The organism is Bradyrhizobium sp. 40 (genome assembly GCF_023100925.1).
Classification (GTDB): Bacteria; Pseudomonadota; Alphaproteobacteria; order Rhizobiales; family Xanthobacteraceae; genus Bradyrhizobium.
The window spans coordinates 1,078,976-1,191,519 of record NZ_CP064688.1; the positions used below are offsets into that span (position 1 = coordinate 1,078,976).

Below are 112,544 nucleotides of genomic sequence, written 5' to 3' on the forward strand. Positions count from 1 at the left end.
CCCTCGCTGATGCGGGAGCGGCGCAGGCTCGAGGCCGCCCGCGTCAGGGCGTCGTCTGAATGTACTGTTTGATCCATCGTTCCCCGTACAGCCCTTCAACAATTTGGTGCACTTGCTCTCACTTGCGCGTCGCCCGTTCGCCGGCAGTCGCAGAAGTAATCACGGCGACAGGAGGCACATCGTCTGGCTTGGGCAGCGTGGTTGCCCTTTGCAGCGCCGCCTCCTTGCTGATCGCCGCAATCGAGTTGCCGATCCGCTCCACGATGCTGGTCAGCTCCGCATCGGATAGCCCGAGACGCTTTCTGACGAGGCGCACCTGAGTAGGGTCGGCCAAGTCGAGTTTGTTGCGGATCGGCTGCGGCTTCGAGTGGCGCATGTCGAAAACTCCTGTGTAGAGTTGCAACCACCCCTCAGGCGATTCCGTTCCTTGCTCGTCTGCAGTTACCCGTCTAGATCGAGGATTTGTAGATTTCTGCGTAAGACTTGGCCGACTGTGTCCAGGTAAAGGCCTGTGCCATGGCCGCGCGGCGCATGTGATCGAGCCGGTCCTTCATGCCGAAGGTGGAAAAGGCCCGGCAAAGGCTTCCAAGGAAGCCGGGCGCCGACGCGCGGTCAAACAGGAAGCCGGTCTCGCCGTCCACGATCGTCTCGGCGAGCCCGCCGGTGCGATGGCCGATCGGCAGCGAGCCGAAGCGCTGGGCGTACATCTGGCTCAGCCCGCAGGGTTCGAAGCGCGACGGCATCAGGGTAAAGTCGCTGCCGGCGAATATCTTTCGTGCCTCGGCGTCGTCGAAGCCAATCTTCACGCCGATCGAGCGCGGCGCGCGCACCTGCGCCTGCAGCAGCGCCTCCTCGAATTGCGGTTCGCCCTTGCCTGTCACGACAATCTGGCCGCCGGCGTCGATGATCGCTTGCGCACTCTCGATGACGAGGTCGACGCCCTTCTGGTGCACCAGACGCGCCACGAGCGCGAACAGGGGACCTCTCGAGACCGCCAGCCCGAACTGTTCCCTGACATCGTCGGCGTTCAATGATCGTTCGGCCCAGTCACCGGCGCCGAACGGCTGGAACAGCGAGGAGCAGGTGCGCGGATCCCAGCTCTCGTCGATTCCGTTTAAAATGCCCGAAAGCTGGTTGCGATCGGCCCGTTGCCGCAACAGCCCTTCGAGACCGCAGCCGAACTCGGCCGTGGTGATCTCGCGGGCATAGGTCTGACTGACGGTCGTCAGGTGGGAAGCGTAGACCAGGCCGGCCTTGATGAAGGACAGGCGATTGTAGAATTCCACGCCGTCGATATTGAAGCTCGCCTCGGGAATCCCCAGCGGCGCGAGCGAGCTGCGGTCGAAGACGCCTTGATAGGCCAGATTGTGGATCGTGAACACAGTTGGAATGTGCGCGTAGTGCCATTCCAGATAGCCGGGGATCAGTGCACATTGCCAGTCATTGGCATGGACGAGATCGGCGGCCCAATCCTTGTCGACCAATCCTCTCGCGACCTGCGCTGCGGCATAAGAGAAGGTTGCGAACCGGACATTGTTGTCGCCCCAATCAGCTCCGCGGCCATCGGCATAGGGCGTGCCGTCGCGTTCGTACAGCGCCGGGCACCGGACCACGTAATAGGTCATGCCGTCGGCGGTATGCCCAAGATCGATGGCAAAGGCCGGAAGGGCCGCGAAAGGTTGGCATCGTCCGACGGTCGTAAGGTCTTGTAATCCGCGCAGGACGGCCGGGTAGCCGGGGATGATGACGCGGACGTCGGCAAAGTCGCGCAAGGCGCGCGGGAGAGCCGCCGAGACGGCGGCAAGTCCACCCACTTGAATGAAGTCTGATACTTCGGGCGTCGCGAAAAGGATCCGCATGTGTCACGCCGCCCGGCCCGAGGGACACCACTGGCCTCTGCCAACCATCTCTAGAATTCCAATTGCGCTTCCCCAACGGAGCGCAATTCCTGAATTCCGCGCCGCAACAAACGTTCCTAACTTTCGCCACCGAACAGACGTTTTTCGTCCTTGGTTCAAAAGTGCACACAGAGCGTGTGCGCGGGGTGCGGCGCTCGCCTGAGGAACGAATGCCTGCATCTCGGCTTCTCACGTCCTGAGCATGCTTAAGCGATCGTAAAATCGAGCTTCGCGAAGCGTGTCGTAACTTCCAGCCATGCACGCAAAGGCGGCCAGTTTTGAGTCACAGATTGGGAATGGCAGGGCAAGCGCGACACCACGGTCCTCGATGCCTCCAGCAAGGGGTCTGCTTCAATCTCTGGGCACCGACGGCGCAATCGGTCGAATTGCTCGAAGCCGGCCGGCCGGCACTTCGAACGACGCGCGACGAGGATGGCTGGTACCAATGGTTGAGCCCCACCGCGCGTGTCGGCACGCGCTATCAGTTCAGGATTAACGAAGATCTGGTCGTTCCCGACCCTGCCGCGTTCTTCCAGCCGGACGACGTCGGGGCGCCGAGCGAGGTGGTGGACACTGCGGCGTTCCGGGACTCGGTGCTCTATCCCGGCCGCCCCTGGGCGGAGGCCGTGGTCTACGAGTTGCATGTCGGCACCTTCAGCGAGGAAGGCACCTATGCCGGTATCGAGAAGAAGCTGCCCTATCTGCGCGATCTCGGCATCACCGCGATCGAGCTGATGCCGCTCAATGACGTCCCCGGCCGGCACAATTGGGGCTATGACGGCGTGCTGCTGAACGCGCCGAATGCACGCTACGGCAGGCCGGAAGACCTCAAGCGGCTGTTACGCGCGGCGCATGCCCTCGACATCATGGTCTATCTCGACGTCGTCTATAACCATTTCGGGCCGCAGCTGAACTATCTGCACCTCTATGCAGAAAGCTTCTTCACCCCGCGCCATAGCACCGGCTGGGGGCCTGCGGTCAACCTCGAGGGACACGACGGCGCGTTCGTGCGCGAGTTCCTGATCGAGAACGCGCTGATGTGGCTGCGCGACTACGGGTTCGACGGCTTGCGGCTCGACGCCGTTCACGCGCTGAAGGACGATTCCGACCGCCATTTCCTGATCGAGCTTGCCGAGACGGTTCGCAGTCAGCTGCCGGGCCGGCGCGTGCATCTGATGCTGGAGAACGAGGCCAATCAGGCCCGCCTGCTCGACCGCGCTCAAGGGCGAACCCGGCTCTATGACGCGCAATGGGGCGATGATTTTCACAACGCGCTCCACGTCCTGTTGACGGGCGAGGACGAAGGCTATTATCGCGCCTTCGCAGACAGGCCGCTTGAACATCTCGCGCGAGCGCTCACCGAGGGCTTTGCCTACCAGGGCGAAGTCTTTCCGCTGCATGACGAACCGCGCGGCGAGCCGAGCGCGCATCTGCCGCCTGAGGCCACCATCTTCTTCGCCCAGAACCACGACCAGATCGGCAACCGCGCGCTCGGGGAGCGGCTTTCCGCGCTGGTCGGTCCGGAGAAGCTGGATCAGGCCATGGCAATGGTTCTCTTGAACCCGCATATTCCGATGTTGTTCATGGGTGAGGAAGCCGCGGCCGAGACGCCATTCCTGTTCTTCGCGGACTGGTCCGGCGAAGCTGCCGAGCTGACGCGGGAAGGGCGGCGCAAGGAGTTCGCGCACTTCAAGGCATTCTCGACGCCCGACATGCGCGCCAGAATTCCGGATCCGTGCGATGAAAAAACCTTCGAGGCATCGAAGCTCGATTGGACGGACATCGATCGCTCTCCCGCCAGCGCCAGGTTTCGCGGTCTGACGACCCAATTGCTGAAGATACGGCGCGAGAAGATCGTGCCGCTGATCAAACGGGGTTTCGTGTCGGCTCATTGCAAGTTGCTGGGGGAGGACCAGCGCAAGGGCGGCCTGGATGCCCGTTGGCGGACGGAGGAGGGGGACATCTTGCAGATTGTCGCCAATTTCGCCGACCGCGAACTGCCCATGCCGGCGCTGGTCGCGGGCGAGAGCCTGTGGCGATTGGGCGCGGCCGACGCGCCAGCCCTGTTGCCGAACGACATCATCGTGCGGCTTGGCCAGGAAGCGTGATGGAACGGCGAGGAACGCTTCCGAAAGCTTTCCGTTAGCGGAGCAAATCCCTGGAGCCGCTCCATGACCGAATATCCAAAACCGCCTTATCCTCCGCAACAGCAACCGATGCCCGGTTCGACCCGCGCGATGAATCCGCGACCGGATCACGGCGAGGAGAGTTACAAGGGCGCCGGGCGCCTGGCCGGAAAGAAGGCAATCATCACCGGAGGCGACAGTGGCATCGGCCGCGCCGTCGCGATCGCCTATGCCCGGGAAGGCGCCGACATCGTCATCGCCTATTTGAACGAGGACGAGGATGCCGCCGAGGTGAAGGCGCTGGTGGAGCATGAGGGGCGCAAGGTCGTCCTGATCCCGGGCGACATCCGCAATCCCGATCATTGCCGCGCGATCATCGCCCGCACCGTCGAGGCGTTCGGCGCAATAGACATCCTCGTCAACAACGCGGCCCATCAGGACACGTTCAAGGAGATCGGTGATATCAGCGACGAGGAGTGGCAGCAGACGTTCGAGACCAACATCCATGCCATGTTCTATCTCACCAAGGCTGCGGTGCCCCACATGCGCCCGGGAGCGGCGATCATCAACACCGCGTCGGTGAACTCCGACATGCCGAATCCGACCCTGCTGGCCTATGCCACGACCAAGGGCGCCATTCAGAACTTTACCGGTGGGCTTGCCCAGATGCTGGCGGCGAAGGGCATTCGGGTCAATGCGGTCGCCCCGGGTCCGATCTGGACGCCGCTGATTCCGTCGACGATGGCGGAGGACACCGTGAAGAATTTCGGTAAGCAGGTGCCGATGCAACGGGCCGGCCAGCCGGCCGAGCTCGCGACCGCCTATGTCATGCTCGCCGATCCGCTCTCGAGCTACACATCGGGAGCGACCCTTGCGGTCACCGGCGGCAAGCCGTTCATCTGACCGAACGTGCGACGAGAAAGTGGCAGCCCTGCGAGCAGGGCCGCCACGCCCAGTACGTCTCGATCAAGCGGCGCTGGACGCCTTGGTATTGACGCCCTTGCGAAGCGCCACCGTGTTCAGCTTGGTGTTGGCGGCCTTCTCTTCGTTCAGGTTCGTCGTGAGGAAGCGCACGATGTCGTCGTGCCCGAGTTCCTCTGCCCATGCGATCAGCGTGCCGTAGCGGCACATTTCATAATGCTCGACGGCCTGTGCGTTGGCCACGATCGCGGCGTCGAGCACGGCCTTGTCCTCGATCTCGCCCGCGGTCTCATCGGCCTCCTTGATGATGCCGTCGATGGCGGGACAGTGTGTCCCGCTCGGCTCCTTGCCGAGCTTCGCGAACACCTTGCCGAGCCTGTCGACCTGCTTGTTGGTCTCTTCCAGATGAGCTTTCAGTCCGGTGACGAGGTCCCTGTTGGTCGCCTTGTCGATCATCTTCGGCAGCGACTTCAGGATCTGCTGTTCCGCGTAATAGATGTCCTGCAGCCCGTGCAGCAGCAGGTCTTCCATCGATTTGATGTCCTTGGTGAAGAATCCCATAAACGACGTCTCCTTTCACAATGATGGAACTGGAACGCCGCACAGCCGCAGCTGTTCCATTCCTGTGACCAGATCAGGAGAGCCGAATGAGCGATGGTGCGGATCATCTTGCGAGCCTGCTCGGACGGGCGGCGATGGACGTGTGGGGCGACATGCCGCGCGATATCCAGGAAGCGCTGTTCGAGACCGCCATGAAGGGACGGCCTGCGGAGCGGGAAGAGCTCGCGCGGCTGCTGCACGAGCGGCATCCCCGTACGCTTCATCCGGCACGGCCGGGCTGAGCCGCGGCAGGAACGATCCGGCAAGGAGCCGATTTGTAAAATGGGTGAGGCGCGGTGAATGGGATTCGACGAAGCCCGTGAGCCGTGGCTCCGCCCAGGATCATATCGGTGAGTCGAGCGGCGTGACTGAAACCACTATCGGAAAATGGTACGATCCGATCTCCCAGAGATGGATTGTGCCGCGCGAAGCGCCCCCGGTGGCGGGCTACTCGCAGTCCAACCCGGAGAAGGGGTTAGAGACCCGCGCATCGGGCGAGGCGCAGCGGATCTGGGACCTGCTGGTGGATTGCTGCGCGTGCGGGTGATTTCCGAGCCGCACTATCATTGGCTTCGGCAATTCACAGAGTGATGACATAGACCGCGAAGGCAATGATGAGCGCCAGGCTCACGACGGCGGTGCTGATCAATATCTTGCCCATGGCGCGTCCGTGCTGTCTCGCAGCGTCAATGAAACAGCCGTCCTGTTCGTTCCGGACCATCAGCGGAAGGCAGCTCCGACTGTTCACATGTGAACAAAGGGCGTCGGCACCAAATGGCTTGAACTATATCATTTGATACAGACATGGCTGCGCCCGCTCTTATCATTGCCAATCCAGAAGGGCACCGCATGGTGCCATGACATGGAGACCCGATCGTGCTCAGGCGGCGTCGCGTTCAGCAAACCACCACTCTTCAAGAGCGGCTTGCGGAGTTCACCAGGACCATCCGCGAAAGGGCCCAGTCGTTGCCCGACGGTAAGGAGAGGGATGAGCTGATGAAACGGCTGAGAAGCGCCGACACGGCGTCAAACCTCGACCGTCAATTCGCCGGCAGGGATTGAGCTTACAAGGATTGAGCTGGAAGGCGTCAGCTGCGGTACCAGCTCGCCAGATTCCAAGTCGTGACGTCCCATCCCGACATGTCGACCATGAGGTTGTTGACCCCTGCGTTGACGATGTTGCGGGATAGAAGCGGCAGGAACACGTTGGCCTCGCAAAAAGTTTCGTCGACCTTGATCAGCAACGCGGCGCGCTTGACGGGATCGAGCTCGTTCTGTGCAGCCTTGTAGGCCTTGTCGGCCTCGGGATCGGACCAGCGCGAGACGTTGCGGCCGAGCCATTTGTTGTCCTTGTTGGAAATTTCCCAAGAGACGCACTGGTTCAGGAAGCGCTCCGGGTCGGGCTGCGGTTGCGTGGTGTTGTACATCTCCATGTCGGCATAGAACTTCGAGTAGGTGTCGGGATTGCCGACGTCGGATGAGAAGAACACCGATGCCGTGACCGCCTTGATCTCGATCTCGATGCCGGCCTTCTGGCAGGCCTGCTTGATGATGGCCTGTGTCTTCTGACGCGGCGCATTGGTCGAGGTCTGAAAAACGAATTTGAGCTTCTTGCCGTCCTTCTCACGGAGGCCGTCCGCGCCCTTGGCCCATCCGGCTTCATCGAGGATCTTGTTGGCCTTGTCGACGTCGAACTCGTATTTCAGCTTGGGCGACTTGAACTGTTTGGGTGCGTTGACGAAGCTCGCGGTGGCGATGCCGCCGCGCCCGTAAATGAACTTCTGGATCGAGTCGCGGTCGATCAGCAGGTTGATCGCGCGGCGAACGGCAGGATCGGACAGCGTCGGGTGCTTGGTCTTGGGGCTGGAGCGCTCGCCGTCCACCTCGGTCCACGGGTCCGTCGTGTTGAGGATGATGAACTCGACGTTGCCGGAGGGCGTGACGTCGAGCTTGCCCTTGCCGCTGGCCTCCATGCGCTTGAGGACCTCCTCCTCCACCTGCATGTTCCAGGCATAATCGTATTCGCCGGTCTGCAGCACGGCGCGCGCCGCGGACACCGCATCGCCGCCGCCCTTGATTTCGAGTGTATCGAAATGCGGCTGGTTCTTGACGTGATAGTCGGGATTGCGTTCTGCCCGGATCAGGTCACCGGGCTTGAACTCGACGAATTTGTAGGGACCGGTGCCGACCGGCTTCAGATTACCGGGCGCTTCGCGCGACTTCGCGCCGACATAGTCGCCGAAATGATGTTTCGGCAGGATCGGACCGACCGAGCCGACGAAGGGATCGGCCCAGAACGGCGTCGGGGCCTTGAAGAGCACCTTGACGGTGTAGTCGTCGATCTTCTCGACCGTGATGTCCTTGTAAGAACCCGTGGTGTACGCCGCCGTGGCGAGATCCGAGGCGTATTGCCAGGTGAAAACGACGTCGTCGGCGGTGAAGGGCTTGCCGTCATGCCATCTCACGCCCTGCTTCAGTTTCCAGGTCACGCTCAGGCCGTCCGGCGAAAGGCCGCCGTTCTGCTTGGATGGGGCCTCGGCCGCGAGGCAGGGGACGAGGTTGCCCTCCTTGTCCCAGCCGGCGAGGGGCTCGAAGAAGACGCGCGAGGCGATCTGGTCCTTGGTGCCGAGCGCGAAATGCGGATTGAGCAGCGTCGGGGCCTGCCAGAGCAGGATCTTGAGCGGGCCGCCGCCGCCGGCCTTGGTCGGCTTGTAAGGCAGCGTGGCGTCCGCCATCGCCACGTCGTTCCAGACCAGGATCTGGCTGGCGACCGGCGCTGCGATCCCGATCGCAGCCATCGTCTGCATGAACGAGCGTCGCGACAGCTTGCCCTGCTTCACCTCAGCGATGGACTTGCGGATTTCGTTCTCGTTCATCGGATGATCCCCACTTCACGGACAAGTCGTCACCGGCCAAGGCCCATCATGTTTCATCAAGGGCGAGGCGGCAATGCCGACAGGGTGAGAAAACCATGCGGCGAAATGACGAACGTGCGGGGAGAGGTCTGAAGCCCGGATGGGGCCGAGCGCAAACCAGGATAAGTCCAGCCGCGGCAGGCGGCGCTCCGGATTGCGCTTCGCTCCAGCGGCCTGGGCCCAACGATCCGTGCCGTTTTGCCGTGATGCGCCTCATACTTGCGCAGGTGCATTCGTTCCCCCCATGCGCACGAACGGAGAAGCGTCGTCCGCTCCGGCAGGCCAATATGGATTTCAATTTCATTGATTTCGCGCTGCGGAGAAGCGAATACGGTTCCAATCATTGCCAAGCCATGGAGACCAAGATGTCGTTTCGCCTCCCCCTGATCCTTGCGACCGTGCTCGCCGCCTGGTCGGCCGCCGCTTCAGGCGAGACCATCAAGATCGGCGTGACGCCGGGGCCGCACGCCCAGATCTTCGAGGCCGTGAAGCCGATCGCCGCCAAGCAGGGTCTCGACATCCAGCTCATCGAATTCTCCGATTACGTCGTGCCGAACGCCGCGCTCGATGCCGGCGAGATCCAGGCCAATTCGTTCCAGAACCAGCCTTATCTGGACAACCAGAAGGCCGACCGTGGCTACAAGATCGAAGCCGCCGGCCTGACCGTGAATTTTCCGATCGGCGTCTATTCCAAGAAGCACAAGGCCTTCGCCGACATCCCCGAGGGCGGCAAGGTCTCGATCCCGAACGATCCGACCAATGGCGGCCGCGTGCTGCTGCTGCTGCGCGACAAGGGCGCGATCAAGCTGAAGGACGGCACGGGCTTCAAGCCGACGGTGCTTGATATCACCGAGAATCCCAAGAAGCTGAAGTTCATCGAAGTCGACGCAGCGCAGGCGCCGCGCGCGCTCGACGATGTCGACGCCGCGGCGATCAACACCAATTATGCAACCCAGGCGGGCTTCGATCCCGTCAAGGATCCGATCCTGCGCGAGGACCCGAAGGGTCCCTACGTCAATCTCATCGCCGTTCGCACGGTCGACAAGGACAAGCCCTGGGTCAAGATCCTGGTGGACAGCTACCACACCGCAGAGGTCAAGGAGTTCGTCCTGACCAAGTTCAAGGGCGCGGTACTGCCGAGCTGGTAGGCAGTCTGCCCAGCCAAAGTTCAGCTCAGGGCGATCCCGGCGGGCAGGCTTGCGTACGAGCCCTGCGCAATGCCCGCTTGTCTGGAGCTGCGGCAACCGACATCATCGGGGCCCATCCTCGTCCGACAGGGGTCGTATGAAACGCTTAGCAAACCTGAAACGCCTGGGGTTTTTCACGCGGCTTCTCGACGAGGCCCCGCCGGCCGACCGATATCGCTTCGCGGCCGAACAGATCGTGCGCGCCGAGAAGGCGGGCCTCGATTCCGCGTGGATCGCGCAGCACCATTTCCACGAGCGCGAGGGCGGTCTGCCGTCGCCCTTTACTTTCCTCGGTTACGTCGCTGCCCAAACCTCGCGCATCCGGCTCGGTACCGGCATCGTCACCTTGCCGCTGGAGAATGCGGTGAGGGTGGCGGAAGACGCCGCGGTGCTCGATCTGCTCTGCAACGGTCGCTTCGAGCTCGGTGTTGGCACCGGCGGCAATCCCTCGGCCTTTGCCGCGTTCGGCCTCGACAGCGCCCAGCGCAACGAGATCTTTGCGCGCAATCTCGAGGTCGTCCGCACCGCGCTGGTGGGCAAGCCGCTCGACGGTGGTGACACGCTCTATCCACAGCGGCCGCAACTGGACAACCGGATCTGGCAGGCGACGTTCTCCGTGGCGGGCGGCGCGCGTGCCGGCAAGGCAGGCGATGGCCTGTTGCTGTCGCGTACCCAGCCCCGGACCAAGGAGGCGCCGAAGGCAACGCTGGCCGAGATTCAGAATCCGGTGATCGATGCCTATCTCGAAGCGCTACCGCCGGGACGCGAGCCCCGCATCATGGCTTCGCGCACCATCTTCGTCGCCGACGACCGGACCGAGGCGATGCGCCTTGCCGATATCGGCCTGCGGCGCGCTCTGCCGCAATTCCTCAAGGGCGGCCACGCCAAGCCGGGCGAGACGCTGGAGGAGATGATCGCGGCGTTCGACACCCATGTCGGCGCGGCCGACGACGTCATCGCCTCGCTGCGCGCCGACGCCACCCTGGAGCGGGTGACCGATCTCGTCTTCCAGGCACATTCGGTCGATGCCCCGCATCCCCACATCCTGCGCTCGATCGAGCTGGTCGCGGAGAAGGTCGCGCCAGCGCTGGGCTGGGCGCGGACGGCGCCCGACGTGGCGCTGGCGGGTTAGTCGGAATGAACGCAATCGCGTTGCAAGAGGCTGCAAGAGGCTGAATGATGGCTACGAAAGATATCATCGACACGCTCGCCAGGATCGAACCGGGTTCGGCTCTGGACGGCATTCGCGCCAAGCGCGTGCAGGCGCGCGACAATGCGCAGAAGAGCTATCTCTCTCTGTTCGAGCCGCTCGACGCCGGCGATGTCTCGCTCGTCGAGCGTGCCGCAGTCGCGTTCTTCGTGATTGGCCTTCACCGCGAGCCGACTGTAGCTGCCTTCTATCGCGCGAAGTTAGCTGCGACCGCCGATGGCGCGCGCCTGGTCGAAGCGGTCGATGTCGAAATCGCGCGGGGCGAGACCTCGGGCCCCTACGGCGCCTTTCCGGCCGGACCGCTTTCGGTCGAGAACAAGGCCGGCCTGATCTACCGCGTCAGCGCGGAGCGCAAGGCCAGTCTCGGGGACCGGCTCGTTGCGGCGTTCGAGCATGCGCATCTGCTGGTGTTCCGCCCGCGCGATGCGGCCGCGGCCGACATGAGGGCGTTGCTCGCCGCTGGCTGGTCGAACACCGGCATCGTCACGTTCTCTCAGCTCGTTGCGTTCCTGTCGTTCCAGGTGCGCGTCGTCACCGGACTGCGCGTGCTGGGTGCCTCGCTCGGGCGCGCCGCGAACGCCGCGGCCGGCGCGTAAGGAGGCTGCATCATGAACGTTGCAAACGATGTCAATCCGCCCGTCGTCTTCACCCAGGATGAACTGGGCTGGGTGTCGTGGATCGATCCGCTGCCCGAGACTGAGCTGACCGAGCGGCATTTCGCCGGCCTCGTCGATCGCTCCCGTTCCAAGTCCGAGTATTTCCGCCTGCTGGTGCGCGATCCCGAGGTGCTGGAAGCCCGCACCAAGACCGACAAGGACATCTTCTACAACGTTGCCGACGGCCTGCCGCGCGCCGAGCGCGAACTCGCGGCGGCTGCGACCTCGCGCTATAACGGCTGCATCTACTGCGCCTCCGTACATGCGCGTTTCGCCAGCACCTATTCCAAGCGCCGCGACGATGTGCAGCGGCTGCTCGACGAGGGCGTTGGCGCCGATCTCGGCGAGCGCTGGAATGCAGTCGTCAAGGCCTCGGTGGCGCTGGCCGCAACGCCGATCGCGTTCGGCCCCGACAATGTCGATGAGCTGCGCCGCGCCGGTCTCGACGATGCCGAGATCGTCGACGTCATCAATGGCGCGTCGTTCTTCAACTGGGCGAACCGGCTGATGCTGTCGCTCGGCGAGCCCTCGAAATAGCCAATCTCACCGGCATGGAAATTGCTGGTTGTTTCACCACCTGACAGGATGGAGCCGTCCATGAGCAACATCGATCGTCGTACCCTGGTCAAGGGCTCGCTGGCCGCCATGATGGCGGGAGCGGCCCTCTCGCACGCCGCGCTTGCGCAATCGTCCGAACCGATTTTGCTGGGCGTCAGCGGCCCCCTCACAGGGCCGAACGCGCAATATGGCACGCAGTGGAAGCAGGGCTTTGATCTCGCGCTCGACGAGATTCAGGCGGCGGGCGGCATCAACGGCCGCAAGCTCGCCTACAGCTTCGAGGACAGCCAGAGCGACCCGCGCCAGTCGGTGGCGATCGCCCAGAAGTTCGTCTCCGATCCCAGGATCGTCATGGAGCTCGGCGACTTCTCCAGTCCCGCCTCGATGGCGGCCTCGCCAATCTATCAGCGCGGCGGGTTGGTGCAGTTCGGCTTCACCAATTCGCATCCCGATTTCACCAAGGGCGGCGACTTCATGTGGAGCACCTCGGTCAGTCAGGCCGACGAGCAGCCGCTGCTGGCGGCCTATGCCGTCAAACGTCTCGGCCTGAAGAAGCTCGCTGTGCTGCACCTCAACACCGATTGGGGCCGTACCAGCCGCGACTATTTCGTCAAGGCCGCCAAAGAGCACGGCGCCGAAATCGCCGTCACCGAAGGCTACATCGCGGAGGAGCGCGACTTCCGCTCCACGCTGGTGCGGGTCCGCGACGCCAATCCGGACGGGTTGATCCTGATCTCCTATTATTCCGACGGTGCGCTGATCGCGCGCCAGGCGCGCCAGGTCGGGCTGAAGCAGGTCATCTGCGCCGCTAGCTCGGTCTACTCACCGAAATTCCTGGAGCTCGGCGGCGATGCGGTCGAGGACGTCCATGTCGGAACGCGCTACTTCCCGGAAGACCCGCGCCCCGAGGTGCAGACGTTCATCGCGGGCTTCAAGAAGAAGTACAACGGGGTGGAGCCCGACGCGTTCAACGCCTACGCCTATGACGCGATGAACATGGCGGCCGCCGTCGTGAGGATCGGCGGCGCCGACCGGCGCGCGATCCGCGACGCCTTCACGAAAGTGAAGGACGTCTCGAGCGTGATCTTCGGCAAGGCGACGTTCGACGTCGAGAGCCGGCGCGTCAAGGGCGCCATGAACGCCGAGCTCGTCGTGCGCAAGGGCCAGTTCGCCCTCTGGGACGGCAAGCCGACCTGAGGGGATTTTCTGCGTGTCTTCCTGGCTCGACTACACGATCAACGGGCTGATCGTCGGTAACGTCTACGCCCTCGTTGCTGTCGGGCTCGCGCTGATCTTCGGCGTCAGCCGGCTGATCAACTTTGCGCAAGGCTCGATCTATCTCGTTGGCGCCTATATCGGCTGGGTCGCGGTGGTGCAGCTGCATACGCCGCTCCCGCTCACCATCATCGTGGTCGCGGTGGCGGCGGCGCTGGTGGGCTTGATCATCCAGCGGTTTGGGCTGCGTCCGCTGCAAAACTCGGTGCCCATCGCGCCGTTGCTGGCGACCATAGGCATCAGCTTCGTGCTCGATCAGCTCGTGATGCTGACCTTCTCGCCCAATCCGCGCGCGCTGCCGAGCCAGTTGCCGGATGTCCGTTTCCAGATCGGCGGCGGCACGATCGGACCGCTCGATCTCCTCATCGCCGGCGTCGGCCTCACCAGCGCGTTGCTGCTGTTCGTGTTCCTGCGCTACAGCAAGCTCGGATGGGCCGTGCGTGCCACCGCGCAGGACCGCGACGCCGCGATGCAAATGGGCGTCGACGTCAATCGCGTCAATCAGGCCGTGTTCGGCATTGCGGCTGCGCTCGGCGGCGTTTCCGGCCTGCTGGTCGGCATGTACTACAACCAGATCGACACCGCGATGAGCCTGCAGGCGACGCTCAAGGGCGTCGTCGCCGAGGTCGTCGGCGGCGCCGGCAATGTGCCGGGCGCGGTGATCGGAAGCCTGCTGCTCGGATTGGTCGAGAGCTATGGCGTCGCCGTGTTCGGCACCAGCTACCGCAATCTGTTCGCGTTCCTGCTGCTGGTCGTCGTGCTCGTGCTGCGGCCAAACGGCCTGTTCGCCAGCGCCCGGCAGGCGCCGCCCGAGCCGCTCACCGGCACTTTCATTGCGCCGAGCCGCCCGGTGCGCATTCCGCGCTGGGCTCTGCTGATCGCTGCCGCCGTCTTTGCGATCCTGCCGCTGTTGCCGGTGTCGTTCTATGTGCTCCAGACCCTGATCAACGCCTGGCTGCTCGGCATGCTCGCGCTGAGCCTCACCCTGGTTGCAGGCACGATCGGTCAGGTCTCGCTGGGACACGCCGCGCTGCTCGCGATCGGGGCCTACACCTCCGCGCTGCTATCGCTCACGTTCGCCATCCCGGTCGTCCTTGCCATCATCGGCGGCGGCCTGATGAGTGCTGCGCTGGGCACGGCGCTGATCTCGCCGTCGTTCCGGCTGCGCGGACATTATGTGTCGATCGCGACGCTCGCGATCGGCGAGATCGTCTCGCTGGTGATCCTGAACTGGGAGAGCGTCACGCGCGGGCCGATCGGCATCTCCGGCATCCCGCCGCTGTCGCTGTTTGGCTATGAGCTGGTCAGCCCGATTTCGATTTACTGGTTCAGCTTCATCGTGATGGTGGTGCTGGCGCTGCTGCAGGGACGCCTGCTCGGCTCCCATCTCGGCCGCAGCTTTCGCGCCATCCGCGACGACGACATCGCCTCGCGCGCCTATGGGCTCAGCCTGAATCGCTACAAATCGCTGGCCTTCATCTTCGGCGGCTTTGCCGCCGGAGTCAGCGGCGGCATCGCCGCGCATCTCTATTCTTACATCAACCACGAGACCTTCAACACGCAGCAATCCATTTTGGCGCTGACCGTGGTGATCCTCGGCGGCCTCGGCAATGTCGTCGGGGCCATCGTCGGAGCGGTTGCGCTGGTCGGGCTGCCGGAAGTGTTCCGGATCGCGGCGGAGTATCGCATCCTGATCTACGGCATCGTGCTGCTGCTGCTGGTGCGGTTCAGACCGCAAGGCTTGTTGGGGACGATGTGATGAGCACGACCATGCTGTCCCTGCGCGGGCTGACGCGGCGTTTCGGCGGCCTCACCGCCGTCGATGCCATCGATCTCGATCTCGCCAAAGGCGAGCTGATCAGCATCATCGGCCCGAACGGGGCCGGCAAGACGACGTTGTTCAATCTCGTGACCGGGCTTGACCGGCCGGACGCCGGGACGGTTCGCTTCGAGGGACTGGACATCACGGGTCTCTCGCCGGAGCGGCTCGCCGCCGCAGGCATCGCGCGCACGTTCCAGCTCGGCCGCGTCTTCGGCAATCTCAGCGTGATGGATAACGTGTTGATCGGTGCCCACACGCGGCTGCGTGCGGTCAAGCCGGCCGTGCCGGTGATCGGGCCATTGCTGGAATTGGGGTTGGCGTTGCTGCGCCCCGCCAGCGTCAAGGCCGAGGAGGAGCGCTTGCGCGAAGAGGTGAAGGTCATTCTCGCGCGCTTCGGCGAACGGCTGCTGCCGCGCATCGACCAGCCGGCCTACAGCCTCTCCTACGCCAATCGCCGCCGCGTCGAGATCGCGCGGGCGCTCGCGCTGAAGCCGCGTCTGCTGCTGCTGGACGAGCCGACCGCCGGCATGAACCCGACCGAGACCACGGAGATGCAGGGGCTCGTCGCCGAGTTGAAGGCCGAAGGCCTGACGATCTTGCTGATCGAGCACAAGCTCGAAATGGTGATGCGCCTCTCCGACCGCGTCATCGTCATGGACGAGGGCAAGAAGATCGCGGAAGGCCCGGGTGAACAGGTGCGCGGCGATCCCAAGGTGATCGAGGCCTATCTCGGCCACGGCCTGACGACGAAGCAGGAGAGCGCGGCATGACGAACTCGCCTCGCGATGCGCTGCTCGCGCTCACCGACGTCAATACCTTCTACGGCCAGGCCCAAGTGCATTTCGACCTGTCGATATCAGTGCCGCGCGGCCACATCGTCTGCCTGCTCGGCGGCAACGCCAGCGGTAAGTCGACGACGATGAAGATCATTTTGGGCCTGGTGAAGCCACGCTCGGGCGAGGTGACTTTCGACGGCGCCTCGCTGCTCGGACTGACCACGCCGCAGATCGTCCGCCGCGGCATCGCCTCGGTGCCGGAGGCGCGGCGGCTGTTCGCCGACATGAGCGTGCGCGAGAACATCCTGATGGGCGCCTTCGTGCGCGACGACCGCGAGGCGATCGCGCAGGATCTCGACAAGATGCTCACGCTGTTCCCGAAGCTCGGCCAGCGGCTGTCGCAGCGCGCCGGCTCGCTCTCGGGCGGCGAGCAGCAGATGGTCGCGATGGCGCGCGCGCTGATGAGCCGTCCCAGGATGATCGTGATGGACGAGCCGACCATGGGCCTGTCGCCGCTTTACGTTAACCGCGTGCTGGAGCTGATCCGCACCATCAACCAGGAGGGCGTCTCGGTTTTCATGGTCGAGCAGAACGCCAGCCTCGCGCTCGAGATCGCGCACGAGGCCTATGTGCTCCAGACCGGCAAGATCGTTCTCTCCGGCTCCGCCCGCGCGCTGAAGGACGATCCGCGCATCCGCGACGCTTATCTCGGCGGCTCCGAGGCGGCATAGCGCCATCATGGCCTGCATGGTTCGAGACGCCCGCTTGCGCGGGCTCCTCACCATGAGGATTGGGCATCTCGCCGCGAAACAAGACCTCATGGTGAGGAGCCCGCGCAGCGGGCGTCTCGAAGGATGGCCGCAAGCACTGCTGCAGAACCGTGCCGCCCCCTCCGGGATTGCACTGGTCAGTATGACCATCTTATGAAAAGATCATACCGCTCGTGCGATGTGGCGTGCAGCAGACGGAATGATTGTCGTGACGAAATTATCTTTGCGGGCGGTCGAGCCCGGAATGGTGCTGCTGTTCGGCGGGCTGATCGCGGCCAACATCGGGGCCTGGGCGTGGGCCTTCGCGGCGTTCGGTGATCGGCCGACGGTGATGGCGACCGCGCTGCTCGCCTGGGTGTTCGGCCTGCGCCACGCCGTCGATGCCGACCACATCGCCGCCATCGACAATGTCGTGCGCAAACAGATGCAGGCCGGCGGCGCGCCGCGCAGCGTCGGCCTCTATTTCGCGCTCGGCCATTCCACAATCGTCGTGGTCGCGACCATGCTGCTCGCGCTCGGCGTCGTGAGCCTCGGTGGCGACAGCCTGCTCAAGGAGATCGGCGGCTTCATCGGCACCTCGGTGTCGGCGCTGTTCCTGCTGGTGATCGCGGCCATCAATCTCGTCATCTTCGCCGGCCTGTGGCGGACGTTTCGCGCAGCACGGGAGCAGGGGATTCACGACGCCGAGGGCCTCGATGCCCTGCTTGCCAATCGCGGCCTTCTGGCGCGGCTGCTCGGCCCGATGTTCCGCCTGGTGACAAAACCCTGGCACATGTATCCGCTCGGCTTTTTGTTCGGGCTTGGCTTCGACACCGCGACCGAAATCGGCCTGCTCAGCATCTCCGCCGGCGAAGCCGCGCGCGGCGCTTCGTTTGCCGATGTCCTGGTCTTCCCCGCGCTGTTCGCGTCGGGCATGGCGCTGGTCGATACCGCCGACTCGGCACTGATGGTGAGCGCCTATCGCTGGGCCTTTGTCGATCCGCTGCGAAAGCTCTGGTACAACCTCACGATCACAGGGGCTTCCGTGGCAGTGGCGCTGTTGATCGGCGGCATCGAGGCGCTCGGGCTGATCGCGGACCGGCTCGGCCTGACCGGCGGCGTGTGGGCATTGGTTGACGCGCTCAACGACTCGCTCGCCAATGTCGGCTTCGCCGTGGTCGCGTTGTTCGTGATCGCCTGGCTCGTGTCGGTCGTGCTCTATCGGCGCATGTTTGCACTTGAGCGGCGGCGCGCGGCGGATGCGCTTATCGGCGCCGAGGCCACCGAAGCGGCCTGATCGACAATCCGCTGGCTCAAGCCGACGCCGCGCTCGCGACCTGCTCCGCCGGTAGATCGTCGGCATTGGGATCGCCCGGCGCGGTGGCCCAGGCCAGTTCCACCAGCGTCACGAACCTGCGGCCGGCGCCGTCGAGCTGGCAGACGATCAGGCCCTGCTCTTCCATGTAGCCGAGCAGGCGCTGCGCCCGGCGCAGCGAATGCGAGCCGTAGGCGCGGGCGATCGCGGCGTCACCTGGACACGGCCAGCCTTCTTTCGCCGCGCGCGCGATCATCATGAACACGCCCTGCATGTCCTCGGGCAGGATCGAGGCGCGAAGCGACACATCCTGCCAAGCGTCGTCCTCGGCATGCTCGGCGCCGAGCCCAGCGCGTGCGCGTGTCAGCATGCGGCGGAATTCGGTGAGGTCGGGCACCGCCGAGCCGAGGCCCTCGATGCGGCAGCGGACCACGAACTCCTGGTAGAGCACGCCGACCGCGCGGAAACCGGCATCGGGTGCGGCGAGCACGGCACGAAGGGTCCGATCCACGCGCTCGCGCCGCTCGGCGAGCTCCTCGGCACTGACCGGGACCTCGATCATGTCGGGGCCGATCTCCGGTGCCGCAGCCTTCGCGGCGCGGAGCTGCTCGAGCAGATCGGGCGCGGGCCGGCGCTGCGGTCGGCTGGCATCGGGGGGCGGCGCAGCCAGGATCACGGCGCGCATATTCTCGAGTGCGGCTTCGGGCATCGGCATCAGCCGCGGCGTGGAATTGCGCGGCTGGGTTTCGGTCGCGCCGATGTTCAAACGCAGGGGGCGTCGCGACAGCGCGGGGCCGAGCGCCATGAATTGTCCGCGTTCGAGATCGCGAAAGGATTCGGCCTGCCGCCGCTCCATGCCGAGCAGGTCGGCGGCGCGCGCCATGTCGATGTCGAGGAAGGTGCGGCCCATCAGGAAGTTCGACGCTTCGGCCGCGACGTTCTTGGCGAGCTTTGCCAGCCGCTGGGTCGCGATGATCCCGGCAAGCCCGCGCTTGCGGCCGCGGCACATCAGATTGGTCATCGCGCCGAGCGAAAGCTTTCGCGCTTCGTCAGAGACTTCGCCCGCGACCGCAGGCGCAAACAGCTGCGCCTCGTCGACGACCACCAGCATCGGGTACCAATGGTCGCGCTCGACGTCGAAGAGTCCGCCAAGGAAGGCCGCGGCGCGGCGCATCTGGTTCTCGGCGTCGAGCCCTTCGAGATTGAGCACGGTGGAGACGCGATGCAGCCGCGCGCGCTCGCCGGCGACCTGAAGGCCGCGTTCGGTGTGATCCTCGGCGTCGATCACGAGATGGCCGAAATGTTCCGCCAGCGAGACGAAATCGCCTTCGGGATCGATGATGGCCTGCTGCACCCAGGGCGCGCTCTGCTCCAGCAACCGCCGCAGCAGATGTGATTTTCCGGAGCCCGAATTGCCCTGCACCAGGAGGCGGGTCGCCAGCAGTTCCTCGAGGTCCATGGCCGCCGCGGCGCCCGCCGTGGTCTGCCCCATCTCGATCGCAACCGTCATGCCCGACTCAAGTCCCATCATTCGCGGACAGGGGCTTATCAACCCGGCCGCGGCGCGTCGAGCGCCACGGCGGAAATCATGGTCCGTTGCCCACGGCGGAGTTCAGGCGTGACGCGACAAACGTAGAAGTGCGGGCCGATAGGGGGCTTGTGGATCGTCGTCCTCATTCGAGGGAATGGCGCAGGAGCCGAATTCCTGCCTGATCCGCTCGATTTCGGCGATGCGCTCGTGCAGCCGCTGCAAATGCTCCGGGGATTTCGCCCGCCAGAATCGGAAGGTGTCGGCGGTGAGCGGCAGGAACGCGGTGCCGAACAGCGTCGGCTCGGGAACGACGGTGCGCCCGAGCAGCAGGAACCGGTCGGCGCCGGAGACGACGAGCGTCGCGTAGCCGCGATTTCCGATTCGCTTGATGCCGTTCAGCGACCATTCGGCGAGCTTGCTGAAATAGGGCTCCTCGCGCCAGCGGTCGGGGCAATGGTCATCGACCGTCACGTTCACGGCGTCCTGGCTGAAATGCACGATGATGCCCGACTTCGCCGGAAACCAGTCCTCGTCGAGATGGCCTTGCAGCCAGGCGCAGACGAATGAACGGCACATCTGGGGACGGCGCTCGTAGATGGTGCACCCGGTGCCTGTCTGCCAATGCTTGCACAGCTGGTTTACCGGCTTGTCGACGCCGGCCACTTCGAGGATGTCGCAGCAGGCATTGCACGAGCCGCATTGCCGGGTGGGCGGCGGCGCAGTTCGACCGGCTGCCCTGAACCCCTGGCTATCGCGAACGAGCAGCCGCTGTTTCTCGAGTGCGTTCAATGCGCGCTCGATCTTGAGGCGGGACAAGCCGGTCGCGTCAATGACGCCCTTTATCGTCGTTGCGCCGGCTTCCACGGCGCGAACGACCTGCAACGTCGCCTGATCCATCTTCGACTACTTGTTCTTCTGCCTTCCATCTGACGATTGCGCGCCGGTCGGGAACCTGCGGAACCGCCTGCCGGCCCGTCGCGCGGCGGATAATTCGGCAACTCGCATGGCTAGAACTCGCATGGATGCGATGTTTGCGCAAATCGGTGGCGTCCCGGGGACAGTCCGAATTGCGCCTGATCGCGATCGATGTGGCAATTCCGGGCAGCAAGGCCTGCCGCGCCGATGGTGTTACAGCGCGCCCGATCCGCCCTGCACGATCTTCTCGTTGAGCTTCAGGTCCACGGTCTCGACCGTGCGGTCGATCTCTGCATTGGGCGCGCCGAGCTGATGCGAGATCAGCTTGACCAGCAGATCGACGCGCTCGATGAAGGGCGCGCCGCCGGCCACCGCGCGTGCGGCCGATGACGGCTTCAGCAGGCTCTCGGCGGCCTTGGCATATTTCGCGAACGGCACCTGATCCTGCGGATCGGCGCCCAGACGCCGGGCGATGGCGTCGACATGCTCGTAGATCGTCTGCGAGCGCGCGAGATCACCGTGCACGGCGTCGCGGATCGACTGCGGCTCGTGTGGCGTGATGCAGCGGTAGTTGCCCGTCAGCAGCATCGACCATTTCGCCAGCGGCACGAACAGAGAATCGAACACTTTCAGCTTCACCGGCACGTCGTGGCCGTCGAGGGTCACCGCATCGATGTCGGCTTCGAGCTCGCGCAGCACCTTGTTGTGCTTCTCGTCGGCGAACACGGATGCTTTGAAATTTGTGGGCAGACCGACGTGAAGCACGTTCGCAGCCTCTTCCGGCGGACGGAACGCCTGCGGGTCGGGCGAGCACAGGGTTACGAGCCCCGGCTCGAAGCGCTCCCACACCTGCGCGTTGGTGTAGGCCTCCTCGAGATCCATGTCTGCGAGCGAGGAAATCCGTTTCAGATAGGGCAGCGGCGGCATGTTCATGATCGACAGGCACGGCAGCTTCGCCGCGGCGATCCTGACCATGAGAACGCGCACCGTGTGGTTGGTGTATTGCGGCTCCTGCATCGCAAGGCCGACCATGTCGTAGCGCGACAAGTCCACATTGGCGGGTGTCACGGCGTCGAGCTTGCCGGGCAGGTCGCGCGAGAAGATGGCGCGGTGAACCGCCTCGTCACGCAACTTGATGCGCACCTCGGTCCCCTCGCGGTTGATCAGCTCCGCGGTCTTGGCGCGGCAGACCAAGGTCACGTTGTGTCCCGCCATCAGCAGCTTCGTGCCCAGCAGGGAGCCGTAGGAAGCCCCGAGAATCAGGATATTACGCGCCATGCCTCGTCCCTTTGCCAATTTGTGATTTTTGAGCCCCGGCCGTCATCCGCGGCCGGGTTTGGCGGGCATGTAAGGCAAAGTGCGTGAGGATGGCAACTGGGATAATGGATACAAGGGCCGGGCGAATATGACATGGCGGGATCGGGCGGAGTGCATCCGGGGCTGCTCGGCCCAGCGTTCGGTACCTTCCCGGATTACGCTTGCACTCCATCCGGGCTACGGGACCTCCTCTGTGTCGCCCTCTGTCAATCTATCTTCGCGAAAATATTCCAATTTATCGAAATTCGGAAATGGCGTATGTGTCGCGCATCCCGGCTCATCCTTGAGGGGCGATCTTGTGGTCGTCACGTTCGCGAGCCGGGCTTGCGGTGGACGCGGCAGCGTTCGGGTGCGAGAGGCCAAGGGCAGGGCGGATTGCTCTCCGTGAGCCCAAGGCTTCGTTCCGACGAGCGGCGCTGCTAGGCTTCGTCTCGTCTGTAAGTTTCCGGCTCCGTCGACAGGGCTGGAAAAACTGCGGCGAAATGGCGAGCCGTGCGTACGGCAAAACCGTGTGGTCCTGGCCGTCGTTGCTACGGTCAAGCTCTTGCGGATGCGGCATTCGCGTCAACCGGCGCGGTGTCGGCGACTTCTGTGAGGGCGAGGGAGGCCAAAGAGAACTCGGCTCTCGGGAGAGCACGGCATAAGCCGTCCAACCATCGCGCAGGGAAGGCCGAGTGATTGGCTACACCTGTATGCTGCTGTGCGGTTTCCTTGCGCTACATCTTCGCGCAGCGGACCGCGGGTGCCAGCCGGCACCCGGCCTTCCCTGCGCCCTCTTGGACAAGAGGGTGGAGTGACGAAGCAAAACTCGGGCGAAACGCGCCGCGAGGATGCGAAGGCGTGTCTGCAATCTGAATGCGAGCTGGAAGAGTGCCGCTGCCGCCTCATACTCCGTCATTGCGAGCGCAGCGGAGCAATCCAGTCTGTCGCCGCATTACGCCATGTCGCCGCTGGGTCGCAGCTCTGCGCAGCAACGCTCGCGTGTCTCACCCCTGGTTCGCCATGCGCGCGCGGTCGAGATGCTCCTCGATCTTGGGGCGGTCGCGGGTGCGCTCGAAACTGGTGCAGAGCAGTTCGGTCTCCTCGAGCGAGACCGGGGCGCGATACAAACGGCACATGAATTCCGCCGTTGCGCGTCCCTTGCCGGTACCCGGCCCGCGTTCGGCAAGAAACATGCAGTCCCGGCACACGCTGGCATCGAGCCGCTGATGTGCTGCGTCGAGGTGATTGAGGATGTCGCGCAGCGAATCGCGCAGCCTGACGCACTCGTCGGGTCCGAGCGCCGTGACCGCGTTCAGCACGTGATTGATCGGATCGTGCTGGCTCAGGCACTTCTCGCCCTGTGCGGTGACGTGCAGCACGACAGAACGCTTGTCTTCGTGCGACGGTTTTCGCACCAGGAAGCTCTTGCTCTCCAGCGTCTTCACGATCTGCGATGCAGTTGCCCTGGTTGCGCCGATGAAGCCGGCGAGCGCGGACGGCGTGCGCGAAAACCTGTTGGCGCGGCCGAGAAAGCGCAGCGCCATCCATTCCCGATCGCGCAACCCATGCTGATCGCCTTCGAAATACCAAGCCCTCGCTGCCTGAACCAGCAGCTCCACGGCTTCTCTTGCCAATGGCATGAATTCCTACCTTGCCCCGGGAGTCACGTTTGCGGCGCCCCCGAGCCGCCTTCCGCCGTCGCGAATGAGCCGTTTGCGAGAAGCCGTACTACCGGCAATGTTCGACACATGCACCGTGCTCTTCTCTCGCGTGAAAGCACGGACTGCCCGGCCCCCGACCTGGACCAATGGGCACTGCAAGCTATGGCACGGTAAGCGGTGTTGCTGATGGTATGCCATTCGCGGCGTTGTCGTACGGGAGCCCGAATAGCCGTCGCCAGCAGACGATGGATCGGAGTAGTTCAACCGAAGCCCCTAAGGTTCAAGTCACACGCAGACGTTTCTTATCTTCCGACGAAACGATGAATGACCTTCTCAACAAAATCAAGTAGAGACCATCTCGCAGACAGGATGTCGTCGCAGGCGAATGTAACGTTCAAGACAATCTCGCTCTTCGGGACACATGATGGTGAACGCAATACGCTGTCCCACGAGCAACATGCACGCAACTATGCGACGGTTTTATTGCACGGCACGTTGTTGGCTGTCGTTGATGCAAGTTGACCGAAGCTTGTGCATGACGACGATGTGCGTCGGCATGTCATCCACAACTTGTGCGTTCTGCCAAGAACTGTCCGGGGGAACTCACAGGAATTACACGCGGCGGTTGTCCGGGTCGGATCGAGAAGTCGCCGGTTCAGTCGCATTCGGCGCGGCTGCGCGATTTCCCTCACCCGAACGGTGGAGGCGATCACGGCTGAAACCGGAGACGGGCGTGCATGTGCATGCGCTGGAAGCGTGGCGGCATGCGCAATTGCCTGTCGAAAACAACGAGCAAGGTGCGATCGCGGGGCGCCTCGCGCCCCGACCCAAGCTGAGACTTGCTAGTCGCCCTTGAGCATGTCCCGCAGCTCGCGGAACGGATCGGCGCTTGGCGGAGCCGAAGCGTCCTGCCGCATCGCGCCATAGATTCTCGGGACCATGTCGACCGCCTGGTCGAGCCCCGAATCACGTCCCGCCTGGTATCCGCCCATCAGGCGAAGGTCGCGCGTGTCCTCGTATTTGGCGATCATGGCGCGCAGCTTGCTCACCAATTCGCGCTCTTCGGGGTCCCAGACGTTATGGGCGAGACGGGAGACCGAACCCAGAACGTCCACCGCCGGGTAACGTGCCTGGTCGGCGATGTGCCTGGAGAGCACGATGTGCCCATCGAGTGTGCTGCGGATGGTATCGGCGATCGGCTCGTTGTGATCGTCGCCGTCCACCAGCACGGAGAAAATCCCGGTGATCGTCCCGGACCCCTCCTCGCCGGGTCCGGCGCGCTCCAGAAGGCGCGGCAGATCGGTGAAGACGGTGGGTGCGTAGCCGCGCGCGACTGCGGGCTCACCTGCGGCGAGCGCGACTTCACGGGCGGCGTGGGCGAACCGGGTGATCGAATCGACCATGAGCAGGACCGATTCGCCCCGGTCTCGGAAATATTCGGCGACCGCCATGGCCGTCTTCGGCGCCAGTCGCCGCATCATCGGGCTCTCGTCGCCCGTCGACACGATCGTGACGGCGCGGTGACGGTCGGCGCCCAGCACGTCCTCGATGAACTCGCGCACCTCGCGGCCGCGCTCGCCCACCAGGGCCAGCACGACGGTGTCAAAACCCTGGCTGCGGGCGAGCATCGCAAGCAGCGTCGATTTACCGACACCGGAGCCGGCAAAGATGCCGACGCGCTGGCCGGCGCAGATCGGGGCGAACAAATCGATGACGCGTACGCCGGTGCGCAGCGGCTTGTGGACCCGCGCGCGCTTCATGGCCGAAGGCGCCTCCGCCTCGGCCGAGACCGGACGCGACCCGGGGGTGAGAGGGCCCTGTCCGTCCAGCGGCGCCCCCAGCGCGTTGATGACGCGGCCCTTCCAGCTCGGATCTGGCGCGAAGGACAGGGGCGGCATCCGGTAGGCGACCGAGCCGAGGCCGCCGGCGAACTGCCGGTCGAACGGCTTGGCGATGATGCCCTCGCTGTCGATCCGCACCACCTCGCCGATCTGGGGCTTGCCGCCGGAGTTGACACCGATCAGTTCGCCGAGCCTGACGAAGCGCGACAGGCCGGAGACACGGAAATGCGTCGACGCGATCTCGGAGATCGCGCCGCTGACGCTTGCCAGGGGAGTGCTCTGCTGAAGCTCCAGCAGCGCCCACTCAAGTTGCCGAAGAGCGTTCAAGGAAACCGTCCAACCTCATTGCGCGCGGGGCGCAGCTATTTGCCGGGTTCGCCCAGCGTCCGGATTGCGTTCTGGAGCGAGCTCTCAGTGCCCTCGATCATTGAATTGGTGCCGTCGAAGGCGCGCGAGGCCGCGATCAGCTTCGTCAATTCCATCATCGGATTGGCGCCCGAGCCCTCGACATAGCCCTGCTTGAAGCCGTCGCGGGAGAAGTCGGCGATGGCGGTCGCAGGCCGGTTGGGCGTGACGCCCGAATTGCCGTAGCGGTCGAGATTGGCGTCGGCGGGAATGTTGAACAGGCCGATGGTGCCGATCTCGTTGTTGTCCTGGGTGATCGCGCCGCTGCGCGCGATCGAGATCGGTCCGCCGTTCGGATCGAGGGTGATTTGCGCGCCACCGGAATCGATGACGGGGAAGCCGGAGACGGTCTGAAGGTCGCCGTTGGCGGCGATCTGGAGTCGACCGTCGCGCGTATAGACCGTGCCGTTCGGACCGGCGAAGGCGATCCAGCCCTGTCCGACCACGGCGACATCGAGCGGGTTGCCGCTCTCGGTGATGCTGCCCATCTCGCGCGAGATGATGTTGTCGCCGGGCGAGGAGAAGGCGACCGGGTTCGCGCCCGCCTTGGACAACACCGTCTCGAACTTCACCACGTCGGTGCGGAACGCCGCCGTGTTGACGTTGGCGACGTTGTTGGCGATCGTCTGGAGGCGCTTTTCGAGGGCGACCTGCGCCGACAATCCTACATAGAGGGCCGATTGCATGACTTACCTGTTGAACTTGATGTTCTGAAGTGTCGTGAGCACGTTGGTATCCATGCCAATCGACGTTGTGGCGCCGCCGATCAGGACCAGCGCCGGGTTGGTCGAGGTGTCGCTCTGGGCCCGGGTCGCATCCCACATCGCCGCGAAGCGCTGCACGAATTTGGTGACCTTGGCCGGATCCTGGAGATCGGTGAGCTTGATCTTGCTCGTGATCATCTTGGCCTGGGCATCGATATCAGCCGAGCTGATCGTCGACGGCAGGCCGAGCGCCGTCTGGACCACTTGCGTCATCGCCTTGTCCGCGAGGATCTGGTAGGAATTGGTGATCGTGGAAGCCTTGCGCGTGAAATAGAGCGCCAGCCGCAGGCCCTCGTTCTGGTCGCCGGCCTTCTCCTCCATCGTCTGCGTGACGTATTGGGTCGCCGTGCCGGTCGTGGCCGCGGCGGTTTGGGTCGCCTTGTCGCCGAGGGCGGCGAAATTGAAAGCGGCGGCGAATTGCCGGTAGCGGATGTCGGTCAGCTTGTTGGCGAAGGTCTTGTTGTCGGCGATACCCTCGGTCAGCACCTTGCGCATGAACGCCTTGGCGTAGGTCATGTCGCTGAGGCCATATGCCTTCATCGCGTAGGAATAGAGGCGATAGTCCTTCAGGAAGTCGTCGATGGTCTTCACGTTGCCGATGTGGCTGAGGAAGTAATCGGTGTCGCGGCTGACGTCCGGCTGCGTCGCGACCTGTGTCAGCGACTTGCCCATGTCCTTGGTCAGTCTGGTGTAGTCCGCGATGGTGGATAGCATGACCCGCGCCCCTCTGGCCGCTTTCGCGACGTCGTCGCAAGCTGCCGTGAATCGCTTGCGCGAGGCTGGCGAGGGGGGAAGCCAGCCTCGCGCAAGGCTCGCCGACTAGATATTCCCGATGGGATCGGTGATGGAGCGGCGCGTTGGGCAGTTTCGTGGGGATCGTCATCACGGTAGCGGCACTGCTGGGCGGATTTGCCGCCATGGGCGGGCATCTGGGCGTGCTGATGCAGCCTTGGGAGTTCGTGATCATCATGGGCACCGCGGCCGGCACCTTCATCATGGCCAATCCCTGGAAGACGGTCGCGGATACCGGGCTTGCCTGCGTGCAGGCAGTGACAGGGGCGGTGCCCGGTCAACGCTACTATCTCGATCTGCTCGGCGCGCTGCACGCGCTGATGCGGGAGCTGCGCGGCAAGGGCCGCAACGAGGTCGAGGCGCATATCGACGATCCCGCGTCCTCCGAGATCTTCAAGGCGTTCCCGAGCGTGCTCGGAGATCCGTCGCTGCTCCAGTTCATCTGCGACTACGTCCGTCTCATCATCATGGGTAACGCGCGAACGCACGAGATCGAAGCGCTGATGGACGAGGAGATCCACACCATCGTGAAGAGCAAGCTGGCGCCCTACCACGCGCTCGTGGTGGTCTCGGAAGCGCTGCCTGCGCTCGGCATCGTCGCCGCGGTGCTCGGCGTCATCAAGGCCATGGGCGCGCTCGACCAGTCGCCGAAGCTGCTGGGCGGCTTCATCGGCGCCGCCCTCGTCGGCACCTTCGCCGGCATTTTCCTGTCCTACGGCATCATTTCGCCCTTCGCGATGAAGGTGAAGATGACGCGCGAAAAGCGTTGCCGGCCCTACATCATCGTCAAGCAGACGCTGCTGGCGTTCATGAACGGCGCCATGCCGCAGATCGCCGTCGAGCACGGCCGCAAGATGATCGCGAGCCCCGAGCGACCCTCGATCGACGTCGTCGAGAACGAGACGATCGCGGGACCCAAGGCGGTCGTGACCGAGGTTGAACCGAAGGCTGCGCGCGCATCATGATGGAAGCCCTCGACGTCGATCAGCGCAAGCCGCTGCCGAACTATCTGCTGGACGCCGCCGGCATCTCGATCGAGCGCATGCCGATGCTCAATGTGATCTTCGATCGCATGGCGGCGTCGTGCACGGACAGCCTGCAGCCGATGGCTGGAACGCCATGCTATTTCTCGGTCAACGGCATCACCAACGACCGTGTCGGCGACATCATCAAGGACTACGAGGCCAATGCGGTTGCGGCCGTGCTCTATGCCGAGCAGTGGGACTCCCGCATCATCATCATGCTCGACCGCGACTTCGTGTTCACGATGGTCGAGGCGATGTTCGGCTCCGACGGCGCCGAACCGCCGCTCGACGTCGAGCGCAGCTTCTCGAACATCGAGATCCGCCTGGTCCAGGCGCTGTTCGAGCGGTTCGCCAAGGCGCTGCAATCCGCCTTCGCCGGCACCTCCAACGTCACTTTCCGCGTCGAGCGGGTCGAAACCGCCATGGCGTCGCTGGCGATCGGGCGGAGCGGCAACATGTCGATCTGCGCAAACATCATGCTGCAGGCACTCTACCGCGGCGGCCAGATGTTCCTCATCATTCCGCACTCCGCGCTCAACCCGCTCAGGCAGAAGCTCGCGACCGTGGTCGTGAGCGACGGCCGCGCGGCCGATCCGCGCTGGCGCGAGCAGATGGAGACGGAGGTTCACCGCACCGAGGTGACGCTGAGCGCCGTGCTGGACGAAAAGATGATTTCGCTCGGCGACGTCGTGAAGTTCCAGGTCGGCCAGGTGCTCGAGCTCGAAGCCACGCCACGCACGCTGGCTCGACTCGAGAGCAACAACCAGGTGCTGTTCTGGTGTCAGATCGGCCAGCTTGACGGCTATTACGCCATGCAGGTGGCAGATCCCGTCGATCAGAAACGGGAGTTCGTCGATGATATCCTATCTCGTTGATGCCGTGCTGCTGATCGCGCTCGCCTTCACCAGCATGCGGGTGACACGGATGCATCGCGAGCTGGCGCGGTTGCGCAGCTACCAGGGCGAGTTCTCGACCATCGTCCAGGAGACGGCGGGCGCCTTCGACACGGTCATCACCGCGGCGCATGATTCCACCGCAAATCTCGGACGGCTCGCCAACGTGCTGAGCACGAAGATCGATCAGGCCAACGAGGCGATCGCGGCGCTCGATGCGAGGAACGGGCTCGCATCCGCGGCGACCGCGGGCGGCGCCGACGTGAACAAGCATTGAAGCCGAAGCCGGCGGAATAAATACGATCGGAACGTCACGGCGCTCCGGGAGCGGAAATACCAAGAGGCGATACCAGATGGCGCAATCCTTCGACTATGAGTCAGCATCGGCGGCCGACGAGGGGCATACCGAAACATCTCCGCTGGAGCGGTTGGCGGAGATTGCCGCGCGCACCGCGGAGGAGACCGGCAAGTTCGCCAATGTCGATGCCATCCTGCGCATTCCCGTGACCATGCAGGTGGTGCTGGGATCGGCGACCATTCCGGTGGCAAATTTGATGAAGCTCGGCCGCGGCGCGGTGGTTCCGCTCGACCACAGGGTCGGCGAACCCGTCGACGTCGTCGTCAACGGCCGCGTCGTCGCCCGCGGCGAGGTGGTCGTGGTCGAAGAAGACAATTCCCGCTTCGGCGTCTCGCTCACCGAGATTGTCGGCCCGTTGGGGCAGGGTGATACCTGACCATGGCGGCACAGGTCGGCATGGCTCCCATCAAGCAGCGAGGCGTTGCCACGCTGGGCGGGACAGAGAAGGTCGCGGCACTCCTGCTCGCCATGGGCCGGCAGGCGGCCGCGAGCGTACTCGCGCAGTTCGAGCCGCAGGATATCCGCACCGTTACAAAGGCCGCGGCCGAGCTGCGGCCGATTACGGCGCAGGAACTCGAAGCGATCGTCGAGGAGTTCGCCCAGCAATTCTCGATGGGTGCCAACATTCTCGGCACCCTCGGTGGCCTGGAAGCCGTGCTCGGCGACGTGCTTCCGGCCGACCAGGTCTCGGCCATCATGTCGGACCTGCTGGGCAATTCGAGCCGGTCCGTATGGGATCGCGTCTCGTCGGTGTCGGAGAACTCGCTGGCAAGCTACCTGTCCAAGGAGCATCCGCAGACCGCGGCGCTCATCCTGTCCAAGGTCAAGCCGTCCTGCGCCGCCAAGGTCATGAGCCAGCTGCCGTCGAGCCTGCGCAACGAGCTGATGCGGCGCGTGCTCAGCCTCAAGCCGATCGTCGACGACGCCATGAGGGTCCTCGAGAAGACGCTGCATGAGGATCTGACGCTGAACTTCGCCCGCAACCTCGGCGCGGACACCTATGCCCGCGTCGCCGACATCATCAACAAGATGGAGCGCGGACACATCGAGGACATGCTCAAGAGCCTGTCGGAGAAGCGGCCGAAGTCGGCCGAAGTGCTGAAGGAGCTGCTCTTCACCTTCGACGACGTCACCAACCTGACGCCGAAGGCGCGCACCATGATCTTCGACCAGGTGCCGACCGATCGCATCGTCATCGCGCTGAAGGGCACCGACAAGCACTTCCGCGAGATGATCCTGTCCTCGGTCGCCTCGCGCGTCCGCCGGGTCGTCGAGCACGAGCTCGCCATCGGCGAGCCGTCGAACCAGCGCGACGTGCTGGAGGCGCGGCGCGTGATCACCGACCTCGCGCTCGACCTCGCGGAAAAGGGCGAAATCGAGCTCAACCCCGAGCAGGAGGATGAGCTGGTCTTCCGCTGACCGCTGAACGGGCATGGCAGAAACAACCGATCAGGAGAGCAAGACAGAAGAGCCGACCGAGAAAAAAGTCCGCGATGCGCTCGAACAGGGCAAAATCCCGGTCTCTCGGGAGGCTTCCATCTTCGCCTCGATGGCTGCGCTGATGGTGATCCAGGCGTTCCTGATCGGCCAGGGCGTTCAGCAATTGACGCCGATGCTGACGGGCTTTCTCGACGATCCCGATGGCTTCCCTCTCAGCACCGGGGCCGACGCCCAGAATCTGCTCATCGTGGTCGGGCTTCAGGCGCTGCGCTTCCTGACGCCGCTGGTCGTCACCCTGGCGGCCTTCGGGCTGGCCGCCTCGCTGTTGCAAAATGCTCCCAGCCTGGTGCTCCAGCGCATCACGCCGGACCTGTCGCGAATCTCTCCGCTCAGCGGCTGGAGCCGGCTGTTTGGATCGCAGGGCCTCGTCGAGTTCGCCAAGTCGCTGTTTAAGCTCGCCGCGGTCACCGTCGTCGTCGCGTTCGTGCTGCGCTCGTCGGAAGCGAAGGCGTTCGAGGCGATGTACACCGACCCGGTCGCGCTGCCGGAGATGATTCTCAACATCGCCATGCGAATCGTCTCGGCGATCTGCATCGCGACCATCGTCCTGGTAGCGGTCGATCTCGCATGGGCGCGCTTCCACTGGCGGCGCGAGCTGCGCATGACGCGGCAGGAGATCAAGGACGAGCACAAGCAGGCCGAAGGCGATCCGCTGATCAAAGCCCGCCTGCGCTCGCTGGCGCGCGACCGCTCGCGCCAGCGCATGATCGCCTCCGCATCGCGGGCGACGCTGGTGATTGCGAACCCGACGCACTTCGCGATCGCGCTACGCTACAATCGCGAGGAAAATCCCGCGCCGATCGTCGTGGCGAAGGGCATGGACGTGATTGCGCTGAAGATCCGCGAAGTCGCCGAGCAGAACCGGATTCCGGTGATCGAGAACAAGGCGCTGGCGCGCGCGCTCTACGAGGCGGTTCAGGTCGACCAGGTGATTCCGGCGGAGTTCTTCCGGCCGGTCGCCGAGATCATCTACTTCCTGCAGTCCAAGCAGACGCCGCGATCCGAGAAGGTCCAGTAGAATTCTGAGGACGGCGTCTATTCCATCAGCCTGACGAAAGCTTGCGACCCTAAGGTTACACCGTCTGAACCAGAATGGTGCTGCCGTGGGACCGCTCTATCTCTTCGAACTCGCATCGTCGCAGGCGCGATACCTCGAGCTCCGCCAATCGACGATCGCCACGAATGTCGCCAACGCCAACACGCCGGGCTTCAAGGCGCGCGACGTCGAGCCCTTCAACAAGGTGCTCGACAGCACGCCGGTGAGATTGGCGACCACGTCGCCGTCGCACATGCAACTCTCCGCTGCCGAGAGCGACACGCGGGCAACCGCGAAAAAGGACAGCTGGGACGTGGTTCACTCCGGCAACTCCGTCAGTCTCGAGCAGGAAATGATCAAGGGCAGCGACGTCAGTCGCGACTACTCGATGAACTCGGCGGTCGTGCGGTCGTTTCACCGCATGCTGCTGTCGAGCGCGAAGACCTGAGGTGAACTGACATGCTGGACTCACTGCAATCCTCGTTGACGGTCGCGAGCTCCGGGCTCGAAGCGCAGTCGACGCGCATGCGCATCGTCTCGGAGAATCTCGCCAACGCGACGTCGACGGGGCGCGCCGCCGGCGCCGATCCCTATCAACGCAAGACAATCACCTTCGATGCGGCGATGGACCGCGCCTCGGGCGCTCAGCTGGCGAAGGTCAAGGAAATCGGCGTCGACACCACGCCGTACCGCGTGGAGTACGAGCCGGGGCATCCCGCCGCCGACAAGGCCGGCTACGTCAAGCTGCCGAACGTCAACATGATGATCGAGATGGCGGACATGCGGGAAGTCAACCGGTCCTATGAAGCCAATCTGCAGGTCGTGAAACAGGTGAGGTCGATGCTGGGCATGACCATCGACCTGCTGAGGAGCTGACAATGCTTGAAGCAATTTCATCCACAGCGATTTCGGCCGGGCAAGCGGCGAGCCGCGCGACCGAGGCGCAGGCCATCTCGTCGACGGCGATACCCGCGATCCAGTCCGGCGCCGACGTCGGATTCGAATCTATCATGAAGCAGGTGACGACGGACGCGATCGGGACACTGAAGGCGGGCGAGGCGGCCTCGATCTCGGCGATGCAGGGCAAGGAATCGACGCGGCGCGTTGTGGAGGCGCTGATGTCAGCCGAACAGGCCTTGCAGACGGCGGTAGCAGTTCGCGACAAGGTCGTGCAGGCCTACCAAGAAGTCGTTCGGATGTCGATCTGATCAAGGAGTGACGCTGTGAAATCGCTTGCCATCGCGGCCACGGGCATGAACGCCCAGCAGACCAACATCGAAGTCATCGCGAACAACATCGCCAACATCAACTCGACCTCGTACAAGCGGGCGCGTGCCGAGTTCACCGATCTGTTCTACCAGATGGACCGCATGCAGGGCGTTGCCAACACCAGCGGCTCGTCGCCGATCCCGGAAGGCGCCAATCTCGGCCTCGGCGTCAAGTCGGCGGCGATCCGCAAGCTGCACATCCAGGGCGCGCTCACGCAGACCGGCAATCCCTACGACATGGCGATCAACGGCCGCGGCTGGTTTCAGGTGCTCGGCCCGAATAACGAGGTGCAGTATACCCGCGCGGGCTCGTTCAACACCAACGCCAACAGCCAGCTCGTCACGATCGACGGCTATCTGCTGGATCCCGCAATCACGGTGCCGCAGGGAACGGTTCAGGTCACGGTCAACCAGACCGGACAGGTGTTTGCCAAGTTGGATACGGAAGTGAACCCGAGGCAAATCGGCCAGCTCAATCTCGCCAATTTCGCCAACGAGGCCGGCCTCGAACCGCTGGGCAGCAATCTCTACCGCGAGACCACGGCGTCCGGCACGCCGGTCGTCGGGTTGCCCGGCGATTCCGGCTACGGCAAGATCAACCAGCAATATCTCGAAGCCTCGAACGTCGACCCGGTCAAGGAAATCACCGAGTTGATCTCCGCCCAGCGCGCCTACGAAATGAATGCCAAGGTCATCCAGGCCTCGGATGAAATGGCCCAGACGGTCTCGAAGGGCATGCGCTAGTTCCGGTGTATCCATGTTGAACAGGATGGGCTCGATCATGCGCGGGTTGGCCGCCGTGCTGCTGGTTCTCGTCTTCGCGCGAGTCGCGGCGGCCGAGGAGAAGCGGCTTCCCGTGCCGGCCGTCTCGATCCGCGCCGGCGAGCTGATCCGGGACGAGATGATCACCGAGCGCGCCTTCGCGCCGAACGTGCTCGGCGTCGCCGTTTTCATCGAAGGACGCCAGGTCCTGGTCGGCCGCATGGCGCGCCGCGCGCTGCTGCCCGGCCAGCCGATCCCGACCAACTCGGTGGAGGATCCCTGGACGGTGGCCCGCGGCGCGATGGTCAAGGTCGTGGTCGAAGACAGCGGCCTGTCGATCGTGACCTACGGCGCCGCGATGCAGTCGGGCGCGCCCGGCGCGCTCATCCCGATACGAAACACCGATACGGGTGTGATCATCAGGGGTGTCGTCCAGCCCGACGGCACCGTCAAGGTCGTGGACGGGTCATGACCAGAGTCCTGCTTGCGCTCGTCCTGCTCGTTTTCGCCGCCAGCGCCCACGCCGCCGTCCGCATCAAGGACATCGCGGACATCAAGGGATTGCGCGAAAACCAGATCGTCGGCTACGGCCTCGTCATCGGCCTGAACGGCACCGGCGACACGCTCCGCAATGCTCCGTTCACGGAGCAGTCCCTGCAATCGATGCTCGAGAACATGGGCATCAATGTCAGGAACGAGACCACCAGCACCAACAATCCCCCGCGTCCGACGACGCTGCGCACGCGCAACGTCGCGGCCGTGATGGTGACCGCGGACCTGCAGCCCTCGATCGGTGCCGGCGAGCGCATGGACGTGACCGTGTCGTCGCTCGGCGATGCGACCTCCCTGCTCGGCGGCACCCTGGTGATGACGTCGCTGCGCGCGGCGGACGGCGCGGTCTATGCAGTGGCGCAAGGCGCGGTCACGGTCGCCGGCTACAGCGTCGGAGGCCAGGCCCAGAACGTCAGCCAGGGCACGCCGACCGCGGGCCGAATCCCGAACGGCGCGCTGGTCGAGCGCGAGGTGCAGGGTAGTCTCCATGAAATGGAGTATCTTGTGTTGGAGCTCAAGAACCCCGACTTCGTCACCGCAACGCGAATCCTCGACGCCATCAATCGCTACGCGGGCGGACGCTACCGCGCGCAGATCGCCTTCGAGCGCGACTACCGCACCATCGTGCTGTCGAAGCCGCGCCACATCGGCCCGGTCCGCTTTCTCGCCGAAATCGGCGAGCTGACGGTCGAGCCGGACACGCCGGCGCGGGTGGTGATCAACGAGCGTACCGGCACGGTGGTGATCGGACGCGACGTACGGATATCGACCGTTGCCGTGACGCACGGCAATCTGACGGTCCGCGTCACCGAGCTTCCCGTGGTGTCGCAACCGGCACCCTTCTCGAAAGGGCAGACGGTGGTCGTGCCCCAGACCGTGGTCGAGGCCAACGAGGCCGGATCGCAGGTGGCGATCCTGAGCGGCGTCGATCTCCAGCGCCTGGTGCGCGGCCTGAACCAGATCGGCCTGAAACCATCCGGCATCATCGCGATCCTCCAGGCGATCAAGACGGCCGGCGCCCTCCAGGCGGATGTCATCGTGCAATGACGCGTAAGCGCCGTGCAAGCTTGGTCGCTCAATGCTCTCTCGACCGAGAATCGCACGCGGACCGATGTTGAAGCTGGATCATAAAGCCAAACTCCTCCTCCTGGTCGCGGCCTCCGCGCTCGCGAGCGCTTCGCCCGTTCTGGCGCTGGATGAGGCCAAGCCGTCGAAGCCGCTCAATCTGCTGTCCTTCGCGCGCGCCCGCGCGCCTGGCCCGCAGAAGCCGATCTCATCGATCCCGAGCGACAATGCGTCGATGCGGGCGACGGCGTGGGCAGCCGAAGATTCGGGACCCGCGACCACGGGTGCCGTGCCGGCCTCCGAGAAGCCCGCGCCGGCGCCCACAGCCGCGCCGCGACCCGCCAAGCCCGGTAGCGTCACGGCGCCGCCGAAGCCGGTGCCGCCCCAGGCCGCTGCAACCGCGGACAACGAAGTCGCTCTGTTCTGCAGCAATGTCGCCGACCCCGCGGTCGATGCAAGGCTGGCCTGGCAGCTCAAGGAGCTGGAGAAGGCCGAGAACCAGCTCCGCGAGCGGATCGCCGAGGTCGAGGCCAAACGCGCTGAATATGAGAAGTGGATGGCGTTGCGCGACGACTTCCTGAAGAAGGCCGAAGCGAGCGTCGTCGAGATCTACTCGCGCATGAAGCCGGACGCCGCCGCAACCCAGATCGCCGGAATGGCGGACGAGACGGCTGCGGCCGTGCTCGCAAAGCTCAGCCCGAGGAGCTCGAGCGCAATCTTCAACGAGATGGAGACGGGGCGCGCGGCGCACCTCGCCGATCTGCTCGGCGGGATGCGTCGCGTGGATGACGGAAAGACCAAATAGATGAAGAATCTGATCCTCATCCTGTCGCTGTTGTCGCTTGCGGGATGCGTCACTGATCCGGCCGAGGTCCTGACTGGCCCGCGATTGTCGCCGGTCGGGAGCGGCCTGAGGACGCAGGCCGATCCGATTCCCGTGACGCCCCGCATGCACTCGCCCGTCAGCTATCGCTCGACCTGGGACGACGGCACCGACCTCTACCGCGATCCTCGCGCCCGGCGCGTCGGCGACGTAGTGACGGTGATCATCTCGATGCAGGACAAGGCCAAGCTCGACAACAAGACTGGTCGCTCGCGCGATTCGCAGATCAAGTTCGGCCTCGACTGGCTGATGGACGTCGCGGGATGGCAGGACAAGGGCTCGACGAGCGCCAACCTCAACACCAACACCCAGATCAAGGGCAATGGCCAGATCGACCGCGCAGAGGATATCAAACTGTCGATCGCAGCCATCGTAACCGACGTGTTGCCGAACGGAAATATGATGATCAGCGGCTCGCAGGAGTTCAAGGTCAACACGGAAATGCGTGTGCTCAACGTCGGCGGCATCGTGCGTCCACGCGATATCTCGCGAACCAACACGATCTCCTACGAGAAGATCGCCGAGGCGCGCGTGGCCTACGGCGGCCGGGGAAATCTCTCGGACGTGCAGCAGCCTGGATGGGGACATCGGATCTATGACGCCGTGGCACCGTTCTGAGATGCGCGACCGTCGGGCCGCGTCACGAGGGCAGGGGACATCATGCGCCTGATTGCGGCCATCGTGGTGCTGACCCTGATCGCGATCGGCGCGGGCGGGCTTGCCGGCCTGCATCTGTTTGCGGCCGCCGAGCGCGTCGCCGATGCGAAGAAAACCGCCACGCCGCCGCCTCTTGCCTCGAGCTACGCCGGCAGTGCGCGGCTCAGGAAGCTGTCGCCGATCGTGACCAATCTCGGCGCGCCGGCCAACAACTGGGCCCGCATCGAAGCCTCCATGGTGACCGACAGCATGAGCGACGAGGATGCCGGCATCCTGGCGGCCCATATCAGCGAGGACATCGTCACCTATCTGCGGTCGGCGACGGTGGCGCAGTTCGAGGGATCGCGCGGGCTTCAGCACCTGCGCGACGACCTGACCGAACGCGCCAATATCCGCTCCTCGGGCAAGATCCGCGAATTGATCATTGAGACGTTGGTGATTCAGTGAAACTGAGAGTCCTGCTGCTTGCGTTGCTCCTGGTCGTGCTGCCCGAAGTGGCACTGGCCCAAATTCCGGACCTCAATTCGCTGCTGCCGCCGGGTAACGGCTCGACCAGCGGCCGGATCATCCAGTTGATGGCGGTGATCACGGTACTGTCCGTGGCGCCGGGACTGCTCATCATGGTAACGAGCTTCACGCGGTTTGCGGTGGCGCTGTCGTTCCTGCGCGCCGGTCTCGGACTTCAGACCACGCCGGCCAATCTGGTGCTGATCAGCCTCGCGCTGTTCATGACCTTCTACGTGATGGCGCCGACCTTCGACCGCGCCTGGGAAACCGGGATCCAGCCGCTGATGAAGAACGAGATCTCGGAGGAAGAGGCCTATCTGAAGATCACCGATCCGTTCCGCGAATTCATGCTGGCCCATGTTCGCGACAAGGATCTGCAGACCTTCGAATCGCTGGCCGCGGAGAGCTTCCGCAGGAAGTTCGACGACAAGCGCGTCGACATGCGCGTCATCATTCCGGCCTTCATGATTTCCGAGCTCAGGCGTTCGTTCGAGATCGGATTTCTCATCATCCTGCCGTTCCTCGTCATCGACATGATCGTGGCGACGCTGACCATGTCGATGGGCATGATGATGATGCCGCCGACAATCCTCGCATTGCCGTTCAAGATGCTGTTCTTCGTGCTGATCGACGGCTGGAATCTGCTTGCCTCCGGGCTGGTGCGCTCATTCTCGTAACGGCAATGAGCGCCAGGCGGACGGTTATGGTTAGCGATAAGTACCGGACTATGGTTAGCAATAGGTACTGTTAACCATCTGATTTTACAGCGCAATTCAAGCCGATCTTAATCCGCGCGCAAGATTCGGCGTGCTAGCAATGCGTCACGGCGGGTTGGACCCCACCCACATCAGTCCAAAGGCATGATGCCGCCCCTCCGTACCGGTGAAAGCCCGGTATGTCCCCTCGTGAAAATGTAACGCGTACATAAAGGGACATTCGCAATGTCAAGCCTGCTTACGAACTCGACCGCCATGACCGCACTCCAGACCTTGCGGTCTGTGAGCTCGCAGCTCTCCACCACGCAAACCCGCATCTCCACCGGCCAGCGCGTCTCGACCGCTTCGGACAACGCTGCCTACTGGTCGATCGCGACCTCGATGCGCGCGGACAACGCCGCGCTCTCGGCGGTCTCCGACTCGCTCGGTTTGTCGGCTGCGACCGTCGACACCGAATATACCGCTCTGACCACGGTCATCGGCGACAAGGACTCCGGCCTGACCAAGCTCCAGTCCCTGCTGGTCGAAGCCAAGACCGCCGGTATCGACCGCAGCAAGATCCAGGCAGACGTCACCCAGATCCAGCAGCAGATGAAGGCGACAGCCAGTGCGGCGACCTTCAACGGCATCAACTGGCTGAGCACGTCCGCCACGACGCCGACGACCTTCAGCCTGGTGTCGTCGTACTCGCGTGTCGGCGGTACGCCCACCATCGGCTCCATCACCGTGACGACCGCCAACTACTCGCTCTATACCTCGACGCAGACCGGCATTCTCGACACGGCCGGTTCGACCGCTCCGTCGATCAACACGATGAGCATCTCCGCGTTGACCGACTCGGCAGCTGACCAGACCACGCTCGATGGCTACATCGCGCAGGTCACCGCTGGCATCAACTCGGTGGCCTCGGCCGCCGCCAATCTCGGTGCCGTCAAGAACCGGCTCTCGACCAACACGGACTTCGTGAAGTCGCTGATGGACTCCGTGGACCGCGGTATCGGTCAGCTCGTCGACGCCGACATGAACCAGGAGTCCACCCGCCTGTCGGCCCTCCAGGTCCAGCAGCAGCTCGGCGTGCAGGCGCTCTCGATCGCCAACAACAGCAGCCAGAGCATCCTGTCGCTGTTCCGCTAAGCCTCAAACGATTTTGGGGAGGGCCGCGCTTCTCACGAGGCGCGGCCCTTTCATTTGGCGTGACATCGCGCGCCGCAATTTCAGCCGCCTTGTTGCGGCAAAGACACAGAGCCACAAGCCCCGCACAAGCTTCGCGGGCTATCGTCGCCGTTACGACAGGTTGGGCCTTGACGCTTTTGCGCAGCCCAAAGGCATGACGCCGCCCTGCCGTACCGGTGTAAGTCCGGTATGTCCCCAAATTTAATTCAATCTCCAAAGGGACATCAAAATGGGTTCTAGCCTCCTCACCAACTCGTCTGCAATGACCGCGCTGCAGACCCTTCGCAACGTCAGCTCGCAGCTCGCGACCACGCAGAACCGGATCTCGACCGGTATGCGCGTCTCGACCGCCTCGGACAACGCTGCCTATTGGTCGATCGCGACGTCGATGCGCTCCGACAACGCCGCGCTTTCCGCGGTCTCCGACTCGCTCGGCCTGTCGGCCGCGACCGTCGACACCGAATATACCGCTCTGACCTCGGTGATCGGCGACAAGGACTCCGGCCTGACCAAGCTCCAGGCGCTGCTGGTCGAAGCCAAGACCGCTGGTATCGACCGCACCAAGATCCAGGCTGACATCACCCAGATCCAGCAGGATATGAAGCTCAAGGCCAACTCGGCGACCTTCAACGGCATCAACTGGCTGAGCACGACCGCCACCACGCCGACGACTTTCAACCTGGTGTCGTCGTACTCGCGTGTCGGCGGTACGCCCACCATCGGCTCGATCACCGTGACGACCGCGAACTACTCGCTCTACACCTCGACCCAGACTGGCATTCTGGACACGGCCGGTTCGACCTCTCCGTCGATCAACACGATGAGCATCTCCGTGCTGACCGACTCGGCGGCTGACCAGACCACGCTCGATGGCTACATCGCGCAGGTCACCGCCGGGATCAACTCGGTGGCGTCGGCCGCCGCCAATCTCGGTGCCGTCAAGAACCGACTCGCGACCAACACGGAATTCGTCAAGACCCTGATGGACTCCGTGGACCGCGGTATAGGCCAGCTCGTCGATGCCGACATGAATGCGGAATCGACCCGCCTTCAGGCGCTCCAGACCCAGCAGCAGCTCGGTGTTCAGGCGCTCTCGATCGCCAACCAGAACAGCCAGAGCATCCTGTCGCTGTTCCGCTAAGCCGCGGCTTCGAAAACGACCGTGCTCCTCACGGAGCACGGTCTCCGCCGTGAGCGGCGGATCCGACGGCACACGACGTGCCCACATCGATTTCCTGACGCCACATTCCAGGCAACACGCCGTCGGCGATCGCACCGCGATGCGACCGGCCGTCCGCTTGTCGCCGCCGAGCGCAATTGCGTCACTCAGTCTCTTGTAAAATTGCAACGCCTCGCCGGCGAACCGACACATTCGTGGTCTCGCGCAACCTTCAGACAAGGTTGGCAGCAGAGTGTCCTCTACGTTCGCATTGGTATGAGGTCACATGCTGTTCAGTCGTGCGCAGATACAGCAACTGCTCAATAATCTGCTGGAGCTTGGGCCGCGACGCCTGATGGCCTTGGGATTGATCGGTTTCGCCGTTCTCGTCACCGTCGTGGGCGGCGCCTATTATCTGAGCCGGCCTGAATTCGAAACGCTCTATACCGGCCTTTCCCGCGAAGACGTGACGCGCATGGGTGCCGCGCTGCGCGAGCAAAACATCACCTTCGACGTCAACACCGCCGGCGACGCGGTCTCGGTGCGTCCGAGCCAGACCATGCAGGCGCGGATGCTGCTCGCCGAGAAGGGGCTGCCGACCAGCGCCAATTCCGGCTACGAGCTGTTCGACAAGATCGGCTCGCTCGGTTTGACCTCGTTCATGCAGGAGGTCACCAAGCTCCGGGCACTCGAAGGCGAAATCGCCCGCACGGTGCAGTTGATGAAGGGCGTGAAGGCGGCGCGGGTGCATATCGTGATGCCGGTGCGGGGGTCGTTCCGCGCGACGCAGCAGCCACCTTCGGCATCGGTCGTGCTGCGCACCGACGGCGCAATCGAGGCGCGCACGGCGCAGTCGATCCGTCATCTCGTCGCGGCTGCCATTCCGGGCATGAGCCGCGACAAGGTCACGGTGCTGGACGCTGACGGTTCGATGCTGCTTGCCGAAGAGGATGAGGCGACTGCTGCTCCGACCAAGATGGCGAGTCTGCAGAAGACGGTCGGCGGGATGGTGCAGGAGAACATCCGCAAGGCGCTGACCCCGTATCTGGGGCTCGACAATTTCGAAGTGAGCGTTGCGTCGCAGCTCTCCACCGACAAGCGGCAGACCAATGAGACCGTCTACGATCCCGAAAGCCGCGCCGAGCGCTCGGTCCGGAACGTGCGCGAGAACGAGAAGTCACAGAACGCAGACCGTTCGCAGCCGACCACGGTGCAGCAAAATCTTCCCGACCAGCAGGTGAACGCCGGCGGCACCAAGAATTCCAGCGAAGACAAGACTCGCCGCGAGGACGTCACCAATTTCGAGGTCTCGTCCAAGACCACGACGACGGTGAGCGACGGCTATTCGGTGAAGAAGCTGTTCATTGCCGTGCTGGTCAACCGCGGGCGGCTCATTGCCGACCTGGGCGACAAGAGCAACCAGGCCATCGTCGACAGCAAGCTCGCCGAGATCAGCCAACTCGCGGCCACGGCCGGCGGGCTGGACAAGGCGCGCGGCGACCAGATCCAGGTGACGGCCGTCGATTTCATCGAAGGCTCGCGCGAACTGGCGCCGGTGCCGCCGATCAGCTTCGTCGAGATGATCAACAAGCAGCTCGGCAGCGTCATCAACGCGGTCACGATCCTGGCCGTAGCTTCGATGCTGGTGTGGTTCGGACTTCGTCCTGCGGTCAATGGCATTCTGACCCATCGCGCGGCGCAGGAGCAGACCGAGGCGGCGGAAGCCGCCCAGCTCGAGTCGGCCGCAGGCGCCCTCGCATTGGCGGACAGCGAAGAGGCCGAGCTCAACCTGGTCGAAGACCTCGAAGGCAAGATGCAGCGAACGCCGCAGAAGCGGCTGGAGCAGATCGTTCGTCTCGATCAGATGCAGGCGGCAGCGATCCTTAAAGACTGGATGCGACGCGAGGAGGCGGCATGAACGCGGCAATCGGAAAGCTCCTGACTCAGTTCGACGTGAACGGGCGGGTCAAATCGCCTCCGCCTCCACCGCCGCCCAAAATCCAGGATGTGCTGACGAGGCCGAAGGAAGCCCGGCGCGAGCCTCAGCCGCAGCCTCAGACCCATTCGCAACCGCAATCGCAGCCGCAGCTTCAGTCGCCGCCTCCGGCGCCGAAGGCGGAAGCCCCGGCGGTCAATCTCCTGGACGATGCCTTTCGGCGCGGCCATGCGGCCGGCGTTGCGGAGGGCGAGTCCAGGATCGCCGAGGAACGCGTGCGGAGCGCGATCCGGCTCGGCGAAGAGCGGGCCAAGTGGTCCGACCAGCAGGCGGTGGCGGTCGTCAGCGGCTTCGACACGGCTTGCCGCGAAATCGAGACCAACATCGCGAGCTCCGTTGCGCGGATATTGCTGCCGTTCCTCGCCGATGCGGTCCGCGACAAGGCGATCGGATCGCTCGTCGAGCAGATTGCGGCGCTGACCGGCAATTCGCCGGTGCCGGTGTTCAAGGTCACCGGCCCGAGCGAACTGCTCGACCTGGTGAAGACGCAGCTCGGGACGGCGCGGCGAACCGGCATCGAGTATGAGGCCGCCGATACATTCGAGGTTCGCGTCGTGGCCGACCAGACCGTGATCGAGACCCAGATCACGGCCTGGAGCGAGCGCCTGAAAGAGGCGCGCCGGTAGTCTGTCATGAATGAGGTCAAGTCAGAACTCGTCATCATCCGCCGGCGGAGCGCCTTCGACGACGAGAAGCCGCACGGCGGCGTCTGGAAGATCGCCTATGCGGACTTCATGACCGCGATGATGGCGTTCTTCCTGGTGATGTGGCTGATCAATGCCCTCAACCAGGATCAGAAGCAGGTGGTCGCGAGCTATTTCAATCCGATCAAGCTCGCGGAGAACGCACCTGCCCCGAAGGGGCTCAAGGATCTCTCCAAGAAGGAGCCGTCGTCGTTCGACGGCCAGGACGGCAGGCGCCAGCCGGGAGGACCGAGCGAGGAACGTCGCGGTGACTCTCCGACGGCCGAGAAGCCGCCCTTCTACGAGGAGAAGGTCCTGTTCCGCGATCCCTATACGACACTCGCCGAGATCGCCAGCAGCGCGAACCAGGCCTCGGGCCAGCGGCGCGCCGGCGCTTTGACGTCCGCCGAAGAGGATGGCCTCAAGGGCGGCGACGCCTACCGCGATCCGTTCGATCCCGGCTATTGGAAGCTTGCGCCGCAGGCACCCAAGGATGCCGATCGCATCATCGAGCCCAAGCCCGAGCTGAAGCCGAATGCGTCCGCGCGCGACACTGCGTCCGGCACAGGCGAGGGCGAGCCACAGGCACGCCGAGCCAGGCAGGACGATGCCGGCGGAAGCGTGGCTCCGAACGCCGATGCGTCGTCCGCAAGCCTGTCGGCTCTGCTGCCGCCGGGGCCCGCGCCATCGCAGGCCTCACGCGAAGGGAGCGCGCAGCCCGGCGCCCAGGCTGGTAATCAAGCCAATGCCGCCGCGCAGCCGCGTCCCAACGACACGACGAAGGAATCCGAGCCGCGCGACGCGGCTCAGGCCCAGCAACTGACGGTCAAACAGCTTCAGTCGGCGATCGCCGACGCGCTGTCGGACGTCAAGGCTGGCGCCGGACCGGTGGCCGAGGTGCGTCAGGTCGAGGAAGGCCTGCTGATCAGCCTGACCGACGATGCCAACTTCGGCATGTTCGCGGTCGGCTCGGCTGAGCCGCGGCCCGAACTCATCCGGGTAATCGACAAGATCGGCCCGCTGCTGATAAAGCGTCCCGGCGTGATCATCGTCCGCGGCCACACCGACAATCGGCCGTACCGTTCGGAGGCCTATGACAACTGGCGGCTGTCGACGGCCCGTGCGCAGATGGCCTATTACATGCTGGTCCGCTCCGGCGTCGATGCGCAGCGCATCGAGCATGTCGAGGGTTATGCCGATCGGCGGCCTAAACTTCAGAACGATCCGGCGGCCGCGCAGAATCGCCGGATCGAGATCATGGTCCGGGAGAAGCGTCCTTGATCAGGCCTCTTCTCCGCGCCGCGCTCCTGATGCTGCTGCCGTTCACGGCGGCAGGCGCATTCGCCGAGCCCGCACCGATGCCGCCCCCGCTGGTATCGGCATCGGGCGAGCCATACGAGCTCGTTCGGGCGTTGCAGGCCGTGCAGGACGGCATCGCCAACGGCGATAGCGCGGCGCACGGCAGCCACGGCGCATTGATCCGGCAGATCGGCGAAAAATTTCTCGCCGCCGATCCGGGCGTATGGAGTAATTCGCAGAACGGCCAAGCGGCCGTCATTTACCTACTTAGCGGCGGCGCGCCGCAAATCATTCGCAAGCTGCCGCGCGACAAGCTGAACGTCGATGGACGGCTGTTCGATGGCGCGCTTGCCTATGTCGAGGGTCGTCAGGACGAAGCGCGCGAACTGCTCAAGGACGTCAAGCCGCGGACGGTTCCGTCGGGCCTGGGCGGACAGCTCGCGCTGGTCCAGGGCGCGCTGTTCGCACGCGCCGAGGCATCGCTCGCAATCGAGCGTCTGGATGACGCGCGCTTGCTCTTGCCGGGCACATTGGTGGAGGAGGCCGCGCTGCGGCGCGAGATCCTGCTGGTCGGGCAAGCCGAGGATTTCGACAAGTTCGAGTTCCTGACGCTGGCCTATATCAGGCACTACCACAACTCGGTCTATGCCGGGGACTTCTGGCAGCGCTTTGCGACCGGCCTGACGCAGTCGAGCCTCGCGCTCGACGAGCGTCGGTTTGCGCGGATCACCACCCTGCTGGAGCAGATCGACCGCGCGAGCCGCCTCAAGCTCTATCTCGTGATCGCGCGGACCGCGATGGTGCGCGGAGGGCTGGCCGTGACCCGGCTTGCCGGCGAGCGTGCCCTGACTCTCAGCGCCGATGCCTCGGCGGAGCGCGAGCGGGCGCATTTGTTCCGCGGCGTGTCGCGGGCGCTCGCCGACGAATATGACGGCGGTCTCGCCGAGTTGAAGGCGCTCGACCGGTCGAAGCTGCCCGAGCGCGACATTCCCTTTCTCAATGCAACGGTGCAGCTCGCACTCGACGTTCGCAAGCCGTTCGCTGGCGGATCCGCCGCCGCAGCCGACAAGTCTCCGGTCACGCCGGCGCGTCTCGACCTCGCGTCGTCGACCGCAACGCTTGCGCGCGCGCAGAAGCAGCTCGGCGAGCTCGAACTCCTCACCAGGGATCGCCGTCCATGACGAAGCTCAGTGGAACCTCCGGCCAGATCTTTTCGAGTCTCGCCGAAAGCCTCAACATGCGGGGCACATCGCGCTCCGGGAAGAGCGCCGGGGCGAAAGCGCAGGCGGACTCGTCCTTCAACGATCTGCTGCACACCGTCTCGAGTCTCGCGAAGCGGGCGCTCAACGACGAGGGCGGCGACACGGCGGTGAAAGCCGGAACGCTGCGAACGCGCCTGGCGCATCAGAGCGGGAAGGACGACGCTAGCGACGAGACGGTGCACGAGCGTGCCGCGGCAGCCGAAGAGCCCGGATCCAGGGAGAAACCCACCGAGAAATCGTCCGGGAAACATGGATTCCTCGATCCTACCGAGCAGGCCGACGTCCAGAGCCGATCGAGCATTGCCGGGATCATGGGGCAGGAGATCGTCGCCGGGCCGCCGGTCGTGATGCCGCAGATGCAAGCACCGACCGGCGACAAGAAGGATTCGTCCGGGCGCGACGAGCGATCTTCCACGACGAAGCGCGACGTTCAGGCCATAGGCACGGCGAAGGCGACGACAGCCGAGCCCGCGCCTCCCGCGGCTCCAACCACCCCGCATTCGCAGACCGCGGCGTCGCACGCGACGGCTGCCGACCAGGCGACACCGCAAAGCAGTGAGCCATCGCTGAAGGCAACGGCACGCGGCTTCGAGGCCGTCGCGGCCAATGTCGAGCGTGCCGCCAGGGCTTCGGCGCGGGACGCATTGCCCGGGACGACCAAGGTCACCGTAGTCCAGCAAGAGACCCATCTGCCGCCGGCGCAGTTCAACGCTCCGCAGCAGGTTGCCAACGCCGTTATCGCCGAGCTGAAAGAAGCTCCGGCACCGACGGCGTCCGCAGCTGCAGATGTTGCCGCGTCCCAAGCCAATGCGCCGGATCAGCCGCTCAGGATCCTGACCATCAATCTCGAGCCGCCCGCGCTCGGCAATGTCACCGTGCGCCTTCGGCTCGTCGGCAACGAAGTGTCTGTCCACCTTGCCGCCGCGCGCAAGGACACGAGCCAGATGCTGGATCAGCAGCGCGATTCGATCCGCGACCTGATGCAATCGGCGGGCTACGTCGCCGACATAGCACCCGTCCAGCACGGCTCGCTGGATGGTTTCCAGAGCGGCTCCGACCAGTCGCAGCCGCAGCTTTCGGGCCAGCAACAGCCGTCGTCCCAGTCGCAAGGCACGTTCGACGGTACGAGTAATTCGTCGGGACAAGCGGACGGCGGCGCCAAGCAGGCCCGACAGGAGCGCCCGTCCAACCAGGAGACGCGTCATGAGCAGGACGTGGCGCCGCAGATTCGTCGCGGCCCTGTTTATCTGTAACGCCGGCGCCGCGACTGCTGCGACCGACAATTCGCGCCCGTGCGAGCGCGAGATGACGCGTGCGTCCCAGCAGCACGGAATTCCGCTCGGCATTCTCTACGCGGTCGGCCTGACCGAGACCGGCCGGCGCGGCGCGCTTCATCCTTACGCGCTCGGCGCCGATGGACAGACCGTATTCGCCAAGGACATGAACGACGCGATCGCCAACTTCGAAGCCATGCGAGCTAGGGGGATCAAGCTGATCGACCTCGGCTGCATGCAGATCAACCACTACTATCACGGCGACAAATTCGTCTCGGTCCGGGCGATGTTCGATCCCGCAGGGAATGTCGACTACGCCGCGCGCTTCCTGAAGGAGCTGAAGCAGCGCGAGGGCAGCTGGACCATGGCGGTCGCCCGCTACAATGCAGGCCCCAACAACCAGCCGGCGCAGAAGCGCTACGTCTGCCACATCGTCGCGCATCTCGTCTCGAGCGGCTTCGGCGCGTGGACCGACAAGGCGCGCTCGTTCTGTCAGCCCAAGACGAGCTGACGACACGAAGTTGTGCATGGTTCCTTACCATCAGCCCCGCGCAAGCAAAACCCATCATTGTAATTGCAACCTACTTAAGGAGCCCAATCCATGAGCCTCTATGGCATTATGCGTACCGGCGTTTCCGGGATGGCCGCGCAGTCCAACAAGCTGTCGACGGTTTCGGACAACATCGCGAACGTCAACACCACCGGCTACAAGCGGGCTTCGACCGAATTCTCCTCGCTGATCCTGAAGAGCGGTTCGGGCAACTACGATTCCGGCGCGGTCGAGACCACCGTCCGCTACGCCATCAGCGACGCCGGACATACGCAATTCACCACATCGAGCACGGATCTTGCCGTTCAAGGCAACGGCTTCTTCGTGGTGTCCGACGCCACCAACACGCAGCAGTTCCTGACGCGGGCCGGCTCGTTCGTCCCGGACAGCCAAGGCAATCTGGTCAATGCGGCCGGCTACTACCTCCTCGGCCAGCCGGGGAAGGTGACTAATTTCTCACAGAACAGCCTGTCGGGAATGCAGATCGTGAACATCGCCCAGGTCTCGCAGGTGCCCGTGCCATCGACGGCGGGAACGCTCACCACCGGCAATCTTGATCCGACGGCAGCACTCATTGCCGGTCCGCCCGGCCCGGGCGCGTACTCGTCGAAAAGCTCGATCGTGGCCTACGACAATATCGGCCAGCCCGTTAAGGTTGATCTCTATATGTCACATACCGCGACAGCGGCGGGCTTGGACACCTGGCAAATCCAAGCCTACAACTCGACGACGGGCGCCACGCTCGGCGCGACTGGCACTTATACCTTCGACACGACGACGGCCGGAAAGGGCGCGCTGGCCGCAGCGAGCGCCACGACGCTTGCATTTCCGGTCACCGGCGGCGCGACCGTGACCCTCGACTTGTCGAACATGACGCAGGTCGGCACCAACTTCAGCTTCAAGGCCACTGTCAACGGTAGCGTTCCGTCGGCCATCGATAAGGTCGACGTTGACCAGAACGGGTACGTGACCGCCGTGCTCAAGAACGGTCAGCAGCTGACGCTCTACACGCTCATGCTCGCCGACGTGGCGAGCCCCGATAATCTGACGCCCGAGCCGGGCAACGTCTATTCGACCAACCAGAATTCGGGCAACGCCCAGGCCGCGAATGCCGGCACCGGTGGGCTTGGCACGATCCAGTCTGAAGCGCTGGAAGACTCCAACGTCGATCTCGCGGACGAGCTCACCGGGATGATCGAGGCACAGCGTGGCTTCACCGCGAACTCGAAATCGTTCCAGACCGGCGCCGACCTGCTCGACGTCGTCGTCAACCTGAAGCGCTGAATCCTTCTGCACTCGTCCCGGCCAAGAGTAGACCATGTCCCTTACCGCTGCTCTCGACTCCGCTCGCGCATCGCTCATGGCGTCGGGCATCCAGTCGTCGACGATCTCGCGCAACATCGCCGGTGCCAGTGCCGCCGGCTATTCGCGCAAGATCGCCGTATTGGACAATCTCCCCGGGGCCGGCGTTTACGTGGCGGCGATCCAGCGCGCCGCCAGCTCGGGGCTCTACGACAATGTCTTGACCGCAACCTCGACGTCGGCCAAGCAGAGCGCGATCCTTGACGGTCTCCAGAAGATCGCATCTGCCACGGTGGACGATCCGGAACTCGACCAGTCGCCGACGGCGCAGCTCAACGCGCTGAAGAAGGCGCTCCAGCAATATGCCAACGCCCCGGACAACACCACGCTGGCGCAGGCAGCGGTGACGTCCGCCAAGGACATGGCGATCGCGCTCAACCAGGCGACCCAAACCGTGCAGACGGTCCGTGAGGGCGCGGATGCCGACATGCAAACGTCGGTTCAAAACATCAATCGGTTGCTCTCCCAGTTCCAGACCGTCAACACCGCGATCGTGAAGGGGACGATCTCCGGCGACGACATCACCGACTACCTCGACCAGCGCGACAGCATCGTCTCGCAGATGTCACAGGAGGTCGGAGTGTCGATGTCGCTCCGTCCTAACGGGGACGCGGCGCTCTATACCGACAGCGGCGTCGTGCTGTTCGACAAGATAGCGCGAACGGTGAGCTTTGCGCCGAGGAACGCCTATACGGCCGGCACCACCGGCAATGCCGTCTATATCGACGGCGTTCCGGTAACCGGCGCCAATTCCGTGATGCCGCTCAAGTCCGGCAAGCTTGCTGGCCTCGCGCAGCTGCGCGACAATGATACCGTTACTTACCAGAGCCAGCTCGACGAAATCGCGCGCGGCCTGGTCGATGCCTTCAAGGAAAGTGACCAGTCGCCTGTTCCGACGCTGCCCAACGTCCCCGGTCTCTTCACCTATCCCGGCGCGCCGGCGATGCCGGCGAGCGCCACCGTCTTGGTGGGCCTCGCTGGTACGATTTCCGTTGCTGCATCGGTCGATCCGGCCCAGGGCGGCAATCCCAATCTGCTGCGCGACGGTGCGATCAGCGGCAACGTCGCATACCAATACAATACCGTCGGCAATGGCGGTTACTCGGCCCGGCTGCAGCAGCTCATTGGCGCCATGGATGCGTCGCAGCCGTTCGATGCAACCACGCAAGGCAAGCCGAACGGCAGCTTGATCGACTTCGCGTCGTCCTCGACGAGCTGGATCGAAAACCAGCGCAAGACCGCCGACTCTAACGTCACCTACCAGAAAACGTTGCTCGACCGCAGCACCGCGGCGCTGTCGAACGTCAGCGGCGTCAACATGGACGACGAGATGTCGTTGATGCTCCAGGTCGAACGCACCTATTCGGCCTCGTCGAAGATCATCTCGACCGTCGACGAAATGTTGCAGAGCCTGCTGGCTGCCGTGGGAAATTAAGTCATGATGAGCGCGAACTACATCTCGACCTTGATGCTGTCTTCGTCGTTGAGGTCCTCGATCACCAACAATCAGGCCGCGCTGGCCAAGGCCTCGAAGGAAGCCACCACCGGCCGCTTCGCCGATGTCGGCCTCGAGCTTGGCGCCACGACGGGAGGCGACGTCACCCTGCGGGCGGACCTAAGCTTTGCCGATCAGCTCGTCGATACCAACGGGCTGGTCTCGGGACGCCTGGACATCACGCAGAGCCGGATCACCCAGCTTGGTTCGACCGCAACGGATTTCCTCAAGGACCTGATCGCGGCTCGCAGTACCGACGGCGGCGGGCGGATCATCCTGCCGCCTGCGTCCTCCAACCTCCAGGATCTGATTGGCGCGCTGAACGTCTCCTATAACGGCTCGTCTCTCTTCGCGGGCATCAACACGCAGAACACGCCGATCACGGCCTACACCGCGGGCTCGGCCAGCAAGAACCAGGTCGATGCCGACTTCCTTGCGACCTTCGGCTTCTCGCAATCATCGCCCAGCGTGAACACCATCACCCCGGCCCAGATGCAGACCTTCCTCGACACTACCTTCGATGCCGAGTTCGCGAGCCCGGCCTGGAACACCAATTGGTCATCGGCGACCGATCAGGTGATGCAGAGCCGTATCTCGACGACCGAGATCGCCGATACCTCCGTCAGCGCCAATCAGACAGGGTTCCGCAAGCTCGCCGAGGCCTACACCATGATGGCGGATCTCGGGAACGCGAACCTGGACCAAGCGACGTTCCAAGTCGTCGTGGACAAGGCCATCGGCCTTGTCGGGAACGCCATCACTGACCTTGCGACCCTCGGCGGCGACATCGGCACGGTCCAGCAGCGGATCACCTCTGCAACCGACAAGCTGAAGACGCAGCAGGACATTCTGAACAATCAGATCGTCGGTATAGAGAAGGTGGACCCGACGGAAGCCTCCGTCAGGGTCAACACCTTGCAGACGCAGATCCAGACGGCGCTTGCGCTCACCTCGCAACTCCAGAAGATCAGCCTCATCAACTATCTCTGAGTCCAGCTCCTTCGTAAGGCGCGTAACCCTTGTCTTGTTGTTCGGTCTCCTGCGCAGAGTTGTCCTGATGACGTTTGAAGCCTATGAATCGGTCGTCGACGAGAGCGGCTATGAGGCGCGGGGCCGCGAGCGGCAGGCGCTCAGCCTCGGCATCGACCGGCTCGAGCGGATCCAGGAGGACCGCTTCAGCCTCGAGGATCTGGTCGAGAGCCTGCTCTATGTGCGGCGGCTGTGGACGATCTTCATCGAGGATCTCGCGCATCCGGAAAACGGGCTTCCGGAAAAGCTGCGCGCGGACATCATCTCGATCGGGCTTTGGGTGGTCAAGGAAGCCGATCGCCTTCGCGAAGAAAAGTCGAACGACGTGATCCAGCTCATCGAAATCAACCGCCTGATCCGAGACGCACTTTGATGAAGATATCCTTGCGTGCGGGCGAACGGGTCTACATCAACGGCGCCGTGCTGCGCGTGGACCGTAAGGTCTCCGTCGAACTCGTCAATGACGTGATGTTCCTGCTCGAAGGGCAGATCATGCAGGCCTCCGACGCCACAACGGCGCTGCGGCAGCTCTATTTCATCGTCCAGCTCATGCTGATGAATCCGACCGACGTTCGGGACGCTTCGGCTCTCTATGGGCAGCATCACGCGGCCCTGCTCGCCGTGTGCGAGAGCCAGGAGATGCTGGTCGGGCTTGGTGCGGTCGACGACCTGGTCGGGGCGAGCCGTTACTTCGAGGCGCTCAAGCGGATCCGAGCACTGTTTCCGGTGGAGCAGGCCATCCTGGCCGGCGCCAAGATCGATTCCCCATTCGAGGCTGCCTGACAGCGGAGAGCGACATGAACGTCACCAGCGCGACCGATAGCACCAGCAAGTCGTCCAGTTCGACCAGCTCGACGACGTCGAGCACCGGCGTCGACTACAACACGTTTCTTCAGCTCCTCGTCGCGGAGATGAAGAATCAGGATCCGACCAATCCGATGGACACCTCGCAATATATGAGCCAGTTTGCGCAGCTCTCGTCGGTCGAGCAGGCGATGCAGACCAATACCAAGCTCGACGCTCTGCTGTCTTCGCAGTCGCTGTCGCAGGCCAATGGACTGATCGGAAAGACCGTCAGCTTCACGGACTCGACCGGAGCAAGCTTCAGCGGCAAGGTCGCTTCGGTCTCCATCAACAGCGACGGCTCCATCGCGACACTCGAGAACGGTACGAAAGTCGCGATCGGCCCCGGTCTCACGATCAGCCAGTCATGAACGAACGGGATGCCCTCGACATCGTCCAGGCGGCGATCTGGACCATCATCGTCGCCTCCGGGCCTGCCGTCGGTGCCGCGATGCTGGTCGGCACCATCATCGCGCTGATCCAGGCGCTGACCCAGATCCAGGAGGTGACGCTGACCTTCGTTCCGAAGATCATCGTCATTCTCGTGGTCGTTGCCATGTCCGGCTCCTTCATCGGAGCCCATCTCTCCACCTTCACCGAGATGGTCTATTCGCACATCGAGCGCGGCTTCTGATCCGGGCGGTCCCGGCCGCCTCTGCCCCTGCCACCACCCCCGCGTAAGCTTTGCACGGCAGATTACGGGCCGGATCCTCTGCCGGTGACCCATGACGGATACGTTAGCTGCTAGCCTGCCGACCCCGCGACGATTGGGCGCCGACGCCTTTTTCGCAGGCGGCATCGTGGCCATGCTCACGATCCTGTTCCTGCCCATACCGCCGATCCTGATCGATCTCGGCCTCGCATTCTCGATCGCGCTGTCGGCGCTGATCCTGATGGTCGCGCTGTGGATCCAGCGGCCGCTCGATTTCTCGGCCTTCCCGACCGTGCTCCTGATCGCGACGATCCTGCGGCTTGCGCTCAACGTCGCAACGACCCGTCTCATCCTGTCGCGCGGCGGGGAGGGGGAAAACGCCGCGGGCCATGTCGTTGCCGGTTTCTCGAAGTTCGTCATGGGCGGCGACTTCGTCATCGGCCTGATCATCTTCGCGATTCTGGTCACGGTGAACTTCGTCGTGATCACGAAGGGCGCAACGCGTATCGCCGAAGTCGGCGCCCGTTTCACTCTGGATGCGATCCCCGGCAAGCAGATGGCGATCGACGCGGATCTGTCCGCGGGCCTGATCGACGATAAGGAAGCCCAGCGCCGGCGCCGCGAGCTGGAAGAGGAGAGCGCGTTCTTCGGCGCCATGGACGGTGCCTCGAAATTCGTCCGCGGCGACGCCGTCGCCGGCCTGATCATCACCGCGATCAACATTTTCGGCGGTATCATCATCGGCGTTACGCATCACGGATTGACGCTGGCACGCGCCGCCGACGTTTACACCAAGCTCTCCGTGGGCGACGGTCTGGTAACGCAGATGCCCGCGCTGATCGTGTCGCTGTCGGCGGGCCTGCTCGTCTCGAAGGGCGGCACCAGAGGTTCGGCCGAGCAGGCGGTGTTGCGGCAGCTCGGCGGCTATCCGCGCGCGGTGTCGGCCGCCGCGCTGATGATGTTCGTGCTCGCCTTGATGCCGGGGCTGCCGACGGCGCCCTTCCTGCTGCTCGGCGGCGTCATGGCTTTCGTCGGATACTCGCTGCCGAGGCGGCAGGCAGCCCTGAAGCAGAAGGAAGATGCTCGCAAGGCCGACGAACGCGCCCAGGTCGATGCCAAGGAGTCCGTCAAGGAATCGCTCAAGACCGCGGAGATCGAGCTGGCGCTCGGGGGCCACCTCTCGGTCCATCTACTGGGCTCGCGCAACGAGCTGGCGCACCGCGTGGCCAAGATACGCAAGAAGTTCGCCAAGCAGTACGGCTTCGTGGTTCCCGAGATCAAGCTCACCGACAATTTGTCGATCGATCCCAAGGGATACCAGATCCGGATCCACGACACCCGCGTCGCCCAGGGCGAGCTCAGGCTTGGCGAAGTGCTGGTGCTCGTCGACAAGGATGGCAAGCCCGACGTTCCCGGCGAAGAGGTGATCGAGCCGGCCTTCGGCATGAAGGCGCTGTGGGTGACGGACGCGTTCACCGACGAGGTCAAGCGCCAGGGCTGCAAGCCGGTCGACAATCTCTCGGTGCTGCTCACGCATCTGAGCGAAGTGATCAGGGCCAACCTCGCCCAGCTCCTGTCCTACAAGGACATGCGCGGCCTGCTCGACCGGCTCGATCCCGAATACAAGCGCCTGGTCGAGGATCTCTGCCCGTCGCAGATATCGTATTCGGGGCTGCTGGCGATCCTGAAGATCCTGCTGGCCGAGCGCGTGTCGATCCGCAACCTTCATCTGATCCTCGAAGCCATCGCCGAGATCGCGCCCCATGTGCGGCGCTCCGAGCAGGTGGCAGAGCATGTGCGTACACGTCTTGCCCAGCAGATTTGCGGCGATCTCTCCGACAACGGCGTGCTCAACGTGGTCCGTCTCGGCAACCGTTGGGATCTCGCGTTCCACCAGAGCCTGAAGCGCGACGCCAAGGGCGACGTCGTCGAATTCGACGCCGATCCGCGCCTGATCGAGCAGTTTGCGACCGAAGCCAGCGCCGCGATCCGCAAGTTCACCGAGAACGGCACCAGCGTGGTGCTGGCGGTGACCCCCGAAGCGCGTCCCTACGTCCGGATGATCCTGGAGCGGGTCTTTCCGACACTGCCGATCCTGTCGCATGTCGAAGTCGCGCGCAGCACCGAGATCAGGGCCCTCGGAGCCATATCGTGATCAGCGGCCTCACCGATAGTGTGCTGGTGACGTTCATCGTGTTCTGCCGCATCGGTGCCTGCCTGATGCTGGTGCCCGGCTATTCCAGCGTCAACGTTCCGGCCCAGGTCCGCTTGTTCGTCGCGCTCGTCACGACGTTTGCGCTGACGCCGATCCTGATCGCCGTCCTGAAACCTCTCACGGACAATGCGGCGCCGCTGACCCTCGTGCTGCTGATCTGTTCCGAGCTCGTGGTCGGCAGCGTCATCGGGCTCGGCGGTCGCGTGTTCTTTCTCGCACTCCAGACCATGGCCACCGTGATGGCCAGCGCAATCGGGCTGAGCAACATCCCGGGGACGCCGGTCGGCGACACCGATCCGGCGCCGGCCCTGGTGCCGCTGATCATGACGTCCGTCACCACGCTGTTCTTCATGACCGACCAGCACTGGCAGGTCCTGCGCGGCCTGATGAACTCCTACGACGTCTGGCGTCCCGGCGACCGGCTCGGCGGCAGCATGCCGCTCGACCAGCTCGTCGGAAGGCTGTCGGAGGCATTCGTGCTGACGCTGCGGATCGCCAGCCCTTTCATCGTCTATTCGGTCGTCGTCAACCTGGCGGTCGGCCTGATCAACAAGCTGACGCCGGCGATTCCGGTCTATTTCATCTCGGTACCGTTCGTGCTGTTCGGTGGCTTCCTGCTGCTCTACCTCACCAGCGACGAGCTCTTGACGCAATTCATGCTTGGCGTCTCCTCGTGGCTGGCGGAGTGATCGGCCATGACGTCGCGCGCGGACAAGCTCGGCCGGATGGTCTCGCTCGTGAAGCTCCAGCTCCGGCTGTCAGAGTGGCAGCTCGCGCATCTGCGGCAGCAGGAGCGCAGCTTGCAGGATGAACAGGAATGGCTGGTCGGAACTCTCAACGAGGGCAAGCCGCCAGCGGGATCATCGAGCGAATCGGTCGCGCGGCGTCTGACCAGAACCAGCGTCGGCGCGCGCGCGGTTCAGGCGCAGGCCTCGCAGCAGCTCGACCAGGTTCGCGCGGAGAGCCGCCGTGTGAAGCAGTTCGAGCAGGTCGCGAAGGCGGCGCTCGCGGACAAGCTTCGCGACGCCGAGAAGCGATCGCTCGAGGAAATGACGGGAACAAGCCTCACCGTGCGCGAGTGGACGCCACGGCAAGCCAATCGGACCAAGACATGATCGTGACAGCGACACCCGACCTCGTTCTCGACGTCCTCGATGCTGCCGATCCCGTGACGCAGCGCGCGGCCACCGCGAAGCTCGACGCGTTGAAATCATCGGACGCGGATTTCGCCGCCACGATGGACGCGGAGGTCGGCAAGGCGAAGGCCAAGACGGCTGCTGCCGATCAATCCGCGACGAAGGTTTCGGAACCGCAGTCGGGCGCGGTGAACGGGGCGCCGGTGCAGGTGATCAAGGCGCCGGCATCCGGCGAGGTGTACCGCAAGTTCGAGGCCTTCATCCTCCAGACCTTCGTCGAGACGATGCTGCCGAAGGAGTCCGAGGAGGTCTTCGGGAAGGGCACGGCGGGCGGCGTCTGGAAGTCGATGCTGGCGGAGCAACTTGGTGCGCAGTTGGCAAAGGGCAAGGGCATCGGCATTGCCAAGCAGCTTGCTGCCGCGCATCCGGCGGGACCGGACGCTACGGGCAAGGCCGGATGATGATTCAGGAATGGGTGACAGAAGTTGAAGGGTGAATTTCCTATGCAGGCACAAGAAGGCGCGGCGGCCATGGTGATGGAGCAGCCGGCCGTGGACACCGAGGCGATGACGACGGCGGCCATGTCGGGGGATGCCCTGTTGCCCGTGCTGCTGCCGAATGTCGGTGGCGAGGTGGCGAACGACGGTGCGGAGGCGGCGAGATCGGACGAGGTGCGTGGCCTGTTGGCTGCGATCCGCCGGCTCGAAGGCATCGTCGAAGAGGAGACGGCTGCGCTCGCGACGGGCAAGAAGATCGACTTCGACGAGTTCAGCGCCCGGAAGAGCCGGAGCATGCTGGAATTCGTCCGCCTGATGCGGGCACGAATGCACCTCGGCGGCGAGGTCGAGATCACCGAGGAGGTCCAGCGGCTGCGCGAGAAGCTCGAGCGAAACCGTTCCATCCTCGAAATGCATTACGATGCGGTGCGCGAGGTTGCGACCATCATCGTCAAGGCCATCAAGGACGCCGAGTCGGACGGCACCTATACCGGTCGCGCAGCACAGGACGCAAAATGATCAGACTCGTGCTGGCCGGGCTCTGGGTATGCATCCTCACCGCGGGAACGAGCTATGCCGTGGCCTATTGGAAGGAAAATGGCAGCCTGCTGCCGGCAAAGGACGAATATCTTGACGGGCTGCAGTACCAGAAGACGCGGGCGCTGAGCGTGCCGATGGTCGAGAGTGGCAACGTGCAGGGCTACATCGTCGCGCGCTTCGTCTATACCGTAGAGGCGCGGACCATGCACCAGCTCAACGTTCCGCCCGAGCCGTTCGTCGTCGATGAAGCCTTCCGCAGGATCTATGCCGACGACCGCCTCGATTTCAGAAAACTCGCCCGTTACGACCTCTCCATCCTCACGACGGCCATCAAGCAGCGTGTCAACGAGCGAATGCAGGCCGAAGTCGTCCAGGACGTCCTTGTCGAGGACTTCAATTACGTGTCGAAGGAAGAATTCCAGCAGAAGCCCTAGGGCATTACCGGTTCTGATTGAATCAGAAGCGAGCCTCTAGAATATACTTACACGCGAGCCGCAGCGCCGGTACTGCCGCGCTCTATTCGCCGTTGACGTCAGAAACTACAACGGCTTCTGCGAAGGTGGTTCGCAGAGGCCGTTGTCGGTTTCGTGGCAGCGCCCTGCCGATCAGTTTCCGGCCGGATACGCCACTGGGGCGGTATGCGCCCTGTTCAGCAGAATGCCGACTTCGTCGAGCTCCTGCATCGGCACGTCGATGGTCTCGCCGGCCGGGATGTCGAGGCGGTATCCGACGTAACGTCGGGCCACGATCGCATCGAAGCCGAGGCGGTCGCGGAGCTTCTTGCGCAGTTTGCTGACGTGGCTCTCGATCACGCTCTCGTCGAATGTCGCTTCGAAGATGCCATAGACCGCGTTGAAGATCTGCGTCTTGGTGACCCACTTGCCGTGGTTGCTGACCATATATTCGAGAATGCGCAGTTCGCGGCGGGGCAGGGTGAGGGCGTGGCCAGCGATCTCGGGGTCACGTCCGTTGAAGAAGACCTGGATCCTGGTCTCGCAGGGCCTCGGCAGTTCCCCGACCCGGCGGCGCGCAATCGCGGCCGTTCGGGCGAGGATCTCGCGGAGGTGAATCGGCACGTGGACGACGTCATCGACGCCCGACTCGAAGAGCTCCAGCGTGTTCTTGAGCATCTTCTGGCCGCTCATGGCGATGATAGGGGCCGAGGAGCGCTTGCGCATCGCCCGCGGCAGGCTTCCGCGGGTGTCGCAATCCCCGAGGAGGAAGGCGTCCACCGCGGCCAGATCCGATTCACTCGCAGATTGCAGCCAGTCCCAGAATTCTCCGGAGGAGAAGCCGATCGACGATACACCTTCGCGAACGAGCCCTCCGACATAGCTGTTCGTGACGCTCTCGCGATCATCAACGATAATATACATCAGTTTTTCGCCCCTGTTTCGCACTTGTTTCGGCCGGTTGTTTGTTGTGATGCCCGGCTCGGCAACTGTGCTGTTTGACGATATTCCATCCCGCGAACCGTTATTATGGTTTCGATATTCGCGGGCAGCCCTACGCATTCAGTGCCTGCGTCTCGCAGGCCTGCTACTTCGACTCGATACTGAACGCTTACTGCGTGAGGCTCGGCGGGTGTCTTGCGGATCACCTCGCGGAGCGGATTGAGAAAGCGACCTAGAACAGTTGCGCCAAGTTGCTCATTGCATCCGAACGCTACTGTACTGTGTCAATCCCCTCGCCAACTGGCGAGAATCACTTGAGTAGGACCGTAACAATTGCCGATTTCCGATCAAGCGTGCGCAACTAAGCGTTTGCTACACGTGCTTGATGCTGTTGGTTTGGTTCGAGTTGTTTCTTTGTATATTCAATCGCATCAGTTGATTTGGAATTCGAACTAGTTTTGCACCCTGGCGGTTCTAAAGTTCCGCATCCCCGTATGATTACAGACATTTTGGGTGGTGCTGCGCTTAACGCACATCGGTGGGTTTTCAACCCGGGATTGACTCTCGTCATCGTCTGCCCACATGCGACAATTCGACTCATGTATGGCGAGGCGACTCCAGCTTGGCGAAATCTTGGCGAGGGTGTGTCTTTCGAGTCGCACTCTCGCCACGTGCGTGACGCGTTTGACTCATGTGACGTCGCATCGCGCGTGATGAAAAGTTTTCGATGCGTACGTTTCAGGCAAGCTTCGGCAAATAATGTCACCGTTCGACAGATCGAACCGAACGGAGCATTCTCGCATGTTGTCCGATGGACAAGCTCGTCCCAACGCGACCGCCGATGTTTCCGCAGCGGCGAAACCGGCTGCGGAGACGCGTGATGCCAGAGACAATGCGGCGCCGACGGCCAAGCCTTTTGCAAATACCCAGTCTTTTGCAAATACCAAGCCCACTGCAAATACCAAGCCCACTGCAAATACCAAGCCTGCCGCGAATACCAAGCCCGCTGCGAGCACCAAGCCTGCGTCGGCAGCAGCGAGCGATGAAACTCTGGCGAAAGAGGCGCTCGAGGGTCTGAAGCGTATTCGCGCCAAGGCGCGCCTCGACAAGATGGCAATCTCCAAGCCTACGCCCATCGTGATCAAGCCGGCCGTGATCGTGGCCAAACCGCCGCCGCCGCGCCCGACATGGGTCGTGCCGCTCGCGACATTGGCGGTCGCTGCGATCCTGGTCGTCTGTGCCTGCACCGGCGTGATCGCCTATCTCACCATGCAGCCTGCCCAGAGCAACGTCGCGGCCAACACTGAGATCAGGAACCTGCGCGAGACGGTGGCGCAACTGCGCAGGCAGGTGTCGGGCGTGTCCGACAATCTCGACGGCCTGCGCACCGCGGTCGATCAATCGAGCAAGGCGACCAATGACCGTTTTGGCCGGTTTGGCGAAAATCTGGATCGCATCGAACGGGTGAGCTCGTCCTCTACGGTGAAGCTCGACAAGCTTGCCCAGGTGCAGGCCCAGGCTCCGGCGCCCGTCGCCACACAGCCAATGCCAATGATGGCCTCGGCCGCTACGCCCGAGATCACGGGATCGGTAGCACCGTCCGAGCGCATCTCGGCGCCGCGCATGACGGTCAAGGGCTGGTCGGTCCGCCAGGCCTATGAGGGGATTGCGATCCTGCAAGGCCCGAACGGCGTCGTCGAGGCGGTGTTGGGACAGCAGGTGCCCGGCCTTGGCCGTATCGAGGAGATCAAAAACGAGAACGGACGTCTGGTGGTCGAGTCCAGCGGGGGCGTCATCTATTCGTCACGCAAGGCCACGCCCTGATCGAGGGCCACTTCTATTTGCGGTGATGCTCGAAGCTGGTGCATAGCAGATCGACCTCCGCCTCCGCGATCGGCGCCCGAAACAGGCGGCAGCTGAACTCGGCCGTCGCCCTGCTGTCCGTGGTGGTGCGATCTTCGCGGAGGAAGATGCATCGCTTGCAGACGTCGGTATGGTGCCGCTGTTCGGCCGCGTCCGACTGATCCAGCACGTGGCGGAGCGCGTCGCGGAAGTTGACCTTCGCCTCGCCCTCGAGCACGGCGATGGCCTCGACGAGGACGTTGACGGGGTCGCGCACCAGGAACTTCTTGCCCTGTTGTGTCACGCTCAGCATCACCGACCGCTTGTCCTGGGCCGAGCGCTTTCGCTCGAGATATCCGAGCCGCTCCAGCTCGCCGATGATGAACGAGGCGGTACCACGCGTGGTGCCGACGTAACTCGCGAGCGCCGACGGCGTCCTGGAAAACCGGTTGGCGCGGGAAAGGAAACGCAGTGCCATCCACTCGCGGTCACGCAAGCCGTGCTTGGTGCCTTCGAACCACAGGATCCGGGCGACCTGTTCCAGCAGTTCAATCGATTCGCGAGCCAAGTTCATTTCAATTCCAGGTCGGTAAATCTTAATTCAATTGAGCTTTTGGTAGCGCAATCCGGGCCGCGGATAAGGAGGATCCCCAAAGAGGTGGAACCTTCCGGTCGTGGAACTAGAGCGTCGCGAACAAAGTTCGAGTAAATCGCCCGGCTCAACTCTTCTGAAAATTTCAGTCAAATGACCGCGGAGTATGCGCAAATTCCGATAGCGTGGGATGTGCGTGCAACATGATGTGTCGTTGCGACCACCGCAAAGCTCATTTATTGCGTGATGCGCTTCGAATCGCGCGAGCAGGCGGATCGGCCGCAACTCGGGCCGGCGGAAAGGGGCGCGAGGGAACCACCGTTTGCGGTTAATGGATGTTGCGTTGCAATGCGGCCAGGCGGTTAAATCGAAATAGGATCGAGCCCGGGAATGCCAGAGTGTCGTCCGTGATCGAGCAAGTGAAGCCGTTCAGCGTCAAGCGCGCAGCATTGGCCGCCACCGTCGGCAACATGCTCGAATTCTACGACTTCATCACCTACAGCTTCTTCGCCATCCAGATCGGCCATACCTTCTTCCCGACGGGAAGCGAGTACGGCAGCCTGATGCTGTCGCTGGCGACTTTCGGCGCCGGCTTCGTGACGCGGCCGATCGGCGGAATCGTGCTTGGGATCTATTCCGACCGGATCGGCCGGCGGCCTGCCATGCTGCTAAGCTTTGCGCTCATGGGGCTATCGATCCTGACTATCGCGCTCACGCCGTCCTATCAAACGATCGGCCTTGCAGCGCCCGTCATCGTGATCGCGGCGCGTATGGCGCAAGGCTTTGCTCTGGGCGGGGAGGTTGGACCGACCACCGCCTATCTGATCGAGATCGCTCCGCCCGAGCATCGCGCGCTGGTGGTGGCCTGGCAGCCGGCCAGCCAGGAGATCGCCGCGACCGCGGGCGCGCTCGTCGGCGTCATCCTGAGCAGGACGATGGCGCCGGAGATGCTCGACGCCTATGGCTGGCGGGTGGCGTTTCTGATCGGGGCGGTGTGCCTGCCGTTCGGCTTCTGGATGCGCCGGACGCTGCCCGAGACGATCCCGCAGGCCGAAGCCGGTGCCGGCACCGTCGAGCACACCAGTCATCTTTCGCAGGCGAGACGGCACCTTGGCATCATCGGACTTGCGCTGATGATCCTGGCAAGCGGCACGATCTCGACCTACGTCACCCAATATATGACGACCTATGCGCAGAATACGCTGCATGTGTCGTCGACCCTGGCTTTCACCGTGTCGCTGGTCAGCAACGGCATCCAGTTCGTTGGCGCGCTGGTCGGGGGCTGGCTGGCGGATCGTCTCGGTCGCAAGCCGGTGATGATCTGGCCGCAGCTCGCAACGCTGCTGCTGACCTACCCGACCTTCCTGTGGATCGTCCATGCGCCCGGCGCGTTGTCGCTCCTGGTTGGTTTCGGTGTCCTGTCCGTCATCGGCTCGCTGCCGTTCACCGCGTTCTACGCGACGTTCACCGAGGCGCTGCCCCAGAACATCCGCGGCGGCGTATTCGCGACCGTCTATGCGGTCGCGATCGCGAGCTTTGGCGGGACGGCGCAGCTCGTGGTCACCTGGCTCCTCCACGTCACCGGCAATCCGCTGGCGCCTGCCTGGTACCTGCTGCTTGCGGCGATCGTCGGACTTGGCGCAATGAGCCTCATGCCCGAGACTGCGCCGGTGAAACAGCGTCAGAACAAGATCTGAAATCAAGCCCCGAAAGTGGCGCGCTCGCAGGGTGGTGATTTGCGTTTCACCGGCAATTAATGGCGAATGCGCGCCTGAAGGATCAAGGCCGCGCATCAGGAAGGATTAACCGATGAGTATCGAAACCACCATGACATCCGACGTCGTCGGGCTGACCAAGGTCGCCCCGGTCTCGCGCCGCGGATTCATGAGCGCCACCGCGGCGGTCGCGGCCGGCTACACGCTTGCGGCCGGGCCCGTGCGCGCCGAGGCGATCACGACTGATGTCAGCGGCCTCCAGACCGGCGACGTCAAGATCAAGGTCGGTTCCGAGGAGATGCCTGCGTATTTCGCCCGCCCCGCCGGCAACACCAAGGCGCCGGTGATCATCGTGGCGATGGAGATTTTCGGCCTGCACGAATACATCAAGGACGTGACGCGGCGCCTTGGCAAGCTCGGCGCGTTCGCGATCGCGCCCGACTATTACTTTCGCAAGGGTGCCGATTTGACCAAGATCACCGAGATCAAGGACCTGCTGCCGATCGTCAATGCCAAGCCGGACCCCGAGCTGCTGTCCGATCTCGATGCGACGGTGACGTGGGCGGGATCGCAAGGCGGCGACACCGGTAAGCTCGGCATCATCGGCTTCTGCCGCGGCGGACGCACCGTCTGGGAATATGCCGCTCACAGCGGCAGCCTCAAGGCCGGCGTCGCCTTCTACGGTCCGCCGGTCGATCCAGCCAATCCGCTATGGCCGAAGAGCCCGATGCAGCTCGCGCCCGAGATGAAGGCACCGGTGCTCGGCCTCTATGGCGGCGCCGATACCGGCATTCCCGTCGCCCAGGTCGAGCAGCTCAAGACAGCCTTGGAGCAGAACAAGAAGACGGCCGAATTCAAGATCTATCCGGAAGCGCCGCACGGCTTCCATGCCGACTACCGCGGCAGCTACCGCAAGGACGCCGCAGAAGATGCCTGGAAACAGGCGCAGGCCTGGTTCAAGAAGTATGGCGTCCTGAGCTGACGCTGATTTTAGAAGGGCGGCCCGAGCGGCCGCCCTTCTATTTCAAGGCGTCGATCTCACTCCACCATCGCGCCATAAACGATGTCCTGAACCTGTTCGCGATAATATTTCCGCAGCTCGCCCGGCGCCGCCGTTCCCACCACGACCACGAGACGCTCCTTGGGGTCGCAGAAGAACTGCGTTCCGTACGCGCCGTTCCAGGTGAACTCGCCGGGATTGCCGGGGACCGACGACAATCCCTCGCTGGTGCGGACCGCGACCGAGAGGCCGAAGCCGAACCCGGCGCGATGCGGCTCGATGTTCGCCACGTTGTTCTTGATCTCCGGGCCGAGATGATTGGTCGTCATGTGATGCACGGTCCTGGGACCGAGGATGCGCTGGCCGTCAAGGTCGCCGCCGTTGAGCAGCATCTGTCCGAAGCGGATGTAGTCGCCGACGGTCGCGAACGAGCAGGCGCCGCCACAGTCGAATTTTGTCGGCGTGTCCAAAAGCTTGATGGCTTGCGGCTTGCCGGTCAGCGGATCGTTGGCGAACGGGCGGGCGAGGCGAGGGCGCTGTGCGTCGGTCGGGTGGAAGGTCGCGTCCTTCATGCCGAGCGGCTGCCAGACGTTGGCGGCGAGATAGTCGCCGAGCTTCTGCTCGCTCACCTTCTCGACGACGGCGCCGAGCACGTCGATCGAGAAACCGTATTCGAACTCGGTCGAGGGCTGATGCGCCAGCGGTAGCTTGGTGATGCGATCGATGAAGGCCTGGGTGTCACCTTCGATCGCTGGCGCGGTGCCTTCCGGATATTGCCGTGCCACCGGGCTCGCGCTGTCCGGGCGGCCGCCGTACATCAGGCCGGACGTGTGTCGGTACAGGTCATGAATGAAGATCGGTGATGCCTGCGGTTCGAGCTTCAATGAACCGTCGGCCTGCTGAACGCCGACCTTCATGTCGGCAAAGCCGGGATAATAGTCGGACAGCTTGGCCTGGAGCGGCAGCTTGCCCTGCTCCATCAATGTCAGGCCCGCGACTGCGGCCATCGGCTTGGTCATCGAAGCCAGCGCGAAGATCGCGTCGATAGGCATCGGCGTGCCCTTGTCCGGATCCAGCATGCCGTAGGCCTTGTAGTGCACGAGCTTGCCGTCACGGGCGATCGCGACGACCGCGCCGGGGACGCGCTTGGCGGCGATCTCACGTGCGAAGAAATTGTCGAGCCGTGCAAGGCCTTGTTTCGAGAAGCCGGCGTCGTCTGGACTAGCTTCGGGCAGCGGTGCGGCGCGCGCTGCGCCGAACGTGATGGCGGCAGCGGCCGCGGCGATCATGGCGATGTTCTTCATGGAATCCTCCCAAGCTCGGGCTCGTTATGCATTGGCCCGCTCAGCGATTAGATCACGACCGCACCGGCGCGAAGTCAAGCGCGGGCAGGGCATGTCTAGGACGCCGGGAATGCCGGAGCCCTATCCTCGTTCCCCCGCTTGCCACAACGCCTCGAGGGCGTGGCGGTAGGTCGGATAAGCAAGCGTGACGCCGAGCTCGCGCTTCATTTTCGCGTTGGAGACGCGGGCGCTGCTCGCATAGAAGCTGCGGGCCATCGCCGACATCTCGGCGGTCTCGAACGGCTCTTCCAGCGGCGGTGCAACATTCATCAGCTTCGCCGCGTAAGCGATCACGTCCTGCGGCGGCGCCGGCTCGTCGTCGCAGACGTTCCACGTGCCGCCGCTCGGGTGATGAATCGCGGCCATGATCGCGCTCGCGATGTCGTCGACGTGGATGCGGTTGAACACCTGTCCCGGCTTGATGATGCGCCGGGCTGTTCCAGCGCGCAGCGTCACCAGCGCGTTACGGCCGGGGCCATAGATACCCGCAAGCCGCAGGATCGCGGCGTCGCCACCGGTCGTGTCGGTCCACGCCTGTTCCGCTGCGACCCGCATGCGCGTGCGGTCGAGGTCCGCCTTCGGCGGCGTGCTCTCATCGACCCAGCCGCCGGCGTGACCACCATACACGCCAATCGTGGACAAATAGACGATCTTGCGGTCGCCGCCCGCCGCCAGCAGGCCGGAGAAGGCCGCGATTGCGGGATCGCCGACGCTGCCGGGCGGGATCGAAACGAGCAGGACATCCGCGTCTCTCATGCGTTCGATCGTCTCGCGTGCCGGACTGCTGCCGGAGAAAGCATGCACCTCGATGTTGGCGAGATCGCCCCGCTGCGCGGGATCGCGCACCGTGCCGGCGATATGCGAGAAGCGGCCACCGAACAGGCGGACGAAGTGCTGCGCACTGTAGCCGAGGCCAAGGATAAAGAGACGCATACATCTTCCTTGCAGGTCGGAGTTCCCGTTCGCGCCGCAGCGCGCCTCCGCTCATAAGAGATTTTTGGGTCCGGCAAAAGATATTGCAATTTGTCTCGCCCGCCTGTGCAGGCGATGGTCGCTCGTCGGGAGGGACGTATAGATCATGCAGGCAGAAGCGCCCGCCATAAGGCCATGTGACGCCGCCGAGCTGATCCGCCGCGCCGCCGCGCTGATCTTCGACGTCGACGGTACCTTGGCTGAGACCGAAGAGCTGCATCGGCAGGCCTTCAACCATGCCTTCGCCCGCCACGGTCTCGACTGGCAATGGGACCGGGGCGTCTACAAGGACCTGCTGCGGGTCACGGGCGGCAAGGAACGGATCCGCGCCCACCACGAAAGGCTGAGGATTGCCGCGCCATTGTCAGATGTGGAGATCGCGGAACTCCACCGCATCAAGACCGCGCATTATGCCGAACTGGTCGAGACCGGCTGGTGCCCCTTGCGGCCCGGGGTGACGGATCTGCTCGCTGCTGCCAAGGCGCGCGGCCAGCGGCTCGCGATCGCGACGACCACGTCGCACGCCAACATCGACGCGCTGCTGTCGCGGGCGCTGGGAACGGGCTGGGCCGCGGATTTTGATGCGATCGTCGCCGGGGATGACGTGCGGCACAAAAAGCCTGCGCCGGATGTCTATGTCGAGACCCTGGCGCGGCTGAAGCTCAACGCGTCCGACTGCGTCGCGATCGAGGATTCCGCCAACGGGCTGATCGCAGCCGCGCGGGCGAACATTCCCGTGCTCATCACCAGAAGCATGTTCTTCCGGGACGACAATTTTAGCCAGGCGCGGGTCGTGCTGGATGACCTGTCTGGGCTCGGGGTGAGGCGCCAAAACAAAAAAACTGAAAAACAACCCCATGCACAGTAGAATGTGCCTGCGGGCCGGCGCCCTCAATGGACGCGGTGGCTCGCTCTATCGTCCTCAGCTTGCTCGACAATCTGCGCGATCGGGCTCGACTGATGGTGCACCAGGCGCCAGTCGTCGCCGACACGCCGAAAATGGTTGGCCGCAGCCAATGCCGTGCCGTCGACGATCTCGATGCAGAGCACGCGCGCGCTGTCGCCATCGACGATAGCCTGCGGTTCCGCGCAAACGATCTGCGGCCGTTCCGGACTCTGCAGGATGTCGCGCCAGCTTCCGATCACCGTGGCCCGGCCGATGATGGCCGGCCAGCCGGGATGAATGCAGGAAATGGCGTCATCGTCCGCCCACATCCGCTCCATTTCGTCGAAATCGCCAGTCGAGAAGGCGGCGTAGAACGCTGCGTTCGCGGCGATCACCTTGGTGTCCTTTGCCATGCCTCTCGGGTGGGGCAATGACAGGCAAAAATCAAGCAAGACTTCCGTCGACTTTCCGCTCGCTCTGGACCGCAATGCAGCATTGCTGCCGGTTTTGTGGTCACACCGAGACCAGGGTCTCCACCGCACGCCGCGCGCCATCCTTGTAGAGTCGGCCGAGCGCCGCGGTCACGGCCTCGCGCAGGCGCGGCTCCGCGCCCAGCGGCCCGAACACTTTTGTGACGCCGAGCAGCGCGGGCGCCAATCGTTCGGCGATGGGACCTGCCTCGCGCGCCAAATCGGCGAACTCGGCGGCGAGCGGATCGCGCACGTCGATGGTGCGGCCCTTCTCGTCGAGGCCGCTGACGTAGCGCATCCAGCCGGCCACCGCGAGCGCATGCGTTGCGATCGGCAGGTTCCTGGCGAGACGATCCTGGATCGCGCCGAGCAGCCGCTGCGGCAGCTTTTGCGAGCCGTCCATCGCGATCTGCCAAGTGCGGTGATGCAGTGCCGGATTGGCGAAGCGCTTGAGCAGCGAGGCGCGATAGGCGGCCAGGTCTGCGCCTGATGGCATCGTCAGCGTCACCGCGGCCTCTTCCATCACCTGCGCGGCGAGGCGCGCGAAATGCGGATCCTGCATGGTGTCGGCGATGGTCTCGTAGCCGGCGAGATAGCCGAGATAGGCCAGCGCCGAATGGCTGGCGTTGAGCAGCCGCAGCTTCATCAACTCGAACGGCTTGACGTCGTTCACCAGTTCGACGCCGGCGGCGGCAAGGTCGGGCCGGCCTGCCGTAAAGCGATCCTCGACCACCCATTGCGTGAACGGCTCGGTCATGACCGGCCATGCGTCGTGCAAACCGAGTGCTGATGAAACCGCATCGCGGTCACCATCCGTCGTCTCCGGCACGATGCGGTCGACCATGGTCGAGGGGAAGGCCGCCGTATCCGCGATCCACTTGCCGAGATCCTTCGAGCGTAGCGCGGCGAATTGCGTCACGATCCGCTGTACGGTGTGGCCGTTGGCGGCGAGGTTGTCGCAGCTCAGCACGGTGAAGGGCGGGGCGCCCAGGGCCCGCCGGCGCGCCAGCGCGGCCACGATGAAGCCGGGAGCCGAGCGCGGCGCGTCGAAATTGTTGAGGTCGTGCACGATATCAGGATGCCGCTCGTCGAGATCGCCGGTCTGCGGCGTGTGGCAGTAGCCCTTCTCGGTGACGGTGAGGGAGACGATGCGAATGGCGGGATCGGCCATTCGCTCGACCAGTCGTGCCGGGCTCTCGCGCGCGACCACGCTGTCGAGCAGCGCACCGATGATGCGGTGTTCGGTGCCTTCGGCTGCACGGACGGCGACCGTATAGAGATGATCCTGCGGGGCGAGGGCGTCGCGTGTGTCAGCGCTGCGCAGGCTGGCCCCGACGATGCCCCACGAGGTGGCGCCGGCCGCAAGGCAATCATCGATGACGACGGCCTGGTGGGCGCGATGAAACGCGCCAAGGCCGAGATGCACGATGCCGGAGGTGACGCGCGAACTGTCGTAGGCCGGGCGGCGGATACCTGGTGGCAGCCGATCGAGATTGGCGCGGCCAAGGCGCGTTGGATCAAGGCGCATGGTCGTCTCTCCCCTTGTTTGGCCGCTGCTTGACATGGCGCCTGTCCTCGGTCAATGCTGCGGTCAATTGGTAAGACCAATTTTCCAAAATTGGCGGGCCGCGGGCAGCGAGAGCTGCCGGCATGACCCTTTCGGGAGGACCAGCGTGCCGCTGGAAGCTGTGGAGGCGAGACGGCTTTATCGCCAGGTCGCCGATCAATTGCGAAGCCTGATCGACAGCGGCGAGTACGCGGTCGGCAGTCGCTTGCCGACCGAACGCGAACTCGCCGAGCAGCTCAGGATTTCCAGGCCGACGGTGCGCGAAGCCCTGATCGCGCTCGAAGTCGAGGGCCGCCTCCGCATCCGCGTCGGTTCCGGCATCTATGTGATCGAGCCCGCGGCGGTTGCGGCGACCGCGCCTGCTTCCGTCATCGAGGGCCCGTTCGAGCTGCTGCGCGCCCGCGAGTTCCTGGAAAGTGCCATCGCCGAAGAAGCCGCGCGCGTGGCGACGAAGGACGACGTTGCCCGCATCGATGCGTCCCTTGTCGCGATGGAGAATGTAGAACACCCCGGCGAAGCCTCGATGGTCCACGACCGCGCCTTCCACGTCGCGATCGCCGGAAGCCTCGGCAATGCCGTTCTGGTCCGTGTCGTCGGCGAGTTGTTCGACCAGCGCCTCAATCCCTATTTCGCGCAGCTTGCGCATTATTTCGAGAGCCCGGGCACGTGGCGCACTGCGCTCGACGAGCATCGCGCGGTGCGCGACGCCATCGCCGCACACGATCCTGAAGCGGCTCGCGACGCGATGCGCGATCATCTCGCGCGATCCCAGGAGCGCTTTGCGCAGAACTTCGGCGCCGAGAAAGCGGCAGGACCGTCTTCCGGGCGCACCGCGCGATCGACGGCAAAGCCGTCAAAACCGGAACGTGCGCCGAAGAAGAAGCGAGCTGAGAGCAGCAGCGCGCGACAGCGATGACATTGTGCGGCCCGCACCCGCCTTGGGGACGGGCTGACAAGAAGCAGATTTAAAAGAAGCAGACTTGAAAGATGGAGGAAAGTCAGTGTTGAAAAAGATGACAATGGTGCTGGCGGTCTCGGCCGCGGCGATGATTGCTACGACTGGCGCCGGCATGGCGCAGACCAAGCTCAAATGGGCCCATGTCTACGAGACCTCGGAGCCGTTCCACACCGCGTCGGTCTGGGCCGCGCAGGAGATCGGGAAGCGCACCAACGGGCGCTATGCGATCGACGTCTATCCGGCCTCGCAGCTCGGCAAGGAGGCCGACATCAACCAGGGCCTCTCGCTTGGCTCGGTCGACATTATCATCTCCGGCTCGAGTTTTGCCGCGAAGAGCTTTCCGCCGATCGGCGTGACCTATTATCCCTACACCTTCCGCGATGCCGATCATCTGCTCGCCTACACCAAGAGCGACATCTTCAAGGAGCTCACCAAGGGTTATGAGGACAAGAGCGGCCACCACATCGTCGCGGTGACCTATTACGGGGTACGCCAGACTTCGTCGAACAAGCCAATCAAGACCTGTGCCGACCTCAAGGGCCTGAAGATGCGCGTGCCCGACGTTCCTGCCTATCTGGCGATGCCGCGCGCCTGTGGCGCCAACACCGCGCCGATCGCGTTCGCCGAAGTCTATCTGGCGCTCCAGAACGGCACCGTCGAGGCGCAGGAGAACCCGCTGACCACGATCGAGGCCAAGAAGTTCTACGAGGTGCAGAAGCACATCGTGCTGACCGGCCACATCGTCGACCATCTCAACACGGTGGTGGCCGGCGCGCTCTGGAAGAAGCTCAGCGATGAGGACAAGAAGATTTTCACCGACGTCGCGCAGGAGGCAGCCGCCAAGGCGACCGCGGAGATCAAGCAGAACGAGGCCAAGCTGGTCGCCTTCTTCAAGGAGAAGGGCCTGACCGTCACGGAGGTCGACAAGAACGAGTTCCGCGACACCGTGCTGAAGAACGTCGCGTTCGAGACGTTTGGCTATCGCAAGGCCGACTGGGAACGCATTCAGGCGGTGAAGTGACGACGTAGTCGTCATCCCGGAGCGGTCCGCAGGACCGAACCTCAGGTGCGCAATTGCGCACCTGGGAATCTCGAGGTTCCGGGTCTGGTGCTGACGCACCATCCCGGAACGACGTGATCAGTTTGAGGAGCAACCCATGTCCACCGCCGAAACGCACCGGCAGATCACCGCGGACGAGATCGCCCACACCTTCGAGGAAGAGGCGGCGCCAAAGGTCGATCTCGGCATCTACGCTTTCGAGGACTGGGTTGCGCTGGCGATTTTCTGGGTGATGGCGCTTGCCGTCTTCCTCCAGTTCTTTACCCGCTATGTGCTCAACGACAGCTACGCCTGGACCGAGGAGATCGCGACCTACTGCCTGATCGGCGTGGTCTTCATCGGCTCATCGATGTGCGTGCGGCTGTCGCGGCACATCCAGGTCGATCTGATCTATCGCTATCTGCCGCACCTCGTGGCCCGGGCGTTGTCGACGGTGATCGACCTGATCCGGATCGCCTTCTTCGGCTACGCAATCAAGCTGGTCTGGGTCTACATTCAGATCATCGGCGATGAATCCATGACCACGATCAATCTTCCCAAGGACTACGTCTACTATGCGGTGCTGCTCGGCTTCGTGCTGATGTTCGTGCGCTCCGTGCAGGTGGCAGTGCAACATTTGCGACAGGGCTATTCGATCCTCGAACGTCCCGGCGCCTACGACGGCTTTGAAGGGTAATTCCATGTTGCTGTTGCTTGGAGGCTTCCTCATCCTCATGCTGCTCGGCGTTCCCGTGGCCATCGCCATGGCGGCGTCGTCGCTGCTCTACATCCTGGTCAGCGGCGTGACTCCCGACGTCACGCTGGCACAGCGCATGATCGCCGGCGTCGAGAGCTTTCCGCTGCTCGCGGTGCCGTTCTTCATCCTGGCCGGCAATCTCATGAACATCGCGGGCGTCACCGGCCGCATCTACAAGTTCGCCGTCGCGCTGGTCGGCTGGATGCGCGGCGGCCTCGGCCACGTCAATATCATCGGCTCGGTGATCTTCTCCGGAATGTCCGGCACCGCAATCGCGGATGCCGCCGGTCTCGGCACCATCGAGATCAAGGCGATGAAGGACCACGGCTACTCCACGGAATTCTCCGTGGGCGTCACCGCGGCCTCCGCCACGCTCGGGCCCATCATTCCGCCCTCGTTGCCTTTCGTGATCTACGGCATGATGGCCAACGTCTCGATCGGCGCGCTGTTTCTGGGCGGCGTCATTCCAGGCGTTGTCCTGACGCTGCTCATGATGGCCACCGTCACCTACTTCGCGCACAAGAACAAATGGGGCAGCGATACGCCGTTCTCCTGGCCGCAATTGGGATCGGCGGGGCTCGAGATCGTCGTCGTATTGAGCTTCCCGATGGCCGTCTGGCTTCTGACGGTCGCCGGTCTCTCCACCAATTGGGCAGTTGGTCTCGGCCTGTTCGCGCTGCTCGCGATCGACTGGTACTTCGATTTCTCCGCGGTGATGGCGCTGATGGCGCCGGTGATCCTGATCGGCGGCATGACGCTCGGCTGGTTCACCCCGACGGAAGCCGCGGTCGCCGCCGTGATCTGGTCGCTGTTCCTCGGCCTCGTGCGCTACCGCACCATGACGATGAAAACGGTCGCGAAGGCGACGTTCGACACCATCGAGACCACGGCGTCGGTTCTGTTCATCGTCACCGCAGCCTCGATCTTCGCCTGGCTGCTGACGGTGTCGCAGGCAGCCCAGATGCTGTCGGACTGGATGCTCAGCATCACCCACAACAAATGGGTGTTCCTGGCGCTCGCCAACGTCCTGATCCTGTTCGTCGGCTGCTTCATCGACACCACGGCGGCGATCACCATTCTAGTGCCGATCCTGTTGCCGATCGTGCTCAAGCTCGGCATCGACCCGATCCATTTCGGTCTGATCATGACGCTGAACCTGATGATCGGCCTGCTGCATCCGCCGCTCGGCATGGTGCTGTTCGTGCTCGCGCGCGTCGCAAAGCTCTCGGTCGAGCGCACGACGGTGGCAATCCTGCCCTGGTTGGTGCCGCTGATGCTCGCGCTGATCGCGATCACCTACATCCCCGAATTGACCCTCTGGCTGCCGAAATACATGGGACTTTCCAAATGACCTCAACTGCTCTCGCCGCAACCCTGTTTGGCCCCGAAGATCTGCGCATGGTCGAGCATCCGCTCGACAAGCTCGCTGAAGGCATGGTGCGCCTCCGTTTCGGCGCCGGCGGCATCTGCGGCTCGGACATGCATTATTTCCGTCATGCCCGGACCGGCGATTTCGTGGTGAAATCGCCGCTGGTGCTCGGCCACGAGATCTCCGGCGAGGTCGTGGAGATCGCGGGCTCCGCGGCGAACCTGAAGGTCGGCGACCGCGTTGCCGTCAACCCGTCGCGCTGGTGCGGCCATTGCGGCGCCTGCCGCCAAGGCCGGCAAAACCTCTGCGAAAATATCTACTTCATGGGCTCGGCCTCGAAGACTCCGCACATGCAGGGCGGCTTCGCCAATTATTTCGACGCGATTCCGGCGCAGTGCGTGAAGATCCCCGATCATGTGTCCTATCAGGCTGCGGCGCTGGCCGAGCCGCTCGCGGTCTGCCTGCACGCGGTGGCACGTGCCGGCAACATCGAAGGCAAGCGCGGCATCATCTTCGGCGCCGGTCCGATCGGGCTTCTGACCATGCTCGCCGCGCGCCGCGCCGGCATGACCGACATCACGGTGGCCGACATCGCACCGGCGCCGCTGGCCTTTGCGACCCGGCTCGGCGCATCTCACGTCGAGAATGTTGCCGCCGGCGAGGAAGGCCTGAAGGCGCAGGCCGCGTCGCGCCCCTACGATGTCGCTTTCGAAGTCTCGGGCACGGCTGCAGGCCTTGCCAGTGCGATCGGTATCGTCAGGCGCGGCGGTGTTGTCGTACAGATCGGCAATTTGCCGGGTGGCCAGATTCCGGTGCCCGCCAATGCGGTGATGGCCAAGGAGATCGAGTTGCGCGGCTCGTTCCGGTTCGGGCTCGAGTTCATGACGGCGGTAGAACTGATCGCGGACGGCAGTGTCGACGTGCTGTCGCTGGTGACCGCCGAGCGGCCGCTGTCCACCGCGCCGGAAGCGCTGCGGCTGGCGCTCGACCGCTCGCAGAGCGTCAAGGTCGTGCTGACCGCGAACTGATCGGAGAAAATGGGCATGATGCTAGAGGGATGGCGCTGGTACGGGCCGGATGATCCGGTCTCGCTCGACGATGTCAGGCAGGCCGGGGCGAGCGACATCGTCTCGGCGCTGCATCAGGTGCCGATCGGCGAAGCCTGGACACGCAAGGCGGTCGAGGAGCGCAAGAACTTTATCGAGAACGGCCAACCCGGCCGTTCGCAGCTGACCTGGTCGGTGGTGGAATCGATTCCGATCCCCGACGACGTCAAGCGTCTCGGGGCCAAGGCGACGCGCTCGATCGAGACGTGGATCGCCAGCCTGGAGGCGGTTGCCGCCGCCGGCATCAAGATCATCTGCTACAACTTCATGCCTGTCGTGGATTGGTGCCGCACCGATCTGGAATGGGAGCTGCCGAACGGCGCCCGCGCCATGCGCTTCGACCAGGATCGCTTTGCTGCGTTCGAGCTGCACATCCTGAAGCGTCCCGCCGCTATCCAGGAATACTCATCCGAGCAGCAGGCCCGCGCGAAAAAGCTGTTCGACCAGATGAGCCAGGCCGACATCGACTATCTCGTCATGGTCATCGCCAGCGCGCTGCCGGGCTCGACCACCGAGCCGATGACCATTCCGCAATTCCGCGACCGGCTCGAAACATATCGCGACGTCACGCCAAAAATTCTGCGGCAGCATCTCGCCGAGTTTTTGGGCCGCGTCACGCCCATCGCCGAGCAGCTCGGCGTTTCGCTGACGCTGCATCCGGACGACCCGCCGCGCCCGCTGTTCGGCCTGCCGCGCGTCGCGTCCAGCGCCGACGACTATCAGGCGTTGTTCGATGCCGTGCCGTCGAAGGCGAATGGTATCTGCCTGTGCACGGGGTCGCTCGGCGTGCGCGCCGAGAACAATCTTCCCGCGATGGCCGAACGCTTCGGTCCGCGCATCGCCTTTGCGCATCTGCGCGCGACCAAGCGTGAAGCGGGTTTGTCCTTCTACGAGTCCGATCATCTCGACGGTGACGTCGACATGGTCGCGGTGCTGAAGGCGCTGCTGAAGGAGAACGCGCGGCGTTCGCGCGACCGGCAAATCGTATTCCGGCCCGATCATGGCCATCGCATGCTCGACGATCTCGCGGCGACCAAGCGCACCAATCCGGGCTACACCGCGATCGGCCGCCTCCGCGGCCTCGCCGAGCTCCGCGGTGCGATCCGCGCGATCGAGCATCGATAGAGGCCAAGACTCTATCCACACCGTCATAGCGAGCGCGGCGAAGCAATCCAGAATTCCTCCGCGGAGAGACTCTGGATTGCTTCGCTACGCTCGCAATGACGCGGAGGGAGAGGTGCCTCGTCTCAACCTTGTCCTCTTAAGCGGGAAGGCAGAATACGTCCCGGGCACGCGCACAGATTGTCAAAGTTCCAGCCATATGCGAAGGTAGCGCCATTCCGTTTTCGATCGACGGATTGCAGCAATAAGCCATTTAGGAGCTTGATGTGAGCATTCTGGTCGAACTCCCTCCCGATCAATATGACCGGCGGGCATTTGCAAAATTCAACGAGACATCAACCGGCTTTGATCTCGACATCGCTCGCGCGATGATGTGGATGTCGCAACTCGCCTACGAGACCCATGTGCCGGACACCATCAATAGGATCTCTCCGTTCTGGGATCTGTCCGGTGTCAAGCTGCTGAGCCAACCGGCGCATTCGACGCTGCCGCTGACCGACACGCGCGGGATCATCGCGAGCAAGGGCGACGCAACCATTGTCGCCTTCGCCGGCACCGACCCGCTTCATCTCCTGAACTGGGTCAGCGATTTCACGCTTGGCCGACCGAAGGCGCCCGTGCACCAGGGGTTCGTCGATGCGGCGGCGGCCGTATGGGACGGCGTGAAGAGCGCACTGGCGGCAGCGCTGGCGCGCAAATCACCGATCTTCATCACTGGGCACAGCCTCGGCGCCGCGATCGCGGTGGCAACGGCGGACTTCGCGCGAGAGCAGCTCCAGCTCGCGGCTGCGCAGATCTATCTTTACGGTTGTCCGCGCGTGGGCCGCGACGATTTCGTCGCCCTCTACAACGGTACGTTCGGCAGGACGACCTATCGTCTCGTGCACGGCACCGACATCGTCCCGACCGTGCCTCCGCCTGGGCTTGGCTTTCATCACGTCGGCCGTTATCTCGCCTGTGCACGCGGCGCCAAATTCAGCGCCAGCCAGCTCACGACGAATGTTGGTTCGGATGAGCCAATGGCGAATGCTGGAATTGGTGAGCAGGTCCGCAATCTCCTCAGCGGCGTATCCGAGAACACGCGGTCGGATGTCGTCGGCAGGCTCACGGTGCTGCTGCCGGCGGGGATCGGCGATCACCTGCCCGATCGTTACTGTGCCGCGCTGACACCCGCCTAGACTTCGGTTTTGATGCGTTTTCTTCACGTGAACCGGTCCACTTCGCCCGAAAACGCGCTAGTAGCAAGCCGCCATCGCGCCGAGCTTCGGATAGAGCCGGTCGATCGCGGCGATCTCGCTTTTCATCTGCGCGGTGATCCAGTCGCGGATCTCGGCGGCGATGGGACGCATCGGCCGGTTGCGCGGCGGCAGGAATTCGCAGATGCGGCGTGTGGTGGTGAGCGTGTCGGAGGCCGGCACCAGCGCGCCGGTCAACAGCCAGTGCGAGGCGACCGTCAGCCAACCGAGCGCGATGCCCTGGCCGAGCAGGGCGGCCTGCATCACGACGGCATAGTCCGTGAAGCTCAGCGCCTTGGCCGCACCGCGGCGCCCCGTGAGAAGCGATGCGTAATCCGCGGCCCAGTCGCCCGGCGTCTCGGCGAGCCGAATGATGGTGTTGCCCTCGGCGGGATCGGTTTCGCCGAGATAGGCAGGACTGCACATCGGCAGCATGACCTCCTTCATCACCAGCGTGCCGCCGGATGACGGCTCCTCGCGATCGCGGAAGCGCATGCCAAGATCGACATTTTCCACCGGACCGCGGAGCGCGCCGGAGATCAGTTGAAAGCGCAAATCGACCTGAGGGAATTGCCGCTGCAGCTTGTCGATGCGCGGCATCAGCCAATGCGTGGTGAAGGCGGAGGAGACCGACAGCGTCACCGTCTCGGTGCCCTTGCGGCGCCGCTCGATCTCGACCAGCCCGCTCTCGATGCTGCGAAAGCCTTCGAGCACGCGGCGATACAAGAGTTCGCCTTCCTCGGTGAGCACGGCGCGTCCCGCCTTGCGGTCGAACAGGCGGACGCCGAGATGGTCCTCGAACTGACCCAGCATCCGGCTCACCGCAGGCTGGGTGACGTTCAATTCGGCGGCCGCAGCCGTGAAGCTGCCATTGCGCGCCGCTGCATCGAAGACGAACAGGGCGTTACTTGAGGGCAGCATCCGGCGCAGCTCGGGCATAACACCATGTTATGAGCCGGGTGAGAATTTGGCAATTGCCGAGTTTTGCCAAGTCTGGTGTCATCGACATGACAGCCTAAAGACAGGGCTCGCGAGCGAAGAAGTTGGTGCGGTGCACGCTTCGACCGTAAGTGCTCAAATGTCCTGTCTATAAAGCAGGCTTATGGCGCGCAGTGAGGCACGCCATGTAGGGACATGGCGAGGTCGATCGTTGGACAAACGAGCGGAAAGCGTCGAGATCAGATCCGCGAGCAAGGCCTATGGCGCCGTTCGCGCCCTCGACGACGTGTCCCTCAATGTCGCGGCCGGCGAGTTCGTCTCGCTGCTCGGCCCCTCCGGTTCCGGCAAGACCACGTTGCTCGGCATCCTTGGCGGCTTCATCCTGCCATCGAGCGGAACGATCCTGTTCGGCGGCCGCGACGTCACCTGGATGCCGCCGCACAAGCGCGACATCGGCGTCGTGTTCCAGAACTACGCGCTGTTCCCGCATATGAGCGTCGGCGAGAATGTCGCCTTTCCCTTGCGCGCGCGACGGCTGCCGAAGGCGGCCTGGCCGGATAAGGTGCGCGCGGCGCTTTCGATGGTCGGCCTTGCCGGCTACGAAGAGCGCGGTATCGCGCAACTCTCCGGCGGCCAGCGCCAGCGCGTGGCGCTCGCACGCGCCATGATCTTCGAGCCGCGGCTGATCCTGATGGATGAACCGCTGTCCGCGCTCGACAAGCAGCTGCGCGAATCCATGCAGATCGAGCTGCGCACGCTGCACAAGCGCATCGGCGCCACCATCATCTACGTCACCCACGATCAACGCGAAGCGCTGACCATGAGCGACCGCGTCGCCGTGATGAAAGACGGCAGGCTGATCCAGATCGACGCGCCCGAGCGCCTACACGATCATCCCGCGGATTCCTTCGTCGCGAGTTTCATTGGCGAGGCCACGATGCTTCCCGTGCGTCGCGTCGACGCCTCCAGCGTTGCGCTCGGCAATGTCCTTCTGCGCAGCGCCCGGGCCATTCCCGACGGGGACGCGCTGATGCTCGCGGTGCACAGCGAAAAATTACTGATCGACGACGGCGCTCAGGACACCGCCTGCAATCGGCTCACCGGCACGGTCACGGACATCGTCTATCAGGGCGAGAGCCTCCGCATCTTCCTGGCGCTCGCCGATGGCATCGGGCTCAGCCTGCGCCAGGCGAGCTATCACCAGGCCTACAGCCGCATCCCGCCGCTCGGCGGCAGTCTCACCGTGACCCTTCATCCCGAGGACACCATCGTCGTGCCCAGGGTGAGGGACTGAACCCAAGCCTTGTCCAACCGAGAGAAGAAGCCAAAAAATGTCGTCAACAGCCTCGTTCAGCAATTTCAAGGTTCTCACCTTCGACGTCGTCGGCACCTTGATCGACTTCGAGACCGGCGTGCTCTCCGCGGTGCGCCGGATCTCGGGCAAGTCGCCGGCCGAGCTCAGCGATGACAAGATCTTCGAATCCTACAAGCGCGGTCGCGACAAGCACCACGAGCGTTCGAGCGAGGTGATGTTTCATGTCTATCGCTATCTTGCCAAGGAGCTCGGGCTACAGGCCGATGACGCCTCCTGCGACGTCTTCCAACTCGCGGTGCTGCGCTGGGGACCGTTCCCGGACTCGGTCGAGGCACTCAAACGCCTGCGCACGAAATTCCGCCTGGTCGCGATGACCAATGCCGACCGGGTCGCGCTCTCCTGTTACGCGCATGCGCTCGGCAATCCCTTCGACGATACCGTGTGCGCCGACGAGACTGGCGTTGCGAAACCCGATCCGGAGTTTTTCGCGTACAACAAGGGGCGCCAGTCTGCTTTCGGTTACAAGCAGTCCGATATCCTTCACGTCGCGCAGAGCCAGTATCACGACATCGGGATCGCGCGGAAACTCGGCTACAAGGTGTGCTGGATCGAGCGTCGTCAGGGCATGGCCGGCTTCGGAGGCACACCGGCCGTGGAGACGCTGACCAAGCCGGACTTCCATTTTCCGACCTTGAAAGCGCTTGCCGATGCGGCCATCGGGCCGGCGGCGTAGGCATGAGCGGTGGCATGACACGGGACCGGAACGCGCTGCCATCGGCCAACTCGCTGTGGGCCGCCACGGCCGAGCCCGCGCGCGAGTTTCCGGCTCTGTCAGGCGAGCAGCAGGCGGATGTTGTGATCATCGGGGCGGGCTATACCGGCCTGTCCGCTGCGCACCACATCGCCAAGAGCGGCCTTTCGCCGGTCGTGCTCGAGGCCAATCGCCCGGGCTGGGGCGCGAGTGGCCGCAATGGCGGCGTGATCACCGCAAAGTTCCGCCTCTCGTTCCGCGAGATCGACGCCGTGCACGGCCGCGCCATGGCGCAGCGCATGTACGGGGTCGCGCATGAATCCACCGATATCGTCGAGGAGATGGTCTCCGAATTTGGCATCACCAGTGCCGCGTTGACGCGCACCGGCCAGGTCAAGGCCGCCCACAACGAGACGACCCTGAAGGCCGCGATCGACGAAGCCAACTGGATGAAGCGTGAGATGGGCGATGCGGAGGTCCGCATCCTCGACAAGCGGCAAGTGCGCGACGAGACCGGCTCCGACATCTTCGTCGGCGGCGTGCTCAATCCCGGCTCCGGCGGCATCCATCCGCTGAATTATCTGCGCGGCCTTGCTGATGGCGTGGCGCGCCGCGGCGTGAATATTTTCCAGGAGTCACCGGTCGTCAGACTGCGGCGGGAGAACGGCGGCATCGTCGCCGAAACGCCGCAGGGCGCGGTGCGGGCAAAGCAGGCGATCCTCGCCACCAACAGCTATTCCGACCTCACCGGCGCGACCGCGAACATGCAGCGCACGCTGATCCCGTTCCGCAGCGCCATCATCGCAACCGACAAGCTGCCGCGCAACCTCGCGGGAAGCCTGATGCCGACCGGGCGCACCTACACCGAGACCAAGCGCATGATGCGCTGGTTCCGCATGGTCGACAACCGCGTGATTTTTGGCGGCCGCGGCGCGTTCGGCAAGCAGGATTCGGAAGCCGCCTTCGACGCTTTGCGCAAGGCGATGGTCGGCATCTTCCCGGATCTCGCTGACCTCCCGCTCGCCTACAAATGGTCGGGCCTGGTCGGGATGACGCTGGACTCGGTGCCGCATATCGGCCGGCTCGACGACCGCACGCTGTTCTCGATGGGCTACAACGGCGCGGGCGTGGCGATGTCGAGCCTGATGGGCCGCTATCTCGCCGCCTTCGTGCGCGGCGAGACGCCAGAGGTCGGGCTGCTCGACGCGCGGCGATTGAGAGCCATCCCGTTCTATCCGCTGCGCGAGCCCGCCGTCCGCATGGTCGCCGGCTGGTACCAGTTTCTCGATGCGATCGGTCAATGACGTTTAATTGGTGACAGAGGAGGCGAGGATGACGACGAAACGAGATATTCGATTTGGCTACGCGCTGTTGGGCGGATCGCTCGGATTGTTCGCAACAACCGGCATCGCCGCCGCTGCCGAACAGATCACCTTCGTCTCGCAGGGCGGCGCCTATCAGCAGGCGCAGACGGTGGCAATTCTCGATCCCTCCGCCAAGAAGCTCGGCATCACCATCAACCAGGACTCCATTCCCGATGCCTGGCCCGCGATCAAGACGCAAGTCGGTAGCGGCAAGCCGATCTGGGACGTCGTGGATACTCCAACCGGCTATTGCCTGCGCGGCGGCGAGCAGGGGCTGATCGAGAAGCTCGATTTCTCGAAGATCCCGAACGCGGCGGCGATGCCGGAGGCTTATCGCAATCCCTATTCGGTGTCGTACGAGTTCTATTCCAGCGTGCTGGCCTACAGCCAGAAGACGTTCCCGAAGGATGCGCCGAACAGCTGGATCGATTTCTGGGACGTCAAGAAATTCCCCGGCCGCCGTGCGCTGCGCAACCATCCGATCGCCACGCTCGAGGCGGCGCTGATGGCCGATGGCGTCGCGCCCGACAAGCTCTATCCGCTCGACGTCGACCGGGCCTTCAAGAAGCTCGAAGAGATCAAGCCGCACATCACGGTGTGGTGGACCTCCGGCGCACAGTCGGCGCAGCTTCTCAATGACGGCGAGGTCGATATGGAGATGGCCTGGAACGGCCGCGTCAGCGCAGTCGCGAAGGAAGGCGCCAAGGTCGCGTTCACCTACAACCAGGGCGTTTTGCAAAGCACCTCGCTCTGCATCCTCAAGGGCGCGCCGAATCTCGAGACGGCAGTCAAATTTCTCAACGAGGCCGTCGATCCCGTGCACCAGGCCAATCTGCCGCTCAATATCGATTACGGCCCGGGCAATCCCAAGGCGTTCGATACCGGCGTGATCAAGCCCGAGCGCGCCGCGCAATTGCCGAGCGAGCCCGCCAATGCGGCCAAGCAGGCGCTGATGTCCTACGCCTGGTGGTCCTCGCCGGCCGGCGAAGCCGCCGAGAAGCGTTGGGCGTCGTTCATGCAGAAGTAAGCCAAGCGAGACCGCATTGACGAGATCCATGCCAGATCCATCGCAAAAGCATCAGCGCCGCGAGCATGCGCTGATGCTGGCATTGGTATCGCCGGCGCTGCTGGTGATCTTGGCCCTGATCGTGTTGCCGGTCGGCTGGCTCGCCTGGCAGTCGATCTATCATGACGGCTTCACGCTGGAGAATTATCGCCGCGTCTTCACCGAAGACATCTACTGGCGCAGCTTTGCGCTGACCTTCGAGATCAGCCTCGCGGTCACGGGAATCGCGCTGCTGCTTGGCTATCCCGTGGCCTACCTCGCCAACTCGGTGCCGAAAGGATGGAGCATTCTCATCCTGTCGCTGGTCGTGCTGCCGTTCTGGACCAGTGTGCTGGTGCGCGCCTATGCCTGGCTGGCGCTGCTCCAGCGCACCGGTGTGATCAACCAGCTTTTGCGTTATCTCGATGTGACGAGCGAACCGCTCGCGCTGGTGCACAACACCTTCGGCACCGTGGTTGCGACGGTACACATCCTGTTGCCGTTCATGGTGCTGCCGCTCTATGCCACCATGCAGAAGATTCCGAGCGATCTCATGCAGGCCGGCGCCAGCCTGGGGGCGAGCCCGTCGCTCACCTTCGTCCGCGTCTTCCTGCCGCTGTCGCTGCCGGGCGTGCTCGCAGGCTGCACCATGGTGTTCGTGCTCTGCCTCGGCTTCTACATCACGCCGGAACTGCTCGGCGGCGGCCGCACGGTGATGGTGTCGATGCTGGTGAGCCGCAATGTCGAGCTCTACAACCAGTTCGGCGCCGCGAGCGCGGTCGCCGTCGTGCTGCTCTTGAGCGTGCTCGCGATCTTCTTCGCCGTCAGCCGCTTCATCTCGCTCGAACGCATATTGGGGCAGAAATGACACGATTGTCGCCCGCCCGGATCGCCCTCTATGTGATCAGCGCGCTGGTGCTGGTCTACCTGATCCTGCCGGTGCTGATTATCGCGCCGATCTCCTTCTCCAGCGCGCGCTTCCTGACCTTCCCGCCGCCGTCGTTCTCGCTGCGCTGGTATCAGCAGTATTTCTCCAACGCCGCCTGGATGCAGGCGACGCGGGTGACGCTGACGGTCGCGCTCCTGACCGTGGTGATCGCGACGCCGCTCGGCGTTGCCGCCGCCTACGCCATCAGCCAGTCGAAGCTGCGCATCATGCGCGTCATCCACGTGGCGCTGCTGTTGCCGCTGGTGGTGCCGATCATCATCACTGCGGTGGGCATCTTCTTCCTCTATGCCAAAGTCGGCCTGGTCGCGACGCTGCCGGGCCTGGTGCTGGCGAACGTGATGCTGGGCCTGCCATACGTCATCATCTCGGTGCTGGCGGGTTTGCAGAGCTTCGACCCGGCGCAGGAGATGGTCGCACGCAGCCTCGGCATGAACCGCCTGCGCAGCTTCTTCGCGGTGACCCTGCCGCAGATCAAGTCCAGCGTGGTCGCAGGCGGCATCTTCGCCTTCATCTCGGCGATGGACGAGACCATCGTCGCGCTCTTCATCTCCGGCGGCCAGTATCAGCCCCTGACCAAGCGCATGTTCACCGCGCTCCGCGACGAGATCGAGCCGACCATCGCCGCCATCTCGACGCTGATGACCGCGGCCTCGTTCATGCTGGTGCTGCTGGCAAGCGCGCGGCAGCGCAAAGGGGCATGACGGCAAGGGGGCCCGCTCCCAGGTCGACGTCCGAGAGAGGCATGGCTGCCGCCGCTATTTGCCGAAGAGGCATGACGAGGCCGTAATGCCGGGCAGCGGTTTCGGCCTTGCACCTTGTTTCCGGCTGTCCTACGCCAGCCCGGAACAAAATTTTCGCGAAGCTGCGAAACGCATTGCCAAAGCCTTGAGGGAGCCGTCATGACCATTCGCAACACCCGCACCGGGGGCCAGATCCTGATTGATCAGCTGGTCGCGCAAGGCGTCGAGCGCGTCACCTGCGTGCCGGGCGAGAGCTACCTTGCGGCGCTCGACGCGCTGCATGACAGCCCGATCGACGTCATGATCTGCCGCGCCGAGGGCGGTGCGGCGATGATGGCGGAGGCCTATGGCAAGCTCACCGGCCGCCCCGGAATCTGCTTCGTCACCCGCGGCCCCGGCGCCACCAATGCCAGCCACGGCGTCCACATCGCGATGCAGGATTCCACGCCGATGATCCTGTTCGTCGGTCAGGTCGACACCGGCATGCGCGAGCGCGAGGCGTTCCAGGAGCTCGACTACAAGGCGGTGTTCGGCACCATGGCGAAATGGGCGGTCGAGATCGATCGTCCCGACCGCATTCCGGAGCTGGTCGCGCGCGCCTTCCGCGTCGCCATGCAGGGGCGGCCCGGTCCCGTCGTGATCTCGCTGCCCGAAAATATACTGACCGAGACTGCTGCCGTTGCGGACGCCATGCGGATCGAGCCGGCGGTTAGCTGGCCGGCGCCCGCCGATATCGAGCGCGTTGGCGCCATGCTTGCGAGCGCCAAGGCACCGCTCGTCATTCTCGGCGGCTCGCGCTGGACCGATGAGGCGACCAGGAGCATCGCGCGCTTTGCCGAGCGCTTCGACTTGCCGGTCGCGACCTCGTTCCGCCGGGCCTCGCTGATCGACGCCGATCACTCGCACTATGCCGGCGATCTCGGCATCGGCCCGAGCCCGGGCCTGAAGGCGCGCATCGACAACGCCGATGTCGTTCTGCTCATCGGCGGCCGCATGTCGGAGATGCCGTCCTCATCCTACACGCTGCTCGACATTCCGACCCCGCGGCAGAAGTTGATCCACGTTCATCCGGGCTCCGAAGAGCTCGGCCGCATCTATCAGCCTGAGCTCGCGATCCAGGCCACGCCCGCCGCGTTCGCGGCCGCGGTCGAGACGCTGAAGCCTGCCGGCGCCGTCGCCTGGAAGGGCGAAGCCGCCAAGGCGCATGCCGATTACCTCGCCTGGACCGAGAAGGCGCGCGAGCTGCCGGGCACGTTCCAGTACGGACAAGTCATGACCTGGCTGCGCGATCGCCTGCCCAAGGACGCGATTGTCTGCAACGGCGCCGGTAATTATGCCGGCTGGATCCATCGCCATCACCGCTTCCACAGTTTTGCGGCGCAGCTCGCTCCGACGTCTGGCTCGATGGGCTATGGCGTGCCGGCCGCGGTGCTCGCGAAGCGGCAATATCCGGACCGCACCGTCATAGCTTTCGCCGGCGACGGCTGCTTCTTGATGAACGGGCAGGAATTCGCGACTGCCGTGCAGTACGACGCAGCCCTCGTCGTCATCGTCGTCGACAATGCGCAATACGGTACCATCCGCATGCACCAGGAGCGCGACTATCCCGGTCGCGTGGTCGGCACCCAGCTCAAGAACCCTGATTTCGCGATGTACGCAAAAGCGTTCGGCGGCCACGGCGAGCGCGTCGAGCGCACCGAAGAGTTCGCGCCGGCCTTCGAGCGTGCGCTCGCCTCGGGCAAGCCGTCGATCCTCCACTGCATCATCGATCCGCGGGCGATGTCGGTCGGCAAGGACTTTGCCCCTGCGGTGAAGGCTTAAGCGATGTCGGAGGGCCGCCACGTCGCCATCATCGGTGCCGGCGCGGTCGGCGTGATCAGCGCCATTGAGGCGCTGCGCGAGGGACATCGCGTCACATTGATCGATCCGGGCGAGCCCGGTGGCGAACAGGCGGCGAGTTACGGCAATGCCGGCTGGCTCTCCTCGCATTCGGTGATCCCACCGGCCGAGCCCGGCGTCTGGAAAAAGGTGCCGGGTTATCTGATGGATCCGCTCGGACCGCTCGCGATCCGCTGGTCTTATCTGCCGAAGGTGCTGCCCTGGTTGATCAAGTATCTGCTCTCGGGCTGGACCGAAGCGCGGGTCGAAAGGACGGCCTTTGCACTGCGCGACCTCCTGAAGGACGCACCGCTGTTGCACAGGAAGCTCGCGGAGGAGGCGGGCGTTCCTGAATTGATCGAGCGCAATGGTGTGATGCATGTCTTCCCGTCGCGCGGCAATTTCGACAACGATCTCGGCTGGCGCGTGCGCAAGCGCGTCGGCATCGAATGGCTGGAGCTTTCGGCCGACGAGATGCGTCAGCGCGAGCCTGATTTACATCCGCGCTACACGTTTGGCGTGGTGGTGGAAGAGGCCGGGCGCTGCCGCGACCCCGGAGCCTATGTCGCGGCCCTCGCGCAACATGCGCTGGCAAGCGGCGCCAAGCTTGTGCGCGCCAAGGCAATCGGGCTGAAGCTATCTGACAACAAGCTCGTGGCTGTCCTGACCGAGACCGGCGAGATTGCGTGCGATGCCGCGGTGATTGCCGCCGGTGCGCATTCGAAGCGGCTCACCGCATCCGTCGGCGATCCGCTGCCGCTGGAGACCGAGCGCGGCTATCACGTCATGATCGAGAATCCGGAAACGGGCCCGCGCAGCTCGTTGATGGCCTCGGATGCGAAGATGGTGGTGAACTGGACCGACAAGGGTTTGCGCGCCGCCGGGACGGTCGAGATCGCAGGCCTCGAGGCCGAGCCCAACTGGAAGCGCGCCGAGATTTTGCGCAACAACCTCTTCAGCATGTTCCCGAAACTGCCGACGGATATTCCGGCTTCGCGTATCAAGACCTGGTTTGGCCATCGGCCCAGCATGCCGGACGGACGTCCCTGCATCGGCTACGCGCGGGCATCGCGCGACATCGTCTATGCCTTCGGTCACGGCCATATCGGCCTGGTCGGTTCGGCCCGCACCGGCCGTCTCGTCGCCCAGCTTCTGAGCGGCAAGCCGCCGGAAATTCCGCTCGCACCGTTTTCGCCCGATCGTTTTCTCTGAGATCGCATCATGACCGCTCCAGCCAACTCGTCCCTCCGAATCGCCCGCGGCGGCAAAGCCATTTATGGGGCGCCGCTTGGCATCCTGATGCTGGAGGCGCGCTTTCCCCGCATTCCCGGCGACATGGGCAACGGCGCCACCTGGCCTTTCCCCGTGCTCTATCGCGTGGTGAGCGGCGCCTCGCCGGAGAAGGTGGTGCTGAAGGGGGCGGCCGGTCTGCTGCCGGATTTCATCGACGCGGCGAAGGATCTGGTGCGGCTCGGAGCCGAAGCCATCACCACCAATTGCGGCTTCCTCTCACTGTTCCAGAAGGAGATCGCAGCCGCGGTCGGCGTTCCCGTCGCGACCTCGTCACTGATGCAGGTGCCGTGGGTGCAGGCGACCTTGCCGCCGGGCAAGCGCGTCGGCGTCGTCACGGTGTCCGGTTCGTCCTTGACGCCGGCCCACCTCGCGGGTGCCGGCGTTCCTCTCGATACGCCGCTGGTCGGCACCGAGCACGGCAAGGAATTCTTCCGCGTCCTGATCAAGGCCGAGAAGGACGACATGGATATCGCGCAGGCGGAACGTGACGTGGTCGAGGCCGGCAAGGAGCTGGTCGCCAGGAACCCGGATGTCCGCGCGATCGTGCTGGAATGCACCAACATGCCGCCTTATGCGGCAGCTTTGCAGGCCGAAGTTGGATTGCCCGTGTATGACATCTATTCCATGATCACCTGGTTTCATGCCGGACTGCGCCCGCGTCAGTTTGGCTAGAGGTCGAGAAGCTGCCATGGCGCAGCAATGCGCATCGTTCTCGCTGAACTCATGCGAACGGCAGCAGCTATACAATCCCTCGATACCTGATCGCGCCAGACGGTCAGAGCTTTCGCGGCTGAACATCGCTAGAGTAAGGCTCGAAATCCACGGAGACCAGCGGTGCACAGCCTTCAATCCAATCCCGACACGCGCGCAGACGCTTGGCCGTCCGAGCTCTACCGCATCCTGAAGGCCGCCGACGTGCGACAGATGTCCTACGTCCCCGATGCCGGCCACAGCCAGCTCATCAGCCTGTTCTCGGCCGACCGCGACGTCACCACCAACGTGCTGACGACGGAAGAGGAGGGCGTCGCCATCGCCGCAGGCGCCTGGCTCGGCGGCCAACGTAGCGTGCTCTTGATGCAGTCGAGCGGGGTCGGCAATTGCATCAACATGCTGTCGCTGTCGGCGATCGGACGATTTCCACTGCTGATGCTGGTGACGATGCGCGGCGAATGGGCCGAGTTCAATCCCTGGCAGGTGCCGATGAGCCGAGCGACCCAGCCGTCGCTGGAAGCGATCGGCCTGAAGGTAATGCGCGCGGAGACGGCGGAAGATCTGGTCGAGACCGTGGAATCGGCCGCAGCGCTCGCCTACGATTCCGATCAGCAGATTGCGGTCCTGATCGGGCAGCGCCTGATCGGCAAGAAGAAGTGGTGATGCCAATGCAAGCCCAGCTCGACCGCCGCGCCGCCGTCGCCGCGCTCTTGAAAAATCGCAAGGACACGCTGGTCGTGTCCGGCCTCGGCTCGCCGACCTATGACCTTCATTCGGTCGGCGACCATGACGGCAATTTCTATCTCTGGGGCGCCATGGGCGGCGCCGCGCTGATCGGGCTTGGCCTCGCCCAAGCCCAGCCGGGAAAGCGCGTCCTCGCTTTGACCGGGGATGGCGAGCAGTTGATGGGCCTCGGCGGCATCGCCACCATCGGTGTCGCGCGCCCGCGCAATCTCGACATCGTCGTGATCGACAACCAGCATTTTGGCGAGACCGGAATGCAGGCCAGCCACACCGGGCGCGGCGTCGATCTGACCGTCATCGCCGCCGCCTGCGGCTTCGTTGCGACCGGGACCGTGCGGACGCTTGAGGAGGTGGAGCGCCTCACGCGGCAGATCGCTGAGCCGGCCGATGGCCCGCGGCTTTTTGTCATCAAGGTTCTGGCCGAAAATCCGCCGCGCTCGCTGCCCTCGCGCGATGCTGTCTTTATCAAGAACCGGTTCCGTGCTCATCTCGGCTTCGCGGCGGCCTGAGCCGGGTTTCTCACCCTGCAACAGTCTGCCCCGAAGCAGCTATCCTGGAGTGAGACCATGAAACTAACCGGCAAGGTCGCCGCCATCACCGGCGCGGCGCGCGGTATCGGCAAGGCTTGCGCGAAGAGATTCCTGGCCGACGGCGTCAAGGTGGTCATCTCGGATGTCGATTCCGATGGCTTGGCCGCGACGGCTGCCGAACTCGCGCGACCGGATGCCTTGCGTACCGTCGTCGGCAACGTCGCCAAGCGTGCCGATGTCGACCAACTGGTCGCAACGGCCGTGAAGGAGTTCGGCCGGCTCGACATCATGGTCAACAACGCCGGCGTCGCTCGTAACCGGGACCTCCTGGAGATCTCCGAAGAGGAATTCGACGAGATCATTGGCATCAACCTGAAGGGCGCATTCTTCGGTGTGCAGGCGGCGGCCAAGCAGATGATTGCGCAAGGCGGCGGCGGGGTCATCATCAACATGTCCTCGGTCAATGCACTGCTGGCAATCCCGGCGCTTGCCACCTACGCCATGTCCAAGGGCGGCATGAAGCAGCTCACCTCGGTCGCAGCCGTCGCACTCGCTCCGCACAATATTCGCGTTGTCGCGGTCGGGCCGGGAACGATTCTGACCGACATGGTGGCATCGTCCATCTACACCTCGGAGGATGCCCGCAAGACCGTGATGTCACGCACGCCGGCCGGCCGCGGCGGCGAGCCGGGCGAGGTGGCCTCCGTCGTGGCGTTTCTTGCGAGCGACGATGCCTCCTACATCACTGGGCAGACCATCTACCCAGACGGCGGTCGGCTCATTCTGAATTACACGGTGCCGGTGAAGGAGAAGTAGGGCGGACCCATTCGTGTCATCGCCCGGCTTGACCGGGCGATCCAGTACGCCGAGACAGCAGTGATGGAGGCGATGGGCTGCGGCGTACTGGATGCCCAGCCTTCGCGGGGCATGACAGCCGTTGTGAGGCGAACAGTTTGCCGCTCACTCCGCTGCAGCCGTCATCCCGTGACCAAGCCGTTTCGAAATGCCGCCCGCGCAATCGCGCAAAGCATGGGCGATCGGGCTGTCCCACCGCGCGTCAAATGTGCCTTTCGGCCCCATCGCGGTGATCACCAGCGCGACATGGCCGGAATGGTCGAACACCGGTGCAGCGAATGCGTTGACGCCGGGCAGGGGGTCGCCGAGCGCGCGGGCGAGGCCGTGCTTGCGGACCTCGGTGAGCATGTCCGCGACCTTCGCGCCTTTCACAGTGCGCTTCGGATTGTAACCGACACCGTGACGGTCGAGGCCGCTTTCGAGTGCGGCGTTGATCGTCTTCTCCGGCAGGAAGGTCGCAAAGGCCCGGCCGGTCGCCGTCTCCAGCAGCGCCATCACCGAGCCGGCGCGCATCACGATGTGGACGGGCTGGCCGGGTTCTTCGAGCTGCACCACGGTCGGGCCGTGCGTCCCCCAGACCGCGAGCGAGACCGCATGCCCGATCTGGCTTGCGAGCGCCGCGATCTTCGGTCCTGCGATGCGTACGCCGGACAGGCGGCGCAGGCTGATCAGGCCGAGCTCCAGCGCCAGCGCGCCGATCTCGTAACGGCCGGTGGTCTCGTCCTGCTCGATCAGGCCGATGCGGGAGAAGCTGGCGAGATAGGGATGCGCCTTGGCCGGCGTCATGCCGGCCTCGCGCGCGAGATCGCGCAGCATCATTGGCTCGCCGCACCTCGCAAGTGCGCGGAGCAATTCTCCGCCGACCTCGATCGACTGGATGCCGCGGCTCTCTCTTTTCATGCGCCTCCTGGCGTGCGGCTCGCTTACGCCGCGTTGCGCTTGGCGGCACTGTCGGCGAGATGACGGCCGGCAATGTAGCCGAACGTCAGCGCCGGCCCAAGCGTGATGCCGGCGCCGGGATAGTTGCCGCCCATGATACTCGCCATGTCGTTGCCGGCGGCATAGAGCCCCGGAATGACCCGTCCTTCCGCATCGAGCGCCCGCCCGTTCTCGTCGGTGACGATGCCTGCATAGGTGCCGAGATCGCCGACCACCATCTTGATGGCGTAGAACGGGCCGTTCTCGATCGGCGCGACGCAAGGGTTCGGGCCGTGCAGCGCATCGCCCTGATAGCGGTTATAGGCCTTCGAGCCCTTGCCGAAGGCGGCGTCGTGTCCCTGCGGTGCGGTCGCATTGAACTGCTTGACGGTCTCGACGAACGCCATGCTGTCGATGCCCGCCTTTGCCGCGAGCGACTCCAGCGTCTCGCCGCGCATGAGATAGCCGGTCTTGAGGTGATGACCCAGCGGCATCGGGAAGGGCGGCACGCAGCCGAGGCCGTATTTGCGCAGGGTCGGGTGATCGCACACCAGGTACGCCGCGATCTCCTCGCCCGGTTTCGCCGCCTTGACCATGGCCTGGACGAAGTCGTGATAGGAATTGCCCTCATTGGCAAAGCGCTTGCCGTCACGCATCACCGCGATCACGCCGGGTTTGGCGCGGTCGATGAAATGCGGCATCACACCGTTTGAGCCGTCCTTGCGCTTGGTGACCGAGACCGGGACCCAGGCTGCCGCGTTCGGCAGCCGGTCCTCGACATGCCCGCCGGCGCTTTCCGCAAGCCGCAGGCCGTCGCCGGTGTTGCCGGTCGGTCCCGGCGAAAAATGCTCGTTCCCAGTCGGCGCGTGTGGAAACATCTTCTTGCGCCGTTCGACATCATGCGGGAAACCGCCGCAGGCGAGCACGACGCCTTGTCTGGCACGAATGCGGACGTCGCGTCCCTCGCGGGCGACAATGGCGCCGGTGACAGTGCCGTTCTCGACCGTCAGCTCGTGCACCGGCGCGGACAGCCACATCGGAATCTTCAGATCCTGCGCGGATTTTGCCAGTCGCCCGGCGAGCGCATTGCCGTTGGTCAGCGTCATGCCGCGGCCGTAACGCAGCACGTCCATCAGATGCCGCGACAGGCGCTTTGCGACATAGACCGCCGAGGTCAGCGACTTCGTCGCGCGCATGAAATGGACGATGTCCTTGCCGGATCCGAGCATCATGCCGAATACGGTCAGCTCGGGCAGGGGCGAGCCGAGGGTCTTGATCTGGTCGCCGAGCTCGCGGCCGTCGAACGGGCGTGCCACCATCGAACGACCACCCTGAGTGCCGCCGGGCACCTCGGCGTGGTAGTCCGGGAACACCAGCGGCATGTCGAAACGGAGCGCGGTCTTGCTGGTGAAGAAATCGACCGCCTCGGGCCCGGCGCTCAGGAATGCGTCGACACGTGCGGCGTCGTAATTGTTGCCGGCTTCGTGCCGCAGGTAGGTGCGAGCCTGCTCCGGCGTCTCGGAGATGCCGTAGGCGCGCGCCAGCGAGGTGCCGGGAATCCACAACCAACCGCCGGAGCGGGCGGTGGTGCCGCCGAAGCGTGGCTCCTTCTCGACGATCAGGACGTCGAGGCCGCGATAGCGCGCGGTGATCGCGGCCGACATCCCGGAGGCGCCCGATCCGGCCACGAGCACATCGCACTCATAGGTCTCAATTGCGTTGCGCTCGTTGCCGGTCATGCAGGCCTCACTTCTTGAGCAGCGGACATTTGGACTCGGAGACCGGGCGGAAGGCGTCCTCGCCCTTCACCGTCTTGATGATGTCGAGGTAATCCCAGGGTTCCTTGGACTGCTCCGGCGTTTTCACCTTGGCGAGATACATGTCGCGAATGACGCGGCCGTCCTCGCGCAATTTGCCGCCATGAACGAATGTATCCTCGATCGGCAGCTCGCGCATCTTGGCCATCGCCTTGGCGGGATCGTCGGTGCCGGCGGCCTTGATGGCCTTGAGATAATGCAGCACCGAGCCGTAGACGCCGGTGTGGATCATGGTCGGCATCACCTTGGTGCGCTCGTAGAATTTCTTCGACCATGCGCGGGTCGCCTCGTCCATGTTCCAGTACGATGCCGTGGTCATGTAGGTGCCTTGCGCGGATTTAAGGCCGACCGCGTGCACGTCGGTGTCGAACATCAGCAGGCCGACCAGCTTCTGGCCGCCCTGCACCAGGCCGAACTCGCCGGATTGCTTGATGGCGTTGTCGGTGTCCTGGCCGGCATTGGCGAACGCCACCACATCGGCCTTCGAGCTCTGCGCCTGCAGCGCGAAGGAGGAGAAGTCGGCGGTGTTGGTCGGATGCTTCACGCCGCCAAGCACCTTGCCGCCCATCTCGGTGATGAAGCGGGTTGCGTCCTTCTCGAGCTGCTGGCCGAAGGCATAGTCCGCGGTGATGAAGTACCACGACTTTCCGCCTTCCTTGATCACAGCGGAGGCAGTCACCTTGGACAGCGCATAGGTGTCGTAGGTGAAGTGCACGGTGTTGGGGCTGCACAGCTCGTCGGTCAGCGAGCTCGCGCCGGGGCCGGACAGCAGCGCGATCTTGTTGCGCTCGCGCACCATGTTGTGGACGGCAATCGCGATACCGGAATTGGGGATGTCGACGACGGCGTCGACCTTGCCGTTGTCGAACCAGCCGCGCACGATCTGCACGCTGACGTCGGTCTTCATCTGATGGTCGGCGCTGATAATCTCGATCGGCTTGCCGAGCACGGTCGGCCCGAATTCCTCCACCGCCATTTTTGCGGCCTCCACGGAGCCCGGCCCGCTGTTGTCGCGGCCCCAGCTCGACAGATCCGTCAGCACGCCGATCCGCACGGCGTCGTCGGAGATTTGCGCGTTCGCAACGGTGGTCATCGCAGCCGAAGTCATGGCCGCGAGCATGGCGCAGGCCAAAAACCCTCTCATTGTCGTTCCCTCTCTTTTATGGGCCGCTTGGCACGGCTGGTTATTGTGACAGCAAGTTAGATAATGGTGAATAAGTTTGTCAATGGCGAATAAAGGGGATGCAGGTTCGGTGAAGGCCGCGAAGCGGTTGCGGAGCGACGCACGCGACTGTTCAACAACGTCATTGGGAGCGAAGCGAAGCAATCCAGGTTCTTTCCGCTGCGGGATGCTGGATTGCTTCGTCGCAAGGGCTCCTCGCAATGACGGTGCTGAAGCAGTCGTGCGCAATTGTCACCCACTGTGATCCTCGTCGACGACTATGCCCGGACAAGTTGCAACCGCCATCGTGATTGGCCATGATGCCGCGCAGGAATCTTGGGGCGCATGGCATGACGGCAGCAATGGGGGTCTCCGCTTCGGCGGAGAAATCGACGACGGCGCATGTGGTGTGGGCGAGCGCGCTCGGCACCGCGATCGAGTGGTACGACTTCCTGATCTACGGCACGGCCGCCGCACTCGTATTCAACAAGCTGTTCTTCCCGAGCTTTGATCCCTTCGTCGGCACGCTGGCGGCATTCTCGACCTATGCGGTCGGCTTCGTGGCGCGGCCGATCGGCGGCGCGATCATCGGGCATTATGGAGACCGTCTCGGCCGCAAGAAGATGCTGGTCGCGACCATGATCGCGATGGGGCTCGGCACCTTCATGATCGGCTGCCTGCCGACCTACAGCGAGATCGGCGTCTGGGCGCCGATCTTCCTCGTCATCCTGCGCTTCATCCAGGGCATTGGGCTCGGTGGCGAATGGAGCGGCGCGGTGGTCATGGTGGCCGAGCACGCCGGCAATCGCCGCGGCTTCTATGGCAGCCTGGTGCAGATCGGCTTTCCCGTCGGCGTGGCTGCATCGACTGGTATTTTCGGCTTGATGACGAAATTGCCCGAAGCAGATTTCCTCAGCTGGGGCTGGCGCGTGCCGTTCCTGATCAGCATTTTGCTCGTCGGCGTCGGCTTCATCGTGCGGCTGAAACTCGCGGAGACGCCGCACTTCAAGGAAGTGGTCGAGCGCAAGGAGGTGCTGGCGCAGCCGGTGATGGAAGTCCTGCGCCGCGATTGGCGCAGTTTTCTGCTCGCGATCGGCATCACGGTCTCGGAAGTCGGGCTGGCTTATCTCCTCACCGTTTTCACCGTGGTCTATGCCACGACAAAACTCGGCCTGCCGCGGCAGGTGATCCTGGATGCGGTGGTCTATGCTGCGCTTGTCGAACTCGCGACTCTGCCGCTCGCCGGCTGGCTGTCCGACATCTTCGGTCGCAAAGCGCTGTATCTCGCCGGCGGCGTTTTCTCGGTTGCGCTGGCGTTTCCGTTGTTCTGGTTCCTCGACACCAGGGACCCGGCGCTGATCACGCTTGCGCTTGTCGTCACGATGACGCTGACGCATGCGTTGCTGTTCGGGCCGAAGGCGGCATTCATGCCGGAGCTGTTCCGCACCCAGGTGCGCTACAGCGGCGCATCGCTGGGAGCCAACGTTGCCGCCGCGCTGAGCGGCGGCTTCTCGCCGCTGATTGCGACGGCACTGCTGGCATGGGCCGGTTCTTATTGGGCCGTGTCGGTCTATATCATTGCACTGTCGATCGTCACCATCATCGCGACGCTGATGGCGCCAGAGACGGCGCGGGACCAGCTCAGGTCCTGAGGATCGCCTTCATCACGTCTGCCGCGCCAGCGGGCCCGCACGTTCGAAGCTATCGTTTTTGTGTGCACGTCCTGACGTCTTCTTATGCGCGCTGCCAAAAGCCGATGCAGCGGGGCGAACCATTAGCCGCGTTTATGCGGCGAATTTTTACTTCCAATTTTACTTCACGACATCCCGCCCATAGCCTCCCTCGCAATTGATCACATCCGCAGCCGGTCAATGGCGACCGGTGCGCAGCGTTCATCGTAGCCAACGAGGGTTGCCATGCTTGACAGGGACAAGGGGACATCCACTGCCAATCCGGCGGGGACGAGCGACAAGCCTGCGAAAAAGCTGAGCCGGCGCACGCTGTTGAAGGGCGCTGCGGCGGTGGCCGGCGCGGCCGCAGGATCGGACGCGATCCGCGGATTCCCGACGATCTGGGCGCAGGAGATCAAGGACATCGAGCTGCGCCATGTCGGCGTGTCCTATTCGGTGGTGAAGGCGATCGGCGACCAGGCGGCCAAGGATCTCGGCTTCAAGGTGACGATGCAGAACCTCGACACCTCCGCCGCCATCAACCGCTTCATAAGCCAGCCTAATACGGTCGACATCGCCGATCTCGAGGGGTGGCAGGCCAAGCTCGCTGCCAAGCGCGGCGTGATCCAGGGCATCGAGGTCAAGAAGGTCAAGGAGTTCGACAACATCCTGCCGATCTTCACCAAGGGCGAGATCGACGGTCACAAGATCCCGCGCCAGGGCATCTCGCCCTACGAGGCCATGTATATCGCCAAGCCCGATTCGACTGATCTGAACGACGGTGTGACCGAATGGGCCACCTTCCTGCCGCAGGTCTACAACGCCGACTCCATCGGCTACCGCCCCGATCTCGTCGGCCATGAAGTCACCGAATGGAAGGATCTGATCGATCCCAAGTTCAAGGGCAAGGCCGCGATCCTCGACGTGCCCGCGATCGGCATCATGGACGCCGCGCTCTGCTTCGAAAGCGCCGGACTGATCAAGTACGGCAACAAGGGCAACATGACCAAGGAGGAGATCGACTTCACCTGCAACAAGCTGATCGAGCTCAAGAAGCAGGGCCAGTTCCGCGCGACCTGGACAACCTTCGACCAGTCAGTGCAGCTGATGGCGGCGGGCGAAGTGGTCATCCAGTCGATGTGGTCGCCGGCGGTTGCCGCGGTGCGCGTGAAGGAAATCCCGTGCGTCTACGCGCCGGTCAACATCAAGAACGGCAAGGAAGGCTATCGCGGCTGGTGCAACGGCATGGGCCTGATGAAGCATCTCTCCGGCAAGAAGCTGGACGCGGCCTACGAATATCTCAACTGGTATCTGTCGGGATGGCAGGGCGGCTTCGTCGCGCGCTACGGCTATTACAGCCCGGTCCCCTCGACTGCGAAGAAATCCCTCACGCCGGCCGAATGGGCATTCTGGTACGAGGGCCAGCCCGCGCCTGAGGTGGTCAACGACCCCTATGGCGTGCCGATGGAGAAGAGCGGCACCAAGCGTGACGGCGGCTCGTTCCTCGACCGCGTCAAGAACATCTCCTGCTGGAACACGCTGATGGACGAAGCCGCCTACATGAACAAGCGCTGGAACGACTTCAAGGTGGCCTGAAACCTGCTTCACGTGACGTGAACGAAGCGCCGGCGCGGCAATGCGCCGGTGCCAAATGACCGAGTTCGAGGCGTTTGCCGACATGCAGCCAAGCCTTAGTCCAGCTCTTAGTCCAGCCCAAACCCCACCACGCGCAAATCTCGCTGGCTGGCTCTACGTGTCGCCGCTCGTGCTGGTGCTCGTGCCGTTCTTCGTGGCGCCGATCCTGGTCGTGCTGGCCGCGAGCTTTTTCGCCACCGACGGCTTCGGCGGGCTGACGCCGGGCTTCACGCTCGCAAGCTATGTCGAGGTACTGCATTCGGCGCTGACGCTGAAGCTGTACCTGGCGACGATCAAGTTCACGGTGCTGACCTGGGTCTTCACGCTAATCATTGGCTTCTTCGTCGCATACTTCCTGGTCTTCCACGTCCGCAATCAGCTGCTGGCGATTGGCCTGTTCCTGCTCTGCACGGTGCCGTTCTGGACCTCGAACATCATCCGGATGATTTCCTGGATCCCGCTGCTCGGCAAGGAAGGCCTGATCAACCAGGCGCTGCTGGGGCTCGGTCTAATCCGCCAGCCGCTGGAAGTGCTGCTGTTCTCGGACCTCGCGGTGGTCATCGCCTATGTCCACCAGCTCACCATTTTCATGATCGTGCCGATCTTCAATTCCATGGCGCGGATCGACAAGAAGCTGATCGAGGCCGCGATCGATGCAGGCGCCAGCCGTTTCGACATCATGCGCCTGATCGTGGTGCCGATGTCCAAGAGCGGCATCGCGCTCGGCACCATCTTCGTCGTCTCGATCGTGATGGGCGATTTCTTCGTGGTCAAGGTGATGTCCGGCGGCGGCTCGGCCTCGGTGGTCAGCGCGTTCTACGAGGACGTCGGTGTATTGCAATATCCGACCGCAGCCGCAAGCGCGGTGCTGCTGACGCTGGTGCTGGTCGCCATCGTCTCGCTGATCCTGCGCACCGTCGATATCAGGCAGGAGATCACGCGATGAGCGCGGTTCTCGCCGACATGCCCAAAACCGACATGTCAAAGACGGTCGCGCCTGCGACGACCAAGGCGATTGCCCCGAGCAAGGGCGGCCGGCCGTGGACGTTTTATGTTCTGGCGACACTGTTCGCGTTCTATGTGATCGCGCTGTACGGCCCGATGTTCTGTATCTACGTCCTGTCGTTCCAGGATATCCGTGGCGGCCTCGTGTTCCCGATGAAGGGCACTTCGCTGCACTGGTTCGTCGATCTCTTCACCCAGGTGCGAACCGGCGACGTCAAGGGCTCGTTCGATCGCTCGATCAAGCTCGCCGTCATTGTCACTGTCATCACGGTGGTGGTCTCGTTCCTCGCCGGGCTCGGCTTTCGCAAGCGCTTTCGCGGCGACACCGTCGTGTTCTACATGATGATCGGCAGCCTGGTCGCACCAGGTCTCGTGCTCGGCCTCGGCACCGGTCTGTTGTTCCAGGCGCTCGGGCTCAATGCGAGCTGGTACACCTCGGCGCTCGGCGCGCAACTGTCCTGGACGCTGCCGTTTGGTGTGCTCGTGATGTTCGCGGTGATGTCGCGCTTCAACCACGTCTGGGAGGAGGCGGCCTACGACCTCGGCGCCAGCCGCTGGCAGTCGATCCGGCTGGTGATGATCCCGGTGCTGGCGCCCGGCCTGGTCGCGGTCGCGCTGTTCGGCTTCACGCTCTCCTACGACGAGTTTGCGCGCAGCCTCCAGACCGCGGGCTCACTGAACACGCTGCCGCTGGAGATCTGGAGCATGACCTTGAACGTCACGTCGCCCTCGCTTTACGCGCTCGGCACGGTGACGACGATCGTGTCCTTCATCGTCATCGGCGCGAGCCTGGGCAGCATCGTGCTGATCCAGAAGAAACGCGGCAGCAGCAAAAAGGGTTGAGCTGGGAAATGAAGAGCGATCGCGGCGATATCGAACTGGCGGGCGTCTGCAAGAGCTTTGACGGCGTCAGCAATGTGGTCGACGGCGTCAACCTCAAGATCGCCGATGGCGCCTATTGCTGCTTCATCGGTCCGTCCGGCTGCGGAAAGACCACGATTCTGCGCATGATCGCCGGCCACGAGGACCCGACCGCCGGCGAGATCGTCATCGGCGGCCAGAACGTCGTCGGGCTCGCGCCGGTGCAGCGACGCACCGCGATGATGTTTCAGTCCTACGCGCTGTTCCCGCACCTGACAGTGCGCGACAATATCGCGTTCGCCTTGCGCGTACGCGGCATGTCGAAGGGCGATCGCCTGCGCGCTGCGGATGCCATGATCGAGAAGGTTCGGCTGACGCAGTTCGCCGACCGCCTGCCGGCGCAGCTCTCCGGCGGCCAGCAGCAGCGCGTGGCGCTCGCGCGCGCGGCGATCACCGAGCCGAGGGTACTTTTGCTCGACGAGCCGCTGTCCGCGCTCGACGAGCAGCTTCGCGTGCAGATGCGCCAGGAGCTCAGGCGGATGCAGCAGGAGCTCGGCATCACTTTCATCCACGTCACCCACACCCAGCTCGAGGCGATCGCGCTCGCCGATCTGGTGGTGGTGATGGAGCAGGGCAGAATCAAGCAGGCGGGCGCGGCGCGCGGCGTCTATGCCCATCCGCACGATCGTTACGTCGCCGAGTTCATGGGCGGGCAGAACGTCCTGTCGGGGCGAGTCGAGAAGGTCAACGGTTCGACCTTTACGCTCGCGCAGGCCGCGCCTGATGGCATCGAGGTCCCGCTTCTGGCGCGGCCTACGGTCAGCGTCGGCGACAAGATGGATATCGCCGTGCGCCGCGACGATGTCGCGCTGGTCCGGCCGGGCAGGGAGCTGCCGCCGGGCTGCTCTACTTCGCTGCCGAGTCGCGTGCTCGCGATCGAATACCAGGGCTATTTCGTCAAGGTCATGCTGGACACCGTGCCGGACGACGCGTTCGTCGCCTATGTGCCGGAAAAGACCTTCTTCGCGGATCCGTTCACCGTCGGCGACGTCGTGATGGCCACATGGGCCACCGGCAGCGCGCTTCCACTTTCCTAAAGACCCGTCGCGCACAGGAGTATGATCGTGCAGATATCCTTCACACTCAACGGACGGCCAACCACTGTCGATGTCGAACCGGCGATGCTCGTCGCCGAACTGCTGCGCGAGCGGCTCAACCTCACCGGCACCCATATCGGCTGCGACACCAGCCAGTGCGGCGCCTGCGTGGTGCATCTCGATGGCCTGCCGGTGAAGAGCTGCACGCTGCTGGCGCCTGCGCTCGACGGTGCGACGCTGCTCACCATCGAAGGGCTTCACGGCGCCCCCGGTTCGAACCAGATGCATCCGATGCAGGAAGCGTTTCGCGAGCATCACGGTCTGCAATGCGGCTTTTGCACGCCCGGCATGCTGATGACGGCGGTGGCGCTCGCGGCCGAAAAGCCGGACCTCACGGAAGCCGACGTCCGCCACGGCCTTGAAGGCAACATCTGCCGTTGCACCGGCTATCAGAACATCGTCGTCTCGGTCATGGCTGGCGCTGCCGCCATGAACGCCGCCAGGGGAGAGTGACCATGGGCAACGTGATCGGGATCGGCGCTTCACCCAAACGGAAAGAGGACCAGCGCTTCCTCACCGGCCGCGGCAATTACGTCTCCGACATCAAGCGTCCCGGCATGACGGCCGGTGTGTTCGTGCGCTCGCCGCATGGACACGCGATCCTGCACGGCATCGACAAGAGTGCGGCCCTCGCATCGCCCGGCGTCATCGCGGTCCTGACCGGCGAGGATGCCGCCGCGGATAAGTTAGGCTCGCTGCCCTGCGGCTGGGGTATCACGGACGCCAAGGGCGTTCCGATGAAGGAGCCGCCGTTCCCGATGCTGGCGCAGGGCAAGGTGCGCTTTGTCGGCGACATGGTGGCCTTCGTCGTCGCGGAGACGCCGGCGCAGGCCAGCGCTGCAGCCGAGCTGCTGACGGTCGAGTACGAGGTGCTGCCCTCGGTGGTCGGCGTGCTCGAAGCCGTGCGACCCGGCGCGCCGCAACTGTTCGACGACGTGCCGAACAACATCTGTTGCGACTGGGAGCTCGGCGACAAGGCCGCGGTCGAGACCGCGTTCCGGAAAGCGGCACACGTCGCAAAGCTCAGCCTCGTCAACAACAGGCTGATCGGCAACCCGATGGAGCCGCGCGCGGCGATCGCCGAATACGAGCCCGGCACCGATCGCTTCACGCTGTGGACCACCAGCCAGTTCCCGCATGTCGTGCGCTTCCTGATGGGTGCGCTGGTGCTGAACATTCCGCAGCACAAGCTGCGCGTGGTCGCGCCCGATGTCGGAGGCGGCTTTGGCGTCAAGCAGTTCCACTACGGCGAAGAGGCCGTGATCACCTGGGCCGCCAAGCGCGTGATGCGGCCGATCAAATGGGTCGCGAGCCGGTCGGAAGGCTACGTCTCCGATCGCCACGGCCGCGATCACGTCACCGAGGCCGAACTCGCACTGGACGAGACCGGAAAGTTTCTGGCCTTCCGCGTCAACACGCTCGCCAATATGGGCGGCTATCTCTCGACCTTCGGGCCGAACATACCGACCAATCTCTACGGACCGCTGCTCGGCGGCGTCTACACCACGCCGGCAATCTACTGCAACGTGAAGGTAGTGTTCACCAACACGGTTCCGGTCGACGCCTATCGCGGCGCCGGCCGTCCCGAGGCGACCTTCGTGCTGGAGCGCATCGTCGACGTCGCAGCTAGCGAGATGGGGATCGACCGGGTCGAGATCCGCCGACGCAACATGATCCCGAAGGAGGCCTATCCGTATCAGACGCCGGTGCTGGTGCAGTACGATTCCGGCGATCCGATGGGGTGTCTCGACGGCGCGCTTGTCGCGGCCGACGTCAAGAACTTTGGTATCCGCAAGGCGGAGTCGGCGCGCAGGGGCAAATTCCGCGGGCTCGGCTATTCGACCTATGTCGAGGCCTGCGGCCTCGCGCCGTCGCGCTTCGCGGGACGATTGGGGGCGCGCGGCGGGCTCTATGAGAGCGCCACGGTGCGGGTGCATCCGACCGGCCAGGTCACGGTCATGATCGGCACGCACAATCACGGCCAGGGCCACGAGACGACGTTCGCGCAGATCGTCTCGGAAAAGCTCGGCGTCGCGTTTGACAATGTCGACATCGTGTTCGGCGATACCGATCGCGTGCAGTTCGGCATGGGCACCTATGGCTCGCGTTCGCTGGTGGTCGGCGGCGCGGCGCTGTCGAAGGCGACGGACAAGGTGGTCGCGAAGGGCAAGAAGATCGCGGCGCATCTGCTTGAGGCGGCCGAAGTGGACATCCAGTTCGAGGCCGGAAAATTCTCGGTCGCAGGCACCGACCGCATGAAGACGTTCGAGGAGATCGCGGGCGCCGCCTACGTGCCGCACGACTATCCGCTCGAAGTGCTGGAGCCGGGACTGGAAGAGCAGGCTTATTATGATCCCGTCAACTTTACCTATCCCGGCGGCTGCCACATTGCCGAGGTCGAGATCGACCCGGAAACCGGCACGGTGACACTGGTCAATTACACCGCGGTGGACGACGTAGGCACCGTCATCAACCCGATGATAGTCGAGGGCCAGTTGCATGGCGGCATCGTGCAGGGCGTCGGCCAGGCGCTGTACGAGAACGCGGTCTATGACGAGGGCTCGGGCCAGCTGCTGTCGGGTTCGCTGATGGACTACTGCATGCCGCGCGCCGACCACATGCCGATGATGAACATCGCGACCCATTCGACGCTGTGTACGCATACGCCGATGGGCGTGAAGGGCTGCGGCGAGGTCGGCACCATCGGTTCGCCGGCCGCGGTCATCAACGCGGTGGTCGATGCGCTGTCGCATCTCGGCGTCACCCATGTCGACATGCCGGCGACGCCGAACCGGATCTGGCGCCTGCTGCAAAATGCATCGCTGCCGGTCGCTGCGGAATAGGGAGGATGACAATGAAGCCGTTTGCCTATCACCAACCGGACCGGATTCCCGACGCTGCTAAACTGCTGACCTCGATCGGGGACAGCAAGCTCGTCGCCGGCGGCATGACGCTGATCCCGACGCTGAAGCAGCGGCTCGCCAGTCCGCCAGCCTTGATCGATCTGTCGAAGCTCGGACATCTGAAGGGCATCAGCGACGACGGCGCCACCCTCACCATCGGTGCGATGACGCCACATGCCATCGTGGCCGCCTCGAAGCTGGTGCAGGCGAAGATCCCCGGTCTCGCCGCGCTGGCCTCGATGATCGGCGATCCCGCCGTCCGCATCCGCGGCACTATCGGCGGCTCGGTCGCGAACAACGATCCGGCGGCCGATTATCCCGCAGGTGTGCTCGGATTGGGCGCGACCGTCGTCACCAGCACGCGCGAGATCGCGGCCGACGGATTCTTCCGCGGCCTGTTCGAGACCGCGCTTGAACCTGGCGAGATCATCACGGCGATTCGCTTTCCGGTGCCGCTCAAGGCAGGCTACGCCAAGTTCAAGGCGCCGGCCTCGCGCTATGCGCTGGTCGGCGTGTTCGTGGCGAAATTCGCCGATGGCGTTCGCGTGGCCGTGACCGGAGCGGGCTCCGGCGTATTCCGCGTTCCCCCGATGGAAGAAGCGCTGTCTCGAAGTTTCGATCCGTCCGCGATCGCGGCAATCAGGATCGATACCGAGGGTCTCACCTCCGACATCCATGCCGAAGCCGACTACCGTGCGCATCTCGTCACGGTCATGGCCAAGCGCGCCGTCGACGCGGCGCTCAGCTAGCACTTTAGGGTTGATGATGACTGATGGTTCCGGCCGAACGGCCTTCCCGCCGGCGCCGACTGGCCTTGGCTCGCTTTCCGCAACCGAGATCCTGGCCGGCTACCGGCGCAAGGCGTTCACTCCGCGCGATGTCGTCGACGACACCATTGCCGCGCTGGAGGTCACCAATGAGGCCTGCAACGCGGTGGTGACGCCGATGTACGAGCAGGCGAGGGCGGATGCCGATCGTCTCACCAGGGAGATGCGCGCTGGCGAGGTCAAGGGACCGCTCGCCGGTATACCTGTGACGATCAAGGACCTGGTCTTTGTCGCGGGCGTGCCGGCCTATGGCGGCTCGCCGATGAACCAGGCATTCGTGCCCGATGTCGACGCGGCGGTTGTCTCGGCGCTGAAGGAGGCGGGTGCAATCGTCACCTGCAAAACTACGACCTGCGAGTCCGGCTACAAGTTGACGGCGGACAGCCCGGTCACCGGCACCACGCGCAATCCGTGGAACCCTGGTCGCACCAGTGGCGGATCGAGCGGCGGCGCGGCGGCGGGCGTTGCCGCCGGCTGCGGTCCGGTCGCGATCGGAACCGATGGCGTCGGCTCGATCCGGGTGCCCTCGTCCTTCTGCGGGGTGTTCGGCCTGAAGCCGACGTTTGGGCTGGTGCCGCGTTCGCCCGGCTTCTCGCCACCGTCTTGGGGGTCGCTCGCGCATACCGGGCCGATCACGCGCACGGTCGCGGATGCTGCGCTGACGCTGGAGATCATCGCCGGCTACGATCTGCGCGATCCCGCGAGCCTGTCGGTGGCCGCGCGGCGGTTCGACACGAACGCCGCGCCGTTGAACGGTATTCGTATCGGCGCCAGCGTCGATTTCGGCTACGCCGCCGTCAGTCCCGATGTGCGCGCGGCGTTCGGCAAGGCGCTGGCCATTCTCGATGCCTGCGGCGCGCAGGTCACCATGGATGGTCCCGGCCTCGATCCCGGCATCCTCGAACACACGCTGAAGCCGATCGCCTTCACCGAACAGGCGGCCGCGGTCGCGACCAGGACCACGGCCGATCTCGCCAGCTCCGAAGCAGATTATCTTGACGTCATCAGTGCAGGCCGACGCTACAGCGGCACGGACTATATCGAAGCGGGGTATCGCCGCGGCCAGGCTCGCAGCGGCTTCCTGAAGCTTTTCGAGCGCGTCGATGCGCTGGTGACGCCGACTGTCGCGGTGACCGCGTTCGAGGCCGGCCGCATCGGCGTCGACACGATCGACGGCGGCAAGGTCGATCCGCATCTCGGCTGGTCGCCCTTCACCTGGCCGATCAACCTCGCCGGTCTTCCGGCGGCGACGCTGCCCTGCGGCTTCGATCGCGACGGAATGCCGATCGGCTTGCAGATCGTCGCTCCCTGGCTCGACGAGCCCACGATCTTCCGCATCGCCGCTGCGTTCGAGGCGGCGCAGCCCTGGGCAAACTTCTGGCCGTCACTGGCGCTCCGCGAAAGTCCCACGCGCGCGAAGGTATGAAGCTCAGGACAGCTCGATCGGGTCGCCGCGGCCGCTGAGCTCTTCGTCGAGGCGCAGATAGTGCGCGAGATAGTCGTGCAAGGCGGTCGCCGCCTTCGAGGTTGCGCCGCTCGACTTGTAGAGCAGCAGCTCGATCTTCGGCAGTGGCGGCAGGCCCTCGTTCGGGCCGATCTCGCGCATCGCCGGCACCAGGGCGCTGCGGCCGAGTACGGTCACGGCCATGCCGGCGAAGGCCGCCGCCTGAAGGCCGCCGACGCTTTCGCTGACGCAGGCGATGCGCCAGCGCAAATTCGCGCGTTCCAGCGTGTCGATCGCGTAGTCGCGATAGATGTTGCCGGGCGGCAGCAACGCCAGCGGAATGGGCCGTTCCTGGTGCGCGGCGGACTGCTCGCCGGTCATCCAGACCAGTTGCTCGCGCCGTACCACCTGGCCGCCCGTAAAATCGTTCATGCGGGTCACGAGCGCGATGTCGACATCGCCGCGCTTGACCAGGCCCACCAGCGGCGTCGAGAGCGCGCAATTGAGCTCGACCTGGACGCGGGGGAAGGATTTTCGGAACACGCTGAGGATCTGCGGCAGCATGAAGGCGGCATAGAGGTCCGGCGTGCCGAGTACGACCTGACCCTCGATCTCCTGTGACGCCAATTGCGAAATCAATTCGTCATGCAATCGCAGGATGGACTTGGCGTAGGTGAGAACCGTGGTGCCGTCCTCGCTCAGCGTCAGCCGGCGCCCGGCATGCTCGAACAATTGTTTCCCGGTGAGCTCCTCCAGCCGCTGCAATTGCAGGGTGATCGCCGGCTGGGTGCGGCCCAGCCGCCGCGCGGTCTCGGTAATGCTGCCGGTCTCGACCACGGAGATCAGCGACCGGAGCATACGGATATCGAGGCTGATGAGGTTCATGCGGCATCCATGTCGCCCAGAATTTATGCAAGTTCCATGCTAGGGCGAATGGGAGCCGGGGTGGGAAGGCTCGGTCGCAGACGGCCTGTTCTCGTCAATTAAACGACGTGCCGGTCCAGCATTGCTGGCATACTGAATATTGATTATCAGGCGGCTCGGCGCGCATGATGCGCCCAACGAACACAAAAAGGGAGCACAAAACATGAAAGAGAGATCAGCAACGCGACGAGAGCTGCTTGCAATTGCCGCGGCGGCAAGTGCTGCGTCAATCGCGGAAGTTGCGCCGGCTGCTGCGCAGGCCGTGCCGAAGCCGATCTTTCCGGTGCCGATGGTCACCATTCCGATCGTCGGCGAAACCCAGGTGTTCCAGGTCCGCCGCATCTACTGCATCGGGCGCAACTATGCGGCGCACGCGATCGAGCGCGGCTCGGACCCGAACCGCGAGCCGCCGTTCTTCTTCCAGAAGCCGACCGACGCAATCCAGAACGTCGCTGTGGGCGAGGTCGCCGACCATCCCTATCCGTCGCTGACCAAGAACTATCACCACGAAGTCGAGCTGGTCGCCGCGCTGAAGTCCGGCGGCTCCAACATTCCGGCCGAGAAGGCGCTCGACCATGTCTATGGCTACGCGCTCGGCCTCGACATGACCCGGCGCGATCTCCAGAACGGGATGGCCGCGGAGAAGAAGCCGTGGGAGATCGGCAAGAGCTTTGACCACGCCGCGGTGATCGGACCGATCCACCCGGCCAGCAAGACCGGCCATTTCGACAAGGGCGCTATTTCGCTGGCGATCAACGGGACGGTGAAGCAGAGCTCGGATCTCAGCAAGATGATCTGGAGCGTGGCCGAGCAGATCGCAAAACTGTCGGAAGCCTTCGAGCTGAAGGCCGGCGACATCATCTATTCCGGCACGCCGGAGAATGTCGGCCCGGTCGTGAAGGGCGACGTGCTGTTGTGCAAGCTCGACGGCTTGCCGGACATGTCGATCAAGATCGTCTAACGCTCCCCTCTCCCCGCCTGCGGAAAGTGAGGGGCGGGACGTTTTCGCTTCGTCATTCCCGGGCTTGTCCCGGGCATCCACGTTCTTGGGTGCCGGTTGCGTGGAAGCCCGTGGATGGCCGGGACAAGCCCCGCCACGACGACGACGCTGAGAGTGGCTTGTATCCCATCTGTCGCAGGGCGGCGTCCTGCTCTAGCTCCGGCCGAGGATCTTCTTCGCGGCGCGAAGATGCGGCTTGTCGATCATCTGACCGTCGAGGCGCAGCGTGCCGGAGTTCGGATTGTTCGCGAACGCCGCGATCACCTTCTCCGCCCAATTACGCTCGGCCTCGGTCGGCTCGAACGCCGCGTTGACCACGTCGACGTGCTTGGGATGGATCAGCGCTTTCGCCGAAAAACCGTCACGCCGCGCCGCGCGCGTTTCCTGTTCGAGCCCCGCCAGATTGTCGATGTCGGTATAGACGGTGTCGATCGGCGCGACTTCGGCCGCGGCTGCCGCCATCAGGCAGAGATCGCGCGCCAGACGATAAGGGCTGTGGAACACGCCGCCTGACGCCTTTTCAGTAGCGCCGAGCGAGGCCGAGAGATCTTCCGCGCCCCACATCAGGCCCGCGAGGCGAGGAGAGCAGCCCTTGTAGCTGCCGAGCCCGAAGATCGATCCTGCGGTTTCGGTCGCGACGCAGACGATGCGTGTTGAGCCGATGGCGATACCAGCCGCAGCTTCCAAAGCTTCGAGCCAGGTCGCGACCTGCCGCACGTCGTCGCCGCCCTGTGATTTCGGCAGCACGATGCCGTCAGGCTTGCCTGGAATCACCGCGGCAAGGTCAGCGAGCGTCATGCCGGTGTCGAGCGCGTTGACGCGGACATAGAGCTGGTGCGGGCCACGAGAGCCTTTCAGCATCGCCAGCGTCAACCCGCGCGCCTCCGGCTTCTTGTCGGCGACGACGGAATCTTCGAGATCGATGATCAGCGCGTCGGCCTTGCCTTCGCTCGCCTTCTCGAATTTGCGCGGGGAGTCGCCCGGCACGAACAGCATCGAACGCATCAGACCGGCCTCTTGTGCATCATCGCCATGCGGCGGCATTTTCCGACGATCTCGTCGTTCTGGTTGAGAGCGTGGTGCTCGAACTCGACGATTCCCGCTTTGGGGCGCGATTTGGATTCCCGCAACGAAAGCACCTTGGTCGTCGCCCGCAAAGTGTCGCCATGGAAGACCGGTTTCGGAAAAGTGACGTCGGTCATGCCGAGATTGGCAACGGTGGTGCCCATGGTCGTATCATAGACCGTCATGCCGATCATGATGCCGAGGGTGTAAAGGCTGTTGAAAATGCGCTGGCCGAACTCGGTCTGGGCCGCAAAATGCGCGTCGATGTGCAGCGGCTGCGGATTGAGCGTCAGCAGGCTGAACATGGTGTTGTCCATCTCCGTGACGGTCCGCGTCAGGGGATGCCTGAACTCCTGGCCCACGGAAAACTCCTCGAAATAAAGTCCGGCCATCGCGGTCTTCCTCCCTGCGAAATAACAGCGCGCTCACACCATCGCGCCGCATGATCCCATGCATGGTACACACAGTTGGCAGGCAAATTCACGTATCTGTACCCGGTTTTTCGAGCTAAAGAACGCAAGCGAGGGCACGTCCGGGCACAGCAATCGGCCGCGGCCTTCGCGTGGGAAACGCGAAGAGGGGAGATGGCGCGGGCGCGGCTCCCAACAAGGAGACCATCATGGATTTCGCGCTCACCGATCAGCAGGAGGCTATTCGCGACGCCATCGCTAAGATCTGCGAAGGCTTTCCTGACGCCTATTGGCTGAAGAAGGACCACGAGGGCGGCTTCCCGCACGACTTCCACAAGGCGCTCGCCGACGCGGGCTGGCTCGGCATCTGCGTGCCGGAGGCCTACGGCGGTTCCGGGCTCGGCATCACCGAAGCCGCGATCATGATGCGCGCCATCGCGGAATCCGGCGCCGGCATGTCGGGCGCATCCGCGGTGCACATCAACGTGTTCGGTCTCAATCCCGTGGTCGTGTTCGGCACCGAGGAACAGCGCAAGCGCATGCTGCCGCCGATGGTCGAGGGCCGCGAGAAGGCGTGCTTTGCCGTGACCGAGCCCAACACCGGCCTCAATACCACCCAGCTCAAGACCCGCGCGGTGGCCAAGAACGACCGTTACATCGTCAACGGCCAGAAGGTGTGGATCTCGACCGCGCAGGTCGCGCACAAGATCCTGCTGCTGGCGCGCACCACGCCGCTGGAGGAGGTGCGCTCGCCGACGCATGGGCTGAGCCTGTTCTATACGGACTTCGATCGCAACAGGATCAAGGTCCACGAGATCGAGAAGATGGGCCGCAAGGTCGTCGATTCCAACGAGCTGTTCTTCGAGGACTTTGAAATCCCGATGGAGGATCGCATCGGCGAAGAGGGCAAAGGCTTCCAGTACATTCTCGAAGGCATGAACCCGGAGCGCATCCTGATCGCAGCGGAAGCCGTCGGCCTCGGCAAGCTCGCGTTGTCGCGCGCGACCGAATACGCCAAGACCCGCGTTGTGTTCAACCGGCCCATCGGCAAGAACCAGGGCATTCAGCATCCGCTGGCCGTCAACTGGGTCGAGCTCGAGGCGGCCTGGTTGATGGTGATGTCGGCGGCCTGGCAATACGACAAGGGCATGCCTTGCGGCGGCGCCGCCAATGCCGCGAAATACATTGCGGGTGAGGCCGGATATCACGCCTGCGAGCAGGCGGTGATGACCCATGGCGGCTTCGGCTATGCCAAGGAGTTCCATGTCGAGCGTTACTTGCGCGAAGTTCTGATCCCGCGCATCGCGCCGGTCAGCCCGCAGCTTGCGCTCAGCTTCATTGCGGAAAAGGTGCTGGGGCTGGCGAAGTCGTACTAGCTGATGCGCGACCTTTTAGCCGAGACGAATTCGCGCCCTATCCCAGTGGCCGTGCTTATTCCGCGGCGATCCGGTCCATCGCCATGGCCCGAAGCCGGGCGCGCTGAATCTTGACGCCATTCGCGCTGTCGGTGACGGGGAAGGCCTCCACGACATAGATCCGCGCCGGGACCTTGTAGCCGGCGAGCCGCTCGCGTAGACGCGTGATCAACGCGTCCTGCCGCGGCGGTTCGTGGTGGGGGTCCTGGGTGGCAATCACGAAGGCAACGCAGCGTGCGTTTCCCTTCAGATCGACCGCGACGACCTGGGCGTCGGCCACGCCAGCGCACGATTTGAGCTCGTCCTCGATCTCGCCGGGTGCGACAAGAAACCCGCCGAGCCGCATGGCGTCGCCCGCGCGGGTTTCGTAGACGAAGGAGCCGTCGCCGCGCAGCCGGCCGATATCGCCGGTGCGGAAGAAGCCGTCCGCGGTGATGGCGTCGCGCGTCGCGTCGGGATTGTTGTAGTAGCCGAGGAAGCGTGACGGCGCATGGATCTCGATCTCACCGGAGACGCCGCGAGCCGCGAGTTCGCCGGTCTCGGTGTCGCGCACACGGACCTTGGCCTCCGGGGACATTGGCCAGCCGCCGCCCTCGATGCGATCGGCGAAGCCATCACTCGAGCGTGCGATCGAGAACAGCGCCTGCACCTCGCTCGAACCGTAAAGGCCGTGCAACGGCATGCCGCGCGCCTCGGCCTCCGCGGCAAGCTCGCGCCAGCCGGGCTGGAACGCGGCAAAGCCGCAGACTTCGAGATGCGGAAACGGATGCGGCGCCTCGGTGACGGCGAGGATGCGGCGGAACATCTCGTCCGAGCCAAAGGCATGCGTGATCCCGCACTCGCGGAGAATCTTCAGCGCCGGCGCGGCCTCGAAGGCTTCGAGCGCGTGGACGGTCGCGCCCGCTGCGACGAAGCCGAGCAGGCTCGTCATGCCGAAGGTGCCGCAGAACGGCAGCATGGCCAGCAGCGCATGGCGCTGCGGCGAGAGTTTTAGCGCCTCGGCGACGGAGACGGCGTGCGTGGCCAGCGTTCGCTGCGAATGCGCGACAAGCTTCGGTCCTTTGGTGGTGCCTGACGTCGTGTAGAGCAGAACCGGCAGATCGAAATCGTCCTGAGCCGGCGGGGCCGGCGGATAGGGCTTGTCGAAGACGTCGAAGCGCACGCATGGCCATTGGGCGGGAATCTCATCCGCGCCGACCACCGCGATCTCTCGCAGCGCAGGCACCTCGTCCTTCGCGACGTCGGCGAGAATAGCGGCAAAGTCGATCGAGCGAAACGCGGCTTCGATCACCATCAGCCTGGCGCCGGAGAGCTTCAGGAGATGCGCGACCTCCGCGCTGCGGTAGCGCGTATTGACGGCGGCAATGATGGCACCGAGGCGGCCGGCGGCGAACAGCAGCGCGATCCATTCGATCCGGTTGACCAGCCAGACCGCGACGACGTCGCCCGTGCCGATACCCTGCGCGGCAAGCCAGGCGGCGGTCTGCTCGATCTTTTCCGAGAATTCCGCGCGCGAGACCGGCGTGCCGTCGAACACGAAGGCCGGATCGGCGGCGGCTTCGGTCCGGATCAGCGCTTGCAGCGAAAAAACGTTGGCGCTCATGGCAACCGCACTAATCCGATCGCGCGAACCTGTCTACTTGGTGCCGAACATCCGGTCGCCGGCGTCGCCCAGCCCCGGCACGATGTAGCCGTGGTCGTTGAGCCGCTCGTCGATCGCGGCGGTCCAGACCGGCACGTCCGGATGCTCGCTCTGGAACTGCGTGATCCCTTCAGGCGCGGCCAGAAGGCAGACGAAGCGGATGTCGCGGGCGCCGCGCGCCTTCAGCAGCGAGGCGCCGGCGCAGGCCGAGTTGCCGGTCGCCAGCATGGGATCCATCAGGATCACGGTGCGGTCCGACAGGTCCTGCGGCGCCTTGAAGTAATATTCCACGGCCTGCAATGTCTCAGGATCGCGGTAGAGCCCGATATGGGCGATGCGCGCCGACGGCATCAGCGCCAGCATGCCGTCGAGGAAGCCGACGCCGGCGCGCAGGATCGGCGCCAGCGTGAGCTTCTTGCCGGCGATCTTGGGCGCCCGCATCGGCGCAATCGGCGTCTCGATCTCGACAAGCTCCAGCGGCAGGTCGCGCGTCACCTCGTAGCCGAGCAGCATCCCGATCTCGTTCAGGATCTCGCGAAAGCTCTTGGTCGAGCGGTCCTTCTCCCGCATCAGGGAGAGCTTGTGCTGGACCAGGGGATGGGCGA

Annotated in this window: 112 protein-coding genes (2 of these 112 running past the window's edge); 84 read left to right on the plus strand and 28 right to left on the minus strand. The window is 64.1% G+C overall.

Annotated features, from left to right (window positions below):
• From glgX to glgA, 3 genes are all read right to left on the minus strand, one after another.
• Positions 1-77: the 5' end (the start) of a glycogen debranching protein GlgX gene (gene glgX / locus IVB40_RS05070; RefSeq protein WP_247818247.1), read on the minus strand. It extends 2,161 nt beyond the left edge of the window; 77 of the gene's 2,238 nt are visible here — the first part of the coding sequence; its start codon is at positions 75-77; its stop codon lies off the left edge, out of view.
• 41 nt (positions 78-118) lie between these two features.
• Complete coding sequence (locus IVB40_RS05075; protein ID WP_247431314.1) at positions 119-376, minus strand: DUF3606 domain-containing protein; 258 nt, start codon at positions 374-376, stop codon at positions 119-121.
• A gap of 73 nt (positions 377-449) precedes the next feature.
• Positions 450-1,859: a glycogen synthase GlgA gene (gene glgA, locus IVB40_RS05080; protein ID WP_247431311.1), complete on the minus strand. Its 1,410-nt coding sequence runs from the start codon at positions 1,857-1,859 to the stop codon at positions 450-452.
• 335 nt (positions 1,860-2,194) lie between these two features.
• On the opposite strand from glgA, the gene treZ reads away from it, so the two are divergent.
• Both treZ and IVB40_RS05090 read left to right on the plus strand, forming a co-directional pair.
• Positions 2,195-4,006, plus strand: coding sequence for a malto-oligosyltrehalose trehalohydrolase (gene treZ / locus IVB40_RS05085; protein WP_247818248.1), 1,812 nt, complete (start codon positions 2,195-2,197; stop codon positions 4,004-4,006).
• 63 nt (positions 4,007-4,069) lie between these two features.
• Positions 4,070-4,927 carry a glucose 1-dehydrogenase gene (locus IVB40_RS05090; protein WP_247818249.1) on the plus strand — a complete coding sequence of 286 codons (858 nt, stop codon included), beginning with the start codon at positions 4,070-4,072 and terminating at the stop codon, positions 4,925-4,927.
• A gap of 63 nt (positions 4,928-4,990) precedes the next feature.
• On the opposite strand, the gene IVB40_RS05095 is transcribed toward IVB40_RS05090, so the two are convergent.
• Complete coding sequence (locus tag IVB40_RS05095) at positions 4,991-5,506, minus strand: ferritin-like domain-containing protein (protein WP_247818250.1); 516 nt, start codon at positions 5,504-5,506, stop codon at positions 4,991-4,993.
• Between the two features lie 86 nt (positions 5,507-5,592).
• On the opposite strand from IVB40_RS05095, the gene IVB40_RS05100 reads away from it, so the two are divergent.
• Together IVB40_RS05100 and IVB40_RS05105 are read left to right on the plus strand one after the other, a co-directional pair.
• Positions 5,593-5,787 carry a hypothetical protein gene (locus IVB40_RS05100; RefSeq protein ID WP_027519884.1) on the plus strand — a complete coding sequence of 65 codons (195 nt, stop codon included), beginning with the start codon at positions 5,593-5,595 and terminating at the stop codon, positions 5,785-5,787.
• Positions 5,788-5,909: 122 nt separating this feature from the next.
• Positions 5,910-6,092 (plus strand): hypothetical protein, encoded by a 183-nt coding sequence (locus tag IVB40_RS05105; protein ID WP_155810078.1) that lies wholly within the window; start codon positions 5,910-5,912, stop codon positions 6,090-6,092.
• A gap of 33 nt (positions 6,093-6,125) precedes the next feature.
• Here the strand turns inward: IVB40_RS05105 and IVB40_RS05110 are convergent, their stop codons facing one another.
• Both IVB40_RS05110 and IVB40_RS05115 read right to left on the minus strand, forming a co-directional pair.
• Complete coding sequence (locus tag IVB40_RS05110; protein WP_155810080.1) at positions 6,126-6,266, minus strand: hypothetical protein; 141 nt, start codon at positions 6,264-6,266, stop codon at positions 6,126-6,128.
• 367 nt (positions 6,267-6,633) lie between these two features.
• The gene (locus tag IVB40_RS05115) at positions 6,634-8,421 is read right to left on the minus strand and encodes a peptide ABC transporter substrate-binding protein (protein ID WP_247401304.1); all 1,788 of its coding nucleotides are present in this window, start codon (positions 8,419-8,421) and stop codon (positions 6,634-6,636) included.
• Positions 8,422-8,813: 392 nt separating this feature from the next.
• Here IVB40_RS05115 and IVB40_RS05120 point away from each other — a divergent pair, with 392 nt between their 5' ends.
• The 9 genes from IVB40_RS05120 (at position 8,814) to IVB40_RS05160 (ending at position 17,990) form a co-directional block, all read left to right on the plus strand.
• Positions 8,814-9,608 carry a MetQ/NlpA family ABC transporter substrate-binding protein gene (locus IVB40_RS05120; protein ID WP_247819494.1) on the plus strand — a complete coding sequence of 265 codons (795 nt, stop codon included), beginning with the start codon at positions 8,814-8,816 and terminating at the stop codon, positions 9,606-9,608.
• Positions 9,609-9,744: 136 nt separating this feature from the next.
• Positions 9,745-10,779 (plus strand): putative FMN-dependent luciferase-like monooxygenase, encoded by a 1,035-nt coding sequence (locus IVB40_RS05125; RefSeq protein WP_247401306.1) that lies wholly within the window; start codon positions 9,745-9,747, stop codon positions 10,777-10,779.
• A 47-nt stretch (positions 10,780-10,826) separates the two neighbouring features.
• Positions 10,827-11,453, plus strand: coding sequence for a CMD domain protein (locus tag IVB40_RS05130; RefSeq protein ID WP_247819495.1), 627 nt, complete (start codon positions 10,827-10,829; stop codon positions 11,451-11,453).
• 12 nt (positions 11,454-11,465) lie between these two features.
• Positions 11,466-12,050 carry an alkylhydroperoxidase domain protein gene (locus IVB40_RS05135; RefSeq protein ID WP_247818251.1) on the plus strand — a complete coding sequence of 195 codons (585 nt, stop codon included), beginning with the start codon at positions 11,466-11,468 and terminating at the stop codon, positions 12,048-12,050.
• A gap of 60 nt (positions 12,051-12,110) precedes the next feature.
• Positions 12,111-13,268 (plus strand): ABC transporter substrate-binding protein, encoded by a 1,158-nt coding sequence (locus tag IVB40_RS05140; protein ID WP_247818252.1) that lies wholly within the window; start codon positions 12,111-12,113, stop codon positions 13,266-13,268.
• Between the two features lie 13 nt (positions 13,269-13,281).
• Positions 13,282-15,105 (plus strand): ABC transporter permease, encoded by a 1,824-nt coding sequence (locus tag IVB40_RS05145; protein WP_247818253.1) that lies wholly within the window; start codon positions 13,282-13,284, stop codon positions 15,103-15,105.
• Positions 15,105-15,938: an ABC transporter ATP-binding protein gene (locus IVB40_RS05150; RefSeq protein ID WP_247818254.1), complete on the plus strand. Its 834-nt coding sequence runs from the start codon at positions 15,105-15,107 to the stop codon at positions 15,936-15,938. Before IVB40_RS05145 ends, IVB40_RS05150 begins: the two co-directional genes overlap by 1 nt.
• On the plus strand, positions 15,935-16,675 hold the full coding sequence (locus tag IVB40_RS05155; protein ID WP_247818255.1) for an ABC transporter ATP-binding protein: 741 nt from the start codon (positions 15,935-15,937) through the stop codon (positions 16,673-16,675). The genes IVB40_RS05150 and IVB40_RS05155 overlap by 4 nt, the downstream gene beginning before the upstream one ends.
• Before the next feature lie 283 nt (positions 16,676-16,958).
• Entirely contained in the window at positions 16,959-17,990 is a 1,032-nt protein-coding gene (locus IVB40_RS05160; RefSeq protein WP_247432832.1) for a HoxN/HupN/NixA family nickel/cobalt transporter, read from the plus strand.
• A gap of 16 nt (positions 17,991-18,006) precedes the next feature.
• Here IVB40_RS05160 and IVB40_RS05165 read toward each other — a convergent pair whose 3' ends face one another.
• From IVB40_RS05165 to IVB40_RS05195, 7 genes are all read right to left on the minus strand, one after another.
• Positions 18,007-19,518, minus strand: a complete 1,512-nt coding sequence (locus IVB40_RS05165) for an ATP-binding protein (protein WP_247818256.1) — start codon at positions 19,516-19,518, stop codon at positions 18,007-18,009.
• A gap of 102 nt (positions 19,519-19,620) precedes the next feature.
• Positions 19,621-20,436, minus strand: a complete 816-nt coding sequence (locus tag IVB40_RS05170) for a YkgJ family cysteine cluster protein (RefSeq protein ID WP_247287736.1) — start codon at positions 20,434-20,436, stop codon at positions 19,621-19,623.
• 231 nt (positions 20,437-20,667) lie between these two features.
• Positions 20,668-21,732, minus strand: a complete 1,065-nt coding sequence (locus tag IVB40_RS05175; RefSeq protein ID WP_247818257.1) for a 2-dehydropantoate 2-reductase — start codon at positions 21,730-21,732, stop codon at positions 20,668-20,670.
• 1,025 nt (positions 21,733-22,757) lie between these two features.
• Complete coding sequence (locus IVB40_RS05180; RefSeq protein WP_027570472.1) at positions 22,758-23,393, minus strand: MarR family transcriptional regulator; 636 nt, start codon at positions 23,391-23,393, stop codon at positions 22,758-22,760.
• Positions 23,394-24,256: 863 nt separating this feature from the next.
• Entirely contained in the window at positions 24,257-25,582 is a 1,326-nt protein-coding gene (fliI, locus tag IVB40_RS05185; protein WP_018453953.1) for a flagellar protein export ATPase FliI, read from the minus strand.
• A 35-nt stretch (positions 25,583-25,617) separates the two neighbouring features.
• Positions 25,618-26,346: a flagellar basal-body rod protein FlgF gene (gene flgF / locus IVB40_RS05190; protein ID WP_247818258.1), complete on the minus strand. Its 729-nt coding sequence runs from the start codon at positions 26,344-26,346 to the stop codon at positions 25,618-25,620.
• Between the two features lie 3 nt (positions 26,347-26,349).
• Positions 26,350-27,138 carry a DUF1217 domain-containing protein gene (locus IVB40_RS05195; RefSeq protein ID WP_247818259.1) on the minus strand — a complete coding sequence of 263 codons (789 nt, stop codon included), beginning with the start codon at positions 27,136-27,138 and terminating at the stop codon, positions 26,350-26,352.
• A 143-nt stretch (positions 27,139-27,281) separates the two neighbouring features.
• Between IVB40_RS05195 and motA the strand changes: the two genes are divergently transcribed.
• The 37 genes from motA to IVB40_RS05380 all read left to right on the plus strand — a co-directional run bounded on the left by motA (position 27,282) and on the right by IVB40_RS05380 (position 58,037).
• Entirely contained in the window at positions 27,282-28,181 is a 900-nt protein-coding gene (gene motA / locus IVB40_RS05200) for a flagellar motor stator protein MotA (RefSeq protein WP_007613972.1), read from the plus strand.
• Positions 28,178-29,116, plus strand: coding sequence for a FliM/FliN family flagellar motor switch protein (locus tag IVB40_RS05205; protein ID WP_007613971.1), 939 nt, complete (start codon positions 28,178-28,180; stop codon positions 29,114-29,116). The genes motA and IVB40_RS05205 overlap by 4 nt, the downstream gene beginning before the upstream one ends.
• Entirely contained in the window at positions 29,097-29,411 is a 315-nt protein-coding gene (locus IVB40_RS05210; RefSeq protein ID WP_247818260.1) for a hypothetical protein, read from the plus strand. Before IVB40_RS05205 ends, IVB40_RS05210 begins: the two co-directional genes overlap by 20 nt.
• 76 nt (positions 29,412-29,487) lie before the next feature.
• Complete coding sequence (gene fliN, locus IVB40_RS05215) at positions 29,488-29,868, plus strand: flagellar motor switch protein FliN (RefSeq protein WP_027519864.1); 381 nt, start codon at positions 29,488-29,490, stop codon at positions 29,866-29,868.
• A 2-nt stretch (positions 29,869-29,870) separates the two neighbouring features.
• Positions 29,871-30,911 (plus strand): flagellar motor switch protein FliG, encoded by a 1,041-nt coding sequence (locus IVB40_RS05220; RefSeq protein WP_027570476.1) that lies wholly within the window; start codon positions 29,871-29,873, stop codon positions 30,909-30,911.
• Positions 30,912-30,924: 13 nt separating this feature from the next.
• The gene (gene flhB, locus IVB40_RS05225) at positions 30,925-32,010 is read left to right on the plus strand and encodes a flagellar biosynthesis protein FlhB (protein ID WP_247287743.1); all 1,086 of its coding nucleotides are present in this window, start codon (positions 30,925-30,927) and stop codon (positions 32,008-32,010) included.
• Between the two features lie 85 nt (positions 32,011-32,095).
• Positions 32,096-32,476, plus strand: a complete 381-nt coding sequence (gene flgB / locus IVB40_RS05230) for a flagellar basal body rod protein FlgB (protein ID WP_027519862.1) — start codon at positions 32,096-32,098, stop codon at positions 32,474-32,476.
• Positions 32,477-32,487: 11 nt separating this feature from the next.
• On the plus strand, positions 32,488-32,904 hold the full coding sequence (gene flgC, locus IVB40_RS05235; RefSeq protein ID WP_007595894.1) for a flagellar basal body rod protein FlgC: 417 nt from the start codon (positions 32,488-32,490) through the stop codon (positions 32,902-32,904).
• 2 nt (positions 32,905-32,906) lie between these two features.
• Positions 32,907-33,236 (plus strand): flagellar hook-basal body complex protein FliE, encoded by a 330-nt coding sequence (locus IVB40_RS05240; protein ID WP_247818261.1) that lies wholly within the window; start codon positions 32,907-32,909, stop codon positions 33,234-33,236.
• 15 nt (positions 33,237-33,251) lie between these two features.
• A complete protein-coding gene (flgG, locus tag IVB40_RS05245; RefSeq protein WP_247818262.1) occupies positions 33,252-34,040 on the plus strand; it encodes a flagellar basal-body rod protein FlgG in 789 nt (262 codons plus the stop codon).
• Between the two features lie 13 nt (positions 34,041-34,053).
• Positions 34,054-34,530: a flagellar basal body P-ring formation chaperone FlgA gene (gene flgA / locus IVB40_RS05250; protein ID WP_247818263.1), complete on the plus strand. Its 477-nt coding sequence runs from the start codon at positions 34,054-34,056 to the stop codon at positions 34,528-34,530.
• On the plus strand, positions 34,527-35,657 hold the full coding sequence (gene flgI / locus IVB40_RS05255; RefSeq protein ID WP_247358365.1) for a flagellar basal body P-ring protein FlgI: 1,131 nt from the start codon (positions 34,527-34,529) through the stop codon (positions 35,655-35,657). The genes flgA and flgI overlap by 4 nt, the downstream gene beginning before the upstream one ends.
• Positions 35,658-35,721: 64 nt before the next feature.
• Positions 35,722-36,480, plus strand: coding sequence for a MotE family protein (locus IVB40_RS05260; protein WP_247287749.1), 759 nt, complete (start codon positions 35,722-35,724; stop codon positions 36,478-36,480).
• A complete protein-coding gene (gene flgH, locus IVB40_RS05265; protein WP_027570482.1) occupies positions 36,481-37,176 on the plus strand; it encodes a flagellar basal body L-ring protein FlgH in 696 nt (231 codons plus the stop codon).
• Positions 37,177-37,218: 42 nt separating this feature from the next.
• Entirely contained in the window at positions 37,219-37,662 is a 444-nt protein-coding gene (locus tag IVB40_RS05270; RefSeq protein ID WP_027570483.1) for a flagellar basal body-associated FliL family protein, read from the plus strand.
• Complete coding sequence (gene fliP, locus IVB40_RS05275; protein WP_007595877.1) at positions 37,659-38,399, plus strand: flagellar type III secretion system pore protein FliP; 741 nt, start codon at positions 37,659-37,661, stop codon at positions 38,397-38,399. Before IVB40_RS05270 ends, fliP begins: the two co-directional genes overlap by 4 nt.
• 264 nt (positions 38,400-38,663) lie before the next feature.
• Positions 38,664-39,572, plus strand: a complete 909-nt coding sequence (locus IVB40_RS05280; protein WP_027570484.1) for a flagellin — start codon at positions 38,664-38,666, stop codon at positions 39,570-39,572.
• A 268-nt stretch (positions 39,573-39,840) separates the two neighbouring features.
• Complete coding sequence (locus tag IVB40_RS05285; protein ID WP_027570485.1) at positions 39,841-40,752, plus strand: flagellin; 912 nt, start codon at positions 39,841-39,843, stop codon at positions 40,750-40,752.
• Positions 40,753-41,056: 304 nt separating this feature from the next.
• Positions 41,057-42,688, plus strand: a complete 1,632-nt coding sequence (fliF, locus tag IVB40_RS05290) for a flagellar basal-body MS-ring/collar protein FliF (protein ID WP_027519855.1) — start codon at positions 41,057-41,059, stop codon at positions 42,686-42,688.
• Complete coding sequence (locus IVB40_RS05295; protein WP_247287753.1) at positions 42,685-43,392, plus strand: hypothetical protein; 708 nt, start codon at positions 42,685-42,687, stop codon at positions 43,390-43,392. The genes fliF and IVB40_RS05295 overlap by 4 nt, the downstream gene beginning before the upstream one ends.
• Before the next feature lie 6 nt (positions 43,393-43,398).
• A complete protein-coding gene (locus tag IVB40_RS05300; protein ID WP_247818264.1) occupies positions 43,399-44,730 on the plus strand; it encodes a MotB family protein in 1,332 nt (443 codons plus the stop codon).
• Complete coding sequence (locus IVB40_RS05305; protein ID WP_247818265.1) at positions 44,727-45,929, plus strand: chemotaxis protein; 1,203 nt, start codon at positions 44,727-44,729, stop codon at positions 45,927-45,929. Before IVB40_RS05300 ends, IVB40_RS05305 begins: the two co-directional genes overlap by 4 nt.
• Positions 45,926-47,263, plus strand: coding sequence for a flagellar hook-length control protein FliK (locus IVB40_RS05310; RefSeq protein WP_247818266.1), 1,338 nt, complete (start codon positions 45,926-45,928; stop codon positions 47,261-47,263). Before IVB40_RS05305 ends, IVB40_RS05310 begins: the two co-directional genes overlap by 4 nt.
• The gene (locus tag IVB40_RS05315; RefSeq protein WP_247818267.1) at positions 47,214-47,795 is read left to right on the plus strand and encodes a transglycosylase SLT domain-containing protein; all 582 of its coding nucleotides are present in this window, start codon (positions 47,214-47,216) and stop codon (positions 47,793-47,795) included. Before IVB40_RS05310 ends, IVB40_RS05315 begins: the two co-directional genes overlap by 50 nt.
• Before the next feature lie 90 nt (positions 47,796-47,885).
• The gene (locus IVB40_RS05320; protein WP_027570491.1) at positions 47,886-49,118 is read left to right on the plus strand and encodes a flagellar hook protein FlgE; all 1,233 of its coding nucleotides are present in this window, start codon (positions 47,886-47,888) and stop codon (positions 49,116-49,118) included.
• Positions 49,119-49,152: 34 nt separating this feature from the next.
• Complete coding sequence (flgK, locus tag IVB40_RS05325; RefSeq protein WP_247818268.1) at positions 49,153-50,631, plus strand: flagellar hook-associated protein FlgK; 1,479 nt, start codon at positions 49,153-49,155, stop codon at positions 50,629-50,631.
• A gap of 3 nt (positions 50,632-50,634) precedes the next feature.
• Entirely contained in the window at positions 50,635-51,681 is a 1,047-nt protein-coding gene (locus tag IVB40_RS05330; protein WP_027570493.1) for a flagellar hook-associated family protein, read from the plus strand.
• Positions 51,682-51,748: 67 nt separating this feature from the next.
• Positions 51,749-52,093: a flagellar biosynthesis regulator FlaF gene (gene flaF, locus IVB40_RS05335; protein ID WP_027570494.1), complete on the plus strand. Its 345-nt coding sequence runs from the start codon at positions 51,749-51,751 to the stop codon at positions 52,091-52,093.
• Positions 52,093-52,503, plus strand: a complete 411-nt coding sequence (gene flbT / locus IVB40_RS05340; protein WP_027519845.1) for a flagellar biosynthesis repressor FlbT — start codon at positions 52,093-52,095, stop codon at positions 52,501-52,503. The genes flaF and flbT overlap by 1 nt, the downstream gene beginning before the upstream one ends.
• 14 nt (positions 52,504-52,517) lie before the next feature.
• Entirely contained in the window at positions 52,518-52,934 is a 417-nt protein-coding gene (flgD, locus tag IVB40_RS05345) for a flagellar hook assembly protein FlgD (RefSeq protein ID WP_027570495.1), read from the plus strand.
• Positions 52,931-53,197: a flagellar biosynthesis protein FliQ gene (gene fliQ, locus IVB40_RS05350; RefSeq protein ID WP_247818269.1), complete on the plus strand. Its 267-nt coding sequence runs from the start codon at positions 52,931-52,933 to the stop codon at positions 53,195-53,197. The genes flgD and fliQ overlap by 4 nt, the downstream gene beginning before the upstream one ends.
• A 91-nt stretch (positions 53,198-53,288) precedes the next feature.
• Positions 53,289-55,370 (plus strand): flagellar biosynthesis protein FlhA, encoded by a 2,082-nt coding sequence (gene flhA, locus IVB40_RS05355; protein ID WP_007613922.1) that lies wholly within the window; start codon positions 53,289-53,291, stop codon positions 55,368-55,370.
• Entirely contained in the window at positions 55,367-56,119 is a 753-nt protein-coding gene (gene fliR / locus IVB40_RS05360) for a flagellar biosynthesis protein FliR (RefSeq protein WP_247818270.1), read from the plus strand. Before flhA ends, fliR begins: the two co-directional genes overlap by 4 nt.
• A gap of 6 nt (positions 56,120-56,125) precedes the next feature.
• On the plus strand, positions 56,126-56,545 hold the full coding sequence (locus tag IVB40_RS05365; protein WP_247358375.1) for a hypothetical protein: 420 nt from the start codon (positions 56,126-56,128) through the stop codon (positions 56,543-56,545).
• Positions 56,542-57,027 (plus strand): rod-binding protein, encoded by a 486-nt coding sequence (locus IVB40_RS05370; protein WP_027570499.1) that lies wholly within the window; start codon positions 56,542-56,544, stop codon positions 57,025-57,027. Before IVB40_RS05365 ends, IVB40_RS05370 begins: the two co-directional genes overlap by 4 nt.
• A gap of 42 nt (positions 57,028-57,069) precedes the next feature.
• On the plus strand, positions 57,070-57,582 hold the full coding sequence (locus IVB40_RS05375) for a flagellar biosynthesis protein FlgN (RefSeq protein WP_247401342.1): 513 nt from the start codon (positions 57,070-57,072) through the stop codon (positions 57,580-57,582).
• Positions 57,579-58,037: a hypothetical protein gene (locus tag IVB40_RS05380; RefSeq protein ID WP_018453988.1), complete on the plus strand. Its 459-nt coding sequence runs from the start codon at positions 57,579-57,581 to the stop codon at positions 58,035-58,037. Before IVB40_RS05375 ends, IVB40_RS05380 begins: the two co-directional genes overlap by 4 nt.
• A gap of 171 nt (positions 58,038-58,208) precedes the next feature.
• On the opposite strand, the gene IVB40_RS05385 is transcribed toward IVB40_RS05380, so the two are convergent.
• Complete coding sequence (locus IVB40_RS05385; RefSeq protein ID WP_007595845.1) at positions 58,209-58,979, minus strand: response regulator transcription factor; 771 nt, start codon at positions 58,977-58,979, stop codon at positions 58,209-58,211.
• An 819-nt stretch (positions 58,980-59,798) separates the two neighbouring features.
• Between IVB40_RS05385 and IVB40_RS05390 the strand changes: the two genes are divergently transcribed.
• Positions 59,799-60,821, plus strand: coding sequence for a hypothetical protein (locus IVB40_RS05390; RefSeq protein ID WP_247818271.1), 1,023 nt, complete (start codon positions 59,799-59,801; stop codon positions 60,819-60,821).
• A gap of 13 nt (positions 60,822-60,834) precedes the next feature.
• On the opposite strand, the gene IVB40_RS05395 is transcribed toward IVB40_RS05390, so the two are convergent.
• Positions 60,835-61,413, minus strand: coding sequence for a MarR family transcriptional regulator (locus tag IVB40_RS05395; RefSeq protein ID WP_247818272.1), 579 nt, complete (start codon positions 61,411-61,413; stop codon positions 60,835-60,837).
• A gap of 425 nt (positions 61,414-61,838) precedes the next feature.
• Here IVB40_RS05395 and IVB40_RS05400 point away from each other — a divergent pair, with 425 nt between their 5' ends.
• Positions 61,839-63,128, plus strand: coding sequence for an MFS transporter (locus IVB40_RS05400; RefSeq protein WP_247432829.1), 1,290 nt, complete (start codon positions 61,839-61,841; stop codon positions 63,126-63,128).
• 112 nt (positions 63,129-63,240) lie between these two features.
• Complete coding sequence (locus tag IVB40_RS05405) at positions 63,241-64,128, plus strand: dienelactone hydrolase family protein (protein WP_247818273.1); 888 nt, start codon at positions 63,241-63,243, stop codon at positions 64,126-64,128.
• Positions 64,129-64,184: 56 nt separating this feature from the next.
• On the opposite strand, the gene IVB40_RS05410 is transcribed toward IVB40_RS05405, so the two are convergent.
• Both IVB40_RS05410 and IVB40_RS05415 read right to left on the minus strand, forming a co-directional pair.
• A complete protein-coding gene (locus IVB40_RS05410; protein WP_247818274.1) occupies positions 64,185-65,450 on the minus strand; it encodes a serine hydrolase domain-containing protein in 1,266 nt (421 codons plus the stop codon).
• A 120-nt stretch (positions 65,451-65,570) separates the two neighbouring features.
• On the minus strand, positions 65,571-66,422 hold the full coding sequence (locus IVB40_RS05415) for an SDR family oxidoreductase (RefSeq protein ID WP_247818275.1): 852 nt from the start codon (positions 66,420-66,422) through the stop codon (positions 65,571-65,573).
• A gap of 145 nt (positions 66,423-66,567) precedes the next feature.
• On the opposite strand from IVB40_RS05415, the gene IVB40_RS05420 reads away from it, so the two are divergent.
• Complete coding sequence (locus IVB40_RS05420; protein WP_247818276.1) at positions 66,568-67,329, plus strand: HAD family hydrolase; 762 nt, start codon at positions 66,568-66,570, stop codon at positions 67,327-67,329.
• 23 nt (positions 67,330-67,352) lie between these two features.
• On the opposite strand, the gene IVB40_RS05425 is transcribed toward IVB40_RS05420, so the two are convergent.
• A complete protein-coding gene (locus IVB40_RS05425; RefSeq protein WP_027519831.1) occupies positions 67,353-67,760 on the minus strand; it encodes a nuclear transport factor 2 family protein in 408 nt (135 codons plus the stop codon).
• Positions 67,761-67,860: 100 nt separating this feature from the next.
• The gene (locus tag IVB40_RS05430) at positions 67,861-69,345 is read right to left on the minus strand and encodes a mannitol dehydrogenase family protein (RefSeq protein ID WP_247818277.1); all 1,485 of its coding nucleotides are present in this window, start codon (positions 69,343-69,345) and stop codon (positions 67,861-67,863) included.
• A 145-nt stretch (positions 69,346-69,490) separates the two neighbouring features.
• On the opposite strand from IVB40_RS05430, the gene IVB40_RS05435 reads away from it, so the two are divergent.
• The 7 genes from IVB40_RS05435 to IVB40_RS05465 all read left to right on the plus strand — a co-directional run bounded on the left by IVB40_RS05435 (position 69,491) and on the right by IVB40_RS05465 (position 76,913).
• On the plus strand, positions 69,491-70,300 hold the full coding sequence (locus tag IVB40_RS05435) for a FadR/GntR family transcriptional regulator (RefSeq protein WP_247818278.1): 810 nt from the start codon (positions 69,491-69,493) through the stop codon (positions 70,298-70,300).
• Between the two features lie 103 nt (positions 70,301-70,403).
• Positions 70,404-71,363: a sialic acid TRAP transporter substrate-binding protein SiaP gene (locus IVB40_RS05440; protein ID WP_035963484.1), complete on the plus strand. Its 960-nt coding sequence runs from the start codon at positions 70,404-70,406 to the stop codon at positions 71,361-71,363.
• A gap of 136 nt (positions 71,364-71,499) precedes the next feature.
• The gene (locus IVB40_RS05445) at positions 71,500-72,078 is read left to right on the plus strand and encodes a TRAP transporter small permease (RefSeq protein WP_247287781.1); all 579 of its coding nucleotides are present in this window, start codon (positions 71,500-71,502) and stop codon (positions 72,076-72,078) included.
• A gap of 4 nt (positions 72,079-72,082) precedes the next feature.
• The gene (locus tag IVB40_RS05450; RefSeq protein WP_247818279.1) at positions 72,083-73,489 is read left to right on the plus strand and encodes a TRAP transporter large permease; all 1,407 of its coding nucleotides are present in this window, start codon (positions 72,083-72,085) and stop codon (positions 73,487-73,489) included.
• The gene (locus tag IVB40_RS05455; protein WP_247818280.1) at positions 73,486-74,535 is read left to right on the plus strand and encodes an L-idonate 5-dehydrogenase; all 1,050 of its coding nucleotides are present in this window, start codon (positions 73,486-73,488) and stop codon (positions 74,533-74,535) included. Before IVB40_RS05450 ends, IVB40_RS05455 begins: the two co-directional genes overlap by 4 nt.
• A 15-nt stretch (positions 74,536-74,550) precedes the next feature.
• Positions 74,551-75,738, plus strand: a complete 1,188-nt coding sequence (gene uxuA, locus IVB40_RS05460) for a mannonate dehydratase (RefSeq protein WP_247818281.1) — start codon at positions 74,551-74,553, stop codon at positions 75,736-75,738.
• Positions 75,739-76,001: 263 nt separating this feature from the next.
• The gene (locus tag IVB40_RS05465) at positions 76,002-76,913 is read left to right on the plus strand and encodes a lipase family protein (protein ID WP_247431197.1); all 912 of its coding nucleotides are present in this window, start codon (positions 76,002-76,004) and stop codon (positions 76,911-76,913) included.
• Between the two features lie 57 nt (positions 76,914-76,970).
• Here the strand turns inward: IVB40_RS05465 and IVB40_RS05470 are convergent, their stop codons facing one another.
• The gene (locus IVB40_RS05470; protein WP_027570516.1) at positions 76,971-77,909 is read right to left on the minus strand and encodes a LysR family transcriptional regulator; all 939 of its coding nucleotides are present in this window, start codon (positions 77,907-77,909) and stop codon (positions 76,971-76,973) included.
• A gap of 211 nt (positions 77,910-78,120) precedes the next feature.
• Here IVB40_RS05470 and IVB40_RS05475 point away from each other — a divergent pair, with 211 nt between their 5' ends.
• The 12 genes from IVB40_RS05475 (at position 78,121) to IVB40_RS05530 (ending at position 90,045) form a co-directional block, all read left to right on the plus strand.
• On the plus strand, positions 78,121-79,203 hold the full coding sequence (locus IVB40_RS05475; RefSeq protein ID WP_247818282.1) for an ABC transporter ATP-binding protein: 1,083 nt from the start codon (positions 78,121-78,123) through the stop codon (positions 79,201-79,203).
• Positions 79,204-79,240: 37 nt separating this feature from the next.
• Positions 79,241-79,957, plus strand: coding sequence for an HAD family hydrolase (locus tag IVB40_RS05480; RefSeq protein ID WP_027570518.1), 717 nt, complete (start codon positions 79,241-79,243; stop codon positions 79,955-79,957).
• Between the two features lie 14 nt (positions 79,958-79,971).
• On the plus strand, positions 79,972-81,279 hold the full coding sequence (locus IVB40_RS05485; protein ID WP_247818283.1) for an FAD-binding oxidoreductase: 1,308 nt from the start codon (positions 79,972-79,974) through the stop codon (positions 81,277-81,279).
• A 28-nt stretch (positions 81,280-81,307) separates the two neighbouring features.
• Entirely contained in the window at positions 81,308-82,366 is a 1,059-nt protein-coding gene (locus tag IVB40_RS05490; RefSeq protein ID WP_247431186.1) for an ABC transporter substrate-binding protein, read from the plus strand.
• A gap of 28 nt (positions 82,367-82,394) precedes the next feature.
• Positions 82,395-83,252, plus strand: coding sequence for an ABC transporter permease (locus IVB40_RS05495; RefSeq protein WP_247818284.1), 858 nt, complete (start codon positions 82,395-82,397; stop codon positions 83,250-83,252).
• Positions 83,249-84,034, plus strand: a complete 786-nt coding sequence (locus tag IVB40_RS05500) for an ABC transporter permease (protein ID WP_247818285.1) — start codon at positions 83,249-83,251, stop codon at positions 84,032-84,034. Before IVB40_RS05495 ends, IVB40_RS05500 begins: the two co-directional genes overlap by 4 nt.
• Positions 84,035-84,232: 198 nt before the next feature.
• Positions 84,233-85,894 (plus strand): thiamine pyrophosphate-binding protein, encoded by a 1,662-nt coding sequence (locus IVB40_RS05505; RefSeq protein WP_247818286.1) that lies wholly within the window; start codon positions 84,233-84,235, stop codon positions 85,892-85,894.
• Between the two features lie 3 nt (positions 85,895-85,897).
• On the plus strand, positions 85,898-87,163 hold the full coding sequence (locus IVB40_RS05510) for an FAD-binding oxidoreductase (RefSeq protein ID WP_247818287.1): 1,266 nt from the start codon (positions 85,898-85,900) through the stop codon (positions 87,161-87,163).
• A 9-nt stretch (positions 87,164-87,172) separates the two neighbouring features.
• The gene (locus tag IVB40_RS05515) at positions 87,173-87,916 is read left to right on the plus strand and encodes an aspartate/glutamate racemase family protein (RefSeq protein WP_247818288.1); all 744 of its coding nucleotides are present in this window, start codon (positions 87,173-87,175) and stop codon (positions 87,914-87,916) included.
• A 162-nt stretch (positions 87,917-88,078) separates the two neighbouring features.
• Complete coding sequence (locus IVB40_RS05520; RefSeq protein WP_247287797.1) at positions 88,079-88,618, plus strand: thiamine pyrophosphate-binding protein; 540 nt, start codon at positions 88,079-88,081, stop codon at positions 88,616-88,618.
• Entirely contained in the window at positions 88,618-89,208 is a 591-nt protein-coding gene (locus IVB40_RS05525) for a thiamine pyrophosphate-dependent enzyme (RefSeq protein WP_247287798.1), read from the plus strand. Before IVB40_RS05520 ends, IVB40_RS05525 begins: the two co-directional genes overlap by 1 nt.
• 57 nt (positions 89,209-89,265) lie before the next feature.
• On the plus strand, positions 89,266-90,045 hold the full coding sequence (locus IVB40_RS05530) for an SDR family oxidoreductase (RefSeq protein ID WP_027570528.1): 780 nt from the start codon (positions 89,266-89,268) through the stop codon (positions 90,043-90,045).
• A gap of 144 nt (positions 90,046-90,189) precedes the next feature.
• Here IVB40_RS05530 and IVB40_RS05535 read toward each other — a convergent pair whose 3' ends face one another.
• The 3 genes from IVB40_RS05535 to IVB40_RS05545 are packed head-to-tail and all read right to left on the minus strand — an operon-like array spanning position 90,190 to position 93,963.
• Positions 90,190-90,984: an IclR family transcriptional regulator gene (locus tag IVB40_RS05535; protein WP_247818289.1), complete on the minus strand. Its 795-nt coding sequence runs from the start codon at positions 90,982-90,984 to the stop codon at positions 90,190-90,192.
• A gap of 23 nt (positions 90,985-91,007) precedes the next feature.
• Positions 91,008-92,741, minus strand: coding sequence for an FAD-dependent oxidoreductase (locus tag IVB40_RS05540; protein WP_247818290.1), 1,734 nt, complete (start codon positions 92,739-92,741; stop codon positions 91,008-91,010).
• A 7-nt stretch (positions 92,742-92,748) separates the two neighbouring features.
• A complete protein-coding gene (locus IVB40_RS05545) occupies positions 92,749-93,963 on the minus strand; it encodes an ABC transporter substrate-binding protein (protein WP_247818291.1) in 1,215 nt (404 codons plus the stop codon).
• 368 nt (positions 93,964-94,331) lie between these two features.
• Between IVB40_RS05545 and IVB40_RS05550 the strand changes: the two genes are divergently transcribed.
• From IVB40_RS05550 to IVB40_RS05590, 9 genes are all read left to right on the plus strand, one after another.
• Complete coding sequence (locus IVB40_RS05550) at positions 94,332-95,633, plus strand: MFS transporter (RefSeq protein WP_247818292.1); 1,302 nt, start codon at positions 94,332-94,334, stop codon at positions 95,631-95,633.
• Between the two features lie 264 nt (positions 95,634-95,897).
• On the plus strand, positions 95,898-97,247 hold the full coding sequence (locus tag IVB40_RS05555) for an extracellular solute-binding protein (RefSeq protein WP_247818293.1): 1,350 nt from the start codon (positions 95,898-95,900) through the stop codon (positions 97,245-97,247).
• Between the two features lie 55 nt (positions 97,248-97,302).
• A complete protein-coding gene (locus IVB40_RS05560) occupies positions 97,303-98,232 on the plus strand; it encodes an ABC transporter permease (RefSeq protein WP_247818294.1) in 930 nt (309 codons plus the stop codon).
• Positions 98,229-99,134: an ABC transporter permease gene (locus IVB40_RS05565; protein ID WP_247818295.1), complete on the plus strand. Its 906-nt coding sequence runs from the start codon at positions 98,229-98,231 to the stop codon at positions 99,132-99,134. Before IVB40_RS05560 ends, IVB40_RS05565 begins: the two co-directional genes overlap by 4 nt.
• Before the next feature lie 8 nt (positions 99,135-99,142).
• Positions 99,143-100,249: an ABC transporter ATP-binding protein gene (locus IVB40_RS05570; RefSeq protein ID WP_247818296.1), complete on the plus strand. Its 1,107-nt coding sequence runs from the start codon at positions 99,143-99,145 to the stop codon at positions 100,247-100,249.
• Between the two features lie 21 nt (positions 100,250-100,270).
• A complete protein-coding gene (locus IVB40_RS05575; RefSeq protein WP_027570537.1) occupies positions 100,271-100,762 on the plus strand; it encodes a (2Fe-2S)-binding protein in 492 nt (163 codons plus the stop codon).
• 2 nt (positions 100,763-100,764) lie between these two features.
• Positions 100,765-103,152, plus strand: coding sequence for a xanthine dehydrogenase family protein molybdopterin-binding subunit (locus tag IVB40_RS05580; protein WP_247818297.1), 2,388 nt, complete (start codon positions 100,765-100,767; stop codon positions 103,150-103,152).
• An 11-nt stretch (positions 103,153-103,163) separates the two neighbouring features.
• Positions 103,164-103,961: a xanthine dehydrogenase family protein subunit M gene (locus tag IVB40_RS05585; RefSeq protein WP_247818298.1), complete on the plus strand. Its 798-nt coding sequence runs from the start codon at positions 103,164-103,166 to the stop codon at positions 103,959-103,961.
• A 16-nt stretch (positions 103,962-103,977) separates the two neighbouring features.
• The gene (locus IVB40_RS05590; RefSeq protein WP_247819496.1) at positions 103,978-105,465 is read left to right on the plus strand and encodes an amidase family protein; all 1,488 of its coding nucleotides are present in this window, start codon (positions 103,978-103,980) and stop codon (positions 105,463-105,465) included.
• 3 nt (positions 105,466-105,468) lie between these two features.
• Here IVB40_RS05590 and IVB40_RS05595 read toward each other — a convergent pair whose 3' ends face one another.
• On the minus strand, positions 105,469-106,368 hold the full coding sequence (locus IVB40_RS05595; protein ID WP_027519799.1) for a LysR substrate-binding domain-containing protein: 900 nt from the start codon (positions 106,366-106,368) through the stop codon (positions 105,469-105,471).
• A 202-nt stretch (positions 106,369-106,570) separates the two neighbouring features.
• Here IVB40_RS05595 and IVB40_RS05600 point away from each other — a divergent pair, with 202 nt between their 5' ends.
• Positions 106,571-107,368, plus strand: coding sequence for a fumarylacetoacetate hydrolase family protein (locus IVB40_RS05600; RefSeq protein ID WP_247358427.1), 798 nt, complete (start codon positions 106,571-106,573; stop codon positions 107,366-107,368).
• Between the two features lie 192 nt (positions 107,369-107,560).
• Here the strand turns inward: IVB40_RS05600 and IVB40_RS05605 are convergent, their stop codons facing one another.
• Positions 107,561-108,412 (minus strand): CoA ester lyase, encoded by an 852-nt coding sequence (locus tag IVB40_RS05605; RefSeq protein ID WP_247818299.1) that lies wholly within the window; start codon positions 108,410-108,412, stop codon positions 107,561-107,563.
• A complete protein-coding gene (locus tag IVB40_RS05610; RefSeq protein ID WP_247818300.1) occupies positions 108,412-108,864 on the minus strand; it encodes a MaoC family dehydratase in 453 nt (150 codons plus the stop codon). Before IVB40_RS05610 ends, IVB40_RS05605 begins: the two co-directional genes overlap by 1 nt.
• A 227-nt stretch (positions 108,865-109,091) precedes the next feature.
• On the opposite strand from IVB40_RS05610, the gene IVB40_RS05615 reads away from it, so the two are divergent.
• A complete protein-coding gene (locus tag IVB40_RS05615) occupies positions 109,092-110,258 on the plus strand; it encodes an acyl-CoA dehydrogenase family protein (protein WP_247818301.1) in 1,167 nt (388 codons plus the stop codon).
• A gap of 55 nt (positions 110,259-110,313) precedes the next feature.
• On the opposite strand, the gene IVB40_RS05620 is transcribed toward IVB40_RS05615, so the two are convergent.
• Together IVB40_RS05620 and upp are read right to left on the minus strand one after the other, a co-directional pair.
• Positions 110,314-111,900 (minus strand): AMP-binding protein, encoded by a 1,587-nt coding sequence (locus tag IVB40_RS05620; protein ID WP_247818302.1) that lies wholly within the window; start codon positions 111,898-111,900, stop codon positions 110,314-110,316.
• A 33-nt stretch (positions 111,901-111,933) separates the two neighbouring features.
• Positions 111,934-112,544: the 3' portion of a uracil phosphoribosyltransferase gene (upp, locus tag IVB40_RS05625; protein ID WP_247818303.1), read on the minus strand. Its footprint extends 25 nt past the window's final position; 611 of the gene's 636 nt are visible here — the last part of the coding sequence; the start codon falls outside the window, past its right edge; the stop codon is at positions 111,934-111,936.

What these genes read in the sequence shown, in the direction of transcription:
- IVB40_RS05075 (WP_247431314.1), bottom strand. Translation starts at nt 376, where the DNA reads ATGCGCCACTCGAAGCCGCAGCCGATCCGCAACAAACTCGACTTGGCC.
- glgA (WP_247431311.1), bottom strand. Translation starts at nt 1,859, where the DNA reads ATGCGGATCCTTTTCGCGACGCCCGAAGTATCAGACTTCATTCAAGTG.
- treZ (WP_247818248.1), top strand. Translation starts at nt 2,195, where the DNA reads ATGGCAGGGCAAGCGCGACACCACGGTCCTCGATGCCTCCAGCAAGGG.
- IVB40_RS05090 (WP_247818249.1), top strand. Translation starts at nt 4,070, where the DNA reads ATGACCGAATATCCAAAACCGCCTTATCCTCCGCAACAGCAACCGATG.
- IVB40_RS05095 (WP_247818250.1), bottom strand. Translation starts at nt 5,506, where the DNA reads ATGGGATTCTTCACCAAGGACATCAAATCGATGGAAGACCTGCTGCTG.
- IVB40_RS05100 (WP_027519884.1), top strand. Translation starts at nt 5,593, where the DNA reads ATGAGCGATGGTGCGGATCATCTTGCGAGCCTGCTCGGACGGGCGGCG.
- IVB40_RS05110 (WP_155810080.1), bottom strand. Translation starts at nt 6,266, where the DNA reads ATGGTCCGGAACGAACAGGACGGCTGTTTCATTGACGCTGCGAGACAG.
- IVB40_RS05115 (WP_247401304.1), bottom strand. Translation starts at nt 8,421, where the DNA reads ATGAACGAGAACGAAATCCGCAAGTCCATCGCTGAGGTGAAGCAGGGC.
- IVB40_RS05120 (WP_247819494.1), top strand. Translation starts at nt 8,814, where the DNA reads ATGGAGACCAAGATGTCGTTTCGCCTCCCCCTGATCCTTGCGACCGTG.
- IVB40_RS05125 (WP_247401306.1), top strand. Translation starts at nt 9,745, where the DNA reads ATGAAACGCTTAGCAAACCTGAAACGCCTGGGGTTTTTCACGCGGCTT.
- IVB40_RS05130 (WP_247819495.1), top strand. Translation starts at nt 10,827, where the DNA reads ATGGCTACGAAAGATATCATCGACACGCTCGCCAGGATCGAACCGGGT.
- IVB40_RS05135 (WP_247818251.1), top strand. Translation starts at nt 11,466, where the DNA reads ATGAACGTTGCAAACGATGTCAATCCGCCCGTCGTCTTCACCCAGGAT.
- IVB40_RS05140 (WP_247818252.1), top strand. Translation starts at nt 12,111, where the DNA reads ATGAGCAACATCGATCGTCGTACCCTGGTCAAGGGCTCGCTGGCCGCC.
- IVB40_RS05150 (WP_247818254.1), top strand. Translation starts at nt 15,105, where the DNA reads ATGAGCACGACCATGCTGTCCCTGCGCGGGCTGACGCGGCGTTTCGGC.
- IVB40_RS05155 (WP_247818255.1), top strand. Translation starts at nt 15,935, where the DNA reads ATGACGAACTCGCCTCGCGATGCGCTGCTCGCGCTCACCGACGTCAAT.
- IVB40_RS05160 (WP_247432832.1), top strand. Translation starts at nt 16,959, where the DNA reads ATGGTGCTGCTGTTCGGCGGGCTGATCGCGGCCAACATCGGGGCCTGG.
- IVB40_RS05165 (WP_247818256.1), bottom strand. Translation starts at nt 19,518, where the DNA reads ATGACGGTTGCGATCGAGATGGGGCAGACCACGGCGGGCGCCGCGGCG.
- IVB40_RS05170 (WP_247287736.1), bottom strand. Translation starts at nt 20,436, where the DNA reads ATGGATCAGGCGACGTTGCAGGTCGTTCGCGCCGTGGAAGCCGGCGCA.
- IVB40_RS05175 (WP_247818257.1), bottom strand. Translation starts at nt 21,732, where the DNA reads ATGGCGCGTAATATCCTGATTCTCGGGGCTTCCTACGGCTCCCTGCTG.
- IVB40_RS05180 (WP_027570472.1), bottom strand. Translation starts at nt 23,393, where the DNA reads ATGCCATTGGCAAGAGAAGCCGTGGAGCTGCTGGTTCAGGCAGCGAGG.
- flgF (WP_247818258.1), bottom strand. Translation starts at nt 26,346, where the DNA reads ATGCAATCGGCCCTCTATGTAGGATTGTCGGCGCAGGTCGCCCTCGAA.
- IVB40_RS05195 (WP_247818259.1), bottom strand. Translation starts at nt 27,138, where the DNA reads ATGCTATCCACCATCGCGGACTACACCAGACTGACCAAGGACATGGGC.
- IVB40_RS05205 (WP_007613971.1), top strand. Translation starts at nt 28,178, where the DNA reads ATGATGGAAGCCCTCGACGTCGATCAGCGCAAGCCGCTGCCGAACTAT.
- IVB40_RS05210 (WP_247818260.1), top strand. Translation starts at nt 29,097, where the DNA reads ATGATATCCTATCTCGTTGATGCCGTGCTGCTGATCGCGCTCGCCTTC.
- fliN (WP_027519864.1), top strand. Translation starts at nt 29,488, where the DNA reads ATGGCGCAATCCTTCGACTATGAGTCAGCATCGGCGGCCGACGAGGGG.
- IVB40_RS05220 (WP_027570476.1), top strand. Translation starts at nt 29,871, where the DNA reads ATGGCGGCACAGGTCGGCATGGCTCCCATCAAGCAGCGAGGCGTTGCC.
- flhB (WP_247287743.1), top strand. Translation starts at nt 30,925, where the DNA reads ATGGCAGAAACAACCGATCAGGAGAGCAAGACAGAAGAGCCGACCGAG.
- flgC (WP_007595894.1), top strand. Translation starts at nt 32,488, where the DNA reads ATGCTGGACTCACTGCAATCCTCGTTGACGGTCGCGAGCTCCGGGCTC.
- IVB40_RS05240 (WP_247818261.1), top strand. Translation starts at nt 32,907, where the DNA reads ATGCTTGAAGCAATTTCATCCACAGCGATTTCGGCCGGGCAAGCGGCG.
- flgA (WP_247818263.1), top strand. Translation starts at nt 34,054, where the DNA reads ATGTTGAACAGGATGGGCTCGATCATGCGCGGGTTGGCCGCCGTGCTG.
- flgI (WP_247358365.1), top strand. Translation starts at nt 34,527, where the DNA reads ATGACCAGAGTCCTGCTTGCGCTCGTCCTGCTCGTTTTCGCCGCCAGC.
- IVB40_RS05260 (WP_247287749.1), top strand. Translation starts at nt 35,722, where the DNA reads ATGTTGAAGCTGGATCATAAAGCCAAACTCCTCCTCCTGGTCGCGGCC.
- flgH (WP_027570482.1), top strand. Translation starts at nt 36,481, where the DNA reads ATGAAGAATCTGATCCTCATCCTGTCGCTGTTGTCGCTTGCGGGATGC.
- IVB40_RS05270 (WP_027570483.1), top strand. Translation starts at nt 37,219, where the DNA reads ATGCGCCTGATTGCGGCCATCGTGGTGCTGACCCTGATCGCGATCGGC.
- IVB40_RS05280 (WP_027570484.1), top strand. Translation starts at nt 38,664, where the DNA reads ATGTCAAGCCTGCTTACGAACTCGACCGCCATGACCGCACTCCAGACC.
- IVB40_RS05285 (WP_027570485.1), top strand. Translation starts at nt 39,841, where the DNA reads ATGGGTTCTAGCCTCCTCACCAACTCGTCTGCAATGACCGCGCTGCAG.
- fliF (WP_027519855.1), top strand. Translation starts at nt 41,057, where the DNA reads ATGCTGTTCAGTCGTGCGCAGATACAGCAACTGCTCAATAATCTGCTG.
- IVB40_RS05295 (WP_247287753.1), top strand. Translation starts at nt 42,685, where the DNA reads ATGAACGCGGCAATCGGAAAGCTCCTGACTCAGTTCGACGTGAACGGG.
- IVB40_RS05300 (WP_247818264.1), top strand. Translation starts at nt 43,399, where the DNA reads ATGAATGAGGTCAAGTCAGAACTCGTCATCATCCGCCGGCGGAGCGCC.
- IVB40_RS05310 (WP_247818266.1), top strand. Translation starts at nt 45,926, where the DNA reads ATGACGAAGCTCAGTGGAACCTCCGGCCAGATCTTTTCGAGTCTCGCC.
- IVB40_RS05315 (WP_247818267.1), top strand. Translation starts at nt 47,214, where the DNA reads ATGAGCAGGACGTGGCGCCGCAGATTCGTCGCGGCCCTGTTTATCTGT.
- IVB40_RS05320 (WP_027570491.1), top strand. Translation starts at nt 47,886, where the DNA reads ATGAGCCTCTATGGCATTATGCGTACCGGCGTTTCCGGGATGGCCGCG.
- flgK (WP_247818268.1), top strand. Translation starts at nt 49,153, where the DNA reads ATGTCCCTTACCGCTGCTCTCGACTCCGCTCGCGCATCGCTCATGGCG.
- IVB40_RS05330 (WP_027570493.1), top strand. Translation starts at nt 50,635, where the DNA reads ATGATGAGCGCGAACTACATCTCGACCTTGATGCTGTCTTCGTCGTTG.
- flaF (WP_027570494.1), top strand. Translation starts at nt 51,749, where the DNA reads ATGACGTTTGAAGCCTATGAATCGGTCGTCGACGAGAGCGGCTATGAG.
- flbT (WP_027519845.1), top strand. Translation starts at nt 52,093, where the DNA reads ATGAAGATATCCTTGCGTGCGGGCGAACGGGTCTACATCAACGGCGCC.
- flgD (WP_027570495.1), top strand. Translation starts at nt 52,518, where the DNA reads ATGAACGTCACCAGCGCGACCGATAGCACCAGCAAGTCGTCCAGTTCG.
- fliQ (WP_247818269.1), top strand. Translation starts at nt 52,931, where the DNA reads ATGAACGAACGGGATGCCCTCGACATCGTCCAGGCGGCGATCTGGACC.
- flhA (WP_007613922.1), top strand. Translation starts at nt 53,289, where the DNA reads ATGACGGATACGTTAGCTGCTAGCCTGCCGACCCCGCGACGATTGGGC.
- IVB40_RS05365 (WP_247358375.1), top strand. Translation starts at nt 56,126, where the DNA reads ATGACGTCGCGCGCGGACAAGCTCGGCCGGATGGTCTCGCTCGTGAAG.
- IVB40_RS05370 (WP_027570499.1), top strand. Translation starts at nt 56,542, where the DNA reads ATGATCGTGACAGCGACACCCGACCTCGTTCTCGACGTCCTCGATGCT.
- IVB40_RS05375 (WP_247401342.1), top strand. Translation starts at nt 57,070, where the DNA reads ATGCAGGCACAAGAAGGCGCGGCGGCCATGGTGATGGAGCAGCCGGCC.
- IVB40_RS05380 (WP_018453988.1), top strand. Translation starts at nt 57,579, where the DNA reads ATGATCAGACTCGTGCTGGCCGGGCTCTGGGTATGCATCCTCACCGCG.
- IVB40_RS05385 (WP_007595845.1), bottom strand. Translation starts at nt 58,979, where the DNA reads ATGTATATTATCGTTGATGATCGCGAGAGCGTCACGAACAGCTATGTC.
- IVB40_RS05390 (WP_247818271.1), top strand. Translation starts at nt 59,799, where the DNA reads ATGTTGTCCGATGGACAAGCTCGTCCCAACGCGACCGCCGATGTTTCC.
- IVB40_RS05395 (WP_247818272.1), bottom strand. Translation starts at nt 61,413, where the DNA reads ATGAACTTGGCTCGCGAATCGATTGAACTGCTGGAACAGGTCGCCCGG.
- IVB40_RS05405 (WP_247818273.1), top strand. Translation starts at nt 63,241, where the DNA reads ATGAGTATCGAAACCACCATGACATCCGACGTCGTCGGGCTGACCAAG.
- IVB40_RS05410 (WP_247818274.1), bottom strand. Translation starts at nt 65,450, where the DNA reads ATGAAGAACATCGCCATGATCGCCGCGGCCGCTGCCGCCATCACGTTC.
- IVB40_RS05415 (WP_247818275.1), bottom strand. Translation starts at nt 66,422, where the DNA reads ATGCGTCTCTTTATCCTTGGCCTCGGCTACAGTGCGCAGCACTTCGTC.
- IVB40_RS05420 (WP_247818276.1), top strand. Translation starts at nt 66,568, where the DNA reads ATGCAGGCAGAAGCGCCCGCCATAAGGCCATGTGACGCCGCCGAGCTG.
- IVB40_RS05425 (WP_027519831.1), bottom strand. Translation starts at nt 67,760, where the DNA reads ATGGCAAAGGACACCAAGGTGATCGCCGCGAACGCAGCGTTCTACGCC.
- IVB40_RS05430 (WP_247818277.1), bottom strand. Translation starts at nt 69,345, where the DNA reads ATGCGCCTTGATCCAACGCGCCTTGGCCGCGCCAATCTCGATCGGCTG.
- IVB40_RS05440 (WP_035963484.1), top strand. Translation starts at nt 70,404, where the DNA reads ATGGTGCTGGCGGTCTCGGCCGCGGCGATGATTGCTACGACTGGCGCC.
- IVB40_RS05445 (WP_247287781.1), top strand. Translation starts at nt 71,500, where the DNA reads ATGTCCACCGCCGAAACGCACCGGCAGATCACCGCGGACGAGATCGCC.
- IVB40_RS05450 (WP_247818279.1), top strand. Translation starts at nt 72,083, where the DNA reads ATGTTGCTGTTGCTTGGAGGCTTCCTCATCCTCATGCTGCTCGGCGTT.
- IVB40_RS05455 (WP_247818280.1), top strand. Translation starts at nt 73,486, where the DNA reads ATGACCTCAACTGCTCTCGCCGCAACCCTGTTTGGCCCCGAAGATCTG.
- uxuA (WP_247818281.1), top strand. Translation starts at nt 74,551, where the DNA reads ATGATGCTAGAGGGATGGCGCTGGTACGGGCCGGATGATCCGGTCTCG.
- IVB40_RS05470 (WP_027570516.1), bottom strand. Translation starts at nt 77,909, where the DNA reads ATGCCCGAGCTGCGCCGGATGCTGCCCTCAAGTAACGCCCTGTTCGTC.
- IVB40_RS05480 (WP_027570518.1), top strand. Translation starts at nt 79,241, where the DNA reads ATGTCGTCAACAGCCTCGTTCAGCAATTTCAAGGTTCTCACCTTCGAC.
- IVB40_RS05485 (WP_247818283.1), top strand. Translation starts at nt 79,972, where the DNA reads ATGACACGGGACCGGAACGCGCTGCCATCGGCCAACTCGCTGTGGGCC.
- IVB40_RS05490 (WP_247431186.1), top strand. Translation starts at nt 81,308, where the DNA reads ATGACGACGAAACGAGATATTCGATTTGGCTACGCGCTGTTGGGCGGA.
- IVB40_RS05495 (WP_247818284.1), top strand. Translation starts at nt 82,395, where the DNA reads ATGCCAGATCCATCGCAAAAGCATCAGCGCCGCGAGCATGCGCTGATG.
- IVB40_RS05500 (WP_247818285.1), top strand. Translation starts at nt 83,249, where the DNA reads ATGACACGATTGTCGCCCGCCCGGATCGCCCTCTATGTGATCAGCGCG.
- IVB40_RS05505 (WP_247818286.1), top strand. Translation starts at nt 84,233, where the DNA reads ATGACCATTCGCAACACCCGCACCGGGGGCCAGATCCTGATTGATCAG.
- IVB40_RS05510 (WP_247818287.1), top strand. Translation starts at nt 85,898, where the DNA reads ATGTCGGAGGGCCGCCACGTCGCCATCATCGGTGCCGGCGCGGTCGGC.
- IVB40_RS05515 (WP_247818288.1), top strand. Translation starts at nt 87,173, where the DNA reads ATGACCGCTCCAGCCAACTCGTCCCTCCGAATCGCCCGCGGCGGCAAA.
- IVB40_RS05525 (WP_247287798.1), top strand. Translation starts at nt 88,618, where the DNA reads ATGCCAATGCAAGCCCAGCTCGACCGCCGCGCCGCCGTCGCCGCGCTC.
- IVB40_RS05530 (WP_027570528.1), top strand. Translation starts at nt 89,266, where the DNA reads ATGAAACTAACCGGCAAGGTCGCCGCCATCACCGGCGCGGCGCGCGGT.
- IVB40_RS05535 (WP_247818289.1), bottom strand. Translation starts at nt 90,984, where the DNA reads ATGAAAAGAGAGAGCCGCGGCATCCAGTCGATCGAGGTCGGCGGAGAA.
- IVB40_RS05540 (WP_247818290.1), bottom strand. Translation starts at nt 92,741, where the DNA reads ATGACCGGCAACGAGCGCAACGCAATTGAGACCTATGAGTGCGATGTG.
- IVB40_RS05545 (WP_247818291.1), bottom strand. Translation starts at nt 93,963, where the DNA reads ATGAGAGGGTTTTTGGCCTGCGCCATGCTCGCGGCCATGACTTCGGCT.
- IVB40_RS05550 (WP_247818292.1), top strand. Translation starts at nt 94,332, where the DNA reads ATGACGGCAGCAATGGGGGTCTCCGCTTCGGCGGAGAAATCGACGACG.
- IVB40_RS05555 (WP_247818293.1), top strand. Translation starts at nt 95,898, where the DNA reads ATGCTTGACAGGGACAAGGGGACATCCACTGCCAATCCGGCGGGGACG.
- IVB40_RS05560 (WP_247818294.1), top strand. Translation starts at nt 97,303, where the DNA reads ATGACCGAGTTCGAGGCGTTTGCCGACATGCAGCCAAGCCTTAGTCCA.
- IVB40_RS05565 (WP_247818295.1), top strand. Translation starts at nt 98,229, where the DNA reads ATGAGCGCGGTTCTCGCCGACATGCCCAAAACCGACATGTCAAAGACG.
- IVB40_RS05570 (WP_247818296.1), top strand. Translation starts at nt 99,143, where the DNA reads ATGAAGAGCGATCGCGGCGATATCGAACTGGCGGGCGTCTGCAAGAGC.
- IVB40_RS05575 (WP_027570537.1), top strand. Translation starts at nt 100,271, where the DNA reads ATGATCGTGCAGATATCCTTCACACTCAACGGACGGCCAACCACTGTC.
- IVB40_RS05580 (WP_247818297.1), top strand. Translation starts at nt 100,765, where the DNA reads ATGGGCAACGTGATCGGGATCGGCGCTTCACCCAAACGGAAAGAGGAC.
- IVB40_RS05585 (WP_247818298.1), top strand. Translation starts at nt 103,164, where the DNA reads ATGAAGCCGTTTGCCTATCACCAACCGGACCGGATTCCCGACGCTGCT.
- IVB40_RS05590 (WP_247819496.1), top strand. Translation starts at nt 103,978, where the DNA reads ATGACTGATGGTTCCGGCCGAACGGCCTTCCCGCCGGCGCCGACTGGC.
- IVB40_RS05595 (WP_027519799.1), bottom strand. Translation starts at nt 106,368, where the DNA reads ATGAACCTCATCAGCCTCGATATCCGTATGCTCCGGTCGCTGATCTCC.
- IVB40_RS05600 (WP_247358427.1), top strand. Translation starts at nt 106,571, where the DNA reads ATGAAAGAGAGATCAGCAACGCGACGAGAGCTGCTTGCAATTGCCGCG.
- IVB40_RS05605 (WP_247818299.1), bottom strand. Translation starts at nt 108,412, where the DNA reads ATGCGTTCGATGCTGTTCGTGCCGGGCGACTCCCCGCGCAAATTCGAG.
- IVB40_RS05610 (WP_247818300.1), bottom strand. Translation starts at nt 108,864, where the DNA reads ATGGCCGGACTTTATTTCGAGGAGTTTTCCGTGGGCCAGGAGTTCAGG.
- IVB40_RS05615 (WP_247818301.1), top strand. Translation starts at nt 109,092, where the DNA reads ATGGATTTCGCGCTCACCGATCAGCAGGAGGCTATTCGCGACGCCATC.
- IVB40_RS05620 (WP_247818302.1), bottom strand. Translation starts at nt 111,900, where the DNA reads ATGAGCGCCAACGTTTTTTCGCTGCAAGCGCTGATCCGGACCGAAGCC.